The sequence below is a fragment of the Thermodesulfobacteriota bacterium genome (assembly GCA_040754335.1).
Classification (GTDB): Bacteria; Desulfobacterota_D; UBA1144; order Nemesobacterales; family UBA2774; genus 2-12-FULL-53-21.
The window spans coordinates 114230-229572 of sequence record JBFMCV010000005.1 but is presented as its reverse complement, the minus strand read 5'-3'; the positions used below and the strand labels follow the sequence as shown (position 1 = coordinate 229572).

Here is a 115343-nt window from a genome sequence, read left to right as displayed (position 1 = left end):
TACCTCGATCACATACCCCGCTAACTTCATGCTCGTCGCTGCTATGAACCCCTGCCCCTGCGGCTATCACGGGGATCTCCAGAAAGAGTGCACGTGCACCCCTATCCAGATTCAGAAATACAGGGCCAAGGTCTCAGGGCCGCTCCTCGACAGGATAGACATACACGTTGAGGTCCCCACCGTCAGGTACAAGGAGCTGGCGGACGAAGCGGGAGGAGAAGGCTCGTCTCTTATCAAAGACCGCGTCAACCGCGCGCGTGAGATACAGAAGGCGAGGTTCAAGAGGTCGAAGATACACTCGAACTCGCAGATGTCCCCGTCGATGGTGAGGAGGGTGTCGAAACCCGACGAGAAGGGTATTAAGCTCCTCGAAATGGCGATTGACAAGTTCGGACTAAGCGCGAGAGCCTATGACAGGATTCTCAAGGTATCGAGAACGATAGCCGACCTCGAAGGCTCGGAAAACGTCCTTGCCCATCACATCTCGGAAGCGATACAGTACCGCTCGCTGGATAGAAACGTACTGTAGACATATTGCAAACAAAACTCCTGCTGACTTTTTTGCGGGCAATTGAGACTGTCCCGCAAACATAGATGCCTCCTGATGTAATGCCTGAGCAGAATATATTGCACCACAAAATATTATAATAAAGCACCTGCCATATAAATGAGAGCGGCAAACAGCCCCGCGGCCGGCACGGTCACGAGCCACGCGAACAGCATCGTCCTGACCGTATTTATGTTAAGCCCCTTTTGCCGGCTAAGACCTACACCCATGATCGAGGACGCCGAAACGTGCGTGGTTGAAACGGGAAGACCGAAACGGCTTGCCCCGACCACGAGAAAGGCGGCCACCAGATTAGCGGAAAATCCTTCCTCATGGTTCATCTTCGTAACATTAAAGCCAAGCACCTCGGTAATGTTTTTTCCGGCGAACCAGCTTCCTGCGCCCATAGCCAACGCCCCCCAGATAAACAGCCACGCAGGGGCCGCAAGATCGCCGAGCATAAGGAATGGCACGACGACGGCGACCAGCTTCGGCGCATCGTTCAGCCCTCGTGAAAAGGACAGCATTCCGCTGGTAAGCCAGTGCATATTGTCGACGGACAACGTCACGCCGTGGGTCAGGCCAGCCTGCGGGCTGTCGCAGTCGCAGACGAGGCAATCGTCTATAGGAGCCTCCGCCTGACGAGTTATAGCGCCGCGTGAGGCTACAAGCGAGAGCTTTGGCACAGGGGTCAAACATAATCTTACGCGATTGGTAAGACGGGCGGATTTCTCAAGCGCCGGCGCTAAAAACCACGCTAGAGCAATCGCTATAAAAGGGCTTGCCAGAAGCGGCAGCGCTATTTTTGAAAAGGTGTGGGGCCAGTCGATGCCTCCCGTTCCATAAGCCATTAACCCCGCTCCGACGAACCCGCCGACTATGGCGTGAGTCGTGGATACGGGCCAGCCTCGCCATGTTGCCAGCGCGACCCAGAGAATGGGCGCAACAGATACCGAGAGTGCCAGCGGCATGTAAAAATCATGAGACTCGACATAGACGCTGCCGTTGATATTTTTTATGAGCGAGCCGCCCCAAAGCAGCCCCGCGAGCGCGCCCGCCACCGTCCAGAGCGTTCCCCATGCGATAGCGCCTCGGACGGAAGCGAGCCCCGCTCCGGCGAGTGTGGCTACGGCCTTCGAAACATCGTTCCCCCCATTGACAAACGACAGGAAGAACAGCAGCCCGGCCGCAAGAAAAACAGGTAATAAGTCAATCATAATCTCTCCAAAACTGGAGAGTCCCGCCTGATTCGCGACAGAATAACACTTAATCTAATGACTGACGGATTTATATACATGAACGGTGGCGGCGCATATTCCAGGACACTTATTTCACTCATGTCGAAATCGTTCGTGATCCGTTTCTGTGTTGTGATTCTAACGGCATTCTCCATTATGAGGGTAAAACAACGGAAATATTATATCGAATTAGACGTTTTGAAACAGTATAAGATGCAAGACTGCAATTCTTTGTTATCGTGCGTGCTTACTTATTATTTCCTTCCGCCGAAGAGCGCTATCTCGAAGACCTTGCTAAAGCAGTTTACATCATTTAAGCCGATCTCCTGAGCCGCCGGCACAGTCCTATACGGAGGCCGTCCTGTCCTCATCCTTGTCCGGCCGATCCCTTTATTTTTTCAGCGCCGGACTAATCGAAATTCCAGATAATTCACTTATGTAAATGCAATGATTGCACGTCAAATTAAGATAATTATAATGATAATCATTATCATATAATAATTATTTCCATCTAACATTCTCATATTATTGACTATTTCTTGACAGCCCGGGTTGATACAGTTAAGATGTTATTGATTATCATAATCAATATTATTATAGGGCCGGTGCGCCCTGTAATTCAAGAGGAGGAATTTGTCATGCTAAGCAAGAAGGGGATTCTGGTAACGATAGTATCTATTCTTTTCGTTTTAAGCTGCGGCGGCGGGGGGTCCGATGATTCAGGAGGTGGAGGCGGGGGTGGAACGAACGATGAATTCATTCAGAGTATAATCGACGACTATGTAGATAACGTGGTTATACCCACTTACGACCATTTACGCGAACGGTCGGCTACGCTAAGGGAGGCTTGCGAGGCCCTGGAAGCGGATCCGACGGAAGAAAGCCTCGAAGCCGCCCGGGAAGCGTGGTTTGCAGCCAGAATACCCTGGGAGCAGAGCGAGTCCTGGCTCTTCGGGCCTGTAGATTTCAAAGGCCACGATCCCGCACTCGACAGCTGGCCTGTCAACAGGACAGACCTGGACGCAGTTCTTTCGAGCGATGCCGAGCTGACCGAGGAATTTGTCGGGAATCTTGATCCCACGCTCAAGGGGTTCCACACCGCGGAATACCTCCTCTTCGCTTTTGACGTCGACGAGCTCGGCGCAAGGGAATTCGAATACCTCATATCAGTCGTAAGAGATATTGAAAGTACCTCTGAAGAGCTCTACACGGACTGGGCCGGAGGGGACGAGCCGTTCGGGGAGATAATGAAAGGCGCAGGCAATAATTCCGTATTCCCCTCTCAGGTGAGCGCTCTTGAGCAGATAATCGAAGGTATGTCGATCATCCTCGACGAGGTCGCAAACGGCAAGATTGCAGAGCCGTTCGATAACCAGGACGTGGAAGCCGTCGAAAGCCAGTTCAGCTTTAACTCACGCCAGGACTTTGCGAACGACGTTCGCGGTGCGCTGCACGCCTATACCGGAGACCACCCGGGCTTAGGGTTGATCGGCACGGGGCTTGACGAGCTCGTAGCCGAGTCAGACCCGGAGCTTGCTCAGAGGATGGAAGATGAGATCAATGATGCAATTGATGCGATCCTGGCAATCCCCCAGCCGTTCCGTGACGCGATTCTCGACCCGGACGCAGCGGACGAGATCGTCGCCGCCCAGGAAGCCTGCAGGCAGGCTTTCGATACTCTCAACAATGAAGTCCTGCCGGTAATTCAGCAATAAATTAACGTCCGGCGCCTCTTCCGAATCAATCGCCGGAATTGGCGCCGCTCGTTGGGTGAGGGAACATGATTCACACAGGTGAGACTGTACCAGGGAATTTCTATAAGCAATTCGTTTCTTTTTTTGTTTTTATCATAGCAGCGGCCCTGCTTCTTGCCGCCTGCGACAGTGGAGGATCGGGGGAAACGGATACAACTGTAAAAGCCGGCGGTGATACCAGCGTGGACAACCGCACCTCGTTCGCATTCGAAGAGCCAGCGGCGAATCTGTCCGAAGAATCCTTGATCAAGCACACACTGGGCGACGCTACTTTCGGCGACGTCTTCGTAACGCCGCCTGCAGTCGTCAATCCCGGTCTCGGCCCGCTTTTCAACAACGTTTCATGCGAGTCGTGCCACATAAAGAACGGCAGGGGGCTTCCGGAATTCGGAAATACCGGCCTCCGGAGCATGGCTCTCGTCAGGGTCTCGGATCCCGAAGGCACGCCGACGGTACAGGGCGGCAACCCCCCTGTCGAGGGCATCGGGAACCAGATACAGGACCACGCCACGTTCGGATTCGAGCCCGAGGCGGATGTGACACTGGAATGGGAGGAGGTAACCGGAACGTATCCGGACGGCACGCCTTATAACCTTAGGCGTCCGGTTCTTACCATAGTGCTTGCAAACGGAGAACCCCTCGGCAGCAACATCCTCACCTCGGTCAGGATACCCCCGCCCGTGATCGGCCTCGGCCTCCTCGAAGCCGTACCGGAGGAGGAGATACTCGCCATGGCCGACCCCGGCGACGAGGACGGCGACGGCATATCAGGACGGCCGAACATGGTCTGGAACAACATCAAACAGACGACCGAGATCGGCAGGTTCGGTCACAAAGCTTCCATGCCTAACCTGAGGCAGCAGGCAGCGACCGCATACATAGAGGACATGGGCGTTTCGAGCCCCGACATCCTGGGCAATGAACCCGCCCCCGAAATCGACGAGGAAACCCTCGAGCTGACCACCTTTTACACCCAGACCCTAGCCGTTCCGCTTCGTGCGGAAACGGACGACCCTGACGTCCCCCGGGGCGAAAGCATCTTCTTCGATCTGGGATGCAGTCTCTGTCATGCATCAGTGATGGAAACAGGGGACCACGAGCTTTCCGAGCTAAGGAATCAGGTAATCCAGCCTTTTACCGACCTGCTACTGCACGACATGGGCGAAGGCCTCGCCGACCACCGTCGGGATTTTCAGGCGACAGGCCGCGAATGGAGGACAGCGCCCCTCTGGGCTATAGGTCTCACGGTAACGGTTCTCGGGCAGCAGAACTATTTGCACGACGGGAGAGCCAGGACTCTCGAAGAGGCGATACTCTGGCACGGCGGCGAAGCTGAAAACGCGAAAGACGGGTTCATGAACCTGCCAAAGGGCGAGCGCGACAAGCTCATCAAATTTTTATCTTCACTCTAAGGAAGACGACATGAAAATATACAGTTTAATTCTGAGCACGCTGGGCATATGTCTCACGGCCTTTCTTCTCACGGAGGCCGCATATCCACAGGCCGCGCCAAGCAAGGACGAGTTTCAGGAATTAAAAGAGATGATACAGGAGCTGAAAAAGGAAAACGCGGAAAGGACTGCAGAGCTCGAAAAGATGAAAAAGGAGAACGCCGAAAAGATACAGTCACTCGAAAAGCGCATAGACGAGCTCACGGCGGAGCAGCCCAAGACCGCGAAGCCCTCTCCCCAGGAGAAGGAGGGAGTGGGAGAAGACGAGGGGGAGGTAGAGAAATACACCGAAGAGGAAGATGAAAGGGATATAGACGAGGAAGACTTCTTCGAGAGGATAAACGCGGGCGACAAGCCTTATAAAAAACTCGCTGAAGAAGGCCCGTTCAAGCTTACGTGGGAAGGTTACGCGGACATCCTTTTCTCATGGTACAACTACGGTCCGAATCAGAACCGTCCCGGCGGGTCGGGCTCGGACAACAGGCTTGAATTCGATCTTACGCGGTTCGTGCTCGAGCTCGAAGGGGAGATGTTCGCCGGGCTCGGGTTCGAGGCAGAGGTGGAATTCGAGCACGGGGGCACCGGGTCGACCTTCGAAATCGAGTATGAGGAGTTCGGAGAATACGAGCAGGAAATCGAGAAGGGCGGGGAGGTAAACGTAGAGGAGCTATACCTGAGCAAAAAGTTCAGCGATTGGGGCAAGCTTAAAGCCGGGCGGTTCTACCTCGCGATCGGCCTGATGTCGTTTCTCAACAAGCCGACGGACTATCTCGCGGCCCGGCGTCCGGAGTCGGAGACGAACGTCATACCGGCGGTATGGGACGAGATGGGCGCGAGCTTCGAGTATTACGTCAACGACAACTGGGATCTGACCTTCCAGGTAGTGAATGGGCTCGACTCCACGGGCTTCGGCTCGCTCAACTGGATTACAGGGGGCCATCAGGGTAAATTCGAGACGATAAAAGCGACGGGCCTCGCGCTCGTCGGGAGGGTCGACTTCAAGCTTCCCAACTACGGTCTCCTGGTCGGCACGTCCGCATATTACGGAATAGACACGTCGGCCAACAGGCCCAAGGACGACCTGCCGGACGTGGATGCTCCGTTACTGCTGCTGGACGCGCACGTGATATTCGAGCACGGCAGGTGGCGGGGGAGCGGCGACGTGATATGGGGACACCTGTGGGACGCGGAAGAAGTCTCGGAAAGGAACAAGAGGCTGTCAAACAACCTGGACGTGCCCAGAACTGCCGTCTCGGATAACGCTTTTTCGTCCTGGGGCGAGATCGGCTACAACATAAATACCTACGTCGGCCTGGATCACCTGCACAGGCTCGAGCCGTTCGTCAGGGTCGATTATTACGATACCTTCTTCAACCCGCGCGATACCCTCTTCGACAATCCGCGGTACGAGAGAACGGTCTTCACCGGAGGGCTTTCCTACACGTTCGTCAATTCCATATTCGTCAAGCTCGATTACGCGTACCGGATGCTGGGCTCGGACGATTTCAACGGCGAGAGCGGAATCGACCTCGCGTTCGGATGGGTGTACTGATCATCCGTTGACGACGTGAGGGACAACCGGCACCGCTACTCGACATGCGCGCCATTCGGTTGTAACGTAATCAACCGGTATGTTCGGTGATAAATTCGAGAGGGTGAAGATCGAAACATCCGGTGCGACGATCAACATCGTCCACGGAGGGGAAGGAAAACCGCTTCTCCTGCTGCACGGATATCCTCAGACTCATGTGATGTGGCACCTGACCGCTCCCGCACTCGCAGAGCACTTCTACGTGGTATGCACGGATTTGAGAGGTTACGGGGACAGCTCGAAGCCCGAATCCTCGCCCGACCATTACACCTATTCGAAGCGCGCCATGGCGAAGGACTGCGTGGAGGTCATGGAATCGCTGGGATACAAGAGCTTCTTCGCGGCAGGCCACGACAGGGGAGCACGCGTCACGCACAGGATGGCTCTCGATTATCCTGACCGCATAGAAGCCGCATGCGTCATGGACATCGCCCCCACGCACACGATGTTCACGCGAGCCGACAAGGCGTTCGCGACAGGGTATTACCACTGGTTCTTCCTTATCCAGCCTGACGGTCTTCCTGAAAAAATGATCGGTTGCGACCCGGAATATTATCTGAGGGAGAAGCTCAGGCGCTGGAGCGCGCCGGGAGCCCGATTCGACGAAGAAGCGGTGAGGGAATATGTGAGATGCTTCAGCGACCCCGCCGCTATTCACGCGAGCTGCGAGGATTACAGAGCCGCGGCCACAATCGACCTCGTTCACGACGAGGAGGACTTCGAGAAGAAGATTGCCTGCCCCCTGCTTGTCATCTGGGGAGCCAAAGGGTTCATAAACCGGACTTACAATGTAATCGAGACGTGGAAGGAGAAAGCCGCGGACGTCCGTGGCGGGACGCTCGACTGCGGCCACTTCCTCCCCGAGGAAAAACCGGAAGACGTATCCGCCGAGCTCATCAAATTCTTTTCGTCTATCAAGACTTAAACCGTGCAGTCGAGGTTCCCTGCCGCTCCTTCCGATGAGGCGATGGCTCCTGACATAATATTTGCAAATGCATGATAATCCCCATTCAACTCTCCCGTTCATTGTGATAGGATTGGCTTCGGGGGGTAGTCGGGACAGTCATAACGGGCGGAGGAGAACCGCATGGATCATGAAACTCTTTCGAAAGCGGAGAGGCGGAAACAAGGGAGGGCGCTCCGCGAAAAGTGCTCCCGCTCCGCGCACGCGTTATGGAATCCGCGCTCCCGCTCCTATAATGCCGTAGGACTCCTCGAGGAATCCAACTCAGACCACATACCCGGCCTCATTGCCGTTCGCTACGGAAGGATGGCCCAGTCGCCCTTCAGCTTCTTCCGGGGGTCCGCGATAGTTCAGGCGAGGGACCTGATGAAATCTCCCGCGTCAGGGATCACAGTTCAGGTTTGCGGGGACTGCCACCTTATGAACTTCGGAGGCTTCGCCACGCCCGAGAGGTCCCTGGCCTTCGATATCAACGATTTCGACGAGACGTGTCCCGGGCCGTGGGAATGGGATGCCAAGCGGTTGGCGGTGAGCATCGTGCTCGCCTCGAGAGACCGGGGTTTTTCGAAAAAAAACGCGGACACGGCGGTGCGAGCCGCCCTCGAGACCTATAGAACGCGGATGTCGGCCTTCGCCGAAATGAAGGCGCTCGACGTCTGGTACTCCCAAATCACGATCGACGACCTGAAAGAGTTCTTTCGCGGCAATAAGGACATGCTGAACCGGTTAAGCAGGAAGGAAAAGCAGGCCCGCTCGCGGACATCCGAGGCCGTCTTCCCCAAGCTGACTGAAGAAGTGGACGGGCGCAGGAGGATCGTCGATGACCCTCCGTTTATCTACCATTTCCATGAGAACGTACCGGAATATGAAAAGGCTCAGCAAAGGTTCATAGAACATTACAGAGCCTCTCTTCAAGAAGATCGTCGTCGGCTCTACGACCGCTATAAGCTTCAGGACGTGGCAATCAAGGTCGTGGGCGTCGGGAGCGTCGGCACGCGCTGCTTCGTTTCGCTCCAGCTCGCCGATGACGATGACCCTCTTTTCCTTCAGATAAAAGAGGCGCGCAGGTCGGTGCTCGAGCCCCCGGGCCGCAAGAGCCGCTTTGCGCACCAGGGCGAGCGCATCGTGACTGGGCAGCGCCTGATGCAGGCGGCGAGCGACATATTCCTCGGCTGGGCCAGCGTACCGGACGGCCACGATTATTACGTCCGTCAGCTCCGCGACATGAAGGTTTCGGCAGAGCTCGATAAATTCCTGCCCAAGACCCTGACGGCCTATGCGAAGATGTGCGGCTGGGCCCTGGCGCGGGCTCACGCCAAAGCCGGCGATACGTGCATGATCGCGGGATACCTGGGATCCTCGGAGAGCTTTGACGACGCCCTGGTAAAGTACGCTGAAGCCTATGCGGACCAGGTGGAGCGCGATTATGAAGCCTTCAGGAAAGCAATACGTTCGGGACGTCTCCATACGGATACAGACGAGTCCTCAAATCTCAGTTTCCTGCTCTGACTTTCCTTCGACCGGAAGCGGTGTTCAATAACAGATATGAATCCGCGGATCATTAATATGTCAGTAAACGAACTCAAGGCCGGAGCCGGAGCCTGAATCCTCGATCCTGTATCTTAAATACTCCCTTCTCATAAGCTCCTCGAAGCAGGTCTGGGTCTCGAGCGCTTCCCTTTCGGGATATGCGAACATGACGACGAGGTGACGGTCTTTCGAAGCCCCCGTCCTCTCGTATATGTACTCGTATTCCTTCCCGGTTAAACCGTAAGATATGCCGTACTCGGGCGTTTCGTCCGTTGTGAAGAATCCGTGGTTGTTCATCTTCACGGCGACGGCGTCGCATAATGCCCTGCCGAACTTTTTCGTTTCCTCCACGTCCTTTCTGAAAAGACCGCCTATGAGCGGATACACGCCGCAGTAGACGCGGTTATTATTTTTTTTAATTATCCTGCATTTCGTCTCCGGCAGCTCTACGAGATAAAGCGGCGACGGTGATACAGCGTTCAAGACAAGCTCTTTTACGGACATTTGAATTACCTCCCAGGCTTATTCATGCATATGCATGAATATTATACGGAGGAACCCCGGATATAAAAACGACTGCGCGCTGCGCCTCCTCCGGGATACGAGGAAGAAGCGCAGCCGCGCATTCGGTTCACAGTTCAACCGTTACCTTTACAGGTACAGGGTTAGTGACTATGTCGTAAACGGGCGAGCGTCTCTCGGCGAGCTTCACTAGCTCTTCGATCTCTTCCTTAGACGCGTCGGCCTTCACCTTCACAGTTACCCTGATCTCCTCGTATCCCCTCCTCTTAGCGCCCGGGAGTCCGAGAAGCCCTCTTATATCGAGGTCGCCCTCGAAAGAGGTCTCCATCTCGTCGATCCTTATCCCTTTGGCGGCGGCGTGATATACGAGGGTGGTCGTGATGCACCCGGCAAGACCGTGAAGAACCTGCTCTACCGGGTTCGCACCCCTGTCCTCACCCAGAAGCACAGGCGGCTCGTCGTTATCGAGCAAGAAGGGTGTCTCCCTCCTCTGCTCCTCGAGCGCTCCGTAAAAACCGTCTATGCTCGACCGGTTGAGGCCGCCGTTTATCCACCTGTTCCTGTTGCGGAATTTGAACTTCGCGATCTCCGCGTTTCCGCTTATCAACTCCATGGCGTCAAACAACTTCGTGACGTTGACCCCATTTAAAACCGTATCCGACTGATCTTTTAAAGCTGTTTGTTCTGACATTTTACTTACCTCCTTATTTTAGATTTTTGTTTTTCAGAACTGTTGGGCTAACGGCACGGCGTGTGCCAGTTTTGAATAAGTCATAATTGTTTAAAGATAACAAGGGGTTAGAGGGATATTTCCCGAATTCGAATTTTTCACGAATTTTCGTAATTTACGAGATCTCGTAATTATTATTCGTGAATTTCCGCGAGTATCCGAAAATCGCTACTTTATCTCGCTCATCAAACATTCATAACTGATTGCAGTCATTGCAAACATCTGAACCCGAGACTTCGGCACGGTCATTGCAGAGATAACCCGTAAAATATACAAGGAGGCTTCAAATGGCTGTCAGATGTCCGATAGGTTTCGATACCGAATATTTGAGGGAACGCGTCTACGAGACTTACGACAGGGTAGCGCGCGACCCGGGGGGCGATTTCCATTTCCACAGGGGACCTGTGTACGCATGCGATTATCTAAAATATGACAGGGACGAGCTGGACGCGCTCCCAGAAATCAGCACAGCGCGGTTTGCCGGCGTGGCCAACCCGCACAGGATTGGAAGAATAGAAAGAGGACAGACCGTGCTCGACCACGCATGCGGGGCAGGTATGGATTTACTCCTTGCGGCAAAGCGCGTCGGACCTGCGGGGAAAGCGATCGGCGTGGACATGACGAAGGCGATGCGCGCCTGCGCACGTGAGGGAGCGAGTGAAGCCGGCCTCTCCGGCATAGTCGAAATCAGAGAGGGGGTCTTCGAAGAGCTTCCGGTAGAGGACGGCAGCATCGACGTAGTTATTTCGAACGGCGTTGTGAACTTGGCACCGGACAAGGAGATTGTCTTCAGGGAAATTCACCGCGTGCTCAAACCCGGAGGAAGACTTTTCCTCGGGGACGTCGTCGTGCAAAGGGAGCTCAAGTTAGACGCGAGGGGCAACCCCGATCTCTGGGCGGCGTGTATAGGAGGAGCGCTCACAGAAAAGGAGCTGCCCGTGATAGCGGAATCCGCCGGATTCGCCGACTGCGAGGTCACCGAGCGCTTCGATTGCTTCAGGAACACGACGGCTGAAATCAAGGTCTCGAAAGACCTCTATGTGCAGGGCGTGAACTTCTATGCCCGCAAACCGTAGTTTATTATTAGTCTCATCACAGTCAGGGGTCATCAGGAAAAGTTTGACCCAGGCCGGTTGCGCCGTGCGTACGGTCGGGAAGCCAGAAGATGAGAACGGCAGACGAAATTTCGGTAGATGTCTTGGTCGACAATACGGCGGACATGCTTTCGACTCGCCCCGCCTACTTCACGCCTGAGCTCCGCGTTCTGATGGACGCGGGCATGAAGGAGATGGCGGGCGAATCGCTCTCTATAGCCCAGCACGGGATATGCCTCGCAGTAACAGCGCATATCGAGGGAGAAACGCGGACCGTCCTCTTCGATGCGGGCCCCGACCCCTACACTCTAGAGAGAAACGCCCGGCAGACCGGGTTCGATTTCGGCAATGTCGATGCGCTCGTGCTCTCTCACGGCCACTTCGATCACTCAGAGGGCCTTCTGAAGGCGGCAGAGCTTATACGGAGACGAAACGCTGGGAGCCCGATCCCGCTTCACGTACACCCGGGTGCATTTGTCAAACGGGCAGACCGTCTCAGTGACGGAAGCATACTGCCGCTTCAGGATGTGCCCGCGCCGGACGAGCTTGAACGCGCGGGACTGACAATAGCATATTCGGCCGGGCCTGAGGAAATCCTAGGCGGCGCTTTTTATCTTAGCGGCGAAATCCCCAGGAGAAGCTTCGAGAGGGGACTCGAGAACCAGGTGCGGCTCAGGGATACGGGCGAGTGGGAGCCCGACCCGCTGGTAATTGAAGAGCGTTTTATGGCGGCGATCATCAAGGGGAAGGGCATTGCGATATTCACCGGCTGCTCGCACGCAGGGATCGTCAATATCTGCACGCACTCGCGTGAGCTGTTCCCGGACGTCCCCCTCTATGCGCTCGCGGGCGGACTCCACCTCGTCTATCCCAACGAGGAGTTCATCGGCGATACCGTAGCTGCCCTCAAAAACTTCGGCTTCAAGCTGATAATTCCGGGGCACTGCACTGGGTGGCGCGCAGTCCACGCTTTAATCAACGCCTTCGGCGACGAGGTGGTGAACCCGCTCGCCGTGGGGAGCAGGCTCACGTTCTAGATACACGATTTATCTGAGGCGCGTAATCCCGAGCGCCTTGATGCGGGAGGCAAGCGTTGTCGGCGGCATACCGAGTAGCTTTGCCGCGCCGTTCTCGCCCGAGACGCGCCAGCCTGTCTGTTCGAGGGCGGCGGCGATATTCCGTTTTTCCAACTCGTCCATTTCCATTTGTGTAAGTATGCGCTTTCCCTGAAGCCGATCCGCGGCCGGCGACTCCCTCGCCGACGCCTCCCCGGTTTGAGGAAGGGCGCGCTCGAGATTCAAATGTCCCTTACTCGAAGTGATCACCGCGCGCTCGATCACGTTCTGAAGCTCCCTCACGTTGCCGGGCCATCTGTATGACATCATTCCATCGATCTCCGCCTGTGTAAACGGATTAAGAGTCATACCCATCCTCTTTGCGAACTTTTCGGCGAATATCCGCGCGAGCTTGATAACGTCGTCCCCTCTTTCCCTCAAGGGCGGAAGCTCTAGCGGAAACACGCTCAGCCGGTAGTAAAGGTCTTCACGGAATTTCCCATCCTTCACAGCCCGACGCAGATCCCTGTTCGTGGCCGCGATCACACGCACATCCGTTTTCCTTGTTTGGGAGCTCCCGACGGGCTCATACTCCCCCTCCTGTAGCACGCGCAGTAGCTTTGACTGCAGCTCGAGCGGCAGCTCTCCGATCTCGTCGAGAAATATAGTGCCGCCCGAAGCGAGAGCGAACCTCCCCTCCCTCTTCGCGGTCGCGCCGGTGAAGGCCCCCTTCTCGTGACCGAAGAACTCGCTCTCGATCAATGTCGCAGGTATGGCCGCGCAGTTCACCCTTATGAGCGGCTTGTCTCTTCTGCCGCTCTCCGCGTGTATGGCTCTTGCTATGAGCTCCTTCCCCGTCCCGGTCTCTCCATAGATAAGCACTGTCGCATCCGTCCCCGCAACCTGGAGCACGTTCCTGAGCACAGCCCTGAGCGCCTTGGATTCGCCCACGATTTCTCCGAAATTCTCTAGTGAGCTTATCTCTTCGCGGAGATAGTCGGCCTCCCAGGCAAGCTGCTTTATCCTCTGCTCCGCCTCGAGACGCTCGTTGATGTTCCTTAATATCACCGTATAGAACCGCTTCCTCCCCATCTCGAACTGCGAGATAGTAGCTTCGGCTTGAAATAATACGCCGTCCGCCTGCATGCCCGTAAGCCCCCCGGCGACCCAGATGTACCTCCTCCCTTCGGGAAGGAGCGCAAGCTCGGCAATGAGCCCCTTGAGCTTTTCACCGCTCCCGTCCGCAAGGTATTCGAGAAAGCTCTTCCCCTTTCTCTCGGGTGATCGGGATTTGAAAAGCTTCTCCGCGGCCGGGTTCATCATATTGATCTCCAGCATGTTGTTTAGCTCGATGATGGCGTCCATAGCGCTGTCGACGAGCCGCCCAAGCTTTTCCTCCCGCTCCCTCACTTCCGATTCAGCCCGGAGCCTCCTGAGCTCGGCGGAAGCCCGCGAAGCGAATATCCTGAATATCGTGCGCACCCGGGACTCGTCGGGCATCGGCTTCGAATCGAGCACAGCAAGGTGCCCGAGCACGCTCCCGTCGGTGTCGAGTAGCGGCACACCCATATAGCTGACGGCGCCCATGGGTTTCAAATCGGGATCACGCGGGAAAAGCTCTATGACGTTCTCCGGTACGAGAAAAATATCCTTTTTCTCCACCACGAGCTCGCAGGGCGTACCCGATATATCGTACACGTACTCCTCCACCCATTCCCCCGAGAGCCAGAAAGCGAGCGAGCTTAGCCTCTTCGATTCGTTGAGATACTCGGTCACCCACGCGCCTCTCGTATTGAGCGCCATAGCCAGGTTCTTCACGAGTGACTTGAAAAACCCCTCTCCGGTCTCGCCGGCCGTCCCCTCCATTATTATCCGAATCGCCCTCTCGTCATCTTGACCGCAAGGGTCCGCTCCTGCTTTCTTCTCCAATCCGTTTCTCCGTTTCTCCGCGCGGCTTGAGAGCCCGCTTTCTCCAAAACCTCCATTAAACAAAAGCGCGGCGCGGCGAGCATTAAGTAAATCAGTCTCATCCATATATTAAAAGTACAGGATGACCATTTCAATCAGCCGAGGATACGGGTGACAGGGAAAATTCCGAACGGTGTATGACCCGGGTCGATTAGATGGTTCTGGAAACGAATCTATTAGGGGGTGCTTCTCTATAAACTTTTCAGCGGGACTCTTCCCCGAGACTTCTCTGCCATTCGATGGCGTCTTCGAGCCTGTCGTTCCCCCAGAAGACCTCGTCCCCCGAAACGAAGCTCGGGGCGCCGAAAATGCCGAGCGCGACAGCCTCTTCCGTACTCTCTCTTAGCTTCCCTTTATTCTCGTCCGAAAGGGCACTTCTGATAACACGCGCGGGCTCTTCGCCGAGCGAGCCGAGTATCGAGGAGATCACTGCCTCGTCCGAAATATCCCTGTCCTCGGCGAAATTAGCGGTGAAAACGAGTTTCGAAAAACTCCTCCGCCATACCTGTGATTCCGAAGCAATGGCGACCCTCGATGCGAGAACCCCGTTCCTCGGAAATCCAGAGGGCTTGCGGAACGGTATCCCGTATTTGGCGGAGAGGCGCTCGATATCGCGCCACATGTACCTCCCTTTCGCCCCGTAGATATTAAAGGGGGAGGTATCCCATCCCTGTCTCTTGAAAATCGGACCCAGCAGGAAGGGTTTCCATTCGGCCTCGACTCCGGCCACGGAACAGAGGCTCTCTATCCTCATTACTGAAATATATGAGTACGGGCTTGCGAGATCATACCAGAACTGGAAGTTTAACGGCACATTATTCACTGTACCGGAGCCAGAGGCCCTCACCTGCCGCAGGGCGTTAGCCCCTCTGTCCCAGCTGACCGTCGAGGAGCAGAATTGCGGAGCTGTTATCCCCCGCGAATTTAAGCTTGTCCAGGATCTCGGTCGCGTTCTTTTCCTCTTCCACCTGCTCGTGTATGAACCAGTGGAGCTCTACGGCGGTCGCGTGGTCGTTTTCGTTTATCGCCTTCTCGTAGAGCTTGTTTATCATCCCCGTGACCTCTCTCTCGTGGTCGAGCACCTGCTGAAACATATCGGAGAGGGATTTGTATTTGGACAGGGGTTTTTCTATCGCCTGAAGGACGACATGGCCGTCGCGGTCTATGACGTAATCAAAGAGCCTCATCGCATGCTCGAGCTCCTCAGAGCTCTGCTTCCGGAGCCATTTCGCAAAACCCCTCAGGTTTATAGACTCACAATGTGCGGCCATGGAAAGGTAGGTGTATGAAGCGAAGTACTCGTTCTTGATCTGGTTGTTAAGCGCGTCCTGAATTTCCTTGCTGAGCATGCCGGCCTCCTTTGAATGTCGGTAATTTAACTTAGGACACCTTAATAATTCGGCGCCTGAATATCATTAAAATTATCCCATAAAATGAGCTCAATCTCAAGTAATTATCATTTGGGAATGATTACCATCTAATTAAAGCCTACTGTCAATATGCCGGTATAACTACCTTTTTATGAAAGATGCTGCTGACTCAGGGAGCATTCACTGCCTCCATTTCCTGGCCGTAATATAATAAAACCCGAGGAGCCCCCCGATGAGCCAGACAATAAGCCCGAGGTCGAGCCTGCTTTCCAGATCAAATAAAGGGAGCCCGAACACAATGAGAAGGCAGAGCGGGGTCCACAGGAGAAAAAAAACAAGGAGTCCTATCATCCGGGATTTCTTTCCTTTTAATGCGTTTCCAATAATAATACTGGACTGAAACCGGGTCTAAGTATAAAGCCTCCCGAATGAGACCGGTTAAATAAACGTGCCCGACATCGCAGGAGTCAAGAAAAAGAAAAAAGAGGTCCTGAGCTGGTGCCTCTACGACTGGGCATACTCATCGTTCGCCACGATAATCATTTCCGCGGTGCTCCCGGTTTATTACAGCCGGGTAGCGGCCGAAAACCTGTCAGGGAACACCGCTACCGTGTACTGGGGTTATACGACCGTCATCGCGCTTATCGTGTCCGTGCTTCTGGCCCCGGTAATGGGGGCCGTCGCAGATTACTCGGGGATCAAAAAAAAGTTCCTCCTCGTATTCGCGGCAATCGGAATATTCTCGACTGCGCTTCTCTACTACGTGACAAGCGGGGACTGGCTCCTGGCGTCCCTCCTCTTCGTTTTCGGGAATATAGGTTTTTCCATGTCCGAGGTCTTCTACAACTCGATCCTCCCGAGCGTCGCCGCTCCCGAAGAGATCGACCGCGTCTCCGTCAAGGGTTACGCGCTCGGATACCTCGGGGGAGGGATACTCCTTGCCCTCGACATAGGCATAATACAAATCATGGAGGACAAGGCGCTCGCCACACGCATCTCCTTTATCACCGTATCCGTTTGGTGGGCGCTCTTCACGATACCCCTCATCGTTAACGTCAGCGAGCCTCCCGTGCCGAAGCGCAAAAAAATAGACGGCAGCGTTCTGACAGCCGGCTTCAAAAGACTTTCGGCCACGTTCTCGGAGCTGAGGAAATACAGGGATCTCTTCCTATTCCTCGCGGCCTTCTGGATCTACAACGACGGCATAGGGACCATAATCAAGATGGCGACTATATACGGGGCCGAGATAGGCATAAGCGAGACCGCACTCATAGGGGCCCTCCTCATGACACAGTTCGTAGGAATCCCCTTCTCGTTCGCATTCGGAAGACTGGCCAGGTTTATAGGCGCAAAGAATTCGATAATGCTCGGGCTTTTCGTCTATACGGTGATCTCGGTCGCAAGCTATTTCATGGAGACGGCACTCCACTTCTTCATACTCGCCTTCCTCGTGGGAACGGTCCAGGGAGGAACGCAGGCGCTGAGCAGATCACTCTACGGCTCTATGCTGCCCAGGGAGAAGACGGCCGAGTTCTTCGGGTTCTACGGCATGAGCTCCAGGTTCGCCGGGATAGTCGGGCCCCTCGTATTCGCCGTGGTCGCTCAGCTGGCCGGGTCGAGCAGGCTCAGCATTTTTTCTCTCATCGTGTTCTTTATAGCGGGCGCCCTCATACTGAGCCGCGTCGACGTCGAAAGAGGCGTTCGCGCTTCACTCGACAAAAGCCCTGTTTAACGGCTCTCCCGTGATCCGAGCCCTGAAATTCCTCTTTTTGTGGAGTCAAAAATATCAATCTCCGCAAGATGGTTGCGCCCTTCGGAAGCCTCACCGCCCGCTCCCGAAAAATGCCTCCCGATCTTCAACTATAGAGCGTAACGAACGGAAATCTAAAGATAAAAAAATAATACTTGACAATATATTTTTGCATCTGTTAGGATGTAACCTACGGATTTGGGTGGGGCTTAATTCACATTCTAAAACTGATTAAATAACTATCCACACGGTGTTGATGGATTGTGGATAAGTTATCTCTTGATTTGGAGGAGCAGAGGACATTGGCCGCTAAAAGAACGCCCCTGAAGCATAATCTCAGAACGCTGTTTACTGACAAAAAGGATGACGGAAAGGGACTCGAGTTTTTTATAGGACAATCGTTCCGGCCCACCAAGCCGCACCAGGCAGGCGAAGGCCCCGAACACAAGCCTGTCGTCTGGGACCGTGTCCTCGAAAGGATAAAAAAGAAATCAAATCCCCAGGTGTTTTTCTGGTTCGCGCCGTTAAAACCCGTGTCCGAAACGGGGGATTCCCTGACGCTCCGGGCGAACAGCGAGTTCGACAAGGACTGGATAAACAACCACTATCTCGAATTCATCGGCGATACGATAAGGGAGATCTACGGAAAATCCGTCACCGTAAAAATCGTCACGGCGGAGGATAGACAAGCCTCAGGGGAAGAGAAGAGAGCCAAGGACGAGCCCGCGGACTCGAAAGACGCCGTACCGGCCAAGCTTTTCACCGGCACGCTCAATCCCAACTATTCATTCGACAGGTTCATAGTCGGCCCGAGCAACCAGTTCGCGCACGCGGCCTCGACCGCCGTCGCAAGAAAACCCGGAGAGGCGTATAACCCGCTATTCATCTACGGGGGCGTGGGGCTCGGAAAAACGCACCTCATAAACGCGATAGGCAATTACATCGTCAAATCCACGTCGAACATGGCCAGGGTATGCTGCATCTCGGCCGAGCACTTCACCAACCAGGTAATCAACAGCATCAAGTCGAACAAGATGGAGGAGTTCAGGAACAGGTACAGGTTCGGGTGCGACGTGCTGCTGATCGACGACATCCAGTTCATAGCGGGGAAGGAGAGCACGCAGGAGGAATTCTTCCATACGTTCAACACCCTCTATGAATCGAAAAAACAGATAGTGCTCACGAGCGACAAGTCACCGAAGGATATGTCGTACCTGGAGGAAAGGCTGAGATCGAGGTTCGAATGGGGCCTCATTACAGACATACAGCCGCCCGAAACGGAGACGAGGATAGCTATCATCAAGAACAAGGCCGAGTCCGAAGGGATAATTCTCCCGAACGAGGTCGCGCTCTACCTGGCGCAGAACACGACATCCAACATCAGGGAGCTCGAAGGAACGCTCACGAACATCATCGCCCACGCCAAGCTGCTCAAAACCGAGATAACCCTCGACCTTGCAAAGGAAGTGTTAAGGACCATACTGAAACAGCAGGACAAGAAGTTCCTGAGCATAGAGAGCATTCAGAGGGAAGTGGCCAACTTCTTCGGTATAAGGGTGCAGGACCTGAAATCCGACAAAAAACAGAAGAACATCGCCGTGCCGAGGCAGATTACAATGTACCTCGCCAGAAGGTACACCGGGGCTTCTTACCCGGAGATCGGGGAAAAGTTCGGGGGTAAGGACCACTCGACCGTAATACACGCGGTCAAGAAGATAGAAAACAACCTCGGTAAAGACCCGTCTCTCGAAAACACGGTGAAAACGCTGTCGAGAAAAATAGAGAGCCTGATAAGTGGATAGGAAGTGCAAAACTATGTGGACAGATTTGTGGAGAAATCGCAGCTCCGCATTTCAAGACAAAATCTGTGGATAGATGTGGATAAAACCCCGTTATTGCCAACAGGTTTATAAACATAAAATTCCTTTTAATAGAGATATGTTTTAGTGCTTTTCAACAATTTAACAGGCTCTACTACTATTACTACTGATATACATATAATATGATTGAATACCGTAGCAGGAGCAGAAACTATGAAGTTTAAAACTCGAGCGGAAGACTTTTCACTCAAACTGGGGCTTGTTCAGGGGATTTCGGAAAGGCGAGCCACCATGCCCGTGCTTTCTCACGTCCTCTTGAACGTCAACAAAAACAGGATAGGTATCTCTGCCACCGACCTGGAAACGACAATGAGCACGTGGTCTCAGGCAGATGTGTCGAAGACGGGCAGCATTGCGCTCCCCGCGCGCAAGCTGTACGAGATCGTGAAGGAGCTCGAGACAGGCGATATTGAGGTCGAGGAAATCGGGAACCACTGGGTCGAGATAAGGGCCTCGTCCGCGGTATTCAAAATAGCCGGACTTCCGAGCGAGGACTTTCCAATTATCCCCGAGCTCCATTCGGACAATCTTTTTTCCGTGGAGAGCGCACTGCTCGAAGAGATGATATCGAAGACTATTTTTGCCGTCTCTCCGGACGAGCTGAGGAGGAACCTCGCGGGCATCTTCTTCGAGGAGGCGGGCGGCAAGAGCCTTAGGCTCGTGGCAACGGACGGACACAGGCTTTCGCTCGTGGAGAAGAGCATAGACAGCAGGGTAAAGTTCGGCAAAGGCTTCGTCGTACCCAAAAAGGGCGTGGCGGAGCTGAGGAAAGTCCTCAAGCTTTCGGACAAGGTCAGGATAGGGGCCGGCGACAACTTCTTCATGGCTGAAGGGGAGGACATAATACTCATAGCGAGGCTCATAGACGCTGATTTTCCCGACTACCGCCAGGTGACGCCCGAAGTCACGAAAGCGACGCTTACCCTCGACAGGAACGAGTTCCTGAAAGCCCTCAAAAGGGTCTCGATACTTTCATCTGAGAAAACGAGGAGCGTGAAGTTCGTTATCGCCAAGGGCGGCATGACGCTCATCTCCGTTTCGCCTGAAGTCGGCGAGGCGAAGGAAACGGTGCCCCTCGATTATTCGGGCGAGCCCATGGAGCTGGGTTTCAACGCCAGGTACCTGATGGACGTGCTCGAGGTGATCACGGGCGAAAGAGTTCAGATAGGGTTGATCGATGAGCTGAGCCCCGCTGTCCTCAAGCCCGAGGGCGACGAGGTTTATTTGTCGGTAATAATGCCGATGAGGGTATAGGGGGGTCTTTTTCGTGTCCCCGGCGCCTGAGGGTCGTATCACGGTTCGGTTTAAACCCCTGAATAATGCTCGATCTCATATTTCCGAATATATGCTCGACGTGCGATATCCCGGTCGCGGACAAGAACCCCGTCTGCGTGAGCTGCTTTTCGGAAGTGAAGTTCATTAGCGACTTTTCCTCATGCGGCAGGTGCGGGACTCCGTTCGGTTTTTTCAGCGCCGATCATTTTGATGCCGATGTTACGGCCCCGTCGCCCGGCGGACCGGGTCACCTGTGCGGCAGGTGTTTGAGGGGGAGTTTTTCTTTCGAGTCCGCCCGCTCTGTAGTCCTCTACGAGGGTAAGATCAGGGACATGATCCACGAGTTCAAATACGAGGGCAGGCTCGGCTTGGAAGGTTTTCTCTCGTCCCTGCTGTTGGATAATTTCCCTTTTCCCAAGGGCGGCTTCGACCTCGTGGTTCCCGTTCCGATGCACATGAGCAAGCTTAGGAACAGGGAATACAACCAGTCGGCCTTCCTCGCTCATAACCTCGCGCGGAGGAGAGGGATCGAATGCGACCTGCTCACGTTTAAAAAGATCCGGGATACCCGTCCCCAGATCGAGTTCAGGAACGAAGAGGATAGGCGAAGGAACGTAAGGGGGGCGTTTTCGGTCACATCCCACGGAGCATTTAAGGATAAGTCGATACTGCTAGTCGACGACGTTTTTACGACCGGCTCCACATCGGATGAATGCGCACGGGAGATACTCAAATCGGGCGCCTCCGGCGTTTCGGTATTCACGTTATCGAGGGCAAAGGGGTTATAGAATCTATTTGACTTTAAAAGGGCTTTACTTTAGATTTAAAGGGCTGGATTAAGTAATTTACTTAAACATGTACGGCAGATTCGCAGGGCTTGATATAGGGAAGAAAGATGCAAGGATATCCTTGATTAAAAGAGGATTAAGAGATGTCCAGCTTCTTCAGACCATACGTACGAAATCTTCAGAATTTACTCCTAACTCATCCGAAGCATTGAATGATGTGTTCAGGGAATACTCACTTCCCAAGGGTGACCTGGCCGTTTCCTTATCAGTCGACCCGATCTCTGTGAGGGTGATAAAATTCCCCTTCGTCGACCCGAAGAAGATAGACCAGGTGTACGGCTTCGAGCTCGAAAACATATCCACTTTCGAACCACAGGATAAGTGCCACGCCTATCATCTCGTGAGGGGCGAGGGCGGCGCCGAGGCGCTCGTATGCGTATTCGAAAAGGAGGAAGTCGCGTCCGCCGTGGGCTATTTCAATAAAGCCGGGATCGACCCGAAGATCGTCACCTACACGCCCATTGCGTTAGGGGCCCTGAACGAGCTCCTCGAGGGCGTAAGGCCCGTTATGCTCGTGGATATAGGCGAAGGGGACATGAGCTTTGCGCTTTTCGATGAAAACGGACTGAAGCGCGTGAGGTCGTCGAGGAAGCCGATCGAGTTCTTCGTCGAAAATCTGTGCGGTTTGAGAGGGGTTTCGACAGACGAATTCGGGTTCTCCAAAGCCGAGCTTTCGGGGGAAGGCGGCGAACACCTGAAGCAATGTCTCGCGCCCGTGATAAGCGAGATTAAAAAAACGCTACATTTTTTCGAGACGGAGCTCAGAGAGAAGATAAACACTATCCTGATCTCGGGGGCGGTTTCCCAGGCGCCGGGTATAGCGGATATTTTTAAAAAGGAGTTCGGGAGGGATGTGAAGAAGCTCTTTATCCCTGATCTCGGTTCGGAGAATTCCCAGTTATACGCGAGGTCTTACGCGCTCGCCCTTTACGGGAGCTCGTTTAAGAGCGGGTACCTTAACTACAGGAAGGACGAATTCAAGTACGTTGGCTCCGACCGGGAGCTCAGAAGGGTTTTCATGGCGCCGGCGATCCTTTTCGCCCTGCTTCTCGTACTTCTCCTGTACAGCAGCGCATCGAGGTATTTCGAGCTAAAAAAGGAGGTCAAGGTCCTCGAGGCGGAGATCGCCGAGCTCGTGAGGGACACGTTTCCCGAAGTGAAGGTGATTCCAAGGCCGGTCCAGTTCATGGAAACCGAGGTGTCGAAGCAGAGGGAAAAGCTCATGACGATCCGGGGGGTCGAGGGCGCGAGCACGCCGCTTGAGGTGCTGAGGGACATATCCCAGAGCTTGCCCGCGAGCATGAAGCTCGTCGTGAACGATATTAAATTCGAAAGCGATAACAAACTCAAGATACAGGGGGTATGCGATTCTTACCAGGAAGTCACGGAGATAGAAGAGGCCCTGTCCAAATCCAAAATATTCGAGTCCGTGACGAGGAATCAGACGGGAAACACAGTCGACGGTAAAACCAAGTTCGAGCTGTCACTGGTGGTAAAATCGGAAGTGTGACATGGATATAGGTTCTGCAGGCGGCGGTATTAAAAGGGCTTTTAGCGAACTGCGCGAGAGGGTTTCGCGTCTTTCTTCGTCCGAAAGGGACGTAAGGGCTGTGAGGGTCGGCCTAGCCGGTCTCTGTCTGCTTATCGTTTATATAGTCTTTCATACCTTTTCTTCCGGCACGGAGCGTCTCGAGAAGCAGGTCAAGCAGCTCGAGACCGAGCTCGTGAGGATAGAAAATCTCAGGAGCGAATACGAAGGCTCGAAGAAGAGGATAGAGGAGCTATCGCGCAGGATAAAAAAGGAGAACGAGCCGCTCATATCCGTCGTGGAGCAGATACTGCTGGACGAGAATATAGACAGAAAGAATTTTTCCATAAAGGATGTAAACTTAAGAACAGCGGAGTCCGAGGATTTTTATGAGGAGAAAAGCATCGACGTCGAGCTTAAGGACCTCTCGCTCAAGGACCTGGTCGATATATTGTACAAGATTCAAAATACGCCTTCGTTCCTCAAGGTGTCTAACTTGAATATAAGCACCAAGTTCAACAAATCGGATTCCATGACCGTCAAGCTTAGGGTGTCGACGTTCGAGTTCAGGGAGCTCGGCTGATATGAGGGAAAAGCTCATGAAACTGAGGCACGTGAGGCCGCTCTCCTACGCTGTGTTCTTCCTGGCGGCGTTCCTTGTTTTTCTCTTTATAACCTTCCCGGGCGACCTTATAAAAAAACGCATCGTCGCCGAGCTCGAGAGCAGCACCCCCTATAAGGTGGAGATAGAGAAAGCAAGCGTTTCTCCCCTGCTGAGCATAAGGCTCGAGGGCGTAAAGCTCTACAAAACGAAGGACCGGTTCCTCGCTATCGACACCTTAAGCATAAGGCCGTCGGTCTTAGCGTTTATAACCGGATCCCGTAAATTCCCGTTCAAGGCCAAGCTTCTGAACGGAGAGGTTGAAGGCAGCGTGAGCATGGCCGGGTCGCGCGCAAAGGAAATAGATGCCACCGTGAAGCACGTCTCGATCGACTCGATGCCGGCATTGCTTTTATCCGACGGAGGCAGCCTGTTTTCACTGGGCGGCGTGATGGACGGCAGCATGCATATAGAGCTCGAGCCCGAGCCCAAGGGGGGATTCCAGTTCGAGATCGACAGGCTCGATATCAAGGATATTAAAGTCAAGGGAATGAGCCTCCCCAGCTTCACCGGCCTCAAGTCCCTGGTGAAGGGGAATATCGAAGGAAAGAGGACGAACATCCTGGCGCTCAACGTGACGGGCAAGGACATCAATCTGGAGATAACCGGCACCACTCCCCTCTTCTGGGAGATACCGAAGGGCGGCGTCATCGACCTGGGTTACCGCCTCGAGATGAAAGGCGACCAGATGGCCAAGTACAAAGCGCTCCTGACTCCGTACTTGGCGACACAGAGGGACGGGAGCCTTGGCGGCAAGATACTCGGCACGATAAAGAACCCGAGGTTCGAAAAGGGAACGATAACAAGGTTCTGACCGGCATCACTCGGCTTAATTCATCAATCAGCCCTGGCGGCGAGCCATGAACGAAAAGAGCCATGAGCAAAGGCTCCGCGATGAGGGGTTTTCCGGGATTTTCATGCACAGGGACCGCCCGAACGCCTATTACCCCGACCATACCCACAGCGGAATAACCGCACACATAGTACTCGAAGGCCGGATCACCGTGACCTCGGAGGGAAAAACCGTCACGTACGGGCCCGGTGAGAGGTTCGACGTTCCGGCAGGCGCGGTTCATTCAGCGAAGGTCGGTCCTGAAGGGTGCCTTTATATGATAGGGGAAAAATAGACACCGCTCCATTACTCTCAGTCAAGACGTTCGTGACGTAAAGAGGAAGCGTCTGCGTCTGGGCGCTCGCTTACTGATATTAAGGAGTTTGTGATATTCTACTTCCGGGAGGTATCTGCATATGGGCATCAGGACAAAATCCATGTGTGTTGCATTGGGCGTCATAGTGCTCGCGGCTGTTGCGGCTGCCCTCGGTGTGGAAAAAAAGAGCGATGACGCCCTTCAGGAGATGGAGATCGAGGCCCTCGGGTTCGACCGGGCGACCCAGACACCGATAGTCCTTCTCACGGACAAGAAAAAGGAGACTGTTCTTCCCATATGGGTGGGGCTCTGTGAGGCGAGGTCCATAGAGATCGGGCTTTCGGGAATGATACCGCCGCGTCCGATGACGTATGACCTTGTAGCGGCTATGGTAAGGACGCTTAACGCCGAGGTCAAGAGGATAATAATAACTGACCTCCGCGACCAGGTATTTTACGCACAGGTGGTCGTATCCGTAAACGGGAAGGTATCGAATATCGACGCCCGCCCGAGCGATGCGATAGCGCTTGCTTCGAGAATGAAGTCCCCCATCTTCGTGGATAAATCCGTAATCAGGAAGGCCGCCATCATGGATTCAGGCGTGCAGGAGAGGGAGCTATGACGGTTTCGGATAAAGCGGGAAACGCCCTTCACCCGCGCCTTACGCGGATATTTACAATCACTCAATCGGATTATTTGACATAATTTTCCCCTGTTGCTATCCTTGTCCCTAATTCTCCTCGAATAATAAATAATGGGCTCCTCTCAAGACCTCGAAAAACTCAGAAAAGAAATAGACGAAATCGACCGCGAGTTGCTGGATTTGCTGAACAGGCGCGGCGAGGTCGTGCTTAGGATCGGAGAGCTTAAGAACGAGAACAACGTCGGTGTATACGACCCTGTGCGCGAAAGGCAGATCGAAAGGAAGCTCATTGAGCTAAATTCAGGCCCGCTCTCGAACGATTCGGTATTGAGGGTCTACCGCGAAATCATTTCGGGCTGCCGTGCGCTTCAGCAGCCTCTCAGAGTCGCCTATCTCGGTCCCGAAGGCAGCTTCTCTCACCAGGCGGCTTTTCACGAGTTCGGCGGCTCTTCGGAGCTTATACCGTTAGGCAGCTTCCAGGACGTTTTCGAGGAGGTTGAGAACAGGAGGGCTTTGTACGGCGTCGTGCCGGTCGAAAATTCCATCGAAGGGTCGATAGGTATAGTCTTGGATCTGCTTTCCGGCACAAGCCTCACGATATCGGCTGAACTTTTCGAGAAAATAAATCTGTTCCTGCTCTGCAAATCCGGAACGCTCAAGGACGTCAAGGCAATAGCTTCCCATCCGCAGCCCCTCGCCCAGTGCAGGAAGTGGCTGACCAAAAACCTCCCGAACAGGAAGATCCGGGAGACCTCCAGCACCGCGGAAGCCGCGAGGCTCGCATCCCGGAGCAAAGGGGTGGCGGCAGTGGCCAGTGAGCATTCGGCGTCCATATATAAACTCAAGGTTCTCGAGAAGAACATCGAAGACAATAACTGGAATACGACCAGATTTTTCGTGATCGGGAACCGCACAAGCGCCCCCACGGGAGAAGACAGGACGTCGATCGTGTTCTCGCTCAGGGATAAGCCCGGCGAGCTCCAGAAGTCCTTTTTTCAGCCCTTCGCCGAGGCGGGGGTGAATCTGACCAAGATCGAATCGAGGCCTTCCAAGGAAAGGCCCTGGGAGTATCTTTTTTTCGTGGATTTCAAAGGGCACAGGGATGAAAAGGCGATAAAAAGCCTCTTAGAAAGAGTGGCTGAAAATTGTGTCTATCTCAAAGTCCTCGGGTCTTATCCCATCGGCAGGAGCGCCTGATTTATTCCCGGATACGAGCCGGGTTTATTTCTCCGAGAAATTACCCGCCGGTATCTGCCCGCCCCTTTGTATTCAGCCCCTCGCTTGAAGTGCGTCCTACGCCGGGAGCGTGATGCTGAACTTGCTTCCTTTCCCTTCCTCGCTATGCACCTCTATCTTGCCCCCGTGCATTATCACTATGTGTTTCACGATGCTGAGGCCTAGGCCCGTGCCTCCGAGGTTCCTCGAGCGTGTCTTGTCCACCCTGTAGAACCGCTCGAATATCCTCGGGAGGTGCTCCTTCGGTATGCCTATGCCCGTATCGCTGATCTCGGTCAGTATATGCGAGTTCTCCCTTGAGACCCTTACGTCGACCTTCCCGTTCTCAGGGGTGTACTTCACGGCGTTGTCTATAAGATTGATGAACATCTGTTCGAGGAGGAACCTGTTAGCCTTGATCTTATGCGCGTCCTCGTCGGTCCGGTAGGATATGTCTATTCTCTTTTCCTGCGCCTTTGACCTGAGCGCGTCGAGCGACGATTTTATCGATTCGTTGATATTTATCTCTTCGAGGTCGTTTGCGGCGCTCTCCCTGGAGAGGGAATCCCTGCTTTCGACCTCGGATAACACCAGCAGGTCGGATACTATATTTATAAGCCTGTCCGTGTGCCGCTTGATGATCCTGAGAAAGTGCTTTTGGTCCTCCGGGCTCTCATAGGCCTCTTCCTCGAGTGTCTCGGTATACCCCTTGATGGCTGTGAGCGGTGTCCTCAGCTCGTGTGAGACGTTCGCGATGAAATCGGCCTTTATCTTCTCGAGCCTCTTGAAGTCGGTTATGTCGAACATCACCACTATTACTTCTTTATCGGGGGAATCGAGGGGGATCACGTTCACGAAATAGTGCTTCTCGTCCGGGTAAAGATAGAATATCTCCCTCGAGTCGGGCGTCCAGTTCTCAAGCACGCTCTCGACGAGCTTCGTCAGCTCCCTGTTCCTCAGGATCTCCCAGTACAGTTTCCGCGTGGGGTCCTCCTTCAGGTTGAACATCTTTTTTAAAGCGCTGTTTATGATGATGACCCTGCCGTCGTGGGATACGACCATTACCCCTTCGCTCATTGCGCCGAGCACGGCTTCGAGCTGGTTCTTCTCCTTGGAAAGCTGCTTGAACAGCTCGTTGAGCTTTTGGGCCATTCGGTTGAGCGCTATGGAGATTTTTGAAATTTCCGATTTTCCGCCGCCGACAGGGATGCTTATGTCCAGGTTTCCCCTGGCGAGCTCTTCCGAAGAGTTTATTATCCCCCTGAGCGAGCGGGTAATGGTTTTCGAGAGCCCGAGCGAGAGGAGGAGGGCGAGCGCCGTGAGGATCGCGCCGAGATATATGACCTTCGTTTCTATGGGATGTATCGTTTTCTGGAGGAAGCTCAGCGGGAGGGACGTCCTTACGACCGCCTTGACCCTGTTCACGTTATCCCTGTACGGGACGGCTACATAGAGCATCTCCCTCTGAAGCGTCTCGCTGTAGCGGCTGCTTTCCCCGACGTCGTTCGCGATGGCTTCCCTTACCTCGGGCCTGTCCGCGTGGTTTCCCAATTCCGAGGGGTTTCGGCTTGAGTCGCCCAGCACCGTGCCGTTTTCGTCTATGACCGTGATCCTGACCCCTGTTTTCTCCCCGAGCCCGGATACCAGACGCTGGATTTCCTGACGATTGCCCCCGGCTATGGAGGGTTTCAGTATCTCGCCCGCGAGGGTTGCCGCGGTCAGGAGCCTTTCCTTGGTCAGAGACTTATCGTAGTCTTGCAGCTCGCCTATGACGAGGAAAGTGAACAGGAACAAAATAAGGAATATTATCAGAAAGCTGGAGATGAACTGTTTCCAGAATATGCTCAACAGGATCCTACTCTTCTAGTTTATAACCTATGCTTCTTACTGTTTTAATCATGTTCCCCGCAGCCCCCAGCTTTTCCCTGAGGTTTTTTATGTGCACGTCGATCGTTCTGTCGTAAACGAGCTTGTCATCCCCCCAGAGCCTTTTCTTTTTAAGGAGCTGGTCCCTCGTGAAAACCCTCCCCTTTCCGTCCGCGAGCACCTCAAGGATCTTGAACTCCGTCGTCGTGAGTAACACCTTTTCGTTATCCACCGAGACTTCATACTTCTCGGTGTTTATGGTCAATGGGCCTATCTTTATTATATTATCGTCCGATTCCTTGGCCCCGGTTCTACGCAGGACCGTCTTCACCCTGGCCACGAGCTCACGCGGGCTGAACGGCTTTACGATGTAATCGTCCGCGCCGAGCTCGAGCCCTACGACTACGTCCGCTTCCGAGGCCTTGGCCGTCAGCATGATTATGGGTACGGAGGCGGTCGTCGACTTGTTTTTCAGGATCCTGCAGATCTCGAGCCCGTCTATTCCGGGCAGCATGATGTCGAGCACCGCCAGGTCCGGGACCACGGATTCTATGTAAGAAAGAAAATCCCGCCCGTTATGGAACTCCTTTACCTTGAACCCCTCCCTTTTCAGGTGGTGGCTCACGAGCTTGACTATATCTTCTTCATCGTCCACTATCGTAATCAGTTTTTCAGTCATAGCACCTAACCTATTCTAAGTATACAGGAAACTACCCCTTAGATTAAACGATAAGCGGCTACTTGCAATAACATACGCCCCCCTTAACAGTACCTTAACATTAATTTCACATCAGATTAACGATTCCTCTCTATGATGTTCCCCAAATTCTCTAAAGGAGGAAGTCGAGAGATGAAGACGTTACTGAAACTGCTATTTATCGCGGTTTTGGTCCTGCCGCTTTCGGGCGTAAGCGCCAAAGCGCAGTCGACTAAACAGCAGATACAGGAATTGAAGCAGCAGATCGAAGCGATCCAGCGCCAGAATCAGCAGCAGATCGACCAGCTCAAGCAGCAGATTGACCTGCTCGAGAACGCCAGGCAGGCGGATCAGGAGCAGATCGCCGAGTTAAAGACGAAGCAGGAGACGGTTGACGAGGATGCGTGGTACAACAAGTTTATGGCCAAGTACGACAGCGGTTTCGTTTTTGAATCGACCGATAAGGCGGGTATGCCGTTCAAGATGAAATTCAGCATACTGGCCCAGATAATCGGCTCGGTCAACGATACGGACGGAAAAGATGTCGCGACCAACTTCCAGCTCCGGAGGCTCGAGCTCAAGTGGTCGGGTATCGCGTTTGCCCCCTGGTTCTATTATACGTTCATGATAGACCCCGCAAGCAGCTCCCTTATGAAGGATATGTATTTCACTGCCGCATATCAGAAGGAGATCGCACCCAGGATAGGCCAGTGGAAGGTCCCGTTCAACAGGGAAGAGCTCAACTCTTCGGGCGCTCTGCAGTTCATCGAGAGGTCGATCGTGAACTCCGAGTTCTCTCTCGAGAGGGACCGCGGTCTCGCCCTGGTTGGCGGTTTAGGTGCTAACAACAACGTTTCATACGGCGTGGGCGTATTCAACGGGGACGGTATAAACGGGACGAGCGTTGACTCCAACATGCTCTATGTAGGCAGGATACAGCTCGGTCTCGGAGGGGACGACGATTATAAGTTCGACGCAAACGGCACGTTCCCGACGGCCAAAGCCTACGAGATAGTTCCCAACTTCGCCAAGGAGCCTACTTTCACGGCGGGCGTCGGCGGCTCCGTACTGCCCGGACTCGACTGTGCTGTAAAGACACCCAACGGAGGAGTATGCGACAGGATAGCGGAGCTAGCGTACCCGTCGAGCGACTTCACTCAGTTGACTGCCGATTTGAACTTCAAGATGCGTTACTTCAACGTAGAGGGCGAATACGACGCCAGGTGGATTGCGCCTGACACGGGCCCTCAGGATACAGCCTTTGACCAGGGCTTCAGGGCTCAGGCCGGCGTGTTCCTGGTCCCCAAGACGGTCGAGATTGCGGCGAGGTATGCCCTTGTAGACTACGATACGAGCTCAGGGGTCGTCCCGCCCGACACGAGCGTGACCAGCAAAACTTGGGAATTAACCCCCGGTCTCAACTACTATATGTCTCATAACCACAAGTGGAAGCTGATGGCTAACTATACGTTCCAGAGGAACGAGTTCACCGAAGGCGAGCCCGACGTGGATGCGAACATATTCAGGGTGCAGGTACAGGCCAACTTCTGATCTGATCAGGGTCGGGGTTATTTAGGGAATAAAGAAAAATTAAATCATCTCCCTTTTTCATTCTGGCTCCGAAACCTCCGAAGCCCGGCACATGAGACGGCCTCATGTGCCGGGCTTCTTTTTAATCGACCGGCAAATTATACGAATAGACCGGCCGCGACCGGGGATAATGACTTTTGGGTTAACGCCTGGGTAGAAAGCCGATGCCCGAAGGAGGCATTAGTTCAATATTGGAGCCGAAGCACGTAGGGCGAATCCGTGCGCGGTATACGGTGGGACGGGCTTAATTTATAACGGATGCCGAGACCAGCATGGATATGAGCCTCGATTTAGCGCCGCAGGGCATCCCGCTCCTTTCGAGGTCCTTGACCGTTTTCTCGATGTCGTAGCTGATCCTTCTTATGGAGGCCTCTCCGTTCTCGATCACCCCATAGGATGCCCTCGGGTCGCGGTCCCTCGGCTGCCCTACGGAGCCGGGATTGAGTACCGTGGTATTCCCTATGGTTTTTACAAACGGTTTGTGAGAGTGCCCGGTCAGTATAAATTTTCGACTCTCGCCGCTTCCCGATTCATCCGGAGTTTCGATAGAGGGCTGATCACCCCGGACGACCATGTTATAGAATACATAGGAATAGGGGTCCGAGCCGTGCGCGATCTCGAAATCGATACCGTCTATCGAAAAGTCCCTGTCGAGAGGCAACCTCCTAAGGAACCCGACCTCTTCGCCCGAGAGAAAGCACTCGCCCCACTCCCTCGATATGTTGGAGAGCCTGCTGAGCTCCTCCGAGCAGTTGCTGCCCGTACCGAAAGCAAGCGCGTGGTCGTGGTCTCCCCTCACCCCCCAAAAGCGGGTTTTCGAGGATTTCATCAGAAAATTAACGCAGTTTTTGGGGTCGGGGCCGAAGTCCACTACGTCTCCAAGGAATATGAGCGCGTCGTGGCTTTCCCTGGCAAGGACCGCCTGGAGCGCGTGCCAGTTCGCGTGGATGTCTGAAATTATTAGAATTTTCATATTACCGGTATTATAAATCGGTACTGTTAACGGCGTATCAATATATTGTTAAGAATGCGTTTGGCCGGCGATATATTAAGACACCATATTTCCTACATTAATAATGGTGTATAATTAGGGCGTGTGATTTAGAGATTTTTTACATTTTTTCACATGGGAGCTAGATTTTTAAACAAAGTGTGTTAGAATGTGTGCAAGGGAGAGAGAAGAGTCGAGAGGGTTGCGGTATCAGTCGAAAAAACCTCTTGACAAAAGAGTTTAATTTATATAGAGTAAGCTCAGAACTTTAAAACTAAATCAAAGGAGGTAAGGAGAGATGAGTAAAGCCAAATGGCTTTTTATGTTTTTATTGGCTCTATGTATGGCCGTGCCTACGTTCGCTGTCGAACTCAGTTTGGGCGGCTTTCCGAGTTACATGCGTACGAGAGCGCGTTACATCGGTAACGCAACCTTTATATCTGCGTTGAGCAGACAGAACGCGATAGACCTCGGTTTCAACAATAATGATGACAATATATTTTTCGCGGATACCACTCTGCGCTTAACCCCCCAGCTGGTGCTCAGCGACGCAGTCACGATCCGGGCACAGTTGAACGTATTTGACAACAACATTTGGGGCGGTTCCACGACAGAGCTTCTTGGTGGACGCAACACTGTCGTCAATTCGAGCCTATCGTTCAGCGACAGGTTCAGGGGTGCGATCCTGACCGGTCCTTTAGCGATAGACGATCCGGGGTTCTTCGATGTAAGGATGCTCCATGCGGACATAGTTCTCCCCCACAACATCGGTTTCGTAAGGGTCGGACGCCAGCCATTCGACTGGGGTCTCGGAATTCTTGCGAACGGCGGTTGGGATCCCTACAGCGACCTCGGTTTCGTGCTCGACAGGTTCCTTTATCTTAAGTCTTTCGCAGCTGGCTCTTCGTCTATCACATTCGTATTGGTTTCGGATATATTCACACAGGGCAACAGCGTGGTTACCGGAAACGGAAACGGTTATGATATCGCAGCAGCGGCCCTTATATTCAACAGCCCGAACGTCGCCGGCGGTAACCTGACGATCGGCGGTTATGTGTTCCCGTACATCCACCAGGACTCGGTCGGAACTTTCCCGACGAGCGGTACGGACCCGGGAGTTCCGCCTAATTCAGGCGCAGCGACCAGCGGTGTAAACCTCGACCATCTGGTTCTATATTCCGGTTTGATCGATTACAAGACTGACCTCTGGAGGCTCGTTGGTGAAATGCAGGGAGCCTGGGGTGAGCTCAGCATAGCCGGAGTAGGTGATATAGATATAGACGCGTCCAACATTATCTTCGCGGCGCGCGCGGAAGTATATCCGGGCTGGCCGATGAAGATAGTAGCGGCCGAATTCGGCTGGTCTAAGGGTGATGACCTTAGCACGGGCTCGATCGAAGGTAGCGTCATATTCTTCAACCCCGCTTACAACCTCGACAACCTTCTTTTCAAGAACATGATCCCGAACATTTACCAGGTTGAGAGCAGCGTTTTCAACGCGTACTATGCGAGACTGTGGGGTACGGTAAAGCTCATCGACGAGCTTTCCTTCACTCCTCAGGTAGTAGTAGCTTTCAACGAAGAAACGGATAACCCCTACCCGGGTGTTGACAGCCTCGATACCTACATGGGTACGGAAGTCGAAGGTACGCTCACCTGGCATATGTATCCCGGCGTCAACCTCGACCTCATCGGCGGTATAGTGTTCCCGGGAAGCAGCTTGGATACGCTCCTCGAGGCGCAGGCGGCCAATACTCTCGCTGCCAACGAGGTAGAGTCAGACGGTGTTCGTTACGATGAAACGCCGTTCACGGTACAGGGCAGGCTGATGATCTTCATCGACCAGTTCTTTAAATAGAAATCACGGCGCCCGGGCGGAGACGGTACGTTATTTGTCTCTCACCGGTGTGATAAAATTAACCCCTTCTCTTGCTCGGCAAGGGAAGGGGTTTTTTGTTTTAAAGCTTAAATTGACGGAAACGTCAGGCAGTCCTCTCGATCGCTCTCCTGATCATGTGTCTCAAAGTTTCGAGAGACTGATTTCCGTAAACGGGGAATTTACCCATTATGAGAGTTGGCACTCCTGTCACTAGGTTTGATTGTGCGGCTTTTTTATTTTCCTCGACTTTATGGAACATCGTCCGTTTGCCGAGGCACTCCTCAAGCTCCGCGCCGTCGAGCCCCGCTTTTATACCTGCTTCAATTACTATCTTTAAGTCTCCGATATTTTTTCTGTCCGCGAAATAGGCTTCAAATATCGAGTCGTGGAAGCCCTTGAACCGGTTCCTCGTTTTTGCGAATTCAGAGGCTTCGAGGCTCAGCCTGGAATTGGTCCGGAAACCCGGGAGCGCTATCACAGTTCCGCTCTCATTCGCCGCGCCTTTTATCGATTCGACAGTTTTGATGGATTTCAGGGACCTGCTGCTCTTTTGGCCCTGACTTGGGATTTCCGGGTGGATCTCGATGCCCTTCCACTCGATATCCAGATCGAATTCGTTTGAAAGGGTCTCCAGGTTTTTCGAGGTGATGTAGCAGAAGGGGCAGGTATAATCGTAAAATACCGTAAGCTTCATTTATGGCTTATTATAGAGCACACGGGCAGCACCGTCAAAGCAGCGTCAGCCTATAGGTTAAGCCATGTGAGAGGAAATTGAAAAACGCAACTGCCGGCTTGGTCCTTGCCTGGAGCCCACAATCGGCCGTATGAATGGCTGGATTTGAGAAGTCTTTCCCTCAATGTTTGAAGTGCCTTACGCCCGTAAATACCATCGCCATGCCGTGCTCGTCGGCTGCGGCGATTATTTCCTTGTCCCTTATCGAGCCTCCGGGCTGTACTATCGCCGTGATTCCCGCTTTAGCAGCTTCGTCTATCCCGTCCCTGAACGGGAAGAAGGCGTCCGAGGCCATCACGGCGCCCTCTGTCGGCATCACGGCTTTGAATGTGGCGATCTTCACGGAATCGACTCTGCTCATCTGTCCCGCTCCGATGCCGACGGTCTGGCCGTTACGGGCGAAGACTATGGCGTTCGACTTCACGTGTTTGCATACCTTCCACGCGAATTTCAGCGCTTCGAGCTCTTCGTCGGTGGGCTGACGTTTGGTTTCAACCTTCATATCCCTGAAATCGTCGTTCACTCCGGTGTCCCTGTCCTGAATGAGAGCCCCTCCGACGACCTTCTTGAAATCGAGGCCCGGCCCGGTGTCGTTTTTGAGCGGCGGTGTTTTCATCACGCGTAGATTCCCCTTGCTTGACAGCACTTCGAGCGCCTTCTCCGAATAGCCGGGCGCAATGACCACTTCGAGGAACATGTTCGCGAGCTCGGACGCTGTTACCTCGTCCACGTCTTTGTTGAACGCCACGATCCCGCCGAATGCGCTCACGGGATCGCACGCCTTTGCTTTGAGGAACGCGTTTACCACGCTCTCATCGGTCGCGACGCCGCACGGGTTATTGTGCTTAACGATAACGCAGGCCGTCTCATGAAAGTCCTTTACAGCTTCGAGCGCGGCGTCCGTATCGTATATATTGTTCAAAGAAAGCTCCTTACCCTGGAGCTGGACCGAATTGGAAATGCACGGCTCGCTTACCTCCGGTAGAACGTAGAACGACCCCTCCTGGTGCGGGTTCTCACCGTACCGGAGCTTCATCTTCTTCTCCAGGTGCATTGTTATCGTAGCGGGGAATTTGTTTTTTCCGCCGTCCTTCTCGAGCCCGCCCAGATAGTTCGATATTGCGGCGTCGTAGCGCGCCACGTACGAGAACGCCTTTACTGCGAGCCTGAAGTTCGTTTCGGGGGATATCGCCCCCTTGTTTTTCTTGAGCTCCTTCAAAATGTCCTTGTAGTCCTCCGGGTGCGTGACAAGCGTTACGTGCTGATAGTTCTTGGCGGCGGCCCGAAGTAAGGTGGGGCCTCCTATGTCTATATTCTCTATCGCCTCGCCGAGCTCGACTTCTTCTTTTTTTATCACTTCCTCGAACGGGTACAGGTTGACGATGACCATGTCGATAGGCACTATCCCGTTCTCCTTCATCTGCTTCTCGTGTGTCTCATCGCCCCTGAGCGCCAGAATTCCCCCGTGCAGCTTCGGATGGAGTGTTTTTACCCTCCCCCCGAGTATCTCGGGGGAGCCCGTAAAATCCGAAATCTCCGTAACCTCTATTCCCCCGTCCCTGAGCCGCTTCGCCGTACCGCCGGTCGACAGGATCTCTATATCGTATTCCTTGAGACCCTTGGCGAAATTGCCTATCCCCTCTTTATCAGAAACGCTGATAATGGCTCTCTCAATTTTACTCATGATTACACTCCTTCCGAGGTGAGTTTATAGAACCATCCATTCCCTGAAGCCGTCTGCGATTTTTGGAAGTTTATATGTATTGCGCTCCGGAGAAAGTAATATTGTAGCGGAATGCTTGGAAATTCCAATAGACGCGCGGCAGTTATATTAAGTAATATCCGCGAGCATAGACCGTCGGCTTTGAGAATTTACCGTTTCTGACGTATAATTTTAACAATTAGCCTAATTGGGATTAAAATTTATTCAATATTACCAGCCTCTTTAATCGGGTTAATTAAGTTCTCGGGAGATCAGGTCCATGAGGAATCAGAGGGTATTGAATTTTAGAGTCGGTCTATTCGTATTAATAACACTGAGTTTATTTATACTGATCGTTTTTTTCCTGACAGGCGAGCAGCGCTTCTTCGAGAAGAGCTATACCCTCACCACCTCCTTCACGAATACCGCCGGCCTTATTAAGGGCGCGGCGGTCAGGCTCTCCGGCGTAAGGATAGGCGAGGTCACCGATATAGAGTTCTCCCCGAAACCGGTCGGCGATAAGGTGATAACGGTGACGATGAAGATAAGCAGGGACGGAATGAGCAGACTCAATCCGGACGCGAAGGCTACAATCCGGACCGAAGGGCTTTTGGGGGACAAATATATAGAAATAATTCCCGGAATTGAAAAGCCGCTTGCCAAGATCCCTGAAACCATGGAGATAGAGAGTCAGACTCCAATCGAATTCGCGAGCATAATCGGCCAGTCGGGCGATCTATTGGCTAACATCATAAGCATCTCCGAGAGCCTCGACAAGATAGTGAAGGCGTTCGGGGAGGAGGAGAATATTAATAATATCAGCAAGACCCTCGCCTCAGTCAGGGCGAGCTCCGAAGCTATTCAAAAAAACATCGAGGCTATCGAGAAGAATAACGGGATATTGAACACGATGATTTACGGGGAGAAGGACAAGAAGGGCAAGGCAGAGGAGAACGCTCTAATAAAGCTCAATAAAGCTGTCACCAAGCTCGACACACTGATCGACCAGATCAACAGGGGGGACGGCGCTCTCCACGATCTCGTTTACAACAAGGAGCTTTCGAGCGACATCAACTCAACAGTGGCTAATTTGAAAGACGCCACGGCCAATTTAAACGGCCAGGACGGTGCCATAACCGAGCTCAAGGAGACTATGTCTAATTTCAGGGAGATATCCGAGATGCTCAAGGGAGGGGAAGGCACACTCGGGGCTTTGCTCATCGACCCGAGCGTCTACGACAGCCTGAAGGGGCTTCTGGGCGAGGCCCAGAGGAGCCGCTTCGTCCGCGCCGCCGTTAAGTACTTCGTCGAGCAGGAAAAGGCCAGCAACGCGGAACAGGACAGCTCCTCCGCGAACTAGATTCTTAAGTCTTTCCTTTCTTTTTCCCCCTTAGAAAAAGGGCTCGTTTCGGCAACTCGTCATGGCATAGGCCGTGCCATAGCAGTGAGGGTTATGGAGGATCTTTTTTCTTACTTCCCTCCCCCTTTCTTATAAGGGGGAGGGTTTGGGTGGGGGTGTCACATTTCATTCCTACGTCCAACAAATCCCGTTCCTCCCGCTTGCGGCACGTCTCCCAGAGGCTATGAGCCGTAGGGGTGATCCGGCGCACACATTGTGTGTTCCATTGTTCCAGGCACCTACGGTGCTAAACCGACATCGTACCCTAACCCGTTCATCCTGAGCCTTTATTTTTTCCTTCCCCCTTGAGGGGGGAAGGTTAGGATGGGGGTGACACCCTACACTCATCTATCAGACCAAACCCGTTCGCCCTGCGGTCCCCCCGAAGCCTTAGCGAAGCCGGGAAGCTTGCCGAAGGCCGGTTCTTAATTTATTCTACAGATATTCCCGTCATTGTCTCAGCGGGTTCGAATCCGGTTTTATCAGGAATTTGTTTTAAATGGAGCGGGCGACGGGATTCGAACCCGCGACCCTAAGCTTGGGAAGCTTATGCTCTACCAGCTGAGCTACACCCGCTTCACCTGAAAATCTATTACATGAGCAGGGGATTGTCAACAAAAACACCCTCTCCGTATTAATAATTCGGTCTCTTCGGGATATAATTATCCCCGTGACGAAGAGCCGGAAGACAGGACACCTCCTTACAGAAAAAATAAACCCCCGCACAGCGCGCCTCGACGAATGCTCCCCCGATGAGATAGTCGGGCTCATACTGGCCGAGGACGATACAATCTCAGCTGCCGTCCGGAGGGAAAAACGGCATATCGCCGAGGCCGTGGAATTGATAGTCGAACGGCTCGGCCGGGGCGGGCGCCTCATATTCATAGGCGCGGGCACGAGCGGGCGTCTGGGCGTCTTGGAAGCGGCGGAATGCCCCCCGACATTCGGCACCGATCCGTCCATGATAAGGGCGATAATAGCCGGGGGCAGGAAAGCCGTCTGGAACTCTGTCGAGGGCGCGGAAGACTCAGCCAAGGAGGCGAGGAAGGAGCTCAAAAAAGTGGGGCTCGGCAAAAAAGACGTCCTCGTCGGTATAGCCGCGAGCGCGACCACCCCTTTCGTCGAGAGCGCTCTCTCGTACGCGCAAAAGAAGGGGAGCGGCAGGATACTAGTCACGTGCAACCCGGTAGACACGGAGGTCCCCGATATTATAATCTCGGTCCTCGTGGGCCCCGAAGCGATAGTCGGCTCCACGCGTATGAAGGCCGGCACAGCGACTAAAATGGTTCTGAACATGCTCACTACCGGGGCCATGGTCATGCTCGGAAAGACTTACGGCAACCTGATGGTGGACGTGCAGCCGCGGTCGGCCAAGCTCAGGGACAGGGCGAAGAGGATCGTGATGGAAATAGCGGGTGTGGACGAGCGGGAAGCAGGGAGGCTTCTCAGGAAATCCGGCTGGGACGTGAAGGCGTCTGTTGTAATGGCGAAAAAGGGCCTCGATTATAAAAAAGCGAAGGATCTGCTGCTGAAAAATAATGGATTTTTGCGAAGGGCGCTCGGGTAGCCTTCATTCCGTGTAATCGTTTTGAACACAGCCATATATGCTCGACTATCTTAAATCACTCATCGACAAAAAAGAAAGGCTCGTGGTCGGCCTCATGTCCGGTACGTCGAGGGACGGCATAGACGCGGCACTTGTAAACATTACCGGCAGCGGCGGAGACACAAAGGTCGATTTGATCAAATTCATCTGCGTCCCCTATCGTGAGGACATAAGGCGCGGGCTCGAGAGTTTGACGCCCCGATGCTCCCCGGCCGATATATCGAGCCTCGATTTTCTCATCGGCGCCGCGTTTGCGGACGCCGCCCTGAAGGTGATCGATGAGTCCGGTATGGAAAAGGATCGGGTTGATCTTATTGGCTCCCACGGGCAGACCGTCTCTCACAACCCTCCCTCCGGGCGTGAAGGGGTTCCCTCGACGCTTCAGCTTGGCGAGCTCGACGTGATCGCCGAGTCAACAGGGATTACGACAGTCGGTGATTTCAGGACGCGCGATATAGCTGCGGGCGGGGAAGGGGCTCCTCTAGTCCCTTATGCGGATTATTTGCTGTTTAATAAGCCCGGCCGTGTGCGCATAGCCCAGAATATTGGCGGCATAGCGAACGCGACAGTCATTCCGGGTAGTCTCGAAGAGGTGACCGCGTTCGATACGGGCCCGGGGAATATGCTCATGGACAGGGTGATGAGCATTTCTACGGGAGGAAAGAAGCAATTCGATGAGGACGGGGAATACGCGTCCCGCGGTAAAGCGGACGAGAAGCTCCTTAAAGAGCTTTTGTCCGACCCTTATTTCCTTAAGCCTCCCCCTAAATCGACGGGCGAGGAGCTCTTCGGCAAGGAGCGCGCGGAGGCTCTCGTATCCCGCGTGAACAAAGGGCAAATACCGCTCACCGGACTGATGGCGACGCTCCTTGAGCTCACGGTCGGATCGATCGCCCTTTCCTATGTTAGGTTTATTTTTCCCCACCACAAAATAAGCGAGATAATCTTCAGCGGCGGGGGGTGCAGGAACCCGGTACTTATGGACAGGCTCAGGTCCGAATTCAATGATATAAAATGCTCGACGTCCGACGAATACGGAATCCCGTCTGATGCGAAAGAGGCCGTGGCTTTCGCGATACTGGCAAACGAGCTTATCTCCGGGAATCCGGGGAACCTGACCGGCGTAACAGGCGCTTCGCACAGGGTCCCCCTGGGCAAGATAGCGCTGGGCAGGTTATGATCGCCGGGCTATATTATAAAAAACAGTTTCCTGACTGAATGAATATCAAGCAAGCAAACATATCCGATCTCGGCACGCGCGAAAAAATAGGTCAGGTCGTGATGCCCAGGCTCGATTTCAGGGAGCCCGACCCTCTTCCCTTGGTCAAGAGACTGATAAGCGAATACGGCGCCGGCGGATTTATAGTTTTCGGAGGGGATAAAAAGTCCGTAAAAAATGCCGTAGAAGAGCTCAGCTCTATTTCCGACGTACCGCTTTTATTCGGCCTCGACGCCGAGCGCGGGGTAGGGCAGATAATCTCGGACGCGGTTCGCTTCCCCTTCACCATGTCGCTCGGAGCCATTGGGGAGGAGGCCCTCGTATACGAAGAAGCGCGCTTCATAGCCGAGGAGATGAAGGAGTGCGGGTTGAACCTTATTTTCGCCCCCGTGCTCGACGTGAATACCGACCCTGATAACCCCATAATCAACATACGCTCGTACGGGGACGACCCGGGGCTTGTATCCCGCCTGGGAGCGGCGTTTATAAGGGGCGCGCAGGATGGAGGTGTTCTCGCATGCGGGAAGCATTTTCCCGGACACGGAGACACGGGTGCCGACTCACACGAGGTCATGCCCGTCCAGTATACGACCCTCCGGGAGCTCGAATCCTCCGGTCTCGTTCCGTTCAGGCGCGCCGTCCGGGAAGACGCCGCCGCGTTCATGACGGCACATGTTGCCTTCCCGAGGGTCTCGAACGGGAACATCCCCGCGACCATTTCCGGCGATATCGTAGACGGTATCCTGAGGAGGGGTTTGGCGTATAATGGCCTTGTCATAACCGACTCATTCCACATGTCCGGTATTAACAGGATGGGCGAAGAATGGGATAACGCTCACCTCGCACTCGAAGCGGGCTGCGATATTATTCTCGATCCCCGGGACCCTGTAACCCTCTTGAGCAGGCTCTTTGATATGGCTTCGACCGGAGAGCTGAATATGAATACCCTGGACAGGTCGGTGAGCCGCATCGTATCGGCAAAAAACATGCGGCTGACGAAGCCCCCTGCAGGATCGCCCGTAAGATCTCAAAACGGCACGAGAATAATCGAGCGCATATCGGAAGGATCCATATGCAGGCTCAAGGGCGGGAAACTCCGCTCGCGGAAGGCCCTTGTTTTCGTCTTCGACGTGACCCGATCGGACGGGGACATCGCGGGCCCTTTCACGGAATCCTTAGGCAGTGCGGGAATAGATTTTAAAGCTGTCCATGTAACATATACCACACAGCTGGATGAATTAATCGCGCGGTCAAGGGAGTACGACGCCCTCATATGCCTCATCTACACCACTGTAGGGGCGTGGAAAAAGCAGTCTGCGCTGCCCGAATTCTTCAGGAGCGCATTGGATGAAATAGCTGCGCTTCCCGCGGATAAGGCCCTCATATCCTTAGGCTCGCCCTACGTAGTGCGCGGGTTCGATAGATTCGATACGGTCATCTGCGCCTTCGATTCCATGAGCGAATGCCAGTCCTCTGCCGCCCGCGTGCTTCTCGGGGATTTAGAGGCGAGAGGGAGAATGCCCGTCGATACCGGGTTCTAGGCTTACTATCACGCAGTGCCCGTATCAGGTAGATTATGCCGTCCATGGGTGGAGCACTCGATTCAGCACTCTCGTACCTTAGCCCGCTCGACTGGTGTATCGTCGCTGCGTACCTGCTCGTGTCCCTTGTCGTCGGGGTTTATTTCACGAAGAGGGCGAGCGGGAGCATGTCCTCCTACTTCGTATCCGACAGGAACATGTCCTGGTGGCTCCTGGGCACGTCCATGGTCGCAACCACTTTCGCGGCCGATACGCCTTTGGCCGTAACGGGATGGGTCAGGACGGAAGGGATTTGGAAGAACTGGTTCTGGTGGAACTACGTCTTCAGCCACGTCTTCATTGTCCTCGTATTCGCGAGGCTCTGGAGAAGGGCCGAGGTGATCACCGACAACGAGCTAATAGAGATAAGATACAGCGGCAGACCGGCGGCTTTTCTCAGGGGGTTCAAGGCCTGTTATTTCGCGACCCTCTTCAACTTCATAGTGATGGGCTGGGTCATAAGCGCGATGGCGAAGGTCCTGAAAATATTCTTCGGCGTCGAAACCACGGCCGCAATAGTGATATGCATATCGATAGCCTTTTTCTACACGATGATGTCGGGAATTTGGGGGGTGGCGCTCACGGACTTCCTCCAGTATTTCATAGCGCTCTTCGGCACGATCGTACTCGCCTGGGTGGTCATAGGGTCGCCCGAGATAGGCGGGTTTTCGGGATTTATAGAAAAGTTGGGCGGCATCGACGAAAAGCATATATCGTTCATCATGACCCCCTCCGGAGGCGAACCGGTAAGCGGCGGTTTCTTCTCGTCGAGTTTTTTTACCTTTCTCGTTTACGTCACCGTCATCTGGTGGTCTTCCCACAACGCGGACGGCGGGGGGTATTTCATTCAGAGGATGTGCTCCGCAAAGAACGAGAGGCACTCGGTCGCGGGAACGGCATGGTTCGCGGTGAACCACTATATAATACGCTTCTGGCCGTGGGTGCTGGTCGCGCTCGCTTCCCTTCTGATCTATTCCGGGGCCGACGCGGCGAAGGGGGACAACGAGGCCATGTACATAGTCGTGATCAGGGACTTCCTCGGCCCGGGCTTGAAGGGCCTCCTCTTCGTGAGCTTCCTCGCCGCTTTTATGTCGACGCTGTCGACGCAGCTCAACTGGGGCGCCTCTTATCTCATGAACGACGTATACAGGCGGTTTATTTATAAAGCGGCTCCCGAGAAGCACTACATATTCGTCTCGAGGGTCTGCACGCTCGGGTTGACCCTTCTGGCCGGCTATTTTGCGTTCCACATTACCAACATAGGGAAGGCGTGGATATTCCTCTGGGCGATGAGCGCCGGAATAGGGCTCGTGCTCGTTCTGAGGTGGTTCTGGTGGAGGATAAACGCGTGGTCCGAGATATCCGCGCTTGCGTCCTCCCTTCTCGCCATTTTAGTAATAGTCGTATATACGAGGTCGAAAGGCATCCCGCTCGAGCTCAGGCACCAGGTTCTGGTTATCCCGGTTTCCGTGCTTACGTGGGTCCTTGTCACGTTTGTAACGAGCCCCGAGCCTATTGAGACCCTGTCCGGGTTTTACAGGAGGGTACGCCCGTGGGGCTTCTGGAAGCCCGTAAGCGAATTAAACCCCGGTATCGAAAGGCCCGGTTTCTCTCCCGTAATCATAAACTGGGTGCTCGGCGTTTCCTGTGTTCTGTTCGGCATGACCGGCATTGGAAAAGTCCTTCTGGGCTCGTTTCTTACGGGGGCTCTGATGATAGCCGTCTCGCTCGTATCCGGCCTCGTCGTCTATTCGAGGCTCAGGAAGGAGCTCGCCGATTGACGTCCTCCTCCGGGCGCGGCTTTAAAAACCGCCGATTTATGTTATAAGTTATATGCAGGCAAGGACAGGAAGGCGTGCATGGCGATAGAGATAAAAGTGCTGAAACATCCGGAGCTTACGTGGTACGAGAAGCTCTACCTCCCGCAGATCATCGGGGGGCTTGTTATCACGCTCAAGCATCTTATACATTTTAAGCCCATTACGGTACAGTACCCGGAAGAGGTAAAGGAGCTCCCTCCCAGGTACAGGGGCATCCACGTGATGCCCGCTGACGATGACGGCGAGATTAGATGCGTAGCGTGCAAGCTCTGCGAGGTCGCGTGCCCTACTCAGGCGATATCGATCGTGGCCGAGCCTGCTGACGATTACGGTATTGAGCGTAGGCCGAAGGTCTATAACATCGACTTCATGAGGTGCGTATTCTGCGGCTTCTGCGTCGAGGCGTGCCCCTGCGACGCCCTCAGGATGGGCATGAAGTACGAGCTCGCTTCATACAACAGGGCAGGGCTCGTGCACACGAAAGAGGTCTTCTTCGATCCCAACGTGAGGAGCCACGCCCCCAGGGACAACGCCAACTTCCTGTACGAGATGGGCAAGGGCGAGATACTGGATAAGCCCGAAGAAGTGGAGAACGTAAAAAAGCTCACCGGTACCTATACTTCCTCCCGGTCCTGAATTTTCAGCTCCCCCCTAAATTTTTCAGGAAATCTTCTTTTTTATCCAGCATATGGCGAATGATGCGCCTGAGTAGAGGTAATAAAAAAGGTGCATCGGTATAGCGAGGAGGGTGAATCCGAGCCCCCTCTTTTTAAGAAAAAATCCGTAAAGGTCCTTGTTGAGTATGAGGAGCGCTGCCGAGATAATCAGCGCAAACAGGGCGATCCTGGCTAACAGCACCGCGCGGAAAATACCGATAACGTCCAGTACGAGTATGATCGTGCTAATGAACAGTAATCCGGTGAGGGCGGTGCTGACCCTGTCACGGATGCTGAGGTTCATATCCCTGGGCATCGTTTTTGTTTCGAGTATCAGATTCGACCACGGCACGGCGCGGTTGAAAATGTCGGTCCTGACTACCGAGAGCAACTGCCAGTGTTTCAAGTGCTTTACCTGGATATTCTTGTCGAGCGCTATTCTATAGCCTTTGTCCTTCAGCCTGTAGCCGAGCTCTATATCCTCGATCGAAGGGAGTTGGAACCTCTTCTCATCGAACCCGCCGAACTCCGAAAATACGCTCCGCCTCACGGCGCCGCATCCGGCCCAGAACGTCCACGCGTCTCCTGACGACCTCTGGTGTACGAAGTGGTGGAGCAGGTTCCTGTACTGTGAAATGAAATCGGGGGCGCTGGGGCTGTCGTCGTATGACCCGAAGGCGGCGGATATGCCGGGGTCGTCTGCGAAAAGCTCCGCGAACTGCCCGAGCGTATTCTCGGTCACGACTACGTCAGCATCTATGAACAGGACTATTTCCCCCGACGCCCTCTTCGCTCCCTCGTTCCGCGCCGCCGCCGGTCCCGACTGCCGATCGAGCACGATAACCGTAACGCCGAGTTCCCTGCATAATTCCCGGGTGTTATCGGTCGATGCGTCGTCGACGACAATCGTTTCAAAGGACCTGTACCGGGACTTTCCGAGCGCCCCGAGACACTGATCGATATATCCGCTGCCGTTGTGCACGGGGATTATCACCGAGATAAAAGGATTCGCCGAATTCATGTTTCGCCGTTTAATATTAACTACGACTACCTTGTCCCCGGGCTCATTGTTTCGCGGTCATTTGCCCGAGGTGGCGAGCTCGTAGTATTCGCCTCTCTTCTCCATCAGCTCCGTTTCAGACCCCGTCTCCGATACCCTGCCGTCCCTCAGCACTATCAGCTGGTCCGCGTTCTTTATCGTCGAAAGCCTGTGGGCGATTATCACGACCGTCCTGTTCCTGCTGAGGTCGGTGATCGCCTGGTGGATGAGCTCCTCGGTACGCGTATCGAGAGAGCTGGTCGCTTCGTCCAGGATGAGTATCTCCGGGTTTTTCAATATTGCCCTCGCGATCGATATCCTCTGGCGCTCGCCCCCCGAGAGCCTGATGCCCCTTTCTCCCAGTATAGTGTCGTAGCCCTGCTGCAGCCCGGATATGAATTCGTCGGCGCCCGCTCTCTTCGCGGCGTCGACGATTATCTCGTCCGACGGCTCGCCTGTGAGACCGAAAGCGATGTTGTTCCTGACCGTGTCGTTGAATATGAACGTATCCTGGCTGACTATGCCTATATGGCGGCGGTACGATTCGACCTTTAAGTTTCTGAGGGGTTCGTCGTCTATAAATATGTCTCCTCTCTGCGGGTCGTAGAACCTCAGCAGCAGGTTGATTATCGTGGACTTGCCCGCCCCCGATTTGCCTACGATCGCGGTCGTTTTGCCCTTCGGTATATAAAAACCTGCGTCGGTCAGAGCCGCTTTTTCTCCTTCGCCGTATGAGAACGTGACGGACTCGAACCTGATGCCCCTCTTGAGGCCTGAATAAACCTTGTCGCCGTCCCTGAGTACGGGCTTGTTGTCGAGCTTTGCGAGGTCGTAGACGGCGTCTAATGCCGGGAGCCTGCTTACCACGACCCCTCTCGCCTGGTTTATCTGTTTGATCACCGGGATGATGCGTGCGAGTATATATATGAAGGGCAGCATCTGCGTAAGAACGAGCCTGTAATCCATATCCGAGCCCTTGATCGCAATGAGGAACAGTACGGCTATTGCAATGACCCCAAGCGCCTCGGTAACTACGTGGACCATGAACGTCGAAAAGTTTAGATTCAGCTGATTGACCGCGTGCTTTTCGATCTGGGCTTTCAGCTTTAGCGTCTGTTCTTTTTCCTTTGTGAACGATTTTATGACGTAGATGCCGGTCAGGTTCTCCTGAAGCGATGCCGTAAGCTCCCTTCCGCTGTCGATGAGCTTGAGTCCGTAGAAGGATATTTTTTTGATGTATATGGAAACGCCGAACGCGATGATTGCGGAAAGCACTATAGTAACCGCCGTAAGCTTCCATGAGAAAATGACGAGGAGGGCGAGCAGCAGAATGAAGGACAATACGTTGTTGATCATCTCGCTCGTTTTTCTGATCATCTCCTCGGTGAGTATGGTGTTATATATAATGTTTTCGACGAGCTCGCCTGTTTTTTTGTTGTTGTAGAACCCGATGCCGACGGCCATAAGCGTTTCCGTTATTCGCAGCCTGAGATTTTCGCTCAATCTCGCGGTGAGCCAGTATGTGAGGTAGTAATAAACGGCCGATACGAGATTTTTCAGCACCAGCGCCAGCACCACCAGTATGAGGGAGAGGAGTATCTGTTTTTCTATCGTGTAACCGGAGAAGATTTTGATCACCGACTGCAGGACTTCCGGGAGCTGGCTGTAATTTTTTATCTGCTGGATGCCGCTTAGAAGCGGGACCAGCATGCCGATGGAAATTCCGTCCAAAGCGGCCGCAAAAAACGACAATACCATGAGCAGGGCGATGTATTTTTTATACGGACTCAGCAAGCCGAGCACGAATTTCTTTTTGAGCCTTCTTTGATCCGTCAATTTTGCATATCTCCCCTGCGGATATCTTTAACGCGGATGAGATGATATTTTACTCAAAATTCTAAGAATTTTACCAGTTTTCGGAGGGCTTGGAGCGGATCGTTTCCGTCAGGTGACTGATGAAGCGCCGTTAGCACTTTTGCCTCAAGAGCGCGATACGGTTATATATCCATCCTATAAGGGCACCGCATATCGTGCCGGCTGCGAATCCGTATATAAACCCGATGATGCTTCCGAGGAACGATACCCTGTAGCCTATAAAAAACTGGCTCAGGAGCTGGAGATGAGGGCCCAGGACATATTGTCCCGAGGGGCCTGGCTGGGGTCCTTTGAGCACGAGCCAGTTCGTGGCTATGAATATGACGAGCCCCAGTATGATGCCGAGGATCAATCCCAGCACCTTCGCGTTAAGTATCGCCACTGCCTGAAGCAGTTTCTCTTCCTCTCTGCCGTTATTCATATCAGACGCCGTTAAATATAATCGATAAAGTTCTTGAAGGTCGAGTAATCTCTCTCCTTGATTATCCTGAAGATATAAAGACCCGTCAGGAAGTTTCTTAAGTACGCGAACAGCCAACCTGTTATAAAACCCCAGAAGAAGGCGTACCCGAATCCGACGAGAGCGCCTTCGACGCTTACCGAGTAACCGGCGAAATAATGGCTGAGGAGGTTGAGGGTAGGGCCCACGACTTGACCTCCTTTCAGTATGAGAATGATTGTAGCGAGAAAGACGGCAAGCCCGGACACCGTGCCTACGGAAACGGCGAAGGCGAACTTGTCCAGGCGCGCGAACGCCCTTATGATCGCCTGATCAAGCGCCGAGCTCCTTGCGGCTATAGGCTCCGGCACGTACGGCTGCGTCACGGCGAGCTCCCGGAATTCGTAAAGATCCCCTTCTCCGGCGTCTCTCAGCTCCTCGTGGTATTCCTCCTCCGCGTTTACTTTCCAGAGGTCGTAGTCGGCCCCGAGGATATTCCTAGCGGCGAGCATCGCGGTCAGCATGGAATGGTCCTGATTGTTGTACTTATGCATGCCGTTGCGTCCTACGAGCTGGAGGTTGGTGATGCCGGCCAGGTATTCGCGTATGGTCCTGAGCGACTCTCGGTAGCCGGCGTCGTAAACGGGATAAGCCTTGGGCATCCTGACGACTGAGCCGTCCTCGACGAGAGATGCGTTCACGAGGTTTAACTTCTCGAGCTCCTCCTTTCCGAGCTCTATCAGCTCACGGTCGCTCATAGACCAGAGCCCGTCGCCTTCGAAGCAGAAATATTCCAGCCCGAGACATGTTTTCTCCGGGTCGGGCACCATGTCCACGCTCCAGTTCTTGAAGTTCTGTATCCTCCCCAGCTTTACGCCGGGCTCATGTATATATATCCAGTTGTCGGGAAATACGTCCGGCTGCCGGATCACGAGGGAAACAGTAAGGAAGTCCCTGTAGTTGAGACCGGCTGCGGCGTTGATAACGTGCTCAGGCGGCGCGGGCTCGAGCTTCTGTACGAGCTCCCTTATCGGGATGCTGCTTATGAAATCGGTACCGTAAAGGAATCTCTCTTTGCCGTTTTCGCTGATTTCGATTTTCTCCACCCTTCCGCTTACGACGTGGATTTTTTTGACGTCCGAATTAAGGAGCACCTCGCTCCCGTCCCGCGTGATCTTGTCGGCTACGGCCTCCCACATCATTCCGGGCCCGAGCCTCGGGTAATCGAAGCTGTCAATCAGGGTTTTGATGACCTCTTTCTTCCCGGTGCTGTTATTTTTAAGGAGGGCGTTTTTGATAGCCTGCATAAGGGAGAGACCCTTAATCCTCTGGGCCGCCCATTCGGCGCTTATCTCGCTGCACGGCATACCCCATACCTTTTCCGTATAGGTCTTGAAAAAGAGGCTGTAAAGACGCCTTCCGAAGCGGTTCGAGACCCATTTATCGAACGTGTCCTCGGGCAGCTCGGGCAGCAGCTGGGATTTGAGGTAGCTTGCCGCGATAAGCATGCTGTTCCAGACTCCTAATCCGAATAGCGCGTTCCTGAGGCGGAAAGGGTAATAAAAAAACCTGTTGTTGTAGTATATACGCGAAAGCCTTTCTCTTTTGAGAAAATCCTGCCCCAGTACCTCTTGCCACATGCTTTCGACGGCGCGCACCTTTGTGAAAAAGCGGTGTCCCCCTATATCGAAACGATAGCCCCGGTAATTGACAGTTCTGGCGAGCCCACCGACGACGCCGTCTTTTTCGATGACCGTCGATTCTATTCCCGCTTTTGCGAGCTCGTAAGCCGCCGTGAGCCCCGCCGGCCCGGCGCCTATTATCACGGCCCTTTTACCGTTACTCCTGTTTTCCGTCACGGTGTCGCTTTTCATATATTTATAATATCGAATATGCCGGGAATGTGCACAGCGAATGCCGGCGGCTCATTATCACCATATTGGCGCGCTCAAGCTCAGTCTGCCTGCGATTGACCGCTCTTTTCCTTATTGTGCCAGGGGGTGAGTCTCAGTACGCCCGCGATAGAGGATTTCAGCTGGCTCCGCTCGGTCACGAGGTGTATGCCGCCCCTCTTCGAGAAGAACTCCGAGGTCATCGTGTTCGGCTCAACCCCTCTTCCGCCGCTCGTCAGCTTCACCACCCTGTCGCCGGCGAATGCGACAGTCGCCTTCTTCTCCGCAATGATGAAGTCCCCCTGGACGGCATAGCTGGCCAGCGCCCCCCCTGTGGTCGGGTGGCCGAGGACGGAGATGAACGGCAGTCCCGCCTCTTTCAGGCTCAATATCGCCGAGATAGTCTTCGCCATTTGATAAAGGGCAACCGTCCCCTCCTGCATCCTGGCCCCTCCCGAGGCTGTGACGCATATTAGAGGCAGGTTTTCCCTTATCGCGTAGTTCGCTATGAGCTTCATTTTTTCACCGAAGACCGCACCCATGGAGCCGCCCATGAACCTGAATTCGCTCACGGCGACGGCGGCAGGCAGATCGAATATCTCCCCGTACCCTACTACGAGCGAATCCTTCGAATCGATACGGGCTGCGTTCTTCCTGCGCGTATCGCTGTAGTCGTGGAAATTGAACCTCGAATCGATATCGTCGACGCTGAGGTCGGCATGGAGCTCGTGGAAGGAATCGGTGTTGAGGAGGAGGTCTATATAGTCATGGGAGCCTAACGGGTTAGGCTTCTCGCAGTAAGGACATGCGTAGTAGTTTTTCTGGAACTCCTCCTTGGCGAAGTGCTTGCGGCAACCCGCCCTCACTATTTTTCCGTCCTGGTCCTTTTCGTCGTTGCAGAAGTGGGGCTCGGCCCCGTAAAGCGCGATCTGCATATGGGAGACTTCGGGTGTCGCGGTCCGCGAGAAAGAATAGTGCGGGAGCCAGCTCTTGATCCTCCTCGTGATGGCATGGTACGTGTGCTCCCTTTTTTCCACCTCTCCGCACTCCTGTATCCTCTTCACCAGGTCGTTGTGCAGGTACCTTATATCGGATTTTTCCAGCTCTTCCGTCCCTGCCAGAATCGTCTTCTCGATGTTGATCAATACCTTCCTCTTGTAATCCGAGCCGTCGAGCGAGGGCTCCTTTATGACTTTATCCACTATACCGTATTTGAGCATGAAGTCGGAAGTGGGCTGGAGGACCTCTAGGGCCTCCTCTATCTTATCGGCGCTCCTGAAAAGGATGGCCGAGCAGCCTTCTGCGGTAATAACAGAGTATTCGGCGCGGGAAAGCATATACCTCTTGTGCGCGAGCTGTAAAGCTATTGCGCCACCGCTGCCACCGCTGCCAATGACCGTGGATATAGATTTTGTCCTGAGGGATATCATCTTTGCCTGGCAGTTGGATATGAGCCACGACTGGAGCTTCCCGGCGGAATATTCGAAGGGGTCGCCGCCTATTGTGTCGATATATGTATGGAGCATGAGACCGTTATCCTCGGCATAGCTCATCATGTTGTACGACAGGGCGTATCCGTCCGCTTTCACGAGCCCGTAATTGAGCCTGGCTCTTTCCGCATCGCTCGACGGCATTTGCTGCGCTATCACGGCTACCTTTCTGTTCGTCTTATTCAGCACCGCCGTTCCCACGATTACGGCGGGGTCGTCCACTATCTCTATGACCGCGCCCGAGGGCGCTGATATCAGCATGGGAAAATCCGGTATATCGTAGTAAGGGACGAAGTCCCTGTAGATGTTATCGATTATGTCTTTCGATTTTATCTTGTTGTATGATCTCGACTGCTCGTGAATCGACGTCAGCTTCGAAGGACGGCTCATTTATATCGTTCTCCGTGAATAATGAAACAATTTACCCGTTATTGCGCTTGAAAGGGAGATATTATAACCATAGACAAGCCGGTTGGATACAAGGCTCGACGGAAGCGATAAATGTCGATCGATGCCGTATCTTGAGGCAAGTGTTTGTCTTTTCCGCATTCGACCCCGCTCACGAAACTGCGGGCAGCACCTTCTCAACGAACAATTTCATGGACCTCACGGCTTCCCCGTGGCTGATTCCGGGGAATTTGAAGCGGCATATGAGGTTGTCGACGGGCAGCTCGTCCATGTAGCGACTTATCGTCTCCGTGCATTCTTCGGGAGTGCCGATTATCGATTGATCTCTGGCAATACCGTAAAGGACCGGGTCGTCCGGATCGGAAAGCAGGTTCCCTTCCCTGTCCACCATGGAGCCCCAGGACGCATACCCCTTGGCCGTATACGTAACGTTTTCTTTTATTTTGTCCCAGATTTTGTCGCTCTTCTGATCGGATATGTAGACTTCCCTGACGAGGGGTTTTTCGAAGTCTCCGGGGTCCCTTCCGTACTCTTTGAGAAGCCTGCCGTGCATATCGAAGAGGTATTTCACGATCGGTATTATTCCTATCGCGGGCACGTAGAGAGGAGCCCCTATCCGTGCAGCCCTCCTTATGGCGGGCTCTGTAAACGCTCCTATCCAGATGGGGATGGGCCTCTGCACGGGCTTGGGAGTTACGTTCACGTTTTCGAGATTGTAATAGTTTCCTTCGAAATCAAAGGGGCCGTCCCCCCAGCTCCTGTTCAGTATCTCGATACTTTCCTCCATGCGTCCCCTTCTCTCGCTGAGCGATCTCCCGAACCCCTCGAACTCCTCGGGCCTGTACCCGAGGCCGAGGCCGAGTATAAGCCTGCCCCCCGATATGAGGTCGACGACAGCGGCGTCTTCCGCCACCCGTACCGGGTCGTGGAGCGGCATGAGAAGGACGCCCGTTCCGATGCGCACGTTTTTGGTCCTGGCAGCGATGGCAGCGGCGGTGACAAGGAGGGACGGGCAATAGCCGTCGTTCAGGAAATGGTGCTCCGTCAGCCACGCCGAGTCGAAGCCCATCTGGTCGGCCATGCTGATTTCTTCAAGCATCTCGGCATATAGCTCTCTGTGCGGTCTCGGCTTGAACGGCGGCGATTGAAGGCTGTAGTAGCCTACTCCGAATTTCATAGCGGAATCCCCCCTTTATTTTTTTGTGGAAAGTACGACCGGATTATTATAACCTGAAAGGTCTTCTTTTAATAAGATTTAAAAAGAAAAAGGCCGGAATTACCCTGCGTAAGCTCCGGCCCTTTAATTTTGTGGTTTATTCTTAAGCGTTAAAGGACTGCCCGCACCCGCATGAACCCTTCGCGTTGGGGTTATTGATGGAAAATCCCGTACCGTTAAGCCCGTCCTTGTAATCAAGTACCGCGCCCTGGAGATAAGGAAAGCTGAGCTCGTCGATTGCGACTTTTACGCCGCCGTTTTCGAACAGCTGGTCGGAATCCTCGGTCTCGTCGTCGAATCCCATCTCATAGGAAAAACCCGAGCATCCGCCCGGTACGACCCTGACCCTCAAAACAGCGTTCGGTATGTTCTCTTCCGACAATAGCTTCTTTATCTCTTCAGCAGCTTTTTCAGTTACTGTAAACATTAATTACCGCCTCCCTGTTTGAATTGAAGCCCTATTCTCTATTAGTATATGCATCGACAAACAATATGGCAATCCCCAGGATGAAGACGGCGGAGTTTATTATCGCCGAGCGGGCGTGGAGGTTCCTGAATTTTTCGTGTGCTGCCGGGTAATTAGGTGATGTCTCCGTCAGGCTCCTCATCTCCGCCCTCGCTTCGACCGCGTTCGGCCTTAATACCTCCCCAGCGTACACGGCAAGCGCCAGCATGATCAGAAGCGCACCCAGCCTGACCCCGAACGATATTCCGCCCCCGCGCTCATATATCACCCTGAGCAGTACGGTTGTAACGACCGCCGCCCCGCCGCATATATACGCGACGAGGTAGTATTTCGGGAATATATCCGAGACGACGTTCCCCGCCGTCTCCCTAGGGAGCACCTTGAAAATGCTCGGGGCGGCGAAGAACGAAAAGAAAAACATGCTCCCTATCCAGAAGCTGAGCGACAGGATATAGATGAATTTAAGCGCCGTCTGCATCGTCACTTGAAGCTGCAGTTATGCATCGTCACCTTGCACTGCTCCTCCTCGCTGTAGCTCTCGGAGAACGATCCCGACATGGACTTGTAGGTGCCCGTGACCGTGAGACTGCTCCCACGGGGGGTGCTGTCGAGAACGCTTTTGTAGAGAGGCGGGTTGCAGTAACATTCGAGTACGGGGCCGTGCTTGGTGACGATTTCCATGGTAAAGCTCCCTTCGGGGAAGCCTGCGCACATCAACGGTATCTTCCTCACGCCCGAGACCTCGACCGTTGTCTTCACGGTCTTGTCGTGATAGATGTCGTCTGCGGACATGGGGTAATCGAGGTAGAGCTCGCAGATCTGGTCGAGAGAGACCGTCTTCGCCGTATCTCCGTTCTGTGCGCGAGTGAATTTCCCGCCCGCCGTTATAAGGTAAATCATCAGGAGAATCGCAGTTACCAATGCCGCATTTTTGTTGCTCATCATAGCCCTCTTAATATTTTCTATTTATCCCCCCTGCCGCCGCAAATAATTATACACACTGCCGTTAGATTGTAATAATCCGTCCTGCACTATGCGGGAGGATGTTCCCTGCGCCGGCCGGGCCTGTTTTCACTTGATATGGATCGGCCTTGAGGTATAGTGTCAATTCAATGAAAAAGGGTGCCTGCCTCATAATCGACACGAGCGAGGAGAACGCCGACCTTTATTACAGGACGGGCTTTTTCGTTCCCGACCCGGTGATCTACATCGAGCATAAAGGGAAGAAGATGCTCGTGCTGAGCGACCTCGAGATAGAAAGGGGCAGGAAAGAGGCGACAGTCGACAGGGTCGTCTCTTTATCTGACCTTCAGAGAAGGCTTCTCGCGGCTAATGTGAAAAAGCTGAGGCTCCTCGACGTCGCCGACCTTCTGCTCAAAGACTTGAAGATAAAAAAAGTCATAGTCCCCGGACGCTTCTCCCTGAAATATGCGGACGGGCTGAGAGAGCGCGGATACACGGTCATACCGAGCGACGAGGAGCCGTTCTTCAAGGAGAGGCTCAGGAAGACGCCACGCGAGGTCGGGTTGATTAAGAACGCGATGAAAGAGACTGTAAGGGCGATGGACCTCGCGATAAAGATGATCGCCGCATCCGAGGTCCGGAAGGGGAAGCTCTATCTCGAGGGCGCCCTCCTCACTTCGGAAAGCGTGAAGGGCGAGATAAACGCCGGGCTTTCGAGGAAGGGTCTCACCGCTTCTCACACGATCGTCGCGTGCGGGGCTCATTCGGCCATGCCCCATCACAGGGGAGAAGGCCCGATTTACGCGGACAAGCCCGTCGTCATCGACATCTTCCCCAGGTCTCAGACGAGCGGCTACTTCGGCGACATGACGAGGACTGTCGTAAGAGGAGAGCCCTCGCCCGAGCTCGTCAGGATGTACGATACGGTGCTCAGGGGCCAGAAGCTCGCGATAGGAATGATAAAGGCGGGCGTCAGGGTAAAAGACGTACACTCCGCCGTAGTCGACTATTTCAGGAGCCGCGGGTTCGAAACGTCCGCGAAGGGAGGCAGGGCACAGGGCTTCATACATTCGACAGGACACGGCCTCGGACTCGAGATCCACGAGCCGCCCCGGATAAGTCTCGGAGACGAGGTACTCGAGGCGGGGAATGTGGTGACCGTGGAGCCCGGGCTTTATTACGAGAAAACGGGCGGCGTCAGGATCGAAGACGTGGTCGTTGTTGAGAAGAACGGCTGCACGAATCTCACAAGGTATCCGAAGAATCTGATAGCGAAAGCTTAGTTTTCACCGTCCTCCGCGAGTCTAAAGCTAATCCCACCATACCTCGAACCTGCATATTGCATCGTTTTTATACCGGCACCCTGTATGGACAATTTCCGCCTTGTTCGCCCCGGCCATGGTCAGTCCGGTCTTGAACCATTCGGGCACGGCAAAATTGCATACGGCAACTCCCGAGGCTCTGTTTTCGTCGGCTATTTCATCGAGATAGAGCACGGAGAAATTTTTTTCATCATCCAGCAACTCCAGTTCCATAAGACCGCTGTCGAAATACCTGCTCCAGAGCGAAGGCGCGCTTTTCAGAACGACTGACGGTTTTTTCAGATTTACGAGGGCTTCGATCATAGGCCCGAGATCCTTATTCGCGATATATTCGGCTATCGGTATGATCGATAAAAAGTCGCCTTTCCCGTACAGCACGTCGTATGTGTTCAGCAGGCGGTTCAAAAGAGGTGCGGGATACCATTCCGTCGTCACGATTTCGTTTTCTAAAACCATTCTATCCGTGTCGGGTAAATTGTTTATAATCTTTCTCCATGCGCTCTCGCCGTAAGAGTTTATGATGTACTCTTTCGCATTGATTATTATCGACCCTTTTGCGTTGCCCGTTTTACCGATCATTGGAAATTTTGTATTTACAGCAATAATACTCGCTATAAATGTAAATATGAAACAGTTTAATTTTAGTGTTATCGCTTCTCTTAAATCGGCTCATTTCAATTATGTATCAAAAAGGAGAATTTATGAAGAAGTCTTTTGAGGATTTGGTAAATTTATCCATCCATCTCAGGAGCCCAGAGGGCTGTCCCTGGGACAGGGAGCAGACCCTCGACACACTGAAATCTTATATAATCGAGGAAGCTTATGAGGTCGTCCAGGCGATCGAATCCCGGGACAGGGACGAGCTCGCCGAGGAGCTCGGCGACCTCTTGTACGAGGTGCTGTTCGCGTCCCAGATCGCCGAAGAGAACGGGGATTTCGGCGTATACGACGTTATCGACCAGCTTCATAACAAGCTCGTGAGGCGGCACCCGCACGTGTTCGGCGAGGAAAGGGCCGCAAACGCCGAAGAGGCGGTAAAGAGGTGGCATTCCCAGAAGCTCAAGGAGAAATCGAGGAAGAGGAGGCTCCTTCACATTCCCCGCACGATGCCGTCGCTGCTCAGGGCGCAAAGGGTGGGCGAGAAGGCGTCCCAGGTGGGATTCGACTGGAGCGGCGCCGGCGAGGTGATTGCAAAGGTGAGGGAGGAGCTGTCAGAGCTCGAGGAAGAGATGAAGAGGGGCGACTCCGCCGCGATCGAGAAGGAATGGGGGGACCTCGTCTTCTCACTCGTCAACCTCGGGAGGCATCTCAATATAGACGCCGAGGGGGCCGCGCACAAGGCGATAGACAGCTTCATCGAGAGGTTCGGAAGGATAGAAGACAAAGCCGAAGCCCGCGGCAAAGAGCTCTCCGAGCTTTCGCTTTCCGAAATGGACGAGCTCTGGAATGAAGTAAAACGCGACACACGCAATGTGTGATTCTATGACTCCAGCCAGCATTTAAAAACCGGCCGACAATTTAACCCCACCCGTTTGTGCTGAGCTTGTCTAAGCACGCATGGTGTGTTCTACGATTCTCGTGTAACGCCACAATATAACTGTGGTGTAACCCGACCGGTTCGCCCCGGTAGTCTGCGAAGCTTTAGCGTAGACGGGAGCCTGTCGAAGGGTCGAACGAGTTGTACTCCCATACGTCCGCGGCGACCCGCCGCCCGTTCGTCCGCTATTTCATTTCCCTCCTCCATTCTAAAGGGGGAGGGCCTGCCCTGAACTTGTTTCAGGGTTGGGTGGGGGTTTACCTTAATCTTCTTGTCATTTCCGAATAACGATTGCAAGCAAGCGCGCAATCGGTCGCCCCGGACTGATTGCAAATATACTTCATTCTCCCAGTATCTTGCAGCACAAGCCAAAACAAATCGGGAATCCGGTATTTTGGATTTATACGAACCGTAGGAGCGGCTTTCCTGAATAGATCCTGAAATAAATTCAGGACATGGTTCAGGACAGGCCAGCCGCGATTCCATTGATTTCCCCCGCCTGGAGAGGGAAAAGGTGAGTGGCACCTTCTAGGCATGCCCATTAGTTTCCAGTGAGACTATAGTCAATAATGAGCTCGATAACTTGAAGTGTTTTCCGTATTGCAGGCTTCTCCGGAAACGCGTGAAAGGTGTCGATGTGCAAGTTCATCGTCTGGATTTATCTCAATAGCTTTTCTCAATGCATCTATTGCTTCATCAGTCTTGCCTACTTCCATCAAAGCGCGGCCGAGGTTAGTGTATGCCTCCCCGAAGTGCGGGTTAATTTCGATGGTCCTTTTAAGCTCCGTAATTCCCTCTTCAATTTTTCCGCCAAGTAACAGAGCGGTACCGAGATTGTAATGGAATAGAGCGCTGTTTGGATTGATTTCGACTGCTTTTTTGTATTCATTGGTAGCTTTCCCCATTTCTCCTTTACTCACTAATACAGTCGCAAGATTACTGTGTGTAAGATCATTATTCGGATCAATGTCTATAGCTTTTTTGTATTCCTTTATCGCGTCTTCTGTTTTTCCTGTCTTTTCTAAAGCGTGTCCGAGGTTGTTATGTACGAGCGCGCTGTCAGGATTGAGCTCGGCCGTACGCGTCAAGTGATAAATAGCCTTATCGTAGTCACCGCTCGCCATGTATGCGGCTCCGAGATCGTTATGAGCCATGAGCAAATTCGGGTTTATGTCGAGAGCCTTTCTAATGTAGACGCTCTCGGGATTCTCACCCTCTGCTTTCCAGGCAATAAAATACGCCTCGGCGTCATTAGGGTCCATATTTATTGCCCGCAGTGCCTCTCTCTCGGCCTCTTCAAATCTACCCAGGGCATAGTAGCTTGTGGCCAGTGCGCGGTGAGAGTGGCCCAGGTTTGGCGCTAATTCGACAGCCTTCACGCTGTAGTTTAGTGACTGATTATAAAGAACCTCATAGTCTTGGTCCCCGTTCTGCCCTTTCGAGCCTCCCCAGAATGCGTACGACTCTCCGAGTCCCGCATATGCAGATGCATATTTCTCATCTGCAGCAATCGCCTTTTTATACCAGTTTACTGAAGCTTCATATCCTTCAGGAGTTGAGAGCAAATAAACGTTTCTTCCTTGCGTGAAGTATTCGTATGCAGAGGATTTCTCGGCCGTGTTATCGGTCGAGTCATTAAGAGTTTTATCGGATGAGTATGCATTCCCCGGGATGGTGTGAAACACAAAAATAAAAGCAAGAATCCCGCCAAAGATCAAACTTCTAATTATCTGAATTCTCATATCTGTCCCTCCTGCGCCAACAAACCTCCCCTCTCCCTACTAAGGGAGATTTGCAAATGATATGCCAAGTTTTAGTCCCCCGATATTGTTGAATTTTATTAAAGGCCCCCGCCTTTAATTGCTCAAAAAACGTGCACGGCTTGCCCGAATGTTATTCAGATTTTTCACCTGTTTAAACCCGATTGACTTTGAAATTCAGGAGAGCTAACCTTTTTATTGAGGGCATATGAGATACATAAATCTCTTGCTGGCTTTTAGTGTTATTCTCTGCTATACGGGCTTGGGAGAAGGCATATCCCGCTCTCAGACTTACTCAAATAAAGCCAGTTGCCATGCGAACCGTTCGGATGGGGTTTCAGATACCGAATCGACGGTACATACTCCCAAAAATGACGATTCATCAAAGCATGGAGCATGTATCTGCCATTTCGCACTTACCAATGCTACCTATAATCACGACATTGATCAGAAGAATATAATCTTGTCCTCGACGATAGTTAATACGCCGATTTTGGTAATCAATAAGGTTTCAGGTTTTCGATCAAACCTTGATATAAAGAAGAATAACGAGCCGCTTGAGTTATACCTAGCTAATTCTTCCTTTTTACTATAATTCCTTCCGCCGCCTTCCTCTGCTTAACGATCTAGCTTATTAATAACATCACAATCCGTGTATCAATATCGCTTTTCGAAGCAGAGGCATTCGGCAAGGGAGTCTTTTTCGTGGCATTAAAAAATAAACAAAGGAGATATCGAGAAATGAGAAAATATAACAATGCAAAAAAATTAATTGTTGGGATCGCGGTTATAACCGTACTGCTGATTCCCTTATATCTTGCGGCATGTGCACGAACGCAAGGTGAGTTCGTCGGGCTCGGCGCCGACATTTATCCCCCGAAATCAGAGGTTCAGAAGGTATTGCTTACAAAGAGCGATATTGATAGGCCTTATGAGCGGATCGGCATAGTGAAAGCATCGGGTGATCAGTATGCCAGCGAAGAACAGTGTTTTGATAAGCTCCGTCAGGTCGCGAGCGGAGCGGGAGCGGATGCCGTGGTTAAGGCGCATGCGGACTATCAGGAGAAGACATTTTACAGGCTAGACCCGACTAGCAAGTTCCGCACGAGGCTCGAGTACACTGTTAAGGCGCCGGTTTGCGAGGGGACTGCGGTTGTATTTACAGGGAAAGTATAATTAATCCTGAAAGCCCCTCCGGGTTTCTACCCGGAGGGGTTTTCGGTAATAAGCACGCAGGTTTTTTTGGATAATTTTAAATCTCTCTCCCCACCAGCATCCCGAGCAGCCTCCACCCTTCGGATATGAACACAGGAGAAGTGCTCGCGGATTTTTCCGTGTAAACGTAGGAGTCGTTTTTTACGCTCTCGTCCTCCGAGCTGTATATGGCGAAGGGAACGGGCTCATTCACGTGAGTCCTTAAATCGATCGGCGTAGGGTGGTCCGACATGACGAGTATCTTATAGTCCCCAAACCTCTTTATCCCTTCGAGCACGCGTCCCACGACGCGCCCGTCGAAGTCCTCTATCGCCTGTATCTTGAGCTCGGCCTTCCCCACGTGTCCCGTCTCATCCGTCGATTCTATGTGTATCATCGTGAGGTCTACTTCTTCGAGTGAGTCGAGAGCGTAGTCGACCTTGCCCTCGTAGTTCGTATCGAGGTATCCGGTCGCGCCGGGGACGTCTATCACCCTGAGCTTCGCGTAGTGCCCGATCCCCTTCACGAGATCTACAGCCGAAATAACGGAGCCCGTGAGCCCGTAGAGCTCCTCGAAGGACGGCATATCGGGCGCGACCCCCTGGCCCCAGAGCCATATGCTCGTGGCCGGGTTCTTACCTTCGGCTATCCTCTTCTTGTTCACCGGGTGGTCTTTCAGTATCGCCCTCGACCGCTCTATCAACTCGTTGAGCTTCTCTGTCCCGTCTCCCGAGGGTATGTAAGCGTCGATCCCCTTGCCCGATATGTCGTGCGGCGGGGTCGTGTGTATGTCCATGTTCCCGCCCGACCATACGAGGAGGTGCCTGTAGCTCACTCCGGGGAAAAAAGTCAGGTTCTTCTCGTCGAGCTCCTTTTTGAGATCGAGTATCATCGCGCGCGCCTCTTCGGTAGAGATATGGCCGGAGCTGTAATCCTCCATTATGAGGCCCCCGCTCCCCGGAGCGAGAGTAACGAGGTTGCACCTGAGCGTGACGTCTCCGTCTTTGAGGGGGACGCCTATGCTCGCGGCTTCGAGCGGCGACCTGCCCGTGTAATAGAGGTTTGGGTTATATCCGAGGACGGTGAGGTTCCCGACGTCGCTTCCGGGCGGAAGGTTGTCTGGGATCGTCTTCACCATGCCGAATTTGATCGCGGACTTCGCTATCCTGTCGAGGTTGGGCGTCCTCGCGGCTTCGAGCGGTGTCTTCCCGCCCAGCTCCGGCAGAGGGTGGTCCGGCATCCCGTCGCCCTGCAGTATCACGTATTTCATGAGCTATGAATTTATATGCTTTTCGGGATTTATCAAGAAGAAACGGGATAGAATCCGAAGGGTTAGCAGTTGGGTATTGCTTTGGTATTTTTTCAGGAGAGCGAATGCGCGGCCATTTTAAGCACCTGCTTCTCCGCGTGGTAGGAGCTTCTGACTAACGGGCCCGCCTCGACGTGCGGTATCCCTATCACGTTCTCGCCGTAGGTCTTGAGCGACTCGAACTCCATCGGATGATAGAACTTCGATACAGGCAGGTGATCGTTCGTGGGCTGGAGGTACTGGCCTATAGTCACTATATCGCATCCGGCTTTCTTCAAGTCCCCGAGCGTCTCCACGACCTCGTCCATCTCCTCGCCGAGTCCGACCATTATGCCCGACTTTGTGAGCATGCCTTCCTGCCCGCGCTCCTTGCTTTCAGAAAGTACTTTGAGCGACCAGTCGTAATTCGCCTGGGGCCTTACCGACCTCCTTATTCCCGAAGGCGTCAACTGCGGCAAGCGGTATAGCCTCGGCACGGTCTCGATGTTGTGGTTCAGCACGTCGGGCCCGGCGTTCAAGACTTCGCCGAGCGCGCTCGAGTCCCCCTTGAAATCGGGTATAAGCACCTCTATCTTCACAGACGGGTTCTCGGCTCTCACTCTCCTTATGGTCTCGGCGAATATGCGTGCGCTCTCGTAGTTCCTGTCGTCGCGGTTTACGGACGTGATCACTATGTGTGTAATGTAGGCGTTATTCCGCGTGAGGTCCTTCACTGCCTCTGCCACTCTTTCAGGCTCGTTCCAGTCGAGCTCTCCGCCTCTCCCCGTTTTCACGTGGCAGAACCCGCAGCTCCTCGTGCACGTATCCCCCATTATCATGAACGTGAGCGTCCCCGCGCCCCAGCACTCCCCGATGTTAGGACACTTTGCCTCTTCGCATACGGTATGGAGGTTGAGCGTCCTCATCAGGTTTTTGAGATGGGTGTAATTGGGGCCCCTGGGCAGCTGGGCCTTTATCCAGCTTGGTTTTCCTGCGTTTCTCATATTGGTTAAGTGTAAATGATCGTAATTCCGAAGGACAGCATGCTCCGCGGGCAAACCTCTCTCACTTGCTTTGCGAAGTCCCGCTTTCGTCAACGACGGAAGGCGGAGCGAAAGGAGAAGTTTCCGCCTTTTTCAGTTTTTCCTCCCTCTGCCTTTCGTCCATGAGCTCTCTGTTCCTCGCTTCGAGCTCCCGGATGCGCCTCGATTTTTCTTTCGACTCCCCGCCCGCGCTGATTGACTGCAGCGCGCCGAAGATGACGGCTACGACTGCTCCCGCCGCAAAAGCCGTTAGTATTATTACGACGTTCATAGTCAAATAAGGCCCTATTTTGTAAAATTTGAGGTCGAGCCCAAGCGTGACTTCACGCGTGAACATTTCCATGTTCTGTGTATACAGGATTGCGAAGAAGAGTATTATCAATATTATGAACAGGACTTTTATATATCTCATCTCGTCACCTCTCTAAAGATTTTAAATGCTTGCTTAGCGTCTCGTAAGTGTCTTCGAGGTATTCGGGCATAACCCGCACGTCTCCGATTACAGGCATGAAATTAGTGTCCCCGCTCCATCTCGGGACGATGTGGAAATGGAGATGGTCGTCGATGCCTGCCCCGCCCGTTTTGCCGAGGTTCATTCCGATATTGAACCCCTCGGGCTTTATGACTTGAAGTATTTCGATGCATTTTGCGGTGAGGTCCATCAGCTCGAGCTTTTCTTCCCGGGTGAGATCCGAGAAATTATTCGTGTGTTTGTATGGGACTGTCATAAGATGCCCGTTCGAGTAGGGGTAACGGTTCATTATAATGAAGCTGGTCTCACCAGTATATAATATGAGATTATCTTTGTCATTCCCTTCTTTGGGCTTTTTACAAAATATACAGCCCTCTTCCTTATCCCCGATTATGTATTTGAGCCTCCAGGGCGCCCAGAGCACTTTCATAATCAGTTAATTATATCAACCAGATAGAAAAGTCCAAAGCTGTATTTGGAAGGCATGCTCGTGATGCCGGGTATGTCGAGCCTCGATTCCAGGAGTTCGAGGAACTGGGATTTCTTTTTCGGGTAATAGACGAGGTCTGGTTTTCCCTTTATCCCGGCCATATTCGCCGCGAGGTCTATGGCGTCGTTTATAGTGCCCGTCTCGTCGATGAGCCTGAGCTTCTTCGCCTGCTCCCCGGTGAATATCTTCCCGTCTGCGATTTTATCGACTTCCGTTGGCCCGAGTCCCCTCGATTCGGCGACAGCCGACTTGAACTGGGAGTAGACGTTGTCTATCAATCCCTGCATGTATTCCCGGTCCTCAGGGGTCATTTCCCTGTACGGGGAGCCTACGTCCTTATATTTACCGCTCTTTATCACTTCCACGTCCACCCTTGCCCATTCGAGGAGCTTTTCATAGTTCGCGAACTCGGCGACGACGCCTATGCTCCCCGTTATCGTCCCGGGGTTAGCGAAGATCTTCTCCGCTGCGCAAGCTATGTAATAGCCCCCGGAAGCGCCGACGTTCCCTATGCTCGCAATGACCGGCATGTCGTTCCTGAGCTTCTTCAGCTCGCTGTAGATTTCCTGTGAAGGCCCTACGGCCCCGCCAGGGGATTCGATCCTGACGACTACCGCTTTTACCTTTTTATCTTCTTTGATCTTATCCAGACTGTCTATGTATACCTGGTCGTCGAGAATGATATCCTCGACCTTGAGCACCGCGACCCTGTCTGCGCTCGATAACCCGTCGCCGCCCGACATGAGAAGACCGCAGCCCAGCCCTGCAATGAACGTGAAAAAGAGCAGGACGAGCACCGCCACCACGACGAATACGTTCCGCACCCTCAGATCACCTCGTCGTTATTGATCTGCTTGAGCTTATCCCTGAGCACGTCTCCCAGCTTGACCGTCGGCTCCCCCTGGGACGACATGAAATTCGATACCCTTTCCTTCTCCTGCCAGTCGTCGTATTTTCTTTTACTGAGGTTAATCTGCCGCTTCCTTTTATCGAACCCCGTCACAAGTGCCGTAATTTCGTCTCCGACGCTGAAGCTTTTAGTCGCGTCCCTCTGCCCTTTCTCCTGACTTAGCTCGTTCGCTTTGATGTATCCTTCTATGCCTTCTTCGAGCTCGACAACTATTCCGCTTTCTTTGATGTCCTTGACCTTCCCCGTTACGGGTGTTTGGCCGGTTTTATACTTTTTCTGGACTTCTTCCCATGGATCGGCCGCAAGCTGCTTGAGACCGAGACCGATCCTCTGATTCCTGTCGTCCACGTTGAGCACCACTACCTCAATTTCGCTCCCTTTCTCGAAGGATTCCTCCGGGTTAACCCTTCCTTTCCAGGAGATATTGTCCGGCCTCACGAGCCCGACTATATTCTCGTCCACTTCGACGAAGATACCCTTGTCCGTAACGTTCTTGATTACGCCTTTTATCCTCGATCCGGAAGGATTTTTCTCCTTGAAAATCTGCCATGGACTCGGCTCTATCTGCTTCAGGCTGAGTGATATACGCCTGTTCCCGCTGTCTACGTCGAGGACGACCGCTTCAACGGCGCTTCCGGCCTGCACGATCTCTTTCGGGTGGCGGAACCTTTTCGTCCATGTGATCTCGGAGATGTGAACGAGGCCTTCGACGCCGGGCTCCAGTTCCACAAACACCCCGAAATCAGTTATCGAGACGGCTTTTCCCTTGATGTGCGTACCCGGTCTGTATTTTTCCTTCACCGCCGCCCACGGGTCTGGTGTGGTGTCCTTCAAGCTCAGGGTTATTTTATTCCCCTCATCTATCTTGAGTACCTTCACTTTTATCACCTGGTCTCTCGAAAGTACGTCGCCAGGGTGTCCGACTCTTCCCCACGTGAGCTCGCTTACAGGTACGAAGCCCTCGACTCCGCCCAGGTCGACGAATGCGCCCTGGTTGATTATGTTGACGACTTTTCCCGACATCTCCTTGCCTGCCTCTATCCTGGAAAGGGTTTCCTTTTTAAGGACCTCCCTCTCCTCTTCTAGGTAGACCCTCCTCGAAAGCACGATGTCGTTCCCGGCGAGCTTTATGATCCTCGCCTCTATCGTCTCCCCGATAAGGCTGTCGAGGTCCTGCCTGGGCGATATGTCGATCTGAGAGCCGGGTATAAAAGCCCTTATCTCGATCTTATCCCCTATATCGGCGATGACCCCGCCCTTAACCTTCTGCGTGATTCTTGCCTTTATGAGCTCGCCCTTATCGAAGTGCTCCTGTATTCGCTTGTTTTCCTTTATCTGTTCCGCCTTTATCCTGGAAAGCCTCGGCAGTCCCTCGTTTGCCCAGCTGTCGAACATAACCTCGACTTCATCCCCGACGTTTACGTCCGGTATTCCGCTTTTATTGTAAAATTCCCGGACAGGGACCACTCCCTCCGATTTCGAGCCGAAATCTATGAATACATCGTCCCCGTCTACGCGGACGACGAGCCCCTTAAAGAGCTTCCCTTTGTCCGGCACGTTCATGCTTTCATCAACCAATTCCGCGAAATCTTTTTCTTCTGCCATAGACCTTCCTTCTTATCTTATATATCTATTAAAACTAACTGTTTGATTTCATTTTAGGAAGTAGAATTAGGTAGCGTTAAAAACTTTTACTAACCTTGAACTTCTTTGATAATCCTGTCCGTGACTTCATCAGGCGACAGATTTGCCGTATCTATTATGACCGCATTAACGGCGGGACGCAAGGGAGACTCCGAGCGCTCCATGTCCTGCGCGTCCCTCCTTATTATTTCGTTTTTCACGCTTTCTATGTCGGCGACGCTGCCTGACTGCGCGAGCTGGTTCCACCTTCTCCGCGCCCTTACTTCGAGGGAAGCGTCCAGGTAAAACTTGAACGGGGCGTCGGGGAATACGTAAGTCCCCATGTCCCTTCCTTCGGCTACTATATTGCCGGTTTTCCCCATTTCCCGCTGCAGGTGTACGAGCTTTATTCTCACAGCCCTCTTGGTCGCGACGTCCGACGACAGCTTCGAGACCTCGGGCGTCCTTATCTGGTCGGTGACGTCTTCCTTGTTAAGCATTATGACGAGTTCGCCGTTTTCGTTCCTGGCGAAACCGATTTCCGTATTATTAAGGAGTGATTCGAACCCCTTTTCGTCGTCTATATCTATCGAATCACGCTTGACCCGGAGCGCGACCGCCCTGTACATCGCACCGGTATCCAGATACGTGAAGCCGAGTCTTCGCGCGACCGATTTCGATACGGTGCTTTTCCCTACGCCCGACGGGCCGTCTATCGTTATTATCATGTCAGTACTTATAGTTAGTTGGAAAGGCGATTATCATATAACTGCCTGTTATAACAAAATTATTTATTCAAAGCCGCCTGAGCGCGTCGAAAAAGCCTGGGAACGACACGGAAACGCACTCGGCGCCGTCGATCTCTGTCGCTCCGCTCGCCCGGGTTGCGGCAACGGCTATCGCCATCGCGATCCTGTGGTCGCCCCAGCTGGAGCACTTTGCTCCTTTTAACTTCGACCCGCCCGCTATCGACATCCCGTCCTCGGATTCTGTCACGCTGGCGCCTAGCTTCCTGAGCTCGGCCGTCATCGCCTTTATCCTGTCCGTTTCCTTTACCCTCAGCTCTCTCGCGTCCCTGATCACAGTCTCGCCCTCGGCAAAGCATGCCGCTGCCGCTATCACCGGGAGCTCGTCTATTGCCTTCGGTATCATATCCCCATCTATTACGGTGGCGTGAAGACCTCCCGACTTTACGAGTATGTCCCCCACCGGCTCACCCGAAACCTCCCTCTCGCCCGTTATTTCAATATTCCCGCCCATACGCCTTAGCACGTCGATTACGCCCGTCCTGAGCGGGTTTACGCCGACGTTCCTTATCAGAAGCTCCGAGCCGGGGTTGATGAGCGCCCCGACTATGAAGAACGCAGCCGAAGACATGTCGGCGGGAACTGATATATCGCGTCCCGTGAATTCCCCTTGTCTGGTTATCTTGACGCTGTTCCCGTTCTTATTCAGTTTCACGCCGAAGTGAGAAAGCATCCTTTCCGTATGGTCCCTCGTGGGCTCGGGCTCGATGACCTCGGTTTCCCCTTCCGCATAGAGTCCCGCAAGCAAGAGGGCGGATTTCACCTGCGCGCTCGCTACCGGGAGTTTATACGATATGCCCTTCAGGGCGCCCCCATCGATCGCTATAGGCAGCTTGTTGCCCCCCTCCCTGCCTGTAATCCTTGCTCCCATCATTCTCAGGGGGTCGACTACCCTTTTCATGGGCCTCGCCCTCAGGTATTTGTCTCCGGTGACGGCCGTGAAAAACCCCTGCGCGCTCAATAGTCCCGTTAACAGCCTCGTAGTCGTGCCGGAGTTCCCCGCGTCGATGACGTCTCCGGGCTCGCTCAGGCCTGAAAGCCCCTTCCCGGCTATCTTTACGTCGCTGCCGTTTATGTCGATATCGACGCCCAGTTTCCTCATCGCGTTCGCCGTGGAGATAGTGTCCTCGCAGTTGAGGAACCCGCTCACCCCGGTTATACCTCCGGCGAGAGACCCTATTATGAGCGACCTGTGCGAGACCGACTTGTCCCCGGGCGGGGTCAGCTCGCCGATTAAGGGTTTCGCGTTTCCTTTGATCTTTTCTACGGCCATGGCTCTCTGATAACGATATACGACAGTACGTTAAAAAGTAATTTTGCCTGATAAATAGCTGAGGTAAAATTGTACAGCAATTATTGAGACCGGGGAGTCATCGATGACGCATCATTTAACAGCAAGGCTGTCGGCCGGCGCCGCGGCGATTGTTCTTACTGCGATCATGCTCGTATCGGCAGCATCCGAGGGACGCGCGGGTCTTTGCAAAAAGTGGGGGGAAGGGGAAAAAGCGGGCGCTCTCGACTATCTCCAGATAGACGAAGCGAGCGGCATCGCCGTCTCCGGGAAGTTTCCGGGCAGGCTCTACCACGTAAACGATTCCGGGAGCGGCCCCTACTTTTACATAAGTGAAATGAGTGGCGGCAACGCCAAAGCCGTCAGGATAGAGGGCTTTAACGCCCTGGGGTCCGACTTCGAGGACGCCTCCCTCGGCCCCTGCTTCTCGGGGAAAACCTGTTTTTTCATCGCTGACATCGGAGACAACAACGAAAGAAGAAAGTTCGTCCGCATAATTATAATTGAGGAGCTTCAGGATTACGGACGCTCCTACGCTCCGCTCAAAATACTGAAGCTCGAATATCCCGACCGTCCTCATAACGCCGAGGGCATGGCCGTCCATCCGAACGGCGATATTTACATATTCACGAAGGAGGAAGACCTCGATAAAATGGAGTCCTACCCGGCAAAGCTCTTTAAAATAGAAAAAGAGAGCTGGGAAAACGCGGGTGACGGAGTGCTGAAGCTCGAATACGCAGGCGAGCTCGACCTTCCACGTCTCAACGGATCCGGCTCCCCGTTCGGAGGCGTGGTTACGTCGTTCGACATAGCGCCCTCCGGCAAGACCTTCCTCGTGCTCACTTACGAGGACGCGTACGAGTTCGATACCGACCTCTCCGCGTCAGGGCTTAAGCCCGCCGATAGGCTTGTCAGGGACAAGGACTACAGCGTAATAAAATTAATGTCTCTTCCCCAGCAGGAGAGCGTTTCCTATGTCGAAGATGGCAGGGGCTTCATCTACGATTCCGAATACCACGTATTCGACGTGCCCATAATAAAGGTCGAATGCCTCGGCGGCAGATAGCGGGTATGCGGTCAGTTCAAAAGAAACGCGATGATAACGGGCGTTGTGATGACCGAGATCAGGGTCCCCGCGAGAATGATCGACGCCACCCTCTCGGAATCCTGATTGTATTTCTCGGCGAGAACGAAATTGAATATCGCGGGAGGCATCGCCGACTGGAGTATCACTACCTTGGACGCAACGCCGTCGAGCTTGAATATGGATACGGTCAGAATGCCCAGAACGACCCCGAAGAATATCCTCATGCTCCCCACCAGGAACGACTTGTTCACGTCCGTGAGTGCAACCTCGGATAATTTGTATCCGAGCGCGAATATCATCGTCGGTATGCTCGCCTCTCCGAGCAGATCGAATGCCCTGAACACCGAGGTCGGCATCTCCCACCCCGAGACGCTCAGCAGCACCCCCGCTATGGCCGAGTAAACGAGCGGGAGCCTGAATATCTCGAACGGGCTTTCGTCGTAATTCAGTATCAGTATCCCGAGCGTATAGTGGAGTATAGTGGTCGAGACCATGTAGAGTATCGCCACGTTGAACCCGGCCTCGCCGAATGCGAACAGCACCAGCGGAAGGCCCATGTTCCCGGTATTCGCGAAGAGCGCCGGGGGCAGATAGACCTTGACCGGCAGTTTGAGCGCCCTTATTATCCCTAGGCATATAACGAGCGAAACGCCGATTATGATGCAGACCGAGACGAACACCTTTCCCGCAAGGAATATCTCTATGGTGTCCCTGGATAGCGATGATATTATGAGGGCCGGAGTGGCGAGGTATATCACGAAGTCGTTGATCGGGGTGAGGTCTATCTTTCTCCATTTGCCGAAGAAATAGCCCGCGAGCGCGATCAGGAATACAGGGAGGACTACGTCAATTATCTGGCTGATTATGGCTCTTCATCTCCTGTGGGGAAAGGAACCGGGTACAGGTAGGCTCTTAATTTTACGCAGGAAAAATCGAACTGACAAAATCTCGCGGGGACTGCATTCACGGCATGGGGCGGATTATTCGGGGACTGCGGCTGCGCTCACCATCTCACGACTGCAGCGCCCCACGTGAAGCCCGCGCCGAACACGGATATGAGTATCGTATCCCCTTCCTTTATCCTTCCCGACCTCACCGCTTCGTCGAGCGCGAGCGGGACGGATGCGGAGGACGTGTTTCCGTACCTGTCCAGGTTGCTGAAAACCTTCTCTTCGGGAAGCCCCACGCGCTTCCTTACCGCTTCCAGTATCCTGTAATTCGCCTGGTGGGGTATGAAGAGGTCTATCTCCCCGGGCGTGATGTCGGCCCTTCTTATCGCTTCGAGTGAAGAAGACTCGATAGCCTTTACGGCCTCTTTAAATACCTCTTTCCCCTTCATCTTCAGGAAGTGAGCCCTGCTCCTTATGCTCTCCTCGCTCGGCGGTATGCGCGATCCCCCTCCCGGCATGCATAGCAGCTCCCAGTCGTCCCCGTTCGCCCCGAGGCAGGTCGACATGATTCCCGGCGCATCCGACGCCGAAATGACGGCTGCTCCAGCTCCGTCCCCGAAGAGGATGCATGTGGTCCTGTCCTCCATGTCCATTATCTTGGAAAGCGTCTCCGCGCCGATGATGAGAAGCTTTTTCGCGTCCCCGCAGCCTATTATTCCCTTCCCGGCCTGTAGCGCGTACAGAAATCCCGAGCATCCGGCGAGGAGGTCGAACGCAAACGCTTTTTTAGCGCCGAGACGGCTCTGGAGTATACAAGCCGTCGAGGGAAACAGGTAGTCGGGCGTGACGGTCCCGACGATTATCCCGTCCAGGTCCCGTGCGTCCACACCCGAGCTCTCGAGGGCCTTGAGCGATGCCTCATAAGCGATATCGGACGTAGCCACGTCCGGTTCGGCTATCCTTCTTTCCCTTATTCCGGTCCTTGTCTGGATCCACTCGTCAGTGGTATCGACGATCTTTTCCAGATCGAAATTGGACAATATTTTCTCGGGCGCTGACGAACCGGTTCCTAAGAACCTAACAAAACTCAACTTTATATTTCTCCTTAAACGGTTGAGGGGAATAGTATCAGGTAATCGGCATATTTGTCAAACTAACCGCCTGCCTTCGTCAATATCGCCCTCAAGTCGCGGGCTTGTCCCTCCGGAATCTCCGCGCGTATAACTAATTCGGGTGCGGAACCGTATAAAATAATGTCGAAGCGCTTATCTTCACACATTTTTCTGAGGACGTTCATTTCATCCCCGGACTCCGTGCTGAAGAAATATTCGAACCTGAACGGCCTCCCGCTCTTCGTTTCGAGACTCGGGTAAAACGCAAGCGAAGGGAACTCGGGCCTTTCGATGAGCTCGAAATCGAGCGTAATAGCCTGAAATTCTTTCATTAACCGAATCTCCTCCGTGCTTCCTTTTATCACAAGGGCGGTTTTACCGTCCATCAGCACGAAAAGGCACCCCGAATCTATAAGCGATAGAGAGAGCTCCGTATCGGGATGAAATTCGGGCCAATCCCTGATACTGCTGTTTTTATTCATAAACGGCCTTAGGAGAATTGATAACAAGCCTGCCTCCGGTTGTCCCGATATCACTATAATATTGCTGTATGCGGGAAAATTAGCCAGTCCGTGACGATTCCCGGTGTTATCGACCGAAGGAAACCTCTAATCCTCCCCTGCAGAATATTTTAGCTTGACACGGGCATGTCAAATTTATTAGTATCAAAGTAGCAGGCGGTTTTCCGTCAGGGGTGAATTTCAAAAATATTAATGAAGCGGCGTGCGCGTTCCGCCATAGGATTATGCACTGCTGCCGCATTACTTGAACTGAATATTAAATAAAGGAGGAAACCCGGAGATGATGTGGACATTGATTATAGTAGGTTTGGCCTTTGTAATATGGAAGTTCATGCAGCCTCAGTCATAGACTGGAGAGGCATTCATTCCGAGGGTGCCGGTTTTATGATTGCTTTTTGAGACTGAATATTCTCTACGGAGGAAATTTAGAAATGATGTGGACATTGATTATAGTAGGTTTGGCCTTTGTAATATGGCGGTTTATGCAGCCGCAGGGGAGTCAGGCTGCGGCAGCCAGCGCGGCCCCGCCGCCGCCGCAGGCTCCCCCCGCTCCATCCGCTCCATCCGGCGGTGCCGATCCTTTTAAATCAGCGGTTGCACCGGAGACCGGAGGGTCTCCCGCGCCCCCTTCTCAGCCCTCGGGAGAGGTCGATCCCTTCAAGGCTCCGGGCAGTTGATTGGAACTCAGCGGGGCGTTTATCTCCCGTCGTTTTAATTAATCGCCTCTGAAATAAAGGATTGAACGTCTAAACGATAACCTCTTTCTTTGACTTTATAAGCAGCCAGAGAAAGAATACGCCGCCAAGAGAGGCTGTAATTATTCCCACCGGTATCTCGACCGGTGATATAAGAGTCCTCGAGACCGTATCCGCGGCCGTCAGGAAAGACGCTCCGAGGAGGAACGAGCAGGGGAGTATGATCCTGTTGTCCACCCCGAGGATCATTCTCAGTATGTGAGGAATCACCAGTCCTACGAAGCCTATCGGTCCCGTCACGGATATTACGGCCCCGGCCGAAAGCGAAGTCGCGAAATAGATAAGGTTCTGCAATTTCTTTACGTTCACACCGAGCGAAGACGCGACGTCGTCCCCCAGGCCGAAGAGGTTCATGTCCTTCGTTATCGACAGCAGTATCGCGCATCCCGGCATCACGAATACGAGCGTCTTCCATACCTCGTCGAACCCCACCACGTCGAGGCTGCCCATTATCCACCTCATTGTCTGGAGCGACTCCGTGAAGTTGGAAAAGAACTGTATGAACAGGACGAATGCCGAGTAGAGGAAATTCATTACGACTCCCGCGAGCAGCAGGCGTCCCGTGGCTACCACCCCTCCCACCTTGGAGACCGAGTAAACGAACAGCATTGTCAGGAGCGAAAAGAGGAACGCAAGGACAGTAACCATGGAAAAACCCAGAATGCCGGCAGCGAGTCCCAGCCTTATCCCTATGAGCGCTCCAAGGGAGGCTCCGCCCGATATGCCGAGCGTGAAGGGCGAAGCGAGGGGGTTCCTGAAGAGGGCCTGTAGCGCGGCGCCGCATATCGCGAGCGTTCCTCCGGCTACTGTCGCCATCAGCACCCTCGGTATCCTTATCTTGTAAAAGATCGTGCCCGCGAGCTCGTCTCCGCTGAATAGCGCGCCGATGATGCTCTTCTCGTAAGTTCCCGACAGCACGCTCACGGCTGCCGTGACGACCCAGAGAAGGAGCAAGAGGCTTAGCGCGATAATGAATTTTTTCTTTGCGGCCATATTCACCGTTAGTGAGCCTGATTGTTTCTCCCCCGATCAATCTCCGGGGTATATGAAGACCTTTCCGCCTTCCTTCCTGACAGTGACGTCTATACCGTAGAGCGAGCTCAGGTTCTCCCTGTTTATCACGGCGTCTACGGGGCCCTCCGCGAATACGCTCCCGTTCTTGATCATTATTATCTCGTCGAAATAAAAGAGCGCAGTGAATATGTCGTGCGTTGCCGCGATGATCAGTATCCCGCGCTCTTCCTTGAGCTTCCGGAGGAGGCTCATGATCTCGTTCCTGTGCCTTATGTCGAGAAACGTCGCGGGCTCGTCGAGTATCATCACCCGGGGCTCCTGCACGAGCGCCCTCGCTATGGACGAGAGCTGCCTTTCCCCCGAGGACGTCTCCGTGATGAGCCTGTCCCTTAGATGAGAGATTCCGACCGTATCCATCGCCCTCTCCGCCGCTTCGAGGTCCATCTCCCTTTCGAATTCGAACCTGCCTATGTAAGGCGCCCTGCCCATGAGTATCACTTCCGAGACCGTGAACGGGAACGCGAAAACAGGGTCCTGCGGGATGTAGGCTATTCGCTTTGCGATCTCCCTCCTGTCGTAGCCAGGGAGGGGTTTGCCGTTGAACAGAACGCTCCCCGTTTGCGCCCTGAGTATGCCTGTGAGTATTTTAAGCAGAGTAGATTTGCCCGCCCCGTTCGCGCCCAGTACGCCGAGCATCTTTCCCCCCGCGAAACGGAGGTTAATATCTCTCAGTATCTCTCCCGATCCGTACGAGAAGGAGACACGGCTGCACTCAATTACCGGTTCCATACGTATCCTTGAGCTCCGGGTGGAGCACTTCCGTAAGCACTTGGGTGCCCTCTACGATCGTCTGGCTCGGATGCAGTACCACGGTGCTCGGCAGTATATAGACCTCCCCGTCCTTCACCGCCCTCGACTGGCTGAGCGTGCTCCATGTGCCGAGGATTTCTTTCTCTTTGTCGAGCTTCTCGTGGTTTATCTCGATGATGACGTCGGGGTCGAGCGTGAGAATCGCCTCTTTCGTTATTTTTATCGAGAGCCTCGTGTTCTCTACCGCGTTCACCCCTCCGGCTATCCCTATAAGCTCGTTTATATAGTTGTTCCTTCCTATGACGTAGATGTCCTCGAGCGTCCCCGGGTTCCTCCCGACGACGAGGAGCACCTTCTTCTTCGGCGCCCCCTCCGTCCTCCGCCCGATTTTATCAAGCGCCGATTCCATATCCGAGACGATTTTTCGAGCTTCCGCCTCCTTGCCCAATACATCACCGAGGTATAAGATAGTTTTCATTATATCGCTGACCGAATCGTTGCTGTCCGTGACGAGGGTTTTCAAGCCGAGCTCCCTCAGCTTCGCCCCGAATATTGTGTCCTGGTCCTTCATGAGTATGACGAGGTCGGGCCTGAGCGCCAATATCGCCTCGTAATTAGGGTTTATCCAGCCCCCGACATTGGGCAGCTCACTTGCTTGAGGGGGGAAGTCCGAGTAAAGCGTCACGCCTACCACCCTGTCGAGCTCCCCGAGAGCGTATATGATGTGCGTCAGGTTAGGCGAGAGTGAGACTATGCGCTCGGGCCCCTCGCCTGAATGGGCGCTCTGAAACGATGCTGCCAGTACCGCGGGTATGATAAATCTTAATAAAATTTTCTTGATCATTTCTATCCCAGGAATAATTCGAACTGCATGTAGTTCCTCAGGTTGACGACCGAATCCGGCGGAGGCTCGTAGCCTTTCATGAGCTCGGGGTGTATGGTCTTCGCCATTATCTCGAGCCCGTCGACGACTCTCGGCCCCGGCCTGCTGAAATAGGAGTTCGCGTCGAATACGTAGATCTCCCCCTTGCCCGTCGAAGGGAGAGAAAACCACTCGTCGTGTGTCGTGAGTGTTTCGATCTCGCCCATGGTTTTTTCTATGTCGTATCCGCACGGCATTATGAAAAGCATCTGGGGGGCGAAGTCCGCTATATCCTTCCACGTGACCCTGAAAGACGGCTCTCCAGCTTTGACGATGCCGGGTTGTCCGCCGGCGATCTCGACCATTTCCGGCACCCAGTGTCCCGCGGCGTAGGGCGGGTCGAGCCATTCGAGGCAGAAGATCCTGGGGCGGTCCCTTACGTCTCCCGTGAGCGACTTCACCCTCTCTATCCTCTGCGTGAGCTTTTCCGTGACCTCGCGCGCCCTTTCCCCCGTACCCGTCGCTTCGCCTATGACGAGTATGGTATCCATTATCTCGCCGAGCGTCCTCGGCTCGAGCGAGATGATCTCCGGATTCCTCCCGAGCGCCTCCACCGCCTCCGTAACCTCGTTCCCCGATACTGCGCACACCTGGCATAGCTCCTGCGTCAGTATGAGGTCGGGGTCGGCTTCCCTGAGGGCGTCCCTGTCTATGAGGTACGTGCTTTTTCCCTGTGCGGCGTTCCGGCTCACGAGCTCGTCTATTTCGCGGCTCGACAGTTTCCCGGGGTCTATAAAGCTCAATATGACCCTCTTCTTCTCCCTCGCTTCGGGCGGATAATCGCATTCGTGAGTCACGCCCGTCACGCTCTCGCCCAGGCCGAGCCCGTAAAGTATCTCGGTCGTGCTCGGAAGGAATGAGCATATGCGCATTTGTCTACGCCTCCCTCGTACGGTTTCGGGGAGAGGACTTCACGTCCCCTCCCCCGGCAGATTATCATTACCGCTTTCTCCGTATATGCAAACGCCTTTACTCGAGCAAGCCCAGGGTCGAGTCGACAGAGCCCAGCTGCTCGCTTATGCCGGTGATGAAGAAAATATCGGGCCCCGAAAAGTTCACGCCCGGCGTCCCGGGCCTTATCGCGAGCGACTGCACCCCGTCGAAGAAGTTCGAGCCGGGGTCGAACGCCCTTATGCCCGCGGGGAACGGCGCTATGTACGGGAACGGGTTCACTTCGTCGGTGTCTGTATCGACTACCGCTATCTGGTCGGTAAGAAAAAGCGTCGTGAAGAGAAGATCGTCCCTTATGGCAATGTCAGCCGTGAGGTTGAGTGAATCGAGGTCTGTAATAACGATAGGGTCGTCCGTGCCGTTGACAACATCCCCTGAAATCAGGTCCACTTTCAGCAGCGCGCCTACGAGTCCCAGTCCCGTATAGCCGAACCTCCCGTCGGGAGTCGCGACGAGCGGGTTCGGGAGACAGACGGTCGGATTCTCGGGGCTGAGCGGTATGGCGATATTATCGAACAGAACGTTCGTCTGCGAGTTGATGAGATCGATCGAGGGCTGGAAATCGAAATCGCACGTAAATTCATTGGTATCGGGATCGAAAAGCACGGCCCCGTTATTCATGGCATAGATCGTGTTTCCAATGACGGCCATGCTCGTCGTGTTTACGCCCGAGGCCGGGATCGTAGTAATGAACTGGCTGTTCGTAGAGTTCAGGACGGAGATGAATCCGTTTCCCATCGGATTGAAATTCTCGTCGAGGTTATTGTTGGTGACGTACACCCTTCCGTTGGTCACAGCTACCCCGACAGGCTCCTCGAAAGGCGTTCCCGCGACGGTGATAACGCTCTGGCAGGGCGCGGTAGCTCCTCCCTGCCCCGCTTTCACTATCAGCACCTCGCAGATACGCGTGTTGACGTTGACGCGCGCGACGCTCTGCCCTATGTTGTTCGCAACGTAGGCGTGAGTATCGTCGACGAACGCCATGTCTATCGGGTTCGACCCCGGCGGCACAACGATGGTGCCTATCAGGTCAGGCGGGTCCTGGCTCAGATCGAATACCTGGATATTGTCCGAGAACCCGTTTACGACGTATGCCCTGTTGCCCCTTATCTCTATGTCTGCGGGAACGCTGCCCAGAGGGGCCAGGTTTTCCTCGACCGATTCCGAGAGCAGCGTAACGCCGATGACGATATCTTCCACGACCTCGCCCTCGTCGGTCACTAGCACGTTGAACTCGTCGTCTGTGCTACCCGTAAAAGTAGGGTCGAAGCTCCCGTCCGGGTTCCCGGTCGTTGTCTCTGTCTCGTCCGTATCGAGGTTAGTCACCTCGACCAGGCTCCCCGGAGGCACTGCGCCCGGAAGCCCGCCGACTTTTATAGTCTCTTCGGCACCCGGTTTCTCGGCGACCGCGAGTATGGCGCCGGTCGGAACGAACCCTCCGCCCCCGCTTGTTTCCTCACACGCCGTTATCACAAGACAGGTCATAACTAAAAGTAGAACTGAAAATAATGTCTTCATTTCAAATCCCTCCTGTAAAGATGGTTCTTTTTTCTTGTTTAATCATTCAGAAATTCACTCCCGCCGTTGCGAAATATGTCCTCCCCGGCAGAGGGAAGTCGAGGGCGTCCCTCACGTCGAGGTTATTGAGAAGGTTCTTTATCTCGAACGTGACGAAGAACTGCTTCCACTCAGCTTTTGCGCCTATGTCGTAAGTCGTCCGGGCGGGGGTCGTCTTCGAATCGGGGAATGCGCTTACAGGTATCCTGTCGACGTAGTGTGTCTCCCAGAAGAGCGAGAGGTAATTGAAGTCGAGCACCGCTCTTAGGTCGAACTTGTTCCTGGGCCTTCCCGGGAGCTGCGCCCCCGTCTCGTTTATCTCTCCGTCGAGGAACGTGTAGCCCGCAAAGAGCTCGAAATACTTAAACGGCCTGAGCACGAGGCTCGTCTCTATACCCTGCTCGTCCACGTTACCGACGTTCTGGGGCTCGATTGTCTGCGCGCTTATGAAGACGAAAAGTATGAGGTCGTCTATGTGGCTCCTGAAGTACGTGACCTCGAGCGCGCCGCGCGGGTGCGAAAGTATTAAGCCCACGTCGAAATCGTAGGCGGTCTCGGGCTTCAGGTCGGGGTTCCCCCTTATGAACCCCTCGTTCGGAAAGAATAGCTCGCCGAAGCTCGGGGCCCTGTACGAGCGTCCGGCGTTCGCCTTGAACGACAGGTAATCGAGCGGCGTGACTATCACTCCGAGCCTGGCCGAGATGCCCGAATCCGTCGTCGTCTCCTCCTGTCTCGTGCTCCAGAGGTCGTACCGTATGATGGGATTGATAACAACCATGTCATTTAACAGGTTTATTTCGTCGGACGCGAACAGGCTGAACGTGAACCTGTCGGGGTCGCCGAAATCGTTGCTTTCCAGGATGTCTTCCCTGAGCTCCGTCGCGAACGTAAAAACTTGATTATAAGGTGCGAACCACGTGAGCTGAGGGTTTATGCCGAATGAATACGTTTTGCTGAGCGTATCGATAGGAAGACCGACGGTCGGCTCCGGGTTTTTGAATTTGAGGTCGTCGAACCTGTTGAATATGAGCACGTCGAGGTCCATGTCGGGCCTTATGAACTGCTCCTTGGATATGTTTATGCTCGTGAGGTTTCTTAAATCTTTCTGATTCGCGTCGGGCTGCTGGAATTCTCCCAACCCGGGGACGCCCCTGTCATCGTAGAAGAACTCGTTGAGAGCCTCGATCTCCCAGCCGTTCCCAGCATCGTAAGCGCCTTTGACGAGGAGGCTTTCGGAGTGGAACTCGTTGTTTATACGTGTGAGTATGAGGTCGTTCACCGATTTGAACTTGAAATCCCCCTTGCTCTGCGCGTGCGTGAAGGAGACGAGGTAGCTCAAGTTTCCGATTTTCTGCGCTCTCGACGCGTTAAATCCGAAAGTCTCGTAGGAGCCGTACGTGACAGAGCCGAACGTGAAGGGCTTGTCCGGTTTTTTCGTAACGATGTTGACCACGCCCCCTATCGCGTCCGTCCCCGCCAGCGCCGAAGCCCCGCCCCTTATTATCTCGAACCTGTCCACGTAATTGACGGGTATCGTGGAAAGGTCCACCCCGCCGCCGATAGGGCTGTTGAGCCTCACGCCGTCTAGCAGTATCACAACCTGGTCGTTAGACGAGCCCCTGATGGACATTGTCTTTAACTGTCCGAACCCTCCGTAATCGCGTACGACGACGCCCGGAGAGAATGAGAGGATTTCGGAAGCGGTGCTGTACTCGCCCTGAAAGTCTTCGAGGTCTATTACTGTCGAAAAGGCCGACGGGTAATCGAGTGGCGGCTCTATGGGAGTGTCCTCGACGACTACCTCTTCGAGGGTCTCCCCCTTCTCTTCCTGAGCCGATGCGGTTACGGAGAAGATTAACAGAAGAGCCGATAAGAAAATTTTTATCACTGGCACCCCCGGTCAGCCGAGCGGCAGCCGGGAGGCAGACTGGATTTCAAATCCATTTACTTTCTCCCCCCGAAGAAAAGTAAATTCACAGTTATAAGGCAGATATTCTGGCTCGTAGCCTCTGGACTCTCCCGCGCCTTCCCGGAGCGATTGCTCCAGTGGCATCTTGCGGGGGACTTTAAGGACTACTCACAGCAGCGAGCGGGCTGCGCCGGATTCACACCGGACTTCCCTTTTAAGCTGAAAGCACCTTATACCTATAAATTTTCAAAAGAGCTTTAATTCATGAACATCATAACTATCCGTCAATGAGAATTCAAGTGCGGTCGATTGAGCGTAATGCTGACATGGATTGTAAGTGTTAAATTATTGAGAGTTAAAATTCTCCTGGGTGACAGGTAATAGCGCGGGATTTATCTTTCCCGACATTACAGAATTGGCGGCGGGTGAGCACCCGCGGGCATGAGATCCTCATCTCCTACTCTGCTCAACTAAACCCGTTCGCACTGAGGCGCAGAACCTGCACTCGTATATGATCTCTCTGTCGCTTCTCAGTTTTAGTCAAGCAATGGAGCCGATACTTAATTGCGCGCCTGTCCTGAGCGAAGTCGAAGGATCGAAGTGCGTATGTTCAGCCACAATTCTCACTCGTACTTTTAAACACTAAGTGCGTGATCTTTCTCATAAGACACACTATGTGTGTTTTCATCGAGGAAAAGAAGAAAAACATATTTTGCCTTCTTTATGTATTCCAAGTCTTTAAGAAAGATGAGGGCAGCCAACGATACATTGCTGTCACAAAATATAATGCTGTCCTCTCCATCATCTTTTATCTCCGAATTGCTTGACACCTGCAATGGATGACACGCGGACATCGCGCTCCCCCTTTTCTCACCCGACATTCGGTATGACCTTCCTCCCGAACGTCTTTATCAGCCCTGAAATGACCTCGTGCGGGGCCTGGGGGAACACCATCCGGCAGACTATGTACCTGATCCCGAGCTCGTCCCTGTACTTTCTTATCTCCTCGACGCAGTCTTCGGGCGTCCCGATTATGAACCTGTCTTCGGCGAGGTGCTTGAACATCGGGTCGTCCAACCCGGTGAGCTGCTTCCCCCGGACGAACATCTTCACGCCGAGCGAGAAGTAGAACTTATACATGCTGATTATATACTTGTTCCCCCCTTCGACCGCATTCCTCCGGCCGGGGGATACGAACGTCTCTCTCAGTAGTATGTGCTCAGCCCTATCCGGGTCTCTTCCGTGCTTCTTCGCCTCGTCGTTATAGAACCCGAGCGTGTCCCTCACCATTTCAACTGTCCTTCCGGGGCCTATGAGCAGCGGGTATCCGAACCTCCCAGCCCTTCTTATCGCGGGCTCCTCGAAAGCGCCTACGTATAACGGAATCGGGTTCTGCACTGGCCTCGGCGTGAGCTTCGCGTTCTCGAACCTGTACCTCCTCCCCTCGTAGCTGAATTTCTCCCCCGTGAGCGCCTTCTCAAGCACCTCTATCCCCTCGTCCATTCGCGAGGGCCTTTGCTTCATGGGCACCCCCATACCCTCATACTCCTCCTTCCTGTATCCGAGCACGACGCCGAGGTCGAACCTCCCGTCCGATATGTTGTCGACCACCGCCGCGTCCTCCGCCACCTTCAGCGGGTTGTGGAGGGGGAGTATGATACCCGCAGAGCCTATTCTTATCCTGGACGTGACCGCCGCCATCGCCGCCGCCGTCACCGCGGGGGAAGGGCAGTACCCGTCGTCGAGAAAATGGTGCTCGGATATCCACGCGGATTCGAAATTCACCTTCTCGGCGAGCTTTACCTGCTCGAGCGTGTTCTTGTATATCTGCGGGTGTGTGTACGGAAGCTCCTGATGAGTCTGCATCCCGAATAGCCCGACGCCGAATTTCATATGCTTTCCTCCTCAAGCCGGATATTTCGGGCTTATTATAACATCCGCCGTTCTTCGAAATCCATCCCGGGCCCGTTTATTTTCCGCTTGCTCCGGCTCGTGCAAACGAAGCCTTGTTTTTTTCCCGCGCTTCGGTTTATAATGAGTTTTACAATCCACTGCGAGGTGCAAAAAAAAATGGCTAAAGATATAAGGTTCGGGCTCTCCGCCCCCATGCCTGGGGCCGATCTGGACGGGCTTCTCAAGTTCTCAGTAATGGCGGACAAGCTCGGATTCGATACCGTCTGGTATCCCGACCACGTGGTCTTCGTCTCCCCCACCGAAGCGCACGAGGCCTGGACGATTGCGACCGCGGCCGCGATGATGACGAAGAATATAAGCCTCGGCACTGTCTCCGACCCCCACAGGATGCACCCCGCCGTGTTCGCTCAGAGATTGGCATCTATAGACCACCTCTCCAAGGGTCGAGTCACCCTCACTCTGGGCGTGGGCGAGTCAATGAACCTGGACGCTTACGGCATCAAATGGAACAAGCCCCTCACGAGGCTCCGGGAATCTATGCAGGTGATGCAGAAACTCTGGGCTGCCGACGGCCCTGTCGATTACAAGGGTGAGTTCTTCGAGCTTAAGGACGCGTTTTTGCAGGTGAAGCCCTACAAGAGGAACCGCATACCTATGTACATAGCGACGCACACCCCCAAGGGACTCAGGCTCGTCGGTGAATTAGGCGACGGATGGCTCCCGATAGACTTGAACCCCAAGCTCTACGCCGAATATCTGGGCGTGATAAAGGAGAGCGCAAAGGAAGCCGGACGCAAGATGAAAGATATAGACCCGGCGCTCTGGGTGTTCACTTCACTCGGCAAGAACGAGGACGAGGCATACAAGACGCTCGAGCCCTTCAAATACGTCCTCGTCATGCAGGACCAGCTAAAGAAAGCGGGATACGACGTGAATATCCCCGAGGAATACCACGGCCTCAACTACTTCAACGTCATCCCGCAGGACGAAGCCGGGAGGCAGAAGTTCAGGCAGATAGGCCAGTTCTTCCCCAGGGAAGCTATAATCGACTTCACGATAACCGGGTCGGCGAAGGACTGCATCAAAAAGATAGAGAAATACATAAGCAAGGGCGTAAGGCACTTCGTCCTTTTCTACAGATTCAGCCCCGACCCCGAAAAGGCGCTCAAGACATACGCAAAGGACATCATCCCCTACTTCAAAGGCTGACCATTTACTTTCCTGCATCCTCTGCTCTTTCAGCCTTTTTAAAATTCCCTCCCCCTCAACAGGAGGGGGGAGGGCCTGTCCCGGACTCCGATCCGGGATCTGGGTGGGGGTGTACCTTACACCAATTCCGCTATTTCAGACTCGATTCAGAAACTAATCTTTCATCTTTAATTCCCTCCTTTCATAAAGGAGGGTAAGGGTGGATTTTCTCCTTCTGTCATTCCCGAACGCTTTTATCGGGAATCTACTCCGCCGCTTCCTTCCCATCCTTCACCACGCCATCCTCAAAATACACGTACTTATATATGATGTGGTCGAGCGGGTTCGGCTTAAGCCCCATCACGTAAGGCTTTATCATGTTCTGCTGGTTCGATATATAGAAAGGCGCGACGGGCGCGTCTGTTTCGAGTAGGATCTTTTGCGCCTGGTCGTATATCTCCTTCCTCTTCCCCGGCTCGGGCTCTTCGGCAGCCTTCTCGACGAGCGCATCGTACTCCCTGTTGCACCACCTCGTCCTGTTGTTTCCGGAAATGCACGTGAATATAGACATGAAGTTGTGGGGGTCAGGGAAGTCCGCTCCCCAGCCGGCCCTGTGTATCTCGGGCGGGTCCGTGTTTATCGTGCTCAGGTACACCTTCCACTCCTGGTTCATTAGCTCGACCTCGATCCCGAGATACTCCTTCCACATGCTCTGGAGCGCTTCCGCTATCACCCTGTTGTTGCTCACGTCGGGCCAGAGGAACGTGACCTTCGGGAAACCCTTCCCGTCCGGGTATCCCGCTTCGGCCAGCCATTTTCTCGCCTGCTCCGGGTTAAACTCTATTCCTATATCCGGGTTGTATCCGAGCATGTTCTTGGGTATCCAGGACGTCGTCGTAACGCCCGCGCCCTGTATCAGGCCCACTAGGCTGTTCCTGTCTATGGATGCGGCGAACGCCTTCCTGACGAGCGGGTTGTCGAATGGCGGCTTCTCCACGTTAAACGCGATGTAATTGACCCTGAACTGGAGCGTAGCCGTGAAATCGGGCAGGTCCCGCAGCCTCGGCACTTCGAGAGGCGGTATGCTCTTGCTGTCGGCGTAATCGAGCTCCCCGCTCTCGTACTGCGCGAGCGCCGAGGACGGGTTCTCGTTCATTATCAGCTTCACCCTTTTGACCCTGGGCTTCTCCCCCCAATATCCGGGGTATTCCGTGAGGACTATGTTGTCGTGGTGCCTCCACGACGTGAGCGCATAAGGGCCGAGCGTGACTATATTCTCAGGCTCAGTCCACTCGAGCCCGTGCTTTTCTATGACGTCCTTTCTCTGGGGGAATGTCGTTATGAATGCGAGCATGCTCGGGAAGTAGGCGGCCGGCCTCTTGAGCCTCACATTGAGGGTCCTGTCATCGAGCGCCTTCACGCCCACCTTGTCCGGGTCAGTTATCTTTCCCGTGTTGTATTCCTCGGCGTTCTCCACGTCGTATAGCGAGTACGCGTAGTCGCCCCCCGTCTCCGGGTTAAGCACCCTCTTCCAGGAGTATTCGAAGTCGCCCGCCGTGAGCGGTTTCCCGTCGGTCCACTTCACCCCTTCCCTGATTTTAAATGTATACGTCTTCCCGTCTTCGCTCACCTCCCAGCTCTCGGCGAGCTCGGGCTCGGGCGTGAAGTCCTCTCCGAACTTCGTGAGCCCCTCCATTATGTTGTTGATGATATTGACGGACGTGCTGTCAGTCGCGAGCGACCAGTCGAGCGTCGGAGGCTCGTTCCCCAGGTTCACGTTGAGAGTGTCTTTTTGTGTTATATCGATCGACTGGTTGTTATTCCCGCATCCGGTGATTAGCAGAACGGCTGTGAAGATAACGGCGGCAATCCTAAACATGGGTAGTTAATCATAAAGCGCCGGGACTTTAATGTCCAATCCCGCTCAATCTCTCCTCTCAACCCGTTCGCCCTGAGGCGCACAACCTGCGCTCGTACCCGTTCCCTCCGTATTTCCGCTGCTTAATAACGCAACCAGCAAACACGTTCGTGCTGAGCTAGTCGAAGCACGGTTCTTTTCCTCCCTCTCCCCCTTTGTGGGAGAGGGCTAGGGTGAGGGGGGTACATCATAGTTCTGTCATTTCGAGCAGCGCGAGAAATCTGTCTTTGTCATGCTGAACTCGTTTCAGCATCTCGTTTTTTTCTTTAATTCCCTCCTTAGAAAAAGGAGGGCAGGGGAGGATTTTTCTTTTTGTTTGTTCTGTCATTGCGAGGCTCCGAAGGAGCCGCGGCAATCTCGTCCTTCTTTGCATTTCATTCCTCCCTTTGTAAAGGGAGGTCGGGAGGGATTTTTCTTTTCCTTTTAAATCCCCCTAATTCCTGCTCGCTCGTAAAGGCTCGGAGTTCACGCAATCCTCTCCTCCCCCGAGACCTCGTACGCGACGACGCTCTCGGGTCCTTCTATGAGCTCCGGGAATTTTTTCTCGAATTCCTTGAAGTGCGGCATCTCGAAATGCAGGTCGAGGTCCCGCCTGCTCCTCCACTTTTCATAAAACGTGAACGAATCCGGATCGAACGGGTCCTGGAGGAATTCGTAGAGGATGCAACCGTCCTCGCTCCTCGACGGCCCTAGCATCCCTCTCGACATATCCGTCATCTCCTTCCTGCGCTCCGGTTTGGTCCTGAACTTCGCTATGAGTATGAGCATTTATCCCCCTTTACAAACTCGGCGAAAAACCGTAGTATAGGCTTGGTCGGGGCCGTTTTCAAGCTTGACCGGAGAGGCAATAAGGTGCGTTGTTAAGGGTCAGGGAGAGATATAATGTCCGAAGATAAATATAAGCGGGGAGTTGAGAAACTCGAAGAGATTTCGCCGGGCGCCTCGAAGAGGACTGCCGAGAGCCTTGGCGACATAGCCCCCGACATGGTGCGGTACATGATGGAATTCGTCTTCGGCGAGATATCGTCGAGGCCCGGTCTCGACATGAAATCACGCGAGATCACGGCGGTAGCAGCTCTTGCCGCCATAGGGACTGCGCCCAACCAGTTGAAGATTCATATAAAAGGCGCGCTCAACTGCGGCTGCACGCGGGAAGAGGTCGTCGAAGTGCTCATTCAGGTCCTTGTCTACGCCGGTTTTCCCGCTACGCTGAACGGTCTCAGGCTCGCCAAAGAGGTCTTCCAGGAGATAGACGGAAAGGGCTGACGTTGTATATATTTCCCCGCTGTCAAAACCGCCTTTTTCCAGCCAGCAATCTTTCCTCTATCTCTTCGAGTGACAGGCCCTTCGTTTCCGGCACCAGCCTCCATACAAATACTATCCCGAGAAGGCTCACTAGCGCGTATAGCCAGTAGGTATACGCCGCCCCGGCCGCTTCTAATAGCGGCAGAAAAGAGAACGAGACTATTAGATTGGCCCCCCAGCTCGACATCGTAGCGATGCTCACGGCCCTGCCCCTTACGTTGAGGGGGAATATTTCCGTCATTATGATCCAGGGGACAGGACCCAATGAGAAAGCGAAGCATGCTATGTAAATCCAGACGGTGATCACGGTCGCTTTACCGGTCTCGAGTCCGCCGCCCGACCCCCCTAGCGCGAACACGCCTCCTATCGCCGTTAACGAAACGAGCATCCCCGTGAGGCCCGCATAGAGGAGCGGCTTCCGCCCCGCCTTGTCTATGAGCCATACGGCGATGAAAGTCGCGAGCACGTTCATGACGCCGACGCTCACCGTCGCAAGGATGGCGCTATCGTGCGATTCCATTCCCGCTTCCCTGAACAGGGAAGGCGCGTAATACATCACTGTGTTTATCCCGACGAACTGCTGTATGAGGAAAAGCCCGACCCCCGTAACGAGCGCGCGGCTTACGGGCGGCCTGAGCATATACGCGAAACCTCCGTTCGTTTCCATGGATAGCACGTGCCGAATATCGTTCAATTCCGAATCGGTCAGCGCCTCGTCCCCGCCGCTGATTTTGAGGAGCGTTTTTCTCGCCGCCTCCTCTCGCCCCATTTTTATCAGCCACCTGGGGCTCGGGGGGAGTATGAACATTCCGGAGAGCAATACTGTTGCCGGAATCACGCTCGTCCCGAGCATGAACCTCCAGTCCCCGGATACTGTAAGCGACCTGTCGATGAAATAGCCGAGCAGGATGCCTATTGTGATCGCGAGCTGAAAATACGTCACCAGCCTCCCTCTGCCTGAGGCTGGGGAAATCTCGGCGATGTAGAGTGGTGCGGAAGCGGAAACCGCACCGAGCGCGAGTCCGAGTATGAACCTCGAAACGAGAAGCGCGCCTGCCGAGGGTGATAACGCCGACCCCGCAGCTCCCGCGATGAAGAGGAGCGCCGCCCCCTGCACGGTCAACTTTCTCCCGAGCCTGTCTGCGAATACGCCGTTAATGAACGCCCCGATTATCCCGCCAATGAGCACAATCGAGACGACGCTGCCTTTCCCCACCGTGTCAAGGCGGAACTCGTCCGATATAAACCCCAGCGCCCCGCTTATCGACCCCGTGTCATAACCCAGCAGCAGGCCGGCGAGGGCGGCTATGGCCGAAGTAAGAATTACGATTCCGCTCTTTTTCCCGGAATTCATTGCGTGATTGTACATCGAGACCGAAATTGGCTGACGCGTTACGGAAAGAAGACATTATATGTGCCTTTTTCAGTCATTGCCAGTGTCCGTGATATAATAAGACCTGACAGCGGCGCATCGAATTTTAACCGTTATGGAGTGGGTGGGAATAAGTTAAAATAAATAATTCGAGAACACGGTTTAGTGTTATGAGTAATCAAAATTCCCGTATGAGGAGATATGTTATGAGAATAAGTTTGCTTCTTTTTTCGGTACTGCTTACCGCTTTTGCTTTTTTCGGGTGCGCTAAGCCCAAGGGCAACACCCCCGTATCCCAGAGGGCTTACATACTCCAGATGAGGGATAATACCCTCGCGGAGATCTATCAAAAAAGCCCTTACATGGAGGACCTGGTCAAAAATTCGGCCGGATACGGCGTTTTCAGCAATATCAATACCCAGCTCCTCATACTCGGCTCGGGGAACGGATACGGGGTGGTGACAGACAATTCGAACGGAAAAACTACATTCATGAGGATGGCCGGGGGAGGAGTCGGCCTCGGTGTGGCGCTTACCGATTTCAGGGAGCTGATAATCTTCAATAACCCTGCGGTGATGAGGCAGTTTATCAGCAGCGGGTGGGATTTCGGAGTTCAGGGCGATGCTGTGTTGAAATCCAAAACACAGGGTTCGGCAGCTAGCGGTAATGTGCCATTCGAATCCGACATCGTCATTTATCAGCTTACCAAGCAGGGTATCGCACTCCGCACGAACGTCGGCGGCGAGAAATACTGGATAGACAGCGACCTGAATTATTATTGATCGTTGGAAACGCGCCCTGCAGTCGCAATATATGACTTATAAAATCATCCTGGCCTCCTCCTCGCCACGGCGGAAAGAGCTTCTGGCTGCGCTCGGTCTCGAGTTCGAGGTGATGCCCCCGTCTTCGCACGAGATTGCCTCGGGAAATGAGACTCCGGAAGAGTTCGCGCTAAGGGTCTCTCTCGAAAAAGCGTCGTCCGTATCGCGGGACCTGGGAAACGGCATCGTCGTCATAGGAGCCGATACTATAGTCGTCGTGGACGGCGAGATACTCGGCAAGCCCGGAGACCGCGACGAGGCTTCCTCGATGCTCCGGAAGCTCTCGGGAAAAGAGCACCACGTATATACGGCATTTTCGATCGTAAGGCCTAAAAATGAGGTGCTTCACTCGGAAGTCGTCGATACAAGGGTGCGGGTAAAACCCCTTGCGGCTTCCGAAATAGAAGGTTACATTAAGACCGGAGAGCCTATGGACAAGGCCGGATCCTACGGCATTCAGGGGATAGGCTCTTTCCTCGTGAGCGGCATCGAGGGCTCGTATTCGAACGTCGTCGGCCTCCCCGTAACGGAGCTTCTCGCAGCGTTGAAAAAACTGGAAATCGTTTAGTTGATCTCGTAGGATGGATGTAGCAGGCAGTCTCAGGTCCGTTAAGGATAGGATAGAAAGAGCAGCGGCGAGAGCCGGCAGGGACGCAAGCGGGATAAAGCTCGTCGCCGTCACGAAAGGGGTGGAGCCCGAGCGCATACTCGAGGCCGTGAGGGCCGGCCACCTGACATTCGGCGAGAATTACGCGCAGGAATTCAGGCTCAAGAAGGAGATAATCGAAAGGACGGTCGCCGAGAGCGTCGAGTGGCACTTCATAGGGCGGCTTCAGAAGAATAAGGTTAAGTACCTGGTAGGCGAAGTCGGTTTGATACAGTCCCTCGATTCACTCACCGTCGCCCGCGAGATCGAGAAGAAGGCCTCGGTTCTTGGAGTCAGTGTGCCGGTGCTGATAGAGGTCGATACGGACGGCGAGGAGACGAAGGGCGGAGTGAAAAAGGAGGACGCGGAGGGTTTTCTAAAAAGTCTCGGTGAATTTCCCTCGATCGAAGTCCGCGGGCTTATGACTATGCCCCCTTATTTCGACGATCCCGAACGCGCCCGGCCCTATTTCCGGACGCTCAGGGAGCTCAGCGGCAGGCTCGGCGTCTCGTATCCGGGACTGAGGGAGCTTTCGATGGGAATGAGCGGCGATTTCGAGGCCGCGATCGAGGAAGGCGCCACGATAGTCAGGGTAGGCTCGGCGATTTTCGGGCCGAGGCAATAATACACAGGATGCAGAAAATAATATGGCGAAGATAGGTTTCATAGGCGGCGGGAACATGGCGGAGGCACTGATCAAGGGCCTCATAGCGTCAGGCGTGTATAAGAAGAGCGACATTATCGTAAGCGATAACGTTAAGAAAAGGCTCGACCATCTGAAATCCGCGTACGGCGTCACAGTGACTCACGACAATAAAGACCTCGTGGCCAAATCCGAGCTCGTCGTCCTCTCCGTAAAGCCCAATACTGTCCGGAAAGTGGTGAATGAGATAAAAGCGAAGATTACTGCGCAGAAGATGCTAGTTTCGATCGCGGCCGGCATACCGGTCTCTCTGATATCCGGTGTTCTCAAAAAGAAAGCGAAAATAGTCCGCGTCATGCCCAACACTCCCGCGCTCGTCCTCGCCGGGGCCGCTGCTCTATACTGCAGCCCCAGTCTGAGCGACGAGGAGAGGGAGCGTGTAAAGAAGATATTCGAATCGGTCGGTATCGCCTACATAGTCGAAGACGAGAAGCTCCTCGACACAGTTACCGGCCTCAGTGGGAGCGGCCCCGCATTCGTATCGATGTTCATAGAGGCGCTCTCGGACGGCGGCGTAAAGATGGGGCTTCCTCGCGATGCTGCGTTGAGACTCGCGGCGCAGACAGTCTACGGCACTGCAAAAATGATAATAGAGGAAATGTCCCACCCGGCTGTGCTCAAGGATAAGGTCTCCTCGCCGGGCGGTACGACCATAGAGGGCATACACAAGCTCGAGGCGGGCGGGTTCAGGGCTAACGTCATATCCGCCGTCGAGGCGGCAACCAACCGTTCGAGGCAGTTATCCAGGGAGGATAAATAATGTTTATCGTCGCAAACCTCGTGATAGGCATAGGCCAGGCCCTTCACTACATAATAAACATATATATCTTTATCGTAGTCGCCAGGGCCATAATCTCATGGGTAAGTCCTGACCCCTATAATCCGATTGTGAGGTTCCTATATATGGCCACGGAGCCAGTGCTGAGGTATGTGAGAAGGTTGATGCCTATAGTCAGCGGTATAGATTTTTCACCGATAATTGTGATGATTGCTCTGTTTTTTATCGACCAGGTCCTGGTCCAGTCCATAATCGATTACGGTATTCGTTTGAAAGCGGGCATGCCGTAAACTGTCTCATGAAAGAACCTCCTCTAACGTTCACGGTCCAGGTCCAGCCTAAATCGTCCCGCGACGAGATAGCGGGTATTCATGACGGGAGGCTGAAAGTCAGGATATCTGCTCCTCCTGTCGAAGGAAAAGCGAACGAGCGGCTGATAGAGGTCATTTCAAAGGCGTTCGGAGTCCCGAAATCGAATGTCGATATAATAAAAGGACACTCCTCGAGACTAAAAACGATTAGAATATCTGGTATAGGCAAGGAAGATTATGACCTGCTCGTTTCGAAATTCGGCGATACATAGGATCGCCTGAGCCCTTCTATCGGAGGCCGTCATGCCGGAAATCACTATAGGCGGAAACAGGATAAATTACATTGAGGGTGATGTTACCGACCCCGCACGCCCGACTGTGCTTCTTATCCACGGCGCGGGCCAGCGAATCGCCACATGGAAGCCCCAGCTTGAGCTTCTCAAGGACGATCCCCGGTATAACGTAATTGCACCCGACCTTCCGGGCCACGGTGCATCAGAGGGGACGGGTTACAGGGATATCGAGAGCTACAAGGGGTTTATCGACGAGTTCACAACCGCGCTCGGCTTGAGCGACCTCATTCCGGTCGGCCACTCTATGGGCGGCGCCGTAGCGATGGTTTTTGCCCTCGACCACCCTGAAAAGATACGGGCCTCCGTCCTCGCCGGCACGGGCGCAAGGATGCGCGTATCCGCTGAAACACTGAAGACCGTAAAAAATGACTATAAGGCGTTCTGCGACGTAGCGCCCGGGAGGATGTTCGCCCCGGATTCGCCCGCAGAGCTCAAGGAAAAATTCAGAAAAGACCTCCTCGGGACGTCGTCCGAGGTCTGCTACTGGGACCTTGTCGCGTGCGACGAGTTCGACATCATGGACAGGGTGCACGAGATAACGAGACCCGTGTGCGTCATCTCGGCGGACCTCGATATCCTGACGCCGACCAAATACGGGGAGTATCTCAACAGCTCGATCCGCGGTTCGTCATATCACGTCATAAACGGCTCGGGGCACTTCATGATGCTCGAAAGACCCCTGGAATTCAACGAAATATTGACCGGTTTCTTAATGTCCGTAGAGCCTTAGCGGTCCCTTGAATCCAGAGCCCTCCTAAATTCATCTATTGAAAATGCGCCTCTCACTATTTATATTAAATTATAGGGGCACGCTTAACTGTCCCTATTGATTATAATTTTCAGGGATTGAGGTAGGTTAGGGTGAGGCTCACGGTTTCGCTAATTACGTTGCTCATGTTCTTCGCTTCGGTAGCCGCCTCTCATGGCGCCGAAGATTCCGATGATTCTCTCGGTTTGAGAACCGAACAGTCCTGCTACAACTACACTTTCATAGATAATAATTCTATAAGGGGTACGCTCCTCGAAAAGGAGGTGATGGACTCCTCTCCCGGCAAGCCGGACGAGGTCTCGTACGATACTGCGAGAAACCTCTGCAGGCCCGATAGCACGTTTCAGCTGGCTGCGATTGAAAAAAACGACTCTCCGGATACTCAACCTGAAGTCTCGGAGGAGTTGAGTGATGAAAATCCGTTCCTGCCTAATTCGCGGATAGCCTTTATTGAAGAGGGCAAACTGAATTACGATCAGTTTCAATCGAAAGAAACGATTTTTTACGGGGGTCTCGTTCCTTTCGTCGCCGTCCACGACGCGGATCTCGAGACCGACGACCACTTTTTCAACCCGGAGAGCTTCTCCCTCTTCCTATACTTCAAAAAGAAGTTCTGACCGCTTCGGAAGTAAGAGCGGTCCCGAATTGTCAAAAAGTCGCGAGGGGATTGCCCTACCGCGCTTTCCCTTTACTAGAATCTCTATTTTGTTAAAATAAAGTCAGCTTATAAAAGGGAGACGGAAAATGAAAATAGCACTTTTAGGCGGCACAGGCGATATCGCCGAGGGGCTCGTGCTCAGGTGGTCGAAAGCCGGGCACGAGATATTCATAGGATCCAGGAGCGACGAGAAGGCTAAGGGAATCGCCGCTGAATACATAGAGAAACTAAAGGCCCTGGGTGTAGAGCCCAAAATTCACGGAATGCCGAACGCGGAGGCGGCAAGGCAGGCGGAAGTGGTAATAATAAGCATACCTCCCGAGCATGCGGCTGCGACCGTGAGCCAGATAAGGGACAGTTTTACCAATCAGGTCGTCGTTTCGCCTGTTGTTTCGATGAAGCGGGAGGGAAAAACGTTCCTGTTCAACCCCCCGGCCCAGGGGTCCTCGGCGCTCGAGATCAAGGAAGCCCTGCCCGATACCGCGAAGCTCGTATCCGCCTATCACAACCTGCCGGCAACGGAATTGAGCGAAATAGACAGGACGCTCGATTACGACGTGGTTATATGCGGAGACGACGACGGGGCCAAGGAAGTCGTGAAGAAGCTGACCGAGGACATGCCCAACCTCCGCGTTCTGGATGCCGGTTCTTTAGAGGTGTCCTCGATGATAGAGTCGATGACGCCCCTCATAGTCAACCTGAACGTGAGGTATAAACCCCAGCATTTTTCTGTAAAGTTCGTTTGAGACTTATGGAGACGGCCCCCGCGGCCGTCTCTATTCCCCGATTATCTGAAGAATGACGTCCCTCGTGCGGGGCCTGTTGTCGAAATCGACCACTATTATCTGCTGCCACGTGCCGAGGAGGAGCTCCGACGAGGAAAAAGGAACCGTGAGGGATGCACCTTGAAGAGCTGCCCTCACGTGCGAAAAGCCGTTCCCGTCCCCCCACCTCGCGTCGTGGTGATAGCGGATGTTCCTGGGGGCTATCCTTTCGATAGCATCCCTGAAATCCTGTATCGCTCCGCCTTCGTATTCGATCGTAGTCACCCCGGCCGTGGATCCCGGTATGAACACGGTCACTATGCCTGAAGATATCCCCGACTCCCTCACTCCCTCCCCGACCTCGTCAGTTATATCTATGAGGTCCGTCTCTCCCTTCGTGCGGAGCCTTATGCCCTTCGTTATCACGGCCATATAGCGCCTCCTAAAATAGTCTTAACTGTGTGGGCTTTTCGAGCGGCACGGCTTCGAACCCTCTTTTTTGCAGCGTACGGGCGAAGCCTCCGCTGTGAGCGCCTATCAGGAAGACCTTTTCCGGGCCGACGGATTCGACGAACCTGATGAGGTCGCGGTAGCCTGCCCGATTGCCGAGCGGAAAGACCTCGTCCGCCCTGCACGAGTTTTTTATAGAGGATATTTCGTCCTGCGCCGCATCGGTGACCACACCGACTTTTTTATCGCGTATGTCGTCGATTTCTTTCGAACCCTTGTTAAGGGGGAACACGATGACCGCCCCTTCTGTCTTCTTAGGTCCGAACAGCTCGCAGTTTTGGAACGTGACGCCGAATTCCTCGTATATCTTGACGGCTCCGTATATGGATCTGTGGACGCCGAGCCTGTATCCCGCATCCCCTAGAGCCTTGACCAGCTCCTCGGCCGCGCCCGGTGTTTCCGCGAGGAGCACGGGGACAGCCCCTGACGAGAGCGAGCGGTCTATGAATTCCGAAAGCGACCTTATCACGTCCTCAGCCGGAGGGGATTCATATTCCGGTGAACCTTTTGTGCACTTCAGGATAACTATCGGACACCTTTTTATCCGAATCGGCTCTGCGGTGAGCGATTGTCTCATGCCGATGTCCCCCGTATACAGGATCGACCTGCCCGCCGTCTTTATCTCTATCTGTGCCGCTCCGAGCATGTACCCTGACGGCATGAGCTCGGCCTGGGCGCTCCCGATCGTGAAAGGCCTGTTGTAAGGGCAGGCCAGGGCGACCGATTTCCTGATCTTTTTTTCAATGAGCCTCAACGTCTCCGGTGTGGCGATGACTTTTTCGGACGGGGCGAATCTTCCGATATTTGCGCTCGATATGAAGGAAAATTTCGCCTTCTTTTCGGAATCGAACCACAGGCTTGTTCCCCTTAAGTGGATCCCCTTGTCGAACTCTATCATAAAACTTAAATTTTAGTGTACTTTCAAAGGGGTGATTTGCAAGCACGGTGCCATTCCTGTTGACAGGGAACGGCCGGAACGGTGATAATTCTTATCTATCCGTACTGAAATCATTAAACTATCTGTAAATATTTCTCAAAGGGAGCGAACCGAATGGATAAGACCGAGATACTTCTCAAGGAATTGACCGAGTCCCACGGCGTACCGGGCTATGAAACGGATATTCGCGAGGTCCTAAGGAAATATCTGAAGCCCCTGGGCGCTATCAGCAAGGACAACATGGGGAGCCTCATTTGTAAAAAGCCCGGAAGGTCTGCCGAGCCCAGAGTAATGCTTGCTGGACACATGGACGAGATCGGCTTCATGGTGAAGCACGTATCGTCAGACGGTTTTATCAGGTTCACCACGCTCGGGGGCTGGTGGGACCATGTGCTTTTAGGCCAGCGCGTGGTGCTGAAAACCCATAAAGGGGACGTCCTCGGGGTCATTGGGGCTAAGCCCCCTCATCTCCTCTCTCAGGAGGAGCGCACCAAGCTCCTTCAGAGAAAGAATATGTATATAGACATCGGCTCCACCTCGGAAAAAGAGGTCGAGAAGGCGGGCGTGCGGGTGGGCGACCCGATTGTGCCCGTGAGCGAATTCTCCATTCTTGCCAATCCCAGGACATACATGTCCAAAGCGTTCGATGACCGTGTCGGTTGCGCCGTCGTAATCAAGGCGCTCGAGACACTCCCCGCGGGAAGCCTTCCCAATACGCTCTTCGGTGTGGCCACTGTCCAGGAGGAGGTCGGAGTCAGGGGCGCGAGCACGAGCGTCGAGATGGTAAGCCCTGATGTCGCGATAATACTCGAATCCGACATAGCGGGCGACGTCCCCGGCATAAAGCCCGACGAGTCGGCTACGAAGCTGAACGGAGGGCCGTCGCTCCTACTCTACGACTCGCGAATGATACCTAACCTGAAGTTAAGAGACCTCGTCGTGGATACGGCGAAAAAATCGAAGATACCGCTCCAATTCACGACTATGGAAGGGGGAGCGACCGACGGCTCCGTCATACACCTCCATAAGAACGGCGTGCCGACCGTGGTGCTCGGAGTCCCAACGCGTCACATTCACAGCCATAACGCGATAATTCACAGGAACGACTTCGATAACACGGTCAAGCTTCTGAAGGCAGTCGTTCAAAGACTGGACAAGAAAAAGGTAGACGAGATTAAATCTTTCGCGTAATTCGTTCCGGACTATCCGGCAAGGTCGCCCAAAGTCTATGAGCCGTCGGGGGATTAGCGAAGGAGGGTAGCGTGTCGAAGTTCGTAAGTTTAGCCAGGATTCTGTGCGGCGGGTGAGCACCCGCAGGCACACACATAGTGTGTTTTAATATTCTTTCCAACTCCTCTGGTTAATCCGGCAACGAAGCCCAACCCGTTCGCCCTGAGCTCGTCGAAGGGTTGAACGGGTATCACTCTCGTAGGCATGCGGGCTGATTTGATAGATTTTAGCCGTAGATAAGATATTTTAGCCAGGATTCTGTGCGGGCGAGCACCCGCTGGCATACGATCTCTAATCTCCGCTTCTGCTCAATTTCTACGATTGCTGTATCTGCACCAGTAGCTGCTTAACAACCATAAGACACACTACGTGTGTGATTTTTGCTTCTTTGTATCAAGACAAAGAAGAAAAATAACAATTGATTTGCCTGAACTTTTTCAGGATTCAATTCAGGAAAGAAAAGAAGAAGAATATATCGGTTTTTATGTATTCTAATGGGACAACTTTTATCCACGAATTACTTGACATCTACAGTATCTCGTATCGCCAAATTACTGGTAAACTTAGAACCACTTTGGACTTCATAAAAATAACGGGTGCGAGAGAGCACAATCTTAAAGACATTTCCCTGAAGCTGCCCAGAAGGAAGCTGGTCGTCATAACCGGAATAAGCGGGTCGGGGAAATCGTCCCTCGCCTTCGACACCCTCTTCGCCGAGGGGCAGCGGAGGTATATCGAGTCTCTCTCCGCATACGCCCGGCAGTTCGTCGAGCAGATCGGGAAGCCCGACGTGGATTCCATAGAAGGGCTGTCGCCTTCGATCTCGGTCGACCAGAAGACGTTTCAGAGGAACCCGCGCTCCACTGTCGGCACGATTACCGAGATATACGACTTTTTGAGGCTCCTCTACGCGCGGCTCGGCACGCCTTACTGCCCCGACTGCGGTGTGGAGATCTCCGCACAGAGCCTCGAAAGGATGACGGAGCGCGTTGCCGGCCTGGGCGAGGGAGAGAAGGTCTCGATTTTCTCACCTATTGTGCAGGGGAGGAAAGGGGAGTACAGAAAGGAGCTCGAAGAGCTCAGGAGGGAGGGCTTTGTAAAGGTCAGGATAGACGGGAAGCTCCATGACCTCGACGAGGAGATCAGGCTCAACAAGCAGAAAAAGCACACCATAGAATTGCTCGTGGACGTCGTAGTCATCCGCCCGGGCGAGGTGAAGGGCAGGGTAAACGAGTCCCTGAAATTGGCGCTAAAGCGCTCGGGCGGAGTGGCGAAGGCTGAGACGGACTCGGGCATAACACTCAGCCTCAGCGACAAGTTCGCCTGTCCCGAATGCGGGATGAGCTACCCTGAAATCTCACCGCGCCTCTTTTCGTTTAACTCCCCTTACGGCTCCTGCCCGACCTGTCAGGGTCTGGGGGAGACCTGGTTCTGCGACCCGGAGCTCCTCGTCGACGAAGAGCTTTCGATCGACGACGGGGCGATAATACCGTGGCGGAACTCGAATTACTTCAAAAAATTGACCGAGGGCGTCGCCGAATATTACGGCATCGATACCTCCGTTCCGTTCAGGAAGCTGCCCGCGAAATTCAAAAAGATCATCATACACGGCTCGGGCGGCGAGGAGATAACCATCAGGAGGGAAAGAAGGGGTCGTTCGCTCAGATACAAAGATACATACGCCGGCGTCGCCGGGATAATCACGGAATGGTACAAGGAGACCGATTCCCCCCCTGTCCGCGAAAAGCTCGCCCAGTTCATGCGGACTGCAGAGTGCCCGGACTGCAAGGGGTCGAGGCTCAGGAAAGAGGCCCTCTCTATACTCTTCGGCGGTAAATCCATATACGACGTCGTAACCATGTCGTCTGAGAACTGCATCGTGTTTTTCCGCGGCATCGATCTCACGCCGAGGGAAAGGGAAATCGGGGACCGTATCATCAAGGAGATAAATTCACGCCTCACGTTTTTAACCGATGTGGGACTCGGATACCTCACGCTCGACCGCTCGGCCCCCACGCTCTCGGGCGGCGAGGCCCAGAGGATAAGGCTCGCGACCCAGGTGGGCTCGAAGCTGACGGGCATAACATACGTGCTCGACGAGCCCACGATAGGTCTTCACCCTAGGGACAACCGGAGGCTTATAGATACGCTCAAATCGCTCCGCGACGGGGGCAATACGATCATCGTCGTCGAGCACGATGAAGAGACGATAAGGAGCGCCGATTTCATCGTCGATATAGGGCCTGGGGCGGGGGAGAAGGGCGGAAGGATAGTTGCCGAGGGCAATGTGCACGAGCTTATTAGCCACCGCGAGTCTCTCACCGGAGGCTATCTCTCGGGAAGGGTAGGGATACCCGTGCCAGGGTCGCGGAGAAAGCCCAAGGGCTTTATAACCATAGAAGGGGCGTCCGAGCATAATTTGAAATACTTCGACGTCTCTTTTCCGCTGGGGGTCTTCACGTGCGTGACGGGCGTTTCGGGCTCGGGAAAGAGCACTCTCGTCATAGATACGCTCTATAACGCCCTGGGGCGCAAGCTCTACAGGAGCAAGGAGAAGGTCGGGAAATACGAAAGACTCTCAGGCATCGGGGATATAGACAAGGTGATCAACGTGGAGCAGTCGCCGATCGGAAGGACCCCGAGGTCTAACCCCGCCACTTACACGGGCATATTCGCGCCGATAAGAGACCTGTATTCTATGCTGCCCCAGGCCAACATCAGGGGATACAAGCCGGGCAGGTTCAGCTTCAACGTCAGGGAAGGCAGGTGCGGCGTCTGCCTCGGCCACGGCGTCGTGAAGATAGAGATGCATTTCCTGCCCGATGTCTACGTGACGTGCGAGAGGTGCGGGGGCAGCAGGTATAACTCCGAGACTCTAGAAGTAAAATACAACGACATGAGCATCGCGGACGTTCTGGACATGACCGTCAGCGAGGCCGCCCGGTTTTTCGAGAACGTCCCGCATATAAAATCGAGGCTCGACGTGTTGAATGCCGTCGGGCTCGAATACATAAGGCTGGGGCAGCCGGCGACCACACTTTCGGGCGGCGAGGCCCAGCGCATAAAGCTCTCGAAGGAGCTCGCCCGCCGCTCAACGGGGAGCACCCTCTACATACTGGACGAGCCGACCATAGGTCTCCATTTCGACGACGTGAGGAAGCTACTCGACGTCCTTCAGCGGCTCACCGATATGGGGAACACGGTCATAGTGATCGAGCACAATCTCGACGTGATCAAATGCGCCGACCATGTGATAGATATGGGGCCCGAGGGAGGCGAGAACGGAGGGCGTATCGTGGCCGAGGGGACGCCCGAAGAGGTGGCAGGGACGGACGGGTCGTATACAGGCGCCTACCTGGGAGAAGTGCTGGGCGGAAAGACACCCCGGCGGAGAGGGGTGAGCTGAAGTGGATTTTATACAGTCATTGGTGCTCGGCGCGGTCCAGGGGATAACGGAGTTCTTCCCTATAAGCAGCACTGCCCACCTCGCGCTGCTCCCGTGGTTCTTTTCGTGGAAAGACCAGGGCCTGCCCTTCAACGTGGCGCTCCACGTCGGGAGCCTTATCGCGATCCTTTTCTATTTCTGGCGGGACTGGGTGCTCATAATAAGAGATTTTTTAAAGAGCGTCGCAGAAAGGAGCTTCGAGGGACGTCCGAGCGGTAAAATAGGCATGTTCCTGCTGATCGGGACTATCCCTGGGGCTTTATCCGGATTCCTCTTCGAAGAGCAGGCGGCCGGGGTCCTCCGTCACCCCCTGTCTATCGCCTTTACGCTTTCCGCTTTCGGACTTCTCCTCTATATTTCCGACAGGTTTTCTAAAAGAGACAAATCGGTCGAGGACATGGATCTCACGGACTGTATAATCATCGGCCTCTCTCAGGCCCTCGCGATAATCCCCGGCGTCTCCCGTTCCGGGGTCACGATCACGGGCGCTATGTTCAGGAACTTCAGGCGCGACGAGGCAGCCAGGTTCTCGTTCCTCCTCGCGGCGCCGCTCATAGCGGGGGCGGGGATATTCGAATCCCGTCACCTCGCTTACTCGGACGTCGTCAGCGCCCCGTTTATTGCGGGTTTCATAGCGTCCGCTGTCTTCGCGTTCCTCGCCATAAAATATCTGCTCAGGTTCGTCAGGAAGGAGAGCTACACGCTCTTCGTCATATACCGCCTGATTCTCGCCGTGCTCATTGTGTTCATGTACCTGAAATAGAATGTCCCGTCGGTCGGGGTATTATGAGCGTGTTTAATACATCCGCTCGTTTCTCCCTATTTATTCTTTACATGGCTCCATATCGTGGCTAATCTTTTTCTATGGGCAAAATTCGCGAAACCGGCAGCTTCGTAGTGTTTCTCGTTCTTATATTGGCAGTCTCTGCGCCATTTGCTGGAGCGTCGGGACCGGGCGACCCGCAGGCTCAGAGGAGCGACCTTGCCGTACTGAGCGCGATGCAGGACGAGCTCGAGAGGTCGCAGAAAAAACTCAGGCTCGAGGGTTACGAAGACCCCTATTTCATCAGCTATCAGATAAAGGACAATGAATTTTACAGCATAGAGGGCAAGTACGGCGCGGTCGTCTCGTCGGACAGGAGCAGGGTAAGGCGTCTCTTCGTCGATGTGCGCGTGGGGGACTACGGCTTCGATAATTCCATGAAAGGCAGGTCGGGGGGCGGCATCCCGTTCGACGGGTCATCGTCCGTGCCTCTCGATAACGATCCAGCGGCGATAAGGACGGTCCTCTGGCAGGTAACGGACTACGCTTACAAAGAGGCGCTTGCGCAGTATCTAAATAAAAAGGCCGTAAACGTGCAGGAGGTCAAGGCTGAGGATTTCGGCAGCTTTACCAGAGAAAAACCCCATGTTTTTTACGGCCCCGAGCTTGCTCTCACGTTCGACCCCGGCAAATGGGAAGCGACCGTTAGAGAGATTTCCTCGATATATAAGGATTATAAAGAGCTCCTCAATGCGGACCTTTCAGTCACTGCTCAGAAGGAGACCGTCTATTTCATCAACACTGAGGGGACACAGTACGTAAGGGACGAAATCCTTTACTCCATAGACGCCGAGGTTACGGCGAGGGCTGAGGACGGAAAGGTCATAGAGAACTACAGGAACCTCTACTACGTTACGCCTGAAGATATCCCGCCCGTGGATGAACTCAAAAAGACGATACGGGAAATGGTCGAAGATACGATCAAAATGAGAAAAGCCGAGGCTCTCCCGCCGCTGAGCGTGCCAGCTCTGCTCGAGCCTGAGGCCGCGGGCGTAGTTTTTCACGAAGCGGTAGGGCACAGGCTCGAAGGGGAAAGACAGATCGACGACGATGAGGGACAGACCTTCAAGGACAAGGTCGGGAAAAAGATAATCCCCGGCTTTCTCTCGATCATTGACGACCCGTCGATGAAGAGCTTTAACGGGACGCACCTCATGGGTTATTATCCGTTCGACGACCAGGGAGTCCCCGGACAGAGGACGGTGCTAGTCGAGAACGGCGTCCTCAAGAATTTCCTGATGTCCCGCACGCCTATAGAAGGGTTTCGGAAATCGAACGGCCACGGGAGAGCGTCCTACGGTCAGTCCCCTGTCGCGAGGATGAGCAACACGATAATCGAGTCCTCGAAAGAATATCCTAAGGACAGATTGAAGGAGCTGCTGATCGAGGAGGTCAGGCGTCAGAAAAAACCCTTCGGCCTGATTATTAAGAACATGAGGGGCGGCGAGACCAACACCTCCTCTTATAACTTCCAGGCATTCAGGGGCACTCCGCTCGTGCTGTATAAGGTCGACCCAGAGACAGGCGAGGAGACCCCCGTGAGGGACATCGAGATCGTAGGGACGCCCATAGTCACCGTGAACAAGATAATCGCGACCGGGGACGACTACGCGGTCTTCAACGGGTTCTGCGGGGCCGAGTCCGGGTACATCCCCGTTTCGACGGTAGCGCCCAGCATACTCGTTTCCGAGATGGAGTTCCAGCGCGAGTCCTCGAAAAAAGAAAAACCGCCGCTCCTCCCTCCGCCCGCTTTCGACACGGTGAAATGAGTGAAATCCTCTCTCCCACAGTGCCGCAGCTTTATGCCGATACCGCTCGTTATGGGGGAGATTAAGAAAGTTAGGCCGGGAAACGAGTAAAGCCTTCCGACTTAAAGAATAAAATAACTGTTCAAATCCCCGGCGAATTTTGTTAGTATTGAGTATCTTACTGCTAACGCATTTCTCTCAGGGGGGTCGAAATGGCTGACGCCGAAAAAACCATAGAGGATTTGCTTACCGAAGGCCGCACATTTACGCCTGGCAAGAAGCTTAGAAAGAACGCTAACGTCAACAGCGAGGCTGTTTATAAGAAAGCCGCCCGCGACAGGGAGAAGTTCTGGGCGAATTTCGCGAAGGAGCTCGACTGGTTCAAGAAATGGAGGAAGGTGCTCAAGTGGAAGGTCCCCCACGCCAAGTGGTTCGTCGGCGGGAAGCTGAACGTCTCCTACAACTGTCTCGACAGGCATATAAACACGGCGAGGAAGAACAAGGCTGCGATAATATGGGAGGGTGAATCGGGGGAGAGCGTTACGCTTACATACCAGGAACTCTACAGGGAAGTGAACAAGTTCGCGAACGTGCTCAAGGATCTCGGAGTAAAGAGGGGGGACAGGGTTACGATATACCTCCCTATGGTCCCCGAGCTCGCTATAGCCATGCTCGCGTGCGCCCGGATTGGCGCGCCGCACAGCATAGTATTCGGAGGGTTCAGCGCCGAGAGCCTCAGGGACAGGATAAACGATTCCAAGGCGAGGGTGCTCATCACGTCGGACGGCGGATACAGGAGGGGAGGGATAGTCCCCCTCAAAAAGAACTCCGACGACGCGCTTACGGATACGCCGAGCATCGAAAAGGTCGTCGTCGTGAAAAGGGTCGGCGACAAAGCCGAAATCAAAATGAAAAGAGGACGGGACTTCTGGTGGCACGAGCTCATGGAGAAGTCGCAATCTTATTGCGAGCCCGAGAGGATGGACAGCGAGGACATGCTCTTCATGCTCTATACGAGCGGGACCACCGGAAAGCCCAAGGGGATCGTGCACACGACGGGCGGTTATCTCGTCGGGGTTTATGCGACCATGAAATGGGTGTTCGACTTGAAAGAAGAGGACACATACTGGTGCACGGCGGACATCGGATGGGTCACGGGGCACAGCTATATAATCTACGGCCCGCTCGCTAACGGGGCCACCTCGCTCATGTACGAGGGCGCGCCCGACTATCCCGACATCGGAAGGTTCTGGGCAATAGTGGAAAAATACCGTGTGAATATCTTTTACACCGCCCCAACGGCGATAAGGGCGTTTATGAGGTGGGGCGAGGAATACCCGAAGAAATACGACCTGAGCTCGCTCCGGCTGCTGGGTTCCGTCGGTGAGCCTATAAACCCGGAGGCGTGGATGTGGTACTACGTCCATATCGGAAACAGCAGGTGTCCGATAGTCGATACGTGGTGGCAGACCGAGACGGGCTCCATACTCATTACGCCCCTCCCCGGCATCACTAAATTAAAACCGGGCTCGGCCACGAAGCCCTTTCCCGGAATTCAGGCCGACATAGTCGACGAAAGCGGCAAGACGATCAAGGAAGGGGCGGGGTACCTCGTGCTGAGAAATCCTTGGCCCTCCATGCTGAGAACTATATACGGCGATCCCAAACGCTACGTCGATCAATACTGGAGCAGGTTCCCGGGGCTCTATTTCACGGGCGACGGTGCCAAGAGGGACAAGGACGGATACTTCTGGCTACTCGGGCGCGTGGACGACGTGATGAACGTGGCAGGGCACAGGATAAGCACTATGGAGGTGGAGAGCGCACTCGTCGACCATCACTCGGTCGCCGAGGCCGCCGTCATCGGCAGGCACGACGAGCTCAAGGGGCAGGCCATAGTCGCATTCACGACGCTAAAGAAGAGCGCGAGGCATCATGACGGCATTACTGAAGAATTGAGAAACCACGTCGCCAAGAAGATAGGGGCGATTGCGAAGCCGGACGAGATAATATTTACAGCCGAGCTTCCGAAGACGAGGAGCGGAAAGATAATGAGGCGTCTCCTCAAGAACATCGCCGAAGGGGCCGTCCTCGGCGATACTACGACACTCGCCGACCCGAATGTAGTCCACAACCTCAAGGAGCAGTTCGAGCACCTGGAAGGTTAGAGGGACAGAGGAATCGCCGTCCGCTTGTCTTGCGTGAATTAATCGGAAGCGCCGGAGAGCGCCGCGCCGGTCTTATATTTCCTGAACTTCTCAATGTCGTTCTTCGCCGACGCCAGCACGAACCCTATCACGCTCGCGTCGTCCAAAAGCCCCGTTGCCGGCAATATGTCGGGTATAGCGTCGAGCGGGTTTACGAAGTAAATGACGGCTCCCGTTCCCAGTAGAAGCGTCGACCAGGGTATCTCCCTGTACTCGCCGTTTATCCAGGCCTTGAGTAGCTCGGTCAGTGTAACCAAGTCGCTCTTTATGGAAGCAATCCTGCGGCTGCCGGATTCAATTTTCGCGGTTGCGGAGCCTGCGAGATTTACGACGGCTTTCCTGTCGTTAAGCAGTTTCCCCGCCTTCGCGATAGCTTTGAGGATATATTGTTCCGTTCCGATTTTCGAATAAACCCGCATGGGATTTAATATAATCAGATTCGGCTTGAATTCCAGTATCGTTTTGGAAGGTTCTAAACGAGGTCCTTCAGGGTGAGCCCGTTGTCCTTGAGGAATGCGGAGATTCCCTTCTTGCTGATTGTCCTGAGGGCACGCGTCGAAACCCTGATCCTGACGTTCCGGCCGAACTCGGGCACGAAGATGTGCTTCCACTGGAGGTTCGGGTTCTGGCGGCGTTTCACCTTGTTGTTGGCGTGCGAGACGTTATTCCCGACAAGCGGGCTTTTTCCGGTTATTGCGCATTTCTGAGACATCGGTATCACCTCTTGTTATCTTTCAGAAGAACATTAATTATTCCACAACATTTAATTTTGTAAACCCATGGCGGTCTTGTATGAGTCGTGCCGGATCGTTATCGGATTTTGATAATGTTAATGATTGAAAGACGTTACGTAACAAATCGCCTTTTTCCCTATGAATCCGGCTTGCATATCTAATCTAGCCGGCTCATTTCCTGAAGACGCTTATCTCCCGCTCCGTGCTGTTGAACGCGCCCGGTACGGCGTTCCCGTCCTTGTCCAGGAGCTCAAGCTTTACGGCGTAGTCTCCGGTGGTGAGGCCGGACACATAGGCAGGAGCCCATTCTGTAAGAATTATCGACGTGACTTCTCCCGACGGATCCTTTTTCCTGATGGTGTATTTCGCCTTGTACCCGTCAGGGCCGAGCTCGACGTTGTACAGATAAAAATCGAGCATGACCTTATCGGCGTCCGGTCCCTCGTATTTACCCTTGGGCCTGCTGAAGATGATCGCCGGCTTTGACTTGTCGAGCATGAACTCCCCTTCCTTCTTCCCGACGTAGAAGTTGACTATGTCCGCGGCCTCGGGGGATTTTACGCTCTCGTGATAGGATCGGCTCGGAAAAACGACGAGCGTATGCGGGCCTTCCTCGAGCACGCCTATTTCAAATGGTTTCCCCGATTCGTAATCCGCCAGATACGGGTCGTTGTCCAGTATGATGTGGGCATGCTGCCCCTGCGGGGAGTTCATGATTTCCATTGCCCGCACTGTATTCGTCTGTACCCCGAGCTCGAAGTTCTCCACATCGACTACGACCGAGACGTCGGGGTTTTCGAGCAGGTCGCCGTCCTTAATGGACGAGAATCTTGCTTTCGCGCCGGGGATTGCGGGAGAGTTAGGGACGGGCTCGATTTTAACTTCATTTTCTGATGTCCCGGCTGCTGCAACTGTTGCGGCCGTCGAGCCGATCAGGATAGATGCAAAGAAAAACATAAGCAGGGAAATTTTTCTCATGTAACGATGCTCCTTTTGCATTTAATCTCCGTATATGTATTCTAATTGATGCGAGGACTCATACAACTAAAAATTTTATTTAGCCGAATTGTGTGAATCATGCTGGATAAAGAATTGCTCGATATAATCGCGTGTCCCGAAACAAAGCAGGACCTTGTACTCGCGGAGCCCGAGCTGATCGAAAAGATTAACGCTCTCATCGAGAAGGGAGTGCTTATGAACAGGTCGAAACAGAAGGTATCCGAGAAGATCGACGGCGGGCTTATTCGGAAAGAAGACCGTAAATACCTGTATCCGATAAGGGACGACATCCCCATACTCCTGATTGACGAGTCCATATCCCTCGAAGCGGTCAATAGTTATTAACGGCTTCGACCTTGTCGGCGGTCATCGAGTATATTCCGCCCACTAGGTTCCCTTTCACAACTTCGAGCCTGCCAGTAACCCTGAGCGGAATGTCCGTCATGTATTTCGTACTTATCCCTTCGGGCATATCCACGTACACGAATTCGTTTACCCTCGGCATCACCCCGAAGCAGCAACCCATCTGGTTGTTCAGCAGCATGAAGCTCTTGACCACGTCCGAGTCGAAATCGATCGGGAGCATGAACCCTGTAACACTCACAGTCTTACTGTTAAGCTCCTTTACTTTCTCCGGGATTCTCTCGTCCCTTTCGTAGTCGAAGCCTCCGAGGAAGTCGAAGTCGGCTTTTATGGCGCCGTTTTCGGTCTCAAAAGCATTGACCGTGGAATAATCGAAGTCGGGTTTCGGCCTGTAATGTATGCCGAGCGCGGGCACGAACATAATACTGAAGACAACGAAGGTTCTGGTCAGCACCCTGTTCCACTTTATTTTTTTCCTGTCCGTCAATTGAGCGCCCCTTGAATAGATTACATATCGTAACCTGTATCAACAAGGATAATTACTGATATTTGTTTCAATCAGGCGCGATTAGGGGCATTAAGAATATTCTTACGAGACTCCAGCAATTGGAGCTCCTGCAAACACCGTAAATTTACATTATAGGCATTGGTATTATTATTTGAGCCAGGGCGGCTTATCTTCGTTTTCGGTCTCTTCGGTCTTTTCTTTTTTCTCGGCCGCGACGAACAGGTGCCTGTACTTTTCATTTACCTCGTTCAGTACGGGCTCCGCGTATCCCTTCTCCAGGAGGAGCACGTTGAGCATCTTCCCTCCGGGTACGAATACGTAAGCCGGAATATCGCCTGATCCCCTATTCGATTCTTTCCCGGGCTCTATTTTTACGAGCGTTCCTCTCCTCAGTATTGATTCGCAGTACTTCATCGCCTCGATTTCGCGCTCGTCCGGGACGCTTATCCCTATGAGCCTGATTTTTTCTATCTCCATATCGGGCGGCTGGCAAAAGAAGCTCTCTCCGTCAGCGACCCTCACGACGTCGCATGTGAAATACTCGTATTTGAGGAAATCCAGGTCGTCCTCGACCTTCTCGTACTTGCTGCATGACGGGATTAAAAACAGTGCGTAGAAAAAGATAGTTATTTTGATTGCGTCATGGTTTCTCATATTCGTTCGCTGTTTTGCATTTTCAGGTCCTGACCTTTACCTCGCGCCACAGGAGCCCGAGGATGAAAAATACCGATGCGCATACCGTCATCGACGCCCCTGTCGGGATAGATAATACGAATGAAAAGAAATATCCGAGCGTCGCCGATAGAGCGCCTATAATTACCGAAAATATGAAAACGAGCCTGAGCCTTTCCGTCAGATATAGGGAAGTTAGCGGCGGGAGCGCGAGGAAGGCAAAGACGGGGAGCGCCCCCAGGGCCCTTGTCGTGACGGCGGCCACGGCCGCGATAGTGATGAGTAAAGCCGTGTTCAGCGCCCTCACGGGGTATTTGAATAACCGCGCCGTTTCTTCGTCGAAGGAAACGAATACGAAGTCTTTAAAGTAAACGATGTGTATAACGATAGCAGCCAAAGCGACAGCAGGAATAACGTAGACGTCCCTCGGGTCTACCACGACTGCGCTGCCGAACAGTATATCCGCGATGTCGTGAGCGCCTTTGGTTATCCTGTCTCCCAGGATTATTACCGCCCCCGAAGCGATTAAAAACCCGAACCCGATCACGCCTTCCTGGCTTATACGTGAAAAATCCCTCTTAGCCGCGAAGAAGACGGCTGCCAGGGAAGTGAACACGATCGAGAGTAAGAAAGGATGTACAAGGGACGAGGCGGCGCCCATGCTCAGCCCTTCCAGATAGAATGACAGGGCCACGCCGAAGCTCGATATTTGAGTGAGCGCGGCGCTTACGAATATTATTCTCCTGAGCACGACGTATACGCCCACAAATCCGCACACCGCCCCCGACACCGCGCCCACTATCATCGGGTCGCGCCAGAGGAAATAGCTGTTTATAAATTCCGTTAATATCGCGCTCACGTGTGTTTTCCCCGTCCGTCTAGATTTCTCTCAAATCCTCGATCCGCCGTACGCCTGCATTTATACCGAAAAATTTATTTAAGTTATCGTCAGTCAGGATTTCAGCTTTATCGCCGGCCTCGAAGTATCCGCTGTCCTTGTCTATCAGCATGATCCTGTCGGCATATTTGCCGACCGTGTTCAGGAAATGGCTTACCATGAGCACCGTTAGTCCGTCATCCGATCTTATACTCCCTACGAGCTCCATTATCTGCGCCTCCCCCTTCATATCCACTGACGCAGTGGGCTCGTCGAGTACGAGCACGTCGGGCTCGCCGGCAATGGCGCGCGCGAGGAGTGCCCTCTGCTTCTCTCCCCCCGATAGTGACCTGAACGTGCGGTCTCTCAGATGGAGAGCCCCTGTTTTTTCGAGCGCCCTTGTTACGTGGCCGAGGTCGGATGACGTAAGCTTTTTTCCCGCCCGTACCCTTACGTATCTCCCCATAGACACCATCTCATCCACGGATACGGGGAATATAGGGTCGAACTTCTCGCTCTGAGGCACGTATCCGAAGACCGTGCCGTCCGCGGTTTTGACGTGTCCCGAGACCGGCGGCAGGAGGCCGAGGACTGTCCTGAGAAGCGTGGATTTCCCGCTGCCGTTAGGCCCGAGTATTCCCCAGAACCGGCCCTTTTCTATCGCGAGATTTATCGGACCGAGTATTCCCTTGTTCTCGTAACCGATCGTCGCGTCTTCGAGCTCTATCAAATTCCGCATTTTATTTCCTATAGCTAAGCTTGAATAATCAACGCGCAGTCCGCCTGGTTTCGGTAAGGATATGCATCACAGTGGACTGCGCATGAACGACTCGAGTTATCCCTCCGTGCCTGAATACGAGTGATCCGCCGCTCCCTTTTTCTCACTGAGCGCTCCCGTGATCTCGCCCACGATCGCGTCGAAGAGATCGAAATACGTGTTGATGCCGTCCTCTCCTTCAACCTGCGTGGGAATGGAAAGAAACGCGGCGCCCGTCTGCTCCGCAATTATCGAAGGTGTTTTTTGCGGGTAGTAGTTAGACGCTATGACGAGCTTCACGTCCATGGATTTCATCTTTTTTATCAGCTCCGCGACGTGGGAAGGTGTCGGCGGTATCCCGGGCTTGGGCTCTATGAATCCCACCTCCTTAAGTCCTGCCCACTCCGAGAGGTATTCGAGATTTTTGTGATATGAAACGATCTCGGTCCCCTTATAAGGAGCGAGCTCTTCGTCCCACTCCTTTATCTTCGATTCGAGGAGTTTGGCGAATTTCTCGTAATTCTCATCGTAGTATGAAGCGTTCTCCGGATCGACTTCCGAAAGTTTCGCCGCGATCCCCTTTGCTACTGGGATGCCGTTCCTCGGGTCGAGCAGATAATGCGGGTTCCCTCTCGGGTGTACGTCTCCCATCGACCTGTCTATAGGCCCTGTCGGCACTTCGAGGACATTGGCTATAAACGTAGACGCGTCGACGTTCCCCTCTGAATTCAACGTCGAGATCTTCGAATTCCTCGCGCCTGTTACCAGGATCGGCAGCCAGCCCGATTCGAGGTCGAGCCCGTTGTAGATGAGGATGTCGGCCCTGTTGAGCTTAGTCACGTATACGGGCTTCGCGTCGACGAAGTGCGGGTCCTGATAACCCTTCCCCAGGCTCACCACATCGACCTTGTCTCCCCCGATCTCTCTCGCGATCGCCGCGAAATCGGGGACGGAGGTGACAATATTCACCTTCGCCCCGGCTTCTCCGCACATGAAGAATGCGGAGACGACGGCGAGGGCCACACATATGATCAATCTTCTTAGTATCGTATGCCGTTTCATGTTTTGACCTCCTCTGTCAATTCATTAATATGGGTGCGCCCCATGAGCCCCGATCGCGTAGAGAAACTGTAGAAAGACGGCGTGCTGGTCGGGCCCATAGTTCTGGTTGAGATAATCGTATTCGAGCTTTATCCTCGAGAACTCGCTCGGGCTGAAGGTCAGCATCGGAGAAATACGGTACGCCCTCCCGAGCAGTCCCAGCATCCCTTCTTCCTCTTCTTCCTCCTGCCTTGCGACTTGCGAAATCCCCGCTTGCTCGATCACTTCCCCGCCCTCGTCCTCTTCCGTCACGGGAGTATTAGTATCTGTTAGATCGAACCTTACACCCGTGTTCCACCTCTTGGCGAACCTGTATATCGCCTCGGCGTAAAAGCCGTAGTCCTCGAGCTCTTCCTCGGGCGTTTCGGCCTGTCTCCACATGAACTCCGACTGGACCGAGAATTCCTGGTAAGGGTTGTCTCTCAGGGGACGGTATTTCGCGAAGAGGTCGGCGCCGTAGAGGTTCGATCTCTCGTCGGGCCCCGAAGCGTTGCTGCCCGTAGCGAATGAAGCCCCGAGGTTGACGCCGAGCGAATCGCTCACTTCGAAGAAGTTGGCCATGTGGAATATGTAGAGGAGGTTCCCTATGTTGTTCGCGTCAGGGCTCCTCTGAAACGTCTGTGTCTCCACGTCGGGGCTCCCGCCCGAGGCGCTCAGCTCCATGTACCATGGCACCGGGACGAGGAAATTAGCCTCGATGCTCGTCGGGTTCAGGTGCTCGCCTAAGAATTCAGCGGCTACTATGGGCAGCGTCACGAAGTTCTGGTTGTGTCTGTGTATCTGGTTTATTCTCCCGAATTTCGCCCTCATCGTACCGACTCTGAATTGTGAGTTCAAAGGGAGACTGAAAAGAGTCGTGCCGTACGATTCTTCAATCTCGATCCCTTCGTTCGTAATCGGGAAGAAGCTGTCGAACCTGAAATAAGGATCGACGACAGCTTGAAAGCCTATCTCGATTTCCTGCACGTTGACTCCCGTGTTCTGGGGATCGATCTCGGCAAAGACAACGGGGTCGTTCAGTGAATAATAAGCGGCCGCAAAAATACCTACAACGCTTATTTCCGGGTTAATGGCCTGGGCTACCTTTCCTAAAAAGCTCTGAGGTTCTTGAGGCTGCGGCGCTGAAGGGGTTACGACAGTTTCTTCTTTCACCACTATCTCTTCCTTGATTTCTTCCTCCTCCTCTCTCTCTTTCGCCTGCTGCTCGAGGGCTTTGTTCTTTTCTTCGAGCTCTGTGATTCTCTGCTGCATTTTCTCCATCATCTGTCTGAGCTCTCGCAGCTCTTTTTTAACGTCGTCGCTCTCCTGCCCGAGGGCATCGCTCTGAAAAAACGGAGAGGAAGCAAGAAAAATCGCCAGTATCAAAATAATTCTTGTGAAATCCATATCTCACCTCCGAAAATGTAATGGGATCGAAGCGGGTTCGATACCGTCATTCCGGAGGGGATGTAAAATGGTGCGGGGAAGGCTCGGTTCCGGTGCGCATTGTTTATCCCGCGGTCATTAACGGAGCTAACCGCGCGGACTATGTAAAATTCGAATGTGTTTGGATCGGCTCCCTAAGCCGGAATGACGGTTATCGGCTCAGACCGCGGGAGGCGAGCGGGTCGGTTTACTTAGTTTTAAGAACGATATAGGGATTAAACTTTCTTCGGTTAAAAAGACGATAGGGACGCCGGGGTCTATACGGACTGATGAGGCGTCTCTATGAGCGAGCCTTATGTGTCCCTGGAGGCGGCATGCAGGACAGGTTTCAGTCGAGTGGCCGGAATATTCGCTTGTGTGCGATACCCGTTTGCCGTGATCGAAATTAAAGTTATGGTTGTGGACACTCAGGGCAAGGACGAATAACGCCGCGAATATTGCGGCGAATGTCCCCGACAGCCTTCTCCTTCTTTCAGTTTGAGCGCCCATTATCCCAAGCCTGTCTTGTTGTTCGATAATACCATTGCGTTCGCTATAGTACAAGCAGCTTCATCGACTGTGAGCGAGACGTCCATCTCGACGCCTTGCTTCCTGAGCGCCGAGAACAGCTCTCCCAGCACCGGGGGCTCGATATGGCATCTGGAGAGGGTCTCGACCTGGGAGAATATCTCTTTGGGCGTCCCTTTCCCCGCGATACTGCCCCCTTCAGCGATTAAGTATACCGTATCCGCGATGAGCGGGACCGTATTCATATTGTGGGTTGACAGGATTATTGCGGTGCCGTTTTCCTGGTTCACTCGGTTTAGCAGCTTGATAAGCTCGGTCCTGCAGGCGGGGTCGATGTGCTCGAAGGGCTCGTCCAGTATAAGTAGCTCGGGCTTTGTAACGAGCGCCCCGGCGAGACCCACCTTCGTTTTCTCGCCGCCGCTAAGGTAATGCGGGACTTTATCTTTTAAATGCTCGATCTCGAGCTTTTTCAGTATATCGTCCACGAGCTCAGCCGTCTCTTCTTCCTTGTATCCGTAGTTCCTGGGCGAGAATGATACGTCGTCCCACACCCTTGGCGCTATTATCTGAAGGTCTACGTTCTGAAGCAGCGCCCCTATCCTTTCCCTTATTTTCTCGTACTCCTTCGAAGGGTTTACTCCCAGCACCTCTATCTCGCCCTCGGAGGGCTTAAGGAGCCCGAGGAGGAGCGACAGCAGCGTTGATTTCCCGCTCCCGTTGGGGCCGAGCATGACGACGCGCTCGCCTCTGCCGACCGAGAAGTCGCGCCCGTCGAATTTGAGCGCCGTCCCGTCGGGGTATCTGAACCCCAGATTCCTTACCTTTACTATCTCTTCCAAGCTTTTCCCCCGGTTTTCTGAAAAAGGGCGTACGCCGCTGAAACGATGAGCACGCTGACGGAAAGTGCGAGTATATATACGTCGTATGTCGGGAGCCCCCCGTCCCTTGCCGTCAGAATCGCAGCTCCGAATATCAATGCGCCGATGGCGAGCGCCGTAAAATCGTTGACGCCCGTTTTGTCGCGCCTCCCTCCGCCCGATATCCTTCCGCCGTATCCTCTGATGTTAAGCACCCCGTAGAACTTTTCCGAGAGGTCGAGCCCCCTCACGAGGAGCAGCCCTATACCGGACGAGAAGTTTACGACGTTTTTGATGTACTTTCCGTGAGTGAGCCCCCCCCTTACCCTGAGTCCCTTGATGAGGTTGTCCGTAAGCTCGAGCAGTATGAAGAGTGACCTGTACGTCAGGAATAGCCCTTCAGTGACGATCCTCGGCAGAACCGGCCCGATCGATGAGAAGACGTCGGGATACGGCGTAGTGACTATAAGTATGACCATAGCGAGCGCGGCGCAGAGCGCCTTGAGCACTATAACCCCCGCGCTTACGAAGCTACCGTTCCAGCTTGCGGCTGCGAAAATGACAGCGAAAATCGCGGGGTATGCGGCGATCGTGACAATCTTTAATACGGGGAGCCTGGTCCAAAACACCAGCGCTAAAAGAGATAAATAGACCGCGAGCAGGAGATAGAAGCTCCCTGATATTACTACCGACGCGATAACGAGCGAGGCGAATAGTATTTTTGACACAGCGCGGGCCCCGTGGAGGAAGCTCGTACCGTGGTTTGCATAATAATCGATTGCAGAAACGTCCATTGTAAACCCCTATGCCTGCTGAGGCAGGATCAGGTCGGGCCTGACCCGGAATACATATTTGACGACGAGACCCGTTATGACCGATTCGAGGATCCATCCGAGCGGGCAGAGTATGAAGACCGCCTTCGCGAACCTGGGAAAATTAATCCCGTCCTCCCGTGTCTGCATTTCGCCAGTCCCGCCGCCCGTTCCCGAAACAAGGTGTTTTATATCCTCTATCTTCTCCGGGCTCACGTGGGACGCGTACACTACACCGAGCATTATCGAAGTGCTCAGGAAAAGGCTCAGGAGGGCTGCCAGCGTGGATTCCCAGAAAATGGATTTATTCCTCATAACCTCCCTGAACAATTGAAATAAATAGTAACCCAGCACCGCTTCAGCCCCTATGATTATCGTGTTTAATCCCACTACTGTCACGCCGCCGTGCCCGAACATGGAAATGAGCAGATCGACGATGAAAACTGCGATGAAAGCGAGCGCGGGACCGAGCACGATGCCCGCGAGCACGGTCAGGTTGATATGGTATGCGATCGGTACGATCTCAAGCGTCATACCGACTATCATGAGCGCCGATATAATGCCGATGAGCGGTATCTTGCGCTTGAGGTCTATGCCGCCCACCCTCCTTATAGAGAACGAGAGTATGATCGCGGTCGCTATCCAGCCCGCTGTTACTATCCAGACGGGGAGGACCCCGTCGGGTATGTGCATGTGAGACATATGGTTATTCCTTTTCTCAGGCCTGACATTCCCTGCATTTCCCGAAGAGCTGAAGGAAATGGTTGTCAATGTGTACCCCTGTGTCCTTAGACAGCTTCTCGGAGAGCGTATCTAGCGGGCACTCGGCGAATTCGATGACCTTGCTGCACTCCGTGCAGACTACCGGGTGCCTGTGCCCCTCTGGCGCGACGGCGTAGCTGTGGCACCCGTCTTCGAGATGCACCTTGACTACGAGGTTGAGGTCTTCGAGAGTCTCTAACGCCCTGTACACGGTCGCGAGCCCCGTGCCGGGAAGGAGCTCCTTCACCCTTTTGTCGAGCGTGTTTATGGACAAATAGGCCCCGCTTTCCCTGAGCACTTTGAGCACGGCCAGCCTCTGGGGCGTGCATTTGAGCCTCTTCGCGTGAAAAATCGCCTTCAGATCATCAGGATTCTCGGCCCCTTCCGATTTCGTTTTCATTGTTTCTCCATCGACTGAGTTTATCGCAATTGAGAAAGATTCTCAATTATATTGGCTTAGAGATAAACTGTCAATTAATACACCTTTGCTATAATGCGGATGTTCCAGTACTGGACTCTTGCATAAAAGGTATTAAGTTATTGTTATAAAGACATATTATTCGGTAAGGAATGAAAGCTTGGGCAGTCTTTTATGATCAAGAAGGATTAACAATTAAGTTCCCGGCTGGGGTAATTCGGATCATGATTATAAGCAAAATCCCCCCCATTAGTGGAACTTATAATTCTAGGGTATAATAAACGCATCTATTAACACGAGAAAATATCTAGTCAATTAATCAACAATTCCTAAAAAACAATTCTTGATGCTTGATTCGGTCATTTTCCACAACAGGAGAAATGCAGCATGGAAGCGGATTATCGCATGAAAACATTTGAAAGTTTCGGTTTATCCGAAAGGACGCTCGGCGTCCTCACGCAAAAGGGGTACGAGGTACCGACCAAGATACAGGAGCTAGTCATTCCGGTCGTAATGGAGGGGGACGACGACATAGTCGCCCAGGCACAGACAGGTACGGGCAAGACGGCTGCGTTCGGTATCCCGCTCGTCGAGCTACT

At 53.7% G+C, this 115343-nt stretch carries 107 protein-coding genes, 1 tRNA gene and 1 riboswitch (2 of these 109 running past the window's edge); of the genes, 48 read left to right on the top strand and 60 right to left on the bottom strand.

The features are described from left to right. Nucleotides 1-529: the 3' portion of an ATP-binding protein gene (locus tag AB1598_11985; protein MEW6145728.1), read on the top strand. It extends 281 nt beyond the left edge of the window; the window shows 529 of its 810 coding nt (coding positions 282-810); the start codon falls outside the window, past its left edge; it ends in the stop codon at nucleotides 527-529. 113 nt (nucleotides 530-642) lie between these two features. Here AB1598_11985 and AB1598_11980 read toward each other — a convergent pair whose 3' ends face one another. After that, nucleotides 643-1764 carry an inorganic phosphate transporter gene (locus AB1598_11980; protein MEW6145727.1) on the bottom strand — a complete coding sequence of 374 codons (1122 nt, stop codon included), beginning with the start codon at nucleotides 1762-1764 and terminating at the stop codon, nucleotides 643-645. A gap of 659 nt (nucleotides 1765-2423) precedes the next feature. Here AB1598_11980 and AB1598_11975 point away from each other — a divergent pair. The 5 genes from AB1598_11975 (at nucleotide 2424) to AB1598_11955 (ending at nucleotide 9054) form a co-directional block, all read left to right on the top strand. Further along, entirely contained in the window at nucleotides 2424-3500 is a 1077-nt protein-coding gene (locus AB1598_11975; GenBank protein MEW6145726.1) for an imelysin family protein, read from the top strand. A gap of 65 nt (nucleotides 3501-3565) precedes the next feature. Continuing rightward, nucleotides 3566-4951 (top strand): di-heme oxidoredictase family protein, encoded by a 1386-nt coding sequence (locus AB1598_11970; GenBank protein ID MEW6145725.1) that lies wholly within the window; start codon nucleotides 3566-3568, stop codon nucleotides 4949-4951. 10 nt (nucleotides 4952-4961) lie between these two features. Next, nucleotides 4962-6542: a porin gene (locus AB1598_11965; protein MEW6145724.1), complete on the top strand. Its 1581-nt coding sequence runs from the start codon at nucleotides 4962-4964 to the stop codon at nucleotides 6540-6542. A 79-nt stretch (nucleotides 6543-6621) separates the two neighbouring features. Then, nucleotides 6622-7506 carry an alpha/beta hydrolase gene (locus AB1598_11960; GenBank protein ID MEW6145723.1) on the top strand — a complete coding sequence of 295 codons (885 nt, stop codon included), beginning with the start codon at nucleotides 6622-6624 and terminating at the stop codon, nucleotides 7504-7506. 162 nt (nucleotides 7507-7668) lie between these two features. Further along, a complete protein-coding gene (locus tag AB1598_11955) occupies nucleotides 7669-9054 on the top strand; it encodes a DUF2252 domain-containing protein (protein MEW6145722.1) in 1386 nt (461 codons plus the stop codon). A gap of 60 nt (nucleotides 9055-9114) precedes the next feature. On the opposite strand, the gene AB1598_11950 is transcribed toward AB1598_11955, so the two are convergent. Further along, the gene (locus tag AB1598_11950) at nucleotides 9115-9579 is read right to left on the bottom strand and encodes a hypothetical protein (GenBank protein ID MEW6145721.1); all 465 of its coding nucleotides are present in this window, start codon (nucleotides 9577-9579) and stop codon (nucleotides 9115-9117) included. Between the two features lie 127 nt (nucleotides 9580-9706). Then, nucleotides 9707-10288: an OsmC family protein gene (locus tag AB1598_11945; protein ID MEW6145720.1), complete on the bottom strand. Its 582-nt coding sequence runs from the start codon at nucleotides 10286-10288 to the stop codon at nucleotides 9707-9709. 326 nt (nucleotides 10289-10614) lie between these two features. Here AB1598_11945 and AB1598_11940 point away from each other — a divergent pair, with 326 nt between their 5' ends. Together AB1598_11940 and AB1598_11935 are read left to right on the top strand one after the other, a co-directional pair. Then, entirely contained in the window at nucleotides 10615-11403 is a 789-nt protein-coding gene (locus AB1598_11940; GenBank protein MEW6145719.1) for a methyltransferase domain-containing protein, read from the top strand. Nucleotides 11404-11492: 89 nt separating this feature from the next. Then, a complete protein-coding gene (locus AB1598_11935) occupies nucleotides 11493-12458 on the top strand; it encodes an MBL fold metallo-hydrolase (GenBank protein MEW6145718.1) in 966 nt (321 codons plus the stop codon). Nucleotides 12459-12467: 9 nt separating this feature from the next. Here the strand turns inward: AB1598_11935 and AB1598_11930 are convergent, their stop codons facing one another. The 4 genes from AB1598_11930 to AB1598_11915 all read right to left on the bottom strand — a co-directional run bounded on the left by AB1598_11930 (nucleotide 12468) and on the right by AB1598_11915 (nucleotide 16165). Further along, a complete protein-coding gene (locus AB1598_11930) occupies nucleotides 12468-14405 on the bottom strand; it encodes a sigma 54-interacting transcriptional regulator (protein ID MEW6145717.1) in 1938 nt (645 codons plus the stop codon). A 241-nt stretch (nucleotides 14406-14646) separates the two neighbouring features. Continuing rightward, complete coding sequence (locus AB1598_11925) at nucleotides 14647-15267, bottom strand: 2-hydroxychromene-2-carboxylate isomerase (protein MEW6145716.1); 621 nt, start codon at nucleotides 15265-15267, stop codon at nucleotides 14647-14649. 37 nt (nucleotides 15268-15304) lie between these two features. Next, complete coding sequence (locus AB1598_11920) at nucleotides 15305-15793, bottom strand: ferritin (GenBank protein ID MEW6145715.1); 489 nt, start codon at nucleotides 15791-15793, stop codon at nucleotides 15305-15307. A 201-nt stretch (nucleotides 15794-15994) separates the two neighbouring features. Then, nucleotides 15995-16165 carry a hypothetical protein gene (locus tag AB1598_11915; protein ID MEW6145714.1) on the bottom strand — a complete coding sequence of 57 codons (171 nt, stop codon included), beginning with the start codon at nucleotides 16163-16165 and terminating at the stop codon, nucleotides 15995-15997. A 97-nt stretch (nucleotides 16166-16262) separates the two neighbouring features. Here AB1598_11915 and AB1598_11910 point away from each other — a divergent pair, with 97 nt between their 5' ends. The 10 genes from AB1598_11910 to pheA all read left to right on the top strand — a co-directional run bounded on the left by AB1598_11910 (nucleotide 16263) and on the right by pheA (nucleotide 26744). After that, entirely contained in the window at nucleotides 16263-17546 is a 1284-nt protein-coding gene (locus tag AB1598_11910) for an MFS transporter (GenBank protein ID MEW6145713.1), read from the top strand. A gap of 320 nt (nucleotides 17547-17866) precedes the next feature. After that, nucleotides 17867-19366, top strand: coding sequence for a chromosomal replication initiator protein DnaA (dnaA, locus tag AB1598_11905; GenBank protein ID MEW6145712.1), 1500 nt, complete (start codon nucleotides 17867-17869; stop codon nucleotides 19364-19366). Between the two features lie 231 nt (nucleotides 19367-19597). Beyond that, entirely contained in the window at nucleotides 19598-20698 is a 1101-nt protein-coding gene (gene dnaN / locus AB1598_11900; protein MEW6145711.1) for a DNA polymerase III subunit beta, read from the top strand. Nucleotides 20699-20763: 65 nt separating this feature from the next. Then, nucleotides 20764-21507, top strand: coding sequence for a ComF family protein (locus AB1598_11895; protein MEW6145710.1), 744 nt, complete (start codon nucleotides 20764-20766; stop codon nucleotides 21505-21507). Between the two features lie 217 nt (nucleotides 21508-21724). Continuing rightward, nucleotides 21725-23077, top strand: coding sequence for a PilN domain-containing protein (locus tag AB1598_11890; protein MEW6145709.1), 1353 nt, complete (start codon nucleotides 21725-21727; stop codon nucleotides 23075-23077). Between the two features lies 1 nt (nucleotide 23078). Beyond that, nucleotides 23079-23678, top strand: a complete 600-nt coding sequence (pilO, locus tag AB1598_11885) for a type 4a pilus biogenesis protein PilO (GenBank protein MEW6145708.1) — start codon at nucleotides 23079-23081, stop codon at nucleotides 23676-23678. A gap of 1 nt (nucleotide 23679) precedes the next feature. Continuing rightward, complete coding sequence (gene gspN, locus AB1598_11880; protein MEW6145707.1) at nucleotides 23680-24570, top strand: type II secretion system protein GspN; 891 nt, start codon at nucleotides 23680-23682, stop codon at nucleotides 24568-24570. A gap of 46 nt (nucleotides 24571-24616) precedes the next feature. After that, nucleotides 24617-24883 carry a cupin domain-containing protein gene (locus AB1598_11875; GenBank protein MEW6145706.1) on the top strand — a complete coding sequence of 89 codons (267 nt, stop codon included), beginning with the start codon at nucleotides 24617-24619 and terminating at the stop codon, nucleotides 24881-24883. Nucleotides 24884-25004: 121 nt separating this feature from the next. Beyond that, complete coding sequence (locus AB1598_11870) at nucleotides 25005-25526, top strand: bifunctional nuclease family protein (protein MEW6145705.1); 522 nt, start codon at nucleotides 25005-25007, stop codon at nucleotides 25524-25526. A 132-nt stretch (nucleotides 25527-25658) separates the two neighbouring features. Beyond that, nucleotides 25659-26744 carry a prephenate dehydratase gene (pheA, locus tag AB1598_11865; protein MEW6145704.1) on the top strand — a complete coding sequence of 362 codons (1086 nt, stop codon included), beginning with the start codon at nucleotides 25659-25661 and terminating at the stop codon, nucleotides 26742-26744. Nucleotides 26745-26840: 96 nt separating this feature from the next. Here the strand turns inward: pheA and pnpS are convergent, their stop codons facing one another. Together pnpS and AB1598_11855 are read right to left on the bottom strand one after the other, a co-directional pair. Next, nucleotides 26841-28610 carry a two-component system histidine kinase PnpS gene (pnpS, locus tag AB1598_11860; protein ID MEW6145703.1) on the bottom strand — a complete coding sequence of 590 codons (1770 nt, stop codon included), beginning with the start codon at nucleotides 28608-28610 and terminating at the stop codon, nucleotides 26841-26843. 7 nt (nucleotides 28611-28617) lie between these two features. After that, nucleotides 28618-29307, bottom strand: a complete 690-nt coding sequence (locus AB1598_11855; protein ID MEW6145702.1) for a response regulator transcription factor — start codon at nucleotides 29305-29307, stop codon at nucleotides 28618-28620. Nucleotides 29308-29478: 171 nt separating this feature from the next. Here AB1598_11855 and AB1598_11850 point away from each other — a divergent pair, with 171 nt between their 5' ends. Beyond that, on the top strand, nucleotides 29479-30876 hold the full coding sequence (locus AB1598_11850) for a porin (protein MEW6145701.1): 1398 nt from the start codon (nucleotides 29479-29481) through the stop codon (nucleotides 30874-30876). A gap of 283 nt (nucleotides 30877-31159) precedes the next feature. On the opposite strand, the gene AB1598_11845 is transcribed toward AB1598_11850, so the two are convergent. After that, on the bottom strand, nucleotides 31160-31888 hold the full coding sequence (locus AB1598_11845) for a metallophosphoesterase family protein (protein ID MEW6145700.1): 729 nt from the start codon (nucleotides 31886-31888) through the stop codon (nucleotides 31160-31162). Nucleotides 31889-32204: 316 nt separating this feature from the next. Here AB1598_11845 and AB1598_11840 point away from each other — a divergent pair, with 316 nt between their 5' ends. Further along, complete coding sequence (locus AB1598_11840) at nucleotides 32205-33764, top strand: hypothetical protein (GenBank protein ID MEW6145699.1); 1560 nt, start codon at nucleotides 32205-32207, stop codon at nucleotides 33762-33764. A gap of 124 nt (nucleotides 33765-33888) precedes the next feature. Here the strand turns inward: AB1598_11840 and AB1598_11835 are convergent, their stop codons facing one another. Beyond that, nucleotides 33889-34479, bottom strand: a complete 591-nt coding sequence (locus tag AB1598_11835; protein ID MEW6145698.1) for a DsbA family protein — start codon at nucleotides 34477-34479, stop codon at nucleotides 33889-33891. A 160-nt stretch (nucleotides 34480-34639) separates the two neighbouring features. Next, nucleotides 34640-36202, bottom strand: coding sequence for a bifunctional phosphoribosylaminoimidazolecarboxamide formyltransferase/IMP cyclohydrolase (purH, locus tag AB1598_11830; GenBank protein ID MEW6145697.1), 1563 nt, complete (start codon nucleotides 36200-36202; stop codon nucleotides 34640-34642). Nucleotides 36203-36500: 298 nt separating this feature from the next. Here purH and AB1598_11825 point away from each other — a divergent pair, with 298 nt between their 5' ends. After that, the gene (locus AB1598_11825; GenBank protein ID MEW6145696.1) at nucleotides 36501-37580 is read left to right on the top strand and encodes an MlaD family protein; all 1080 of its coding nucleotides are present in this window, start codon (nucleotides 36501-36503) and stop codon (nucleotides 37578-37580) included. A gap of 539 nt (nucleotides 37581-38119) precedes the next feature. Here AB1598_11825 and AB1598_11820 read toward each other — a convergent pair. Continuing rightward, a tRNA-Gly gene (locus AB1598_11820) sits at nucleotides 38120-38195 on the bottom strand. A gap of 94 nt (nucleotides 38196-38289) precedes the next feature. Here AB1598_11820 and murQ point away from each other — a divergent pair. From murQ to AB1598_11795, 5 genes are all read left to right on the top strand, one after another. Next, complete coding sequence (gene murQ, locus AB1598_11815; protein ID MEW6145695.1) at nucleotides 38290-39186, top strand: N-acetylmuramic acid 6-phosphate etherase; 897 nt, start codon at nucleotides 38290-38292, stop codon at nucleotides 39184-39186. A 37-nt stretch (nucleotides 39187-39223) separates the two neighbouring features. Beyond that, nucleotides 39224-40405, top strand: coding sequence for an anhydro-N-acetylmuramic acid kinase (locus AB1598_11810; protein ID MEW6145694.1), 1182 nt, complete (start codon nucleotides 39224-39226; stop codon nucleotides 40403-40405). Nucleotides 40406-40443: 38 nt separating this feature from the next. Continuing rightward, a complete protein-coding gene (locus AB1598_11805) occupies nucleotides 40444-41985 on the top strand; it encodes a glycoside hydrolase family 3 N-terminal domain-containing protein (protein MEW6145693.1) in 1542 nt (513 codons plus the stop codon). A gap of 44 nt (nucleotides 41986-42029) precedes the next feature. Next, nucleotides 42030-43805 (top strand): sodium:solute symporter family protein, encoded by a 1776-nt coding sequence (locus AB1598_11800; protein ID MEW6145692.1) that lies wholly within the window; start codon nucleotides 42030-42032, stop codon nucleotides 43803-43805. A 78-nt stretch (nucleotides 43806-43883) separates the two neighbouring features. After that, nucleotides 43884-44480 carry an NADH-quinone oxidoreductase subunit I gene (locus tag AB1598_11795; GenBank protein MEW6145691.1) on the top strand — a complete coding sequence of 199 codons (597 nt, stop codon included), beginning with the start codon at nucleotides 43884-43886 and terminating at the stop codon, nucleotides 44478-44480. A gap of 24 nt (nucleotides 44481-44504) precedes the next feature. Here AB1598_11795 and AB1598_11790 read toward each other — a convergent pair whose 3' ends face one another. The 9 genes from AB1598_11790 to AB1598_11750 all read right to left on the bottom strand — a co-directional run bounded on the left by AB1598_11790 (nucleotide 44505) and on the right by AB1598_11750 (nucleotide 54267). Next, the gene (locus tag AB1598_11790) at nucleotides 44505-45521 is read right to left on the bottom strand and encodes a glycosyltransferase (protein MEW6145690.1); all 1017 of its coding nucleotides are present in this window, start codon (nucleotides 45519-45521) and stop codon (nucleotides 44505-44507) included. A 57-nt stretch (nucleotides 45522-45578) separates the two neighbouring features. Continuing rightward, nucleotides 45579-47375 carry an ABC transporter ATP-binding protein gene (locus AB1598_11785; protein MEW6145689.1) on the bottom strand — a complete coding sequence of 599 codons (1797 nt, stop codon included), beginning with the start codon at nucleotides 47373-47375 and terminating at the stop codon, nucleotides 45579-45581. A 130-nt stretch (nucleotides 47376-47505) separates the two neighbouring features. After that, nucleotides 47506-47835 (bottom strand): hypothetical protein, encoded by a 330-nt coding sequence (locus AB1598_11780; protein MEW6145688.1) that lies wholly within the window; start codon nucleotides 47833-47835, stop codon nucleotides 47506-47508. An 11-nt stretch (nucleotides 47836-47846) separates the two neighbouring features. Further along, a complete protein-coding gene (locus tag AB1598_11775; GenBank protein ID MEW6145687.1) occupies nucleotides 47847-49727 on the bottom strand; it encodes an FAD-dependent oxidoreductase in 1881 nt (626 codons plus the stop codon). Nucleotides 49728-49807: 80 nt separating this feature from the next. Then, complete coding sequence (locus AB1598_11770) at nucleotides 49808-51625, bottom strand: carboxyl transferase domain-containing protein (protein MEW6145686.1); 1818 nt, start codon at nucleotides 51623-51625, stop codon at nucleotides 49808-49810. Between the two features lie 169 nt (nucleotides 51626-51794). Beyond that, nucleotides 51795-52820: an LLM class flavin-dependent oxidoreductase gene (locus tag AB1598_11765; GenBank protein ID MEW6145685.1), complete on the bottom strand. Its 1026-nt coding sequence runs from the start codon at nucleotides 52818-52820 to the stop codon at nucleotides 51795-51797. Between the two features lie 142 nt (nucleotides 52821-52962). Further along, entirely contained in the window at nucleotides 52963-53286 is a 324-nt protein-coding gene (erpA, locus tag AB1598_11760) for an iron-sulfur cluster insertion protein ErpA (protein ID MEW6145684.1), read from the bottom strand. 31 nt (nucleotides 53287-53317) lie between these two features. Beyond that, nucleotides 53318-53803: a DUF4149 domain-containing protein gene (locus AB1598_11755; protein ID MEW6145683.1), complete on the bottom strand. Its 486-nt coding sequence runs from the start codon at nucleotides 53801-53803 to the stop codon at nucleotides 53318-53320. Between the two features lie 2 nt (nucleotides 53804-53805). After that, nucleotides 53806-54267: a hypothetical protein gene (locus AB1598_11750; protein MEW6145682.1), complete on the bottom strand. Its 462-nt coding sequence runs from the start codon at nucleotides 54265-54267 to the stop codon at nucleotides 53806-53808. A gap of 170 nt (nucleotides 54268-54437) precedes the next feature. Between AB1598_11750 and AB1598_11745 the strand changes: the two genes are divergently transcribed. After that, nucleotides 54438-55571, top strand: coding sequence for a Xaa-Pro peptidase family protein (locus tag AB1598_11745; GenBank protein ID MEW6145681.1), 1134 nt, complete (start codon nucleotides 54438-54440; stop codon nucleotides 55569-55571). Between the two features lie 27 nt (nucleotides 55572-55598). Here the strand turns inward: AB1598_11745 and AB1598_11740 are convergent, their stop codons facing one another. Then, nucleotides 55599-56189, bottom strand: a complete 591-nt coding sequence (locus AB1598_11740) for a hypothetical protein (protein MEW6145680.1) — start codon at nucleotides 56187-56189, stop codon at nucleotides 55599-55601. A 122-nt stretch (nucleotides 56190-56311) separates the two neighbouring features. Here AB1598_11740 and mazG point away from each other — a divergent pair, with 122 nt between their 5' ends. Beyond that, the gene (mazG, locus tag AB1598_11735; protein MEW6145679.1) at nucleotides 56312-57088 is read left to right on the top strand and encodes a nucleoside triphosphate pyrophosphohydrolase; all 777 of its coding nucleotides are present in this window, start codon (nucleotides 56312-56314) and stop codon (nucleotides 57086-57088) included. Nucleotides 57089-57710: 622 nt separating this feature from the next. Here mazG and AB1598_11730 read toward each other — a convergent pair. Next, nucleotides 57711-58889 carry a tetratricopeptide repeat protein gene (locus tag AB1598_11730; GenBank protein MEW6145678.1) on the bottom strand — a complete coding sequence of 393 codons (1179 nt, stop codon included), beginning with the start codon at nucleotides 58887-58889 and terminating at the stop codon, nucleotides 57711-57713. Nucleotides 58890-59648: 759 nt separating this feature from the next. Between AB1598_11730 and AB1598_11725 the strand changes: the two genes are divergently transcribed. Next, entirely contained in the window at nucleotides 59649-60083 is a 435-nt protein-coding gene (locus AB1598_11725; GenBank protein MEW6145677.1) for a hypothetical protein, read from the top strand. Between the two features lie 76 nt (nucleotides 60084-60159). On the opposite strand, the gene AB1598_11720 is transcribed toward AB1598_11725, so the two are convergent. The 8 genes from AB1598_11720 to aroA form a co-directional block, all read right to left on the bottom strand. Then, nucleotides 60160-61371, bottom strand: coding sequence for a cofactor-independent phosphoglycerate mutase (locus AB1598_11720; protein ID MEW6145676.1), 1212 nt, complete (start codon nucleotides 61369-61371; stop codon nucleotides 60160-60162). 92 nt (nucleotides 61372-61463) lie between these two features. Then, entirely contained in the window at nucleotides 61464-62447 is a 984-nt protein-coding gene (lipA, locus tag AB1598_11715) for a lipoyl synthase (GenBank protein MEW6145675.1), read from the bottom strand. A 7-nt stretch (nucleotides 62448-62454) separates the two neighbouring features. Next, nucleotides 62455-62844, bottom strand: coding sequence for a hypothetical protein (locus AB1598_11710; GenBank protein ID MEW6145674.1), 390 nt, complete (start codon nucleotides 62842-62844; stop codon nucleotides 62455-62457). Between the two features lie 4 nt (nucleotides 62845-62848). Next, nucleotides 62849-63334 (bottom strand): HIT domain-containing protein, encoded by a 486-nt coding sequence (locus tag AB1598_11705; protein MEW6145673.1) that lies wholly within the window; start codon nucleotides 63332-63334, stop codon nucleotides 62849-62851. A gap of 2 nt (nucleotides 63335-63336) precedes the next feature. Continuing rightward, the gene (gene sppA / locus AB1598_11700; protein ID MEW6145672.1) at nucleotides 63337-64218 is read right to left on the bottom strand and encodes a signal peptide peptidase SppA; all 882 of its coding nucleotides are present in this window, start codon (nucleotides 64216-64218) and stop codon (nucleotides 63337-63339) included. A gap of 2 nt (nucleotides 64219-64220) precedes the next feature. Continuing rightward, on the bottom strand, nucleotides 64221-65909 hold the full coding sequence (locus AB1598_11695; GenBank protein MEW6145671.1) for a 30S ribosomal protein S1: 1689 nt from the start codon (nucleotides 65907-65909) through the stop codon (nucleotides 64221-64223). A gap of 89 nt (nucleotides 65910-65998) precedes the next feature. Further along, a complete protein-coding gene (cmk, locus tag AB1598_11690; protein MEW6145670.1) occupies nucleotides 65999-66655 on the bottom strand; it encodes a (d)CMP kinase in 657 nt (218 codons plus the stop codon). 67 nt (nucleotides 66656-66722) lie between these two features. After that, nucleotides 66723-68006 carry a 3-phosphoshikimate 1-carboxyvinyltransferase gene (gene aroA, locus AB1598_11685; GenBank protein MEW6145669.1) on the bottom strand — a complete coding sequence of 428 codons (1284 nt, stop codon included), beginning with the start codon at nucleotides 68004-68006 and terminating at the stop codon, nucleotides 66723-66725. A gap of 103 nt (nucleotides 68007-68109) precedes the next feature. Here aroA and AB1598_11680 point away from each other — a divergent pair, with 103 nt between their 5' ends. Continuing rightward, on the top strand, nucleotides 68110-69090 hold the full coding sequence (locus AB1598_11680; GenBank protein MEW6145668.1) for a hypothetical protein: 981 nt from the start codon (nucleotides 68110-68112) through the stop codon (nucleotides 69088-69090). 11 nt (nucleotides 69091-69101) lie between these two features. On the opposite strand, the gene AB1598_11675 is transcribed toward AB1598_11680, so the two are convergent. The 10 genes from AB1598_11675 to AB1598_11630 all read right to left on the bottom strand — a co-directional run bounded on the left by AB1598_11675 (nucleotide 69102) and on the right by AB1598_11630 (nucleotide 81445). Beyond that, nucleotides 69102-69962, bottom strand: a complete 861-nt coding sequence (locus AB1598_11675; protein ID MEW6145667.1) for an AEC family transporter — start codon at nucleotides 69960-69962, stop codon at nucleotides 69102-69104. Between the two features lie 152 nt (nucleotides 69963-70114). Continuing rightward, the gene (locus AB1598_11670) at nucleotides 70115-71092 is read right to left on the bottom strand and encodes a beta-ketoacyl-ACP synthase III (protein ID MEW6145666.1); all 978 of its coding nucleotides are present in this window, start codon (nucleotides 71090-71092) and stop codon (nucleotides 70115-70117) included. A gap of 62 nt (nucleotides 71093-71154) precedes the next feature. Further along, complete coding sequence (locus AB1598_11665; protein ID MEW6145665.1) at nucleotides 71155-71595, bottom strand: hypothetical protein; 441 nt, start codon at nucleotides 71593-71595, stop codon at nucleotides 71155-71157. A 785-nt stretch (nucleotides 71596-72380) separates the two neighbouring features. Then, nucleotides 72381-73382 (bottom strand): iron ABC transporter permease, encoded by a 1002-nt coding sequence (locus AB1598_11660; GenBank protein MEW6145664.1) that lies wholly within the window; start codon nucleotides 73380-73382, stop codon nucleotides 72381-72383. Between the two features lie 36 nt (nucleotides 73383-73418). Continuing rightward, the gene (locus AB1598_11655; GenBank protein MEW6145663.1) at nucleotides 73419-74192 is read right to left on the bottom strand and encodes an ABC transporter ATP-binding protein; all 774 of its coding nucleotides are present in this window, start codon (nucleotides 74190-74192) and stop codon (nucleotides 73419-73421) included. Then, entirely contained in the window at nucleotides 74176-75057 is an 882-nt protein-coding gene (locus AB1598_11650; GenBank protein ID MEW6145662.1) for an ABC transporter substrate-binding protein, read from the bottom strand. Before AB1598_11650 ends, AB1598_11655 begins: the two co-directional genes overlap by 17 nt. A 2-nt stretch (nucleotides 75058-75059) precedes the next feature. Further along, complete coding sequence (locus AB1598_11645) at nucleotides 75060-76007, bottom strand: cobalamin-binding protein (GenBank protein MEW6145661.1); 948 nt, start codon at nucleotides 76005-76007, stop codon at nucleotides 75060-75062. 97 nt (nucleotides 76008-76104) lie between these two features. Further along, nucleotides 76105-77604 carry a hypothetical protein gene (locus AB1598_11640; protein ID MEW6145660.1) on the bottom strand — a complete coding sequence of 500 codons (1500 nt, stop codon included), beginning with the start codon at nucleotides 77602-77604 and terminating at the stop codon, nucleotides 76105-76107. A gap of 46 nt (nucleotides 77605-77650) precedes the next feature. After that, nucleotides 77651-79531 carry a TonB-dependent receptor gene (locus AB1598_11635; GenBank protein ID MEW6145659.1) on the bottom strand — a complete coding sequence of 627 codons (1881 nt, stop codon included), beginning with the start codon at nucleotides 79529-79531 and terminating at the stop codon, nucleotides 77651-77653. 79 nt (nucleotides 79532-79610) lie between these two features. Further along, nucleotides 79611-79800: riboswitch (cobalamin riboswitch) on the bottom strand. Between the two features lie 622 nt (nucleotides 79801-80422). Then, entirely contained in the window at nucleotides 80423-81445 is a 1023-nt protein-coding gene (locus AB1598_11630; GenBank protein MEW6145658.1) for an LLM class flavin-dependent oxidoreductase, read from the bottom strand. A 177-nt stretch (nucleotides 81446-81622) separates the two neighbouring features. Here AB1598_11630 and AB1598_11625 point away from each other — a divergent pair, with 177 nt between their 5' ends. Then, complete coding sequence (locus tag AB1598_11625) at nucleotides 81623-82675, top strand: LLM class flavin-dependent oxidoreductase (GenBank protein MEW6145657.1); 1053 nt, start codon at nucleotides 81623-81625, stop codon at nucleotides 82673-82675. Nucleotides 82676-82919: 244 nt separating this feature from the next. Here AB1598_11625 and AB1598_11620 read toward each other — a convergent pair whose 3' ends face one another. Next, nucleotides 82920-84533 (bottom strand): peptide ABC transporter substrate-binding protein, encoded by a 1614-nt coding sequence (locus AB1598_11620; protein ID MEW6145656.1) that lies wholly within the window; start codon nucleotides 84531-84533, stop codon nucleotides 82920-82922. 504 nt (nucleotides 84534-85037) lie between these two features. Continuing rightward, nucleotides 85038-85340 carry a putative quinol monooxygenase gene (locus tag AB1598_11615; protein MEW6145655.1) on the bottom strand — a complete coding sequence of 101 codons (303 nt, stop codon included), beginning with the start codon at nucleotides 85338-85340 and terminating at the stop codon, nucleotides 85038-85040. Nucleotides 85341-85454: 114 nt separating this feature from the next. Here AB1598_11615 and AB1598_11610 point away from each other — a divergent pair, with 114 nt between their 5' ends. After that, the gene (locus AB1598_11610; protein MEW6145654.1) at nucleotides 85455-85838 is read left to right on the top strand and encodes a carboxymuconolactone decarboxylase family protein; all 384 of its coding nucleotides are present in this window, start codon (nucleotides 85455-85457) and stop codon (nucleotides 85836-85838) included. A gap of 22 nt (nucleotides 85839-85860) precedes the next feature. Here AB1598_11610 and AB1598_11605 read toward each other — a convergent pair whose 3' ends face one another. Further along, nucleotides 85861-87231, bottom strand: coding sequence for a sugar porter family MFS transporter (locus AB1598_11605; GenBank protein ID MEW6145653.1), 1371 nt, complete (start codon nucleotides 87229-87231; stop codon nucleotides 85861-85863). Between the two features lie 224 nt (nucleotides 87232-87455). On the opposite strand from AB1598_11605, the gene AB1598_11600 reads away from it, so the two are divergent. The 9 genes from AB1598_11600 (at nucleotide 87456) to npdG (ending at nucleotide 93034) form a co-directional block, all read left to right on the top strand. After that, entirely contained in the window at nucleotides 87456-88031 is a 576-nt protein-coding gene (locus tag AB1598_11600) for a hypothetical protein (GenBank protein MEW6145652.1), read from the top strand. Nucleotides 88032-88062: 31 nt separating this feature from the next. Next, on the top strand, nucleotides 88063-88638 hold the full coding sequence (locus AB1598_11595; GenBank protein MEW6145651.1) for a Maf family protein: 576 nt from the start codon (nucleotides 88063-88065) through the stop codon (nucleotides 88636-88638). A 13-nt stretch (nucleotides 88639-88651) separates the two neighbouring features. Then, complete coding sequence (locus AB1598_11590) at nucleotides 88652-89341, top strand: YggS family pyridoxal phosphate-dependent enzyme (protein ID MEW6145650.1); 690 nt, start codon at nucleotides 88652-88654, stop codon at nucleotides 89339-89341. Nucleotides 89342-89363: 22 nt separating this feature from the next. Then, the gene (gene proC / locus AB1598_11585) at nucleotides 89364-90179 is read left to right on the top strand and encodes a pyrroline-5-carboxylate reductase (GenBank protein MEW6145649.1); all 816 of its coding nucleotides are present in this window, start codon (nucleotides 89364-89366) and stop codon (nucleotides 90177-90179) included. Then, nucleotides 90179-90487, top strand: a complete 309-nt coding sequence (locus AB1598_11580; protein ID MEW6145648.1) for a YggT family protein — start codon at nucleotides 90179-90181, stop codon at nucleotides 90485-90487. Before proC ends, AB1598_11580 begins: the two co-directional genes overlap by 1 nt. 8 nt (nucleotides 90488-90495) lie before the next feature. Beyond that, nucleotides 90496-90780, top strand: a complete 285-nt coding sequence (locus AB1598_11575; GenBank protein MEW6145647.1) for a DUF167 domain-containing protein — start codon at nucleotides 90496-90498, stop codon at nucleotides 90778-90780. 31 nt (nucleotides 90781-90811) lie between these two features. Next, entirely contained in the window at nucleotides 90812-91591 is a 780-nt protein-coding gene (locus AB1598_11570) for an alpha/beta hydrolase (protein ID MEW6145646.1), read from the top strand. A gap of 131 nt (nucleotides 91592-91722) precedes the next feature. Next, nucleotides 91723-92247, top strand: a complete 525-nt coding sequence (locus tag AB1598_11565; GenBank protein ID MEW6145645.1) for a hypothetical protein — start codon at nucleotides 91723-91725, stop codon at nucleotides 92245-92247. Between the two features lie 127 nt (nucleotides 92248-92374). Then, entirely contained in the window at nucleotides 92375-93034 is a 660-nt protein-coding gene (gene npdG, locus AB1598_11560; protein ID MEW6145644.1) for an NADPH-dependent F420 reductase, read from the top strand. A gap of 30 nt (nucleotides 93035-93064) precedes the next feature. Here the strand turns inward: npdG and AB1598_11555 are convergent, their stop codons facing one another. Then, entirely contained in the window at nucleotides 93065-93484 is a 420-nt protein-coding gene (locus tag AB1598_11555) for a secondary thiamine-phosphate synthase enzyme YjbQ (GenBank protein ID MEW6145643.1), read from the bottom strand. A gap of 10 nt (nucleotides 93485-93494) precedes the next feature. Continuing rightward, entirely contained in the window at nucleotides 93495-94460 is a 966-nt protein-coding gene (locus AB1598_11550) for a hypothetical protein (GenBank protein MEW6145642.1), read from the bottom strand. A gap of 153 nt (nucleotides 94461-94613) precedes the next feature. Between AB1598_11550 and AB1598_11545 the strand changes: the two genes are divergently transcribed. From AB1598_11545 to acs, 5 genes are all read left to right on the top strand, one after another. After that, entirely contained in the window at nucleotides 94614-95690 is a 1077-nt protein-coding gene (locus tag AB1598_11545) for a M42 family metallopeptidase (GenBank protein ID MEW6145641.1), read from the top strand. 613 nt (nucleotides 95691-96303) lie between these two features. Next, nucleotides 96304-99135 carry an excinuclease ABC subunit UvrA gene (gene uvrA, locus AB1598_11540; protein ID MEW6145640.1) on the top strand — a complete coding sequence of 944 codons (2832 nt, stop codon included), beginning with the start codon at nucleotides 96304-96306 and terminating at the stop codon, nucleotides 99133-99135. Between the two features lies 1 nt (nucleotide 99136). Then, nucleotides 99137-99937 (top strand): undecaprenyl-diphosphatase UppP, encoded by an 801-nt coding sequence (gene uppP / locus AB1598_11535; protein MEW6145639.1) that lies wholly within the window; start codon nucleotides 99137-99139, stop codon nucleotides 99935-99937. Between the two features lie 101 nt (nucleotides 99938-100038). Then, a complete protein-coding gene (locus AB1598_11530; protein ID MEW6145638.1) occupies nucleotides 100039-101766 on the top strand; it encodes a TldD/PmbA family protein in 1728 nt (575 codons plus the stop codon). 191 nt (nucleotides 101767-101957) lie between these two features. Next, nucleotides 101958-103913 (top strand): acetate--CoA ligase, encoded by a 1956-nt coding sequence (acs, locus tag AB1598_11525; protein ID MEW6145637.1) that lies wholly within the window; start codon nucleotides 101958-101960, stop codon nucleotides 103911-103913. Nucleotides 103914-103951: 38 nt separating this feature from the next. On the opposite strand, the gene AB1598_11520 is transcribed toward acs, so the two are convergent. The 3 genes from AB1598_11520 to AB1598_11510 form a co-directional block, all read right to left on the bottom strand. After that, nucleotides 103952-104371 carry a YkvA family protein gene (locus AB1598_11520; protein MEW6145636.1) on the bottom strand — a complete coding sequence of 140 codons (420 nt, stop codon included), beginning with the start codon at nucleotides 104369-104371 and terminating at the stop codon, nucleotides 103952-103954. A 53-nt stretch (nucleotides 104372-104424) separates the two neighbouring features. Continuing rightward, entirely contained in the window at nucleotides 104425-104664 is a 240-nt protein-coding gene (gene rpmB, locus AB1598_11515) for a 50S ribosomal protein L28 (GenBank protein MEW6145635.1), read from the bottom strand. A 193-nt stretch (nucleotides 104665-104857) separates the two neighbouring features. Next, complete coding sequence (locus tag AB1598_11510; protein MEW6145634.1) at nucleotides 104858-105664, bottom strand: hypothetical protein; 807 nt, start codon at nucleotides 105662-105664, stop codon at nucleotides 104858-104860. Nucleotides 105665-105763: 99 nt separating this feature from the next. Between AB1598_11510 and AB1598_11505 the strand changes: the two genes are divergently transcribed. Then, nucleotides 105764-106030, top strand: coding sequence for a Trm112 family protein (locus tag AB1598_11505; GenBank protein ID MEW6145633.1), 267 nt, complete (start codon nucleotides 105764-105766; stop codon nucleotides 106028-106030). On the opposite strand, the gene AB1598_11500 is transcribed toward AB1598_11505, so the two are convergent. From AB1598_11500 to AB1598_11455, 10 genes are all read right to left on the bottom strand, one after another. Beyond that, on the bottom strand, nucleotides 106017-106535 hold the full coding sequence (locus tag AB1598_11500; protein ID MEW6145632.1) for a DUF3299 domain-containing protein: 519 nt from the start codon (nucleotides 106533-106535) through the stop codon (nucleotides 106017-106019). The two genes, AB1598_11505 and AB1598_11500, sit on opposite strands and share 14 nt — an antisense overlap. Before the next feature lie 168 nt (nucleotides 106536-106703). Then, entirely contained in the window at nucleotides 106704-107210 is a 507-nt protein-coding gene (locus AB1598_11495) for a thermonuclease family protein (protein ID MEW6145631.1), read from the bottom strand. Between the two features lie 22 nt (nucleotides 107211-107232). Further along, complete coding sequence (locus tag AB1598_11490) at nucleotides 107233-108087, bottom strand: metal ABC transporter permease (protein ID MEW6145630.1); 855 nt, start codon at nucleotides 108085-108087, stop codon at nucleotides 107233-107235. 19 nt (nucleotides 108088-108106) lie between these two features. Next, nucleotides 108107-108844 carry a metal ABC transporter ATP-binding protein gene (locus tag AB1598_11485; protein ID MEW6145629.1) on the bottom strand — a complete coding sequence of 246 codons (738 nt, stop codon included), beginning with the start codon at nucleotides 108842-108844 and terminating at the stop codon, nucleotides 108107-108109. Between the two features lie 96 nt (nucleotides 108845-108940). Continuing rightward, nucleotides 108941-109924 carry a metal ABC transporter substrate-binding protein gene (locus tag AB1598_11480; protein MEW6145628.1) on the bottom strand — a complete coding sequence of 328 codons (984 nt, stop codon included), beginning with the start codon at nucleotides 109922-109924 and terminating at the stop codon, nucleotides 108941-108943. 24 nt (nucleotides 109925-109948) lie between these two features. Continuing rightward, entirely contained in the window at nucleotides 109949-111349 is a 1401-nt protein-coding gene (locus tag AB1598_11475; GenBank protein MEW6145627.1) for a hypothetical protein, read from the bottom strand. 527 nt (nucleotides 111350-111876) lie between these two features. Next, the gene (locus tag AB1598_11470; protein MEW6145626.1) at nucleotides 111877-112734 is read right to left on the bottom strand and encodes an ATP-binding cassette domain-containing protein; all 858 of its coding nucleotides are present in this window, start codon (nucleotides 112732-112734) and stop codon (nucleotides 111877-111879) included. Next, nucleotides 112722-113546, bottom strand: coding sequence for a CbiQ family ECF transporter T component (locus AB1598_11465; GenBank protein MEW6145625.1), 825 nt, complete (start codon nucleotides 113544-113546; stop codon nucleotides 112722-112724). Before AB1598_11465 ends, AB1598_11470 begins: the two co-directional genes overlap by 13 nt. A 9-nt stretch (nucleotides 113547-113555) precedes the next feature. After that, nucleotides 113556-114266 carry an energy-coupling factor ABC transporter permease gene (locus tag AB1598_11460; protein ID MEW6145624.1) on the bottom strand — a complete coding sequence of 237 codons (711 nt, stop codon included), beginning with the start codon at nucleotides 114264-114266 and terminating at the stop codon, nucleotides 113556-113558. 16 nt (nucleotides 114267-114282) lie between these two features. Then, the gene (locus tag AB1598_11455) at nucleotides 114283-114726 is read right to left on the bottom strand and encodes a transcriptional repressor (protein MEW6145623.1); all 444 of its coding nucleotides are present in this window, start codon (nucleotides 114724-114726) and stop codon (nucleotides 114283-114285) included. A 423-nt stretch (nucleotides 114727-115149) separates the two neighbouring features. Here AB1598_11455 and AB1598_11450 point away from each other — a divergent pair, with 423 nt between their 5' ends. Next, nucleotides 115150-115343: the 5' end (the start) of a DEAD/DEAH box helicase gene (locus AB1598_11450; GenBank protein ID MEW6145622.1), read on the top strand. It continues 1387 nt past the right edge of the window; 194 of the gene's 1581 nt are visible here — the first part of the coding sequence; the start codon lies at nucleotides 115150-115152; the stop codon falls past the right edge of the window.

Bases quoted from the DNA above. Each gene is read 5' to 3' on its own strand.
- AB1598_11530 (MEW6145638.1), top strand. From the start codon at position 100,039: ATGGGCAAAATTCGCGAAACCGGCAGCTTCGTAGTGTTTCTCGTTCTT.
- AB1598_11740 (MEW6145680.1), bottom strand. From the start codon at position 56,189: ATGATCGGTAAAACGGGCAACGCAAAAGGGTCGATAATAATCAATGCG.
- AB1598_11610 (MEW6145654.1), top strand. From the start codon at position 85,455: ATGTCCGAAGATAAATATAAGCGGGGAGTTGAGAAACTCGAAGAGATT.
- AB1598_11935 (MEW6145718.1), top strand. From the start codon at position 11,493: ATGAGAACGGCAGACGAAATTTCGGTAGATGTCTTGGTCGACAATACG.
- AB1598_11945 (MEW6145720.1), bottom strand. From the start codon at position 10,288: ATGTCAGAACAAACAGCTTTAAAAGATCAGTCGGATACGGTTTTAAAT.
- AB1598_11595 (MEW6145651.1), top strand. From the start codon at position 88,063: ATGACTTATAAAATCATCCTGGCCTCCTCCTCGCCACGGCGGAAAGAG.
- cmk (MEW6145670.1), bottom strand. From the start codon at position 66,655: ATGATAATAACGATAGACGGCCCGTCGGGCGTAGGGAAAAGCACCGTA.
- AB1598_11575 (MEW6145647.1), top strand. From the start codon at position 90,496: ATGAAAGAACCTCCTCTAACGTTCACGGTCCAGGTCCAGCCTAAATCG.
- AB1598_11645 (MEW6145661.1), bottom strand. From the start codon at position 76,007: ATGCGCATATGCTCATTCCTTCCGAGCACGACCGAGATACTTTACGGG.
- pheA (MEW6145704.1), top strand. From the start codon at position 25,659: ATGGGCTCCTCTCAAGACCTCGAAAAACTCAGAAAAGAAATAGACGAA.
- AB1598_11625 (MEW6145657.1), top strand. From the start codon at position 81,623: ATGGCTAAAGATATAAGGTTCGGGCTCTCCGCCCCCATGCCTGGGGCC.
- AB1598_11915 (MEW6145714.1), bottom strand. From the start codon at position 16,165: ATGATAGGACTCCTTGTTTTTTTTCTCCTGTGGACCCCGCTCTGCCTT.
- aroA (MEW6145669.1), bottom strand. From the start codon at position 68,006: ATGGCCGTAGAAAAGATCAAAGGAAACGCGAAACCCTTAATCGGCGAG.
- AB1598_11550 (MEW6145642.1), bottom strand. From the start codon at position 94,460: ATGATAGAGTTCGACAAGGGGATCCACTTAAGGGGAACAAGCCTGTGG.
- AB1598_11640 (MEW6145660.1), bottom strand. From the start codon at position 77,604: ATGAAGACATTATTTTCAGTTCTACTTTTAGTTATGACCTGTCTTGTG.
- AB1598_11840 (MEW6145699.1), top strand. From the start codon at position 32,205: ATGAGTAAAGCCAAATGGCTTTTTATGTTTTTATTGGCTCTATGTATG.
- AB1598_11650 (MEW6145662.1), bottom strand. From the start codon at position 75,057: ATGATCAAGAAAATTTTATTAAGATTTATCATACCCGCGGTACTGGCA.
- AB1598_11545 (MEW6145641.1), top strand. From the start codon at position 94,614: ATGGATAAGACCGAGATACTTCTCAAGGAATTGACCGAGTCCCACGGC.
- AB1598_11495 (MEW6145631.1), bottom strand. From the start codon at position 107,210: ATGAGAAACCATGACGCAATCAAAATAACTATCTTTTTCTACGCACTG.
- AB1598_11800 (MEW6145692.1), top strand. From the start codon at position 42,030: ATGGGTGGAGCACTCGATTCAGCACTCTCGTACCTTAGCCCGCTCGAC.
- AB1598_11605 (MEW6145653.1), bottom strand. From the start codon at position 87,231: ATGAATTCCGGGAAAAAGAGCGGAATCGTAATTCTTACTTCGGCCATA.
- AB1598_11955 (MEW6145722.1), top strand. From the start codon at position 7,669: ATGGATCATGAAACTCTTTCGAAAGCGGAGAGGCGGAAACAAGGGAGG.
- acs (MEW6145637.1), top strand. From the start codon at position 101,958: ATGGCTGACGCCGAAAAAACCATAGAGGATTTGCTTACCGAAGGCCGC.
- AB1598_11570 (MEW6145646.1), top strand. From the start codon at position 90,812: ATGCCGGAAATCACTATAGGCGGAAACAGGATAAATTACATTGAGGGT.
- AB1598_11720 (MEW6145676.1), bottom strand. From the start codon at position 61,371: ATGAAATACGTGATACTGCAGGGCGACGGGATGCCGGACCACCCTCTG.
- AB1598_11845 (MEW6145700.1), bottom strand. From the start codon at position 31,888: ATGAAAATTCTAATAATTTCAGACATCCACGCGAACTGGCACGCGCTC.
- AB1598_11790 (MEW6145690.1), bottom strand. From the start codon at position 45,521: ATGAATTCGGCGAATCCTTTTATCTCGGTGATAATCCCCGTGCACAAC.
- AB1598_11745 (MEW6145681.1), top strand. From the start codon at position 54,438: ATGAAAAAGGGTGCCTGCCTCATAATCGACACGAGCGAGGAGAACGCC.
- AB1598_11600 (MEW6145652.1), top strand. From the start codon at position 87,456: ATGAGAATAAGTTTGCTTCTTTTTTCGGTACTGCTTACCGCTTTTGCT.
- AB1598_11870 (MEW6145705.1), top strand. From the start codon at position 25,005: ATGGGCATCAGGACAAAATCCATGTGTGTTGCATTGGGCGTCATAGTG.
- AB1598_11730 (MEW6145678.1), bottom strand. From the start codon at position 58,889: ATGAGAATTCAGATAATTAGAAGTTTGATCTTTGGCGGGATTCTTGCT.
- AB1598_11950 (MEW6145721.1), bottom strand. From the start codon at position 9,579: ATGTCCGTAAAAGAGCTTGTCTTGAACGCTGTATCACCGTCGCCGCTT.
- proC (MEW6145649.1), top strand. From the start codon at position 89,364: ATGGCGAAGATAGGTTTCATAGGCGGCGGGAACATGGCGGAGGCACTG.
- AB1598_11940 (MEW6145719.1), top strand. From the start codon at position 10,615: ATGGCTGTCAGATGTCCGATAGGTTTCGATACCGAATATTTGAGGGAA.
- AB1598_11805 (MEW6145693.1), top strand. From the start codon at position 40,444: ATGAATATCAAGCAAGCAAACATATCCGATCTCGGCACGCGCGAAAAA.
- AB1598_11780 (MEW6145688.1), bottom strand. From the start codon at position 47,835: ATGAATAACGGCAGAGAGGAAGAGAAACTGCTTCAGGCAGTGGCGATA.
- AB1598_11725 (MEW6145677.1), top strand. From the start codon at position 59,649: ATGAGAAAATATAACAATGCAAAAAAATTAATTGTTGGGATCGCGGTT.
- AB1598_11750 (MEW6145682.1), bottom strand. From the start codon at position 54,267: ATGAGCAACAAAAATGCGGCATTGGTAACTGCGATTCTCCTGATGATT.
- gspN (MEW6145707.1), top strand. From the start codon at position 23,680: ATGAGGGAAAAGCTCATGAAACTGAGGCACGTGAGGCCGCTCTCCTAC.
- rpmB (MEW6145635.1), bottom strand. From the start codon at position 104,664: ATGTCTCAGAAATGCGCAATAACCGGAAAAAGCCCGCTTGTCGGGAAT.
- AB1598_11660 (MEW6145664.1), bottom strand. From the start codon at position 73,382: ATGGCCGCAAAGAAAAAATTCATTATCGCGCTAAGCCTCTTGCTCCTT.
- AB1598_11855 (MEW6145702.1), bottom strand. From the start codon at position 29,307: ATGACTGAAAAACTGATTACGATAGTGGACGATGAAGAAGATATAGTC.
- AB1598_11630 (MEW6145658.1), bottom strand. From the start codon at position 81,445: ATGAAATTCGGCGTCGGGCTATTCGGGATGCAGACTCATCAGGAGCTT.
- AB1598_11850 (MEW6145701.1), top strand. From the start codon at position 29,479: ATGAAGACGTTACTGAAACTGCTATTTATCGCGGTTTTGGTCCTGCCG.
- AB1598_11620 (MEW6145656.1), bottom strand. From the start codon at position 84,533: ATGTTTAGGATTGCCGCCGTTATCTTCACAGCCGTTCTGCTAATCACC.
- AB1598_11970 (MEW6145725.1), top strand. From the start codon at position 3,566: ATGATTCACACAGGTGAGACTGTACCAGGGAATTTCTATAAGCAATTC.
- AB1598_11555 (MEW6145643.1), bottom strand. From the start codon at position 93,484: ATGGCCGTGATAACGAAGGGCATAAGGCTCCGCACGAAGGGAGAGACG.
- AB1598_11835 (MEW6145698.1), bottom strand. From the start codon at position 34,479: ATGAAGCTTACGGTATTTTACGATTATACCTGCCCCTTCTGCTACATC.
- AB1598_11755 (MEW6145683.1), bottom strand. From the start codon at position 53,803: ATGCAGACGGCGCTTAAATTCATCTATATCCTGTCGCTCAGCTTCTGG.
- AB1598_11695 (MEW6145671.1), bottom strand. From the start codon at position 65,909: ATGGCAGAAGAAAAAGATTTCGCGGAATTGGTTGATGAAAGCATGAAC.
- AB1598_11510 (MEW6145634.1), bottom strand. From the start codon at position 105,664: ATGAGAAAAATTTCCCTGCTTATGTTTTTCTTTGCATCTATCCTGATC.
- AB1598_11980 (MEW6145727.1), bottom strand. From the start codon at position 1,764: ATGATTGACTTATTACCTGTTTTTCTTGCGGCCGGGCTGCTGTTCTTC.
- AB1598_11455 (MEW6145623.1), bottom strand. From the start codon at position 114,726: ATGAAAACGAAATCGGAAGGGGCCGAGAATCCTGATGATCTGAAGGCG.
- AB1598_11480 (MEW6145628.1), bottom strand. From the start codon at position 109,924: ATGAAACGGCATACGATACTAAGAAGATTGATCATATGTGTGGCCCTC.
- AB1598_11710 (MEW6145674.1), bottom strand. From the start codon at position 62,844: ATGAGATATATAAAAGTCCTGTTCATAATATTGATAATACTCTTCTTC.
- AB1598_11920 (MEW6145715.1), bottom strand. From the start codon at position 15,793: ATGCTCAGCAAGGAAATTCAGGACGCGCTTAACAACCAGATCAAGAAC.
- AB1598_11875 (MEW6145706.1), top strand. From the start codon at position 24,617: ATGAACGAAAAGAGCCATGAGCAAAGGCTCCGCGATGAGGGGTTTTCC.
- AB1598_11795 (MEW6145691.1), top strand. From the start codon at position 43,884: ATGGCGATAGAGATAAAAGTGCTGAAACATCCGGAGCTTACGTGGTAC.
- pilO (MEW6145708.1), top strand. From the start codon at position 23,079: ATGGATATAGGTTCTGCAGGCGGCGGTATTAAAAGGGCTTTTAGCGAA.
- purH (MEW6145697.1), bottom strand. From the start codon at position 36,202: ATGAGTAAAATTGAGAGAGCCATTATCAGCGTTTCTGATAAAGAGGGG.
- AB1598_11475 (MEW6145627.1), bottom strand. From the start codon at position 111,349: ATGGATTTCACAAGAATTATTTTGATACTGGCGATTTTTCTTGCTTCC.
- AB1598_11465 (MEW6145625.1), bottom strand. From the start codon at position 113,546: ATGGACGTTTCTGCAATCGATTATTATGCAAACCACGGTACGAGCTTC.
- AB1598_11770 (MEW6145686.1), bottom strand. From the start codon at position 51,625: ATGAGCCGTCCTTCGAAGCTGACGTCGATTCACGAGCAGTCGAGATCA.
- AB1598_11615 (MEW6145655.1), bottom strand. From the start codon at position 85,340: ATGCTCATACTCATAGCGAAGTTCAGGACCAAACCGGAGCGCAGGAAG.
- npdG (MEW6145644.1), top strand. From the start codon at position 92,375: ATGAAAATAGCACTTTTAGGCGGCACAGGCGATATCGCCGAGGGGCTC.
- AB1598_11505 (MEW6145633.1), top strand. From the start codon at position 105,764: ATGCTGGATAAAGAATTGCTCGATATAATCGCGTGTCCCGAAACAAAG.
- AB1598_11765 (MEW6145685.1), bottom strand. From the start codon at position 52,820: ATGAAATTCGGAGTAGGCTACTACAGCCTTCAATCGCCGCCGTTCAAG.
- AB1598_11810 (MEW6145694.1), top strand. From the start codon at position 39,224: ATGCTCGACTATCTTAAATCACTCATCGACAAAAAAGAAAGGCTCGTG.
- AB1598_11775 (MEW6145687.1), bottom strand. From the start codon at position 49,727: ATGAAAAGCGACACCGTGACGGAAAACAGGAGTAACGGTAAAAGGGCC.
- AB1598_11680 (MEW6145668.1), top strand. From the start codon at position 68,110: ATGACGCATCATTTAACAGCAAGGCTGTCGGCCGGCGCCGCGGCGATT.
- erpA (MEW6145684.1), bottom strand. From the start codon at position 53,286: ATGTTTACAGTAACTGAAAAAGCTGCTGAAGAGATAAAGAAGCTATTG.
- AB1598_11520 (MEW6145636.1), bottom strand. From the start codon at position 104,371: ATGCGGGTTTATTCGAAAATCGGAACGGAACAATATATCCTCAAAGCT.
- AB1598_11590 (MEW6145650.1), top strand. From the start codon at position 88,652: ATGGATGTAGCAGGCAGTCTCAGGTCCGTTAAGGATAGGATAGAAAGA.
- AB1598_11825 (MEW6145696.1), top strand. From the start codon at position 36,501: ATGAGGAATCAGAGGGTATTGAATTTTAGAGTCGGTCTATTCGTATTA.
- AB1598_11460 (MEW6145624.1), bottom strand. From the start codon at position 114,266: ATGTCTCACATGCACATACCCGACGGGGTCCTCCCCGTCTGGATAGTA.
- mazG (MEW6145679.1), top strand. From the start codon at position 56,312: ATGAAGAAGTCTTTTGAGGATTTGGTAAATTTATCCATCCATCTCAGG.
- AB1598_11975 (MEW6145726.1), top strand. From the start codon at position 2,424: ATGCTAAGCAAGAAGGGGATTCTGGTAACGATAGTATCTATTCTTTTC.
- AB1598_11485 (MEW6145629.1), bottom strand. From the start codon at position 108,844: ATGCGGAATTTGATAGAGCTCGAAGACGCGACGATCGGTTACGAGAAC.
- AB1598_11960 (MEW6145723.1), top strand. From the start codon at position 6,622: ATGTTCGGTGATAAATTCGAGAGGGTGAAGATCGAAACATCCGGTGCG.
- AB1598_11665 (MEW6145665.1), bottom strand. From the start codon at position 71,595: ATGAATAAAAACAGCAGTATCAGGGATTGGCCCGAATTTCATCCCGAT.
- AB1598_11655 (MEW6145663.1), bottom strand. From the start codon at position 74,192: ATGGAACCGGTAATTGAGTGCAGCCGTGTCTCCTTCTCGTACGGATCG.
- AB1598_11965 (MEW6145724.1), top strand. From the start codon at position 4,962: ATGAAAATATACAGTTTAATTCTGAGCACGCTGGGCATATGTCTCACG.
- dnaN (MEW6145711.1), top strand. From the start codon at position 19,598: ATGAAGTTTAAAACTCGAGCGGAAGACTTTTCACTCAAACTGGGGCTT.
- AB1598_11580 (MEW6145648.1), top strand. From the start codon at position 90,179: ATGTTTATCGTCGCAAACCTCGTGATAGGCATAGGCCAGGCCCTTCAC.
- AB1598_11895 (MEW6145710.1), top strand. From the start codon at position 20,764: ATGCTCGATCTCATATTTCCGAATATATGCTCGACGTGCGATATCCCG.
- AB1598_11705 (MEW6145673.1), bottom strand. From the start codon at position 63,334: ATGAAAGTGCTCTGGGCGCCCTGGAGGCTCAAATACATAATCGGGGAT.